Raw genomic sequence first — 115,343 nt, 5'->3', positions numbered from 1 at the left:
AAAGGTTCGATTGATAAATCTAGAACTTTTTATCGTTTTCGCCTCTCACACGTCATCACTGCGGCAACGTTGCAGCGAAGGCACCAGGTAAACCGGCACCGTAGACAGCTGCAGCACCCGTGCGGCGGTACGTCCCAAGGGTGTAGCCGCCGCGGCTGCCTGGCTGTGACTGCCGACGATCAGCAGGTCCACGGACAATCTGCGCAACTGGTCGAGGATCACCTCGCACGGGTCACCCTGAATCACCCGTACCGAGCGGATCAACTTCAAGTCTTGTTCGCCCTCCCCCAACTCCTCCCTGAAACTGTCCAGCACCCGTTGTTCAATCGTCGCCATCACCGTGATCAGGCCCTGGCTCTGCCATTCACTCAGGGCTTTTTCGTCAAGGTAGCTCTGCAGCACCGACTCGGCGAACAGCCCGATGGGCTCCACCACGTGAACCACATACAGGTCCGCCTTGAACGTTCGGGCCAGCGCCAGCGCATGCTGCATCACATAAGGCGCGTACAGGCCGAGGTCCGTGGCGTACAGCATCGAACGAATCATGGAACCCCCCCTGGAACTGCCAGGATGGCGGAGATTAAATGAGCTTAGCAGCGCATCGGCGAATCCGACTGACTTAGCGCTTGAGCTCATTACTGATGCCGTGGGGCACATGCCCGGTGGCGACGAACTCCATGGCTTTTTCGCAATGCCCGGCCTGGTCATCGAAAAACACATCGGCGGCGAAGGCCTCCAGAAACGCGGATTTTTCCAGGCCACCGAGGAACAACGACTCGTCCAGACGGATATCCCATTCGCGCAGAGTGCGAATCACCCGCTCATGGGACGGCGCCGATCGGGCCGTGACCAAGGCGGTGCGGATCGGGCAGGCGTCGTCCGCAAATTCGCGCTGCAACAGGTTGAGCGCCGCCAGGAATCCTTTGAAAGGACCGCCGTGCAAAGGCTGGCGCGCCGACTCCCGCTCGTTGGCCTGGAATGCTTCGAGACCGCCGGCCTGGTACACGCGCTCCGACTCATCGGAAAACAGCACCGCATCGCCATCAAAGGCAATGCGCAGTTCACCGCTGCAGGCGCGGCGCGCACCGCCTGACAGAATCGTCGCCGCCGCGAAGCCCGCGTCGAGGGCACTGCGCACATCTTCGGCATGGGTCGACAGGAACAGATGGCAACCAAACGCGGCCAGATAAGGATAAGGACTACGCCCGCCTACGAAGGCGGCGCGGGAAATATCCAGGCCGTAATGCTGGATCGAATTGAACACGCGCAAGCCGGTGTCGGCGCTGTTGCGCGACACCAGCACCACCTCGACCCGGGCGCGCCCCAGGCTGGCGTTCAGGCTCAGCAGTTTCTTGACCAGCGGGAACGCATCGCCGGGCTCGAGGATTTCCTCCTCGTGTTCGATCTGGTACTGGCGATAGGTCTCGACGCCTTCGGCCAGGTAGACCTTGTGGCTTTCACTCAGGTCGAACAGCGCGCGCGATGAAATCGCCAGCACCAATTTGTCGCCCATCCCCTTTGCCATGCTCTGCTCCTCGACTCAGCGATTATGCCGATCAATAAAACTCAAGGCCTGGTAGAGCGCCTGCATCCGCGGCAGTTCACACCCCGCGGCTTTTGCGGCGGCCAGTGGCCGGGCGTAGATCGCCGCCAATTCCAGTGGGCGTTTATGCACATGGTCGTGGTACATGCTGGGCAGATAGTCGGCCATGGTCTGGGTCATGGTGAACATCTGCTCGGCGTAACTCTTGGGGATTTCATGGCCGCAGGCGTGCGCGCCCTCAATGACTTCGGCCATCAGCGCCCGGATCAGCTCACAGCTGGATTCGTCCGCCATCAGGGCCGTGGTGCCGGTGTTCAATAACACCGAGAGCCCGTTGAAGGGCACGTTCCATACCAGTTTGTGCCACCTTGCCTGATGCACGTTGGCCATGGCTTCGGACTCGATACCGGCACGATGAAACAACGCGGCGCCGGCTTCGACAATCGCCTTCTGGCGGGTTTCATCGTTGGCCGCCGTGCCACTGTGATAACCCAGGTTGACCCGGCCCAGCGCCTGATGCTCGACAACGCCGGGCGCGCAACGGTGCACGCCGATATAGCACAGCCCGCCCAGCAGGTGCAGCGAAGTCGGCAGGTGTTCACGCAAGCTGTCTTCCACATCGAGGCCGTTTTGCAGCAACACCACCTTGGCATCCGGCGCCGCGACCTGGGCAAGGGTCGGGGCCAGTTCGACATTTCCAGTCGACTTGGTGCCCACCAGCAACCAGTCGCAGGGCGGCATATCGGCGGCGCGGGCATAGGCCTGCACTGGATGCAGATGCAAGGCGCCATGCACGGTGCTGTTGACGTGCAGGCCGTGTTCGCTGACCGCTGCGTACTCACTGCGCAGCAAAAAGTGCACATCGAAACCGGCACGCGCCAGCATCAGACCGTAGAACCCACCGATGGCACCGGTGCCGATGATACCAATACGGGGTGATTGTGCGGTCATGGCAGTTCCTCTGGGGTACGGGTAAGTGCTTGCTCGATGGCGTCGACAAGGTCGGGTGGCGTAAGACGCGTCTCTAATTGCCCAAGGAATTGACCCTCGCACACCACGAACAACGCCGGCAAATGAAAGATCTGGTAGCGTTCGACCGCACCGCCGTTGTGGCCGGCATCCACCCAACACACGCGGTTCACCGGCAACGGCCAGCCCGGTAACTGCTGGCGTGCCCAACGGCAGCTGGCACACCCCACGCTGGTAAATACGACGAGCGAAATGCCTGGCAATCCTAGCAATTGCTGGTCAATATCCAGGTCGGTCAATTCCAGTTGCTTCACTTTACTGCTGCCACCGCCATCAACTGAACGGTGTTCGGAGTCCGTGTACATGGGTCGTTTTCTACCTCACCCTGATGATGTCGCTGTCTTATTGACCCAACGCCCCGCTCCCGCCATCGCCCGCCAACGTTTGCATACTATCGGCCTGGGCGGCGTCGCGTGCAATTGGCCGCGCGCCTGGCGTGAGGGCACGGCGGTTGAACTGCACATCCCTTCCCTGGGCGCCGGCGCGCGTTATCCGGGCTACGTGGCGTGGTGCCGCAAGCTGCAAAACGGCTACCGCGTCGGTGTCTCGTTTACCGATGACCATGCGCTGTTCGGTGCGCGAATGGGTGAGCAAGCATGCCGGATAGAGCGCTATTGTCGCCAGCACGAAGACGCCGAGCCGACTCCCGAGCAACTCGAGGCTCTGGCCCGCGAGTGGGTCTCGCGCCATGCCGTTGAGTTCTCCCATGAGGCCTTTGCGGCGCCAGCGCTGGATTAAAGCGGGCTTTGCCCATTGTCGCGGGCCGGTGTTACGCGCTAAGGTTCCTCCCCCCTGCATCCAAATCATGCTGTGCTCCGCCGCACGGGGATGGCTGGCGGCCGGCACCCGTGACCCTGACGAGTAACACGATGGCTGATTTACCGATCAATGACCTAAACGTCGAATCCAACGAGACCCTGATCACACCCGATCAGCTCAAGCGCGAAATCCCCTTGAGCGACGCTGCCCTGCAGACCGTCACCAAGGGCCGCGAAGTCATCCGTGACATTCTCGACGGCACCGACCACCGCCTGTTCGTGGTAATCGGGCCGTGCTCGATCCACGACCTCAAGGCTGCCCACGAGTATGCCGAGCGCCTCAAGGTGCTGGCGGCGGAAGTGTCCGACACCTTGTACCTGGTGATGCGCGTCTATTTCGAGAAACCGCGTACCACCGTCGGCTGGAAAGGCTTGATCAACGACCCCTACCTGGATGACTCGTTCAAGATCCAGGACGGCCTGCACATCGGTCGCAAGCTGCTGCTGGACCTGGCTGAGATGGGCCTGCCCACCGCCACCGAGGCGCTGGACCCGATCTCCCCGCAGTACTTGCAGGACCTGATCAGCTGGTCGGCCATCGGCGCACGCACCACCGAATCCCAGACCCATCGCGAAATGGCGTCCGGCCTGTCGTCGGCGGTCGGTTTCAAAAACGGCACCGACGGCGGCCTGACCGTGGCGATCAACGCGCTGCAGTCGGTCTCCAGCCCGCACCGTTTCCTGGGGATCAACCAGGAAGGTGGCGTGTCCATCGTCACCACCAAGGGCAACGCCTACGGCCACGTGGTGCTGCGCGGCGGCAACGGCAAGCCCAACTATGATTCGGTCAGCGTTGCGCTGTGCGAGCAGGCACTGAACAAGGCCAAAATCAAGCCGAACATCATGGTCGACTGCAGCCACGCCAACTCCAACAAGGACCCGGCCCTGCAGCCGCTGGTGATGGAAAACGTCGCCAACCAGATCCTGGAAGGCAACCAGTCGATCATCGGCCTGATGGTCGAGAGCCACCTGAACTGGGGCTGCCAGGCGATTCCAAAAGACCTGGCCGACTTGCAGTACGGCGTGTCGATCACCGATGCCTGCATCGACTGGTCCGCCACCGAAAACACCCTGCGCAGCATGCATGCCAAGCTCAAGGACGTATTGCCCAAGCGCAAGCGCACCTGAGTTTTAAATCACGCACACAAAAACGCCGGGCTGAGCCCGGCGTTTTTCATGCTGTCATGTGTGCCTTACAGCTTCGCGGCATGGCGCTGGTGGCGCTCCATGTAGCGTTCGACGTAGGAGCAGGACGGGATCACCGTGTAGCCTGACTCTTCGGCGAACTTCAGGGCTTCTTCGGTCAATGCCGCCGCGATACCACGACCTCGCAATGCGTTGGGCACGAAGGTCCGATAGATATCCAGGGTCTGTTTGCCGAGGTCCATGTAGGTCAGATAGGCACGATGACCGTCCACATTGGTCTCGAACTGATGACCAGCCTGGTCATGGTGGATGGACAACGCCTCGCTCATCACTACTCCTCGCGGGTCTTGGATTCTGACCCCTACCTTACCGATGTTTTTCCGGCGAAGGAACATCTACGCCACCCCGTGCCGGTTTCGACAGCGAGAAAACCCTGAGCGCTCACAGCCAGCACGTAGGGAATAGTAGGCACCAATCCTGCGATTGCTCAAGGCGCGCTCGTCATCCCCTGCCGCTGGCGGATATAGAAAGGGCCCCCGATCAACCGATGATCGAAAGCCTGAACATTGCCGGCAGTTGAACCTTGAGACGAACTCGCGCTCTTAAAGTCACCTCTACATACGCAAAAGATGCTGGCCCGGGTAAAGCCAAGCGGAACGTAAGTGTCGGCGTGGATATATAAGATTTCATCCGTCGACAGGGCCTGAGGCATGCGGGCCGGCCTTCTCAGGCTGGATCCAATGTGCGGCCGATTGAAAGAAATTGGACGGTTTTTATACAAACCTCCAGAAGATTAGCCAAAAAAGATGCGCTGCAAGAATTTTTTTTACTTCTTGCGCTACGTCAGTTTACTTACTACAAGTAATGGGTAGTATGTACGCCGGCTATTAGCTCACTCTGGGCGAACTAGTCATCTAATAGAAAGTCCTTGAAGGGGAACACGATGAACAACGTTCTGAAATTCTCTGCACTGGCTCTGGCCGCAGTTCTGGCTACCGGTTGCAGCAGCGTCTCCAAAGAAACCGAAGCACGTCTGACTGCAACTGAAGACGCAGCAGCTCGCTCCCAGGCTCGTGCAGACGAAGCCTACCGTAAAGCTGATGAAGCGCTGGCTGCTGCTCAAAAAGCACAACAGACTGCTGACGAAGCTAACGAGCGCGCCCTGCGTATGCTTGAAAAAGCTAGCCGCAAGTAATAATCCCTCGGGGTTGTTATCAAGCCGATCCATTTATGGGTCGGCTTTTTTATTGCCCGAGATTCCTTGTGGGAGCGGGCTTGCCCGCGATAGCGGTGGGCCAGTCAAGATCAATGTTTGCCGGCTGCCGTCTTCGCGGGCAAGCCCGCTCCCACAGGGGATCTGCGCTTAACGCCCACGCGCCTACAGAGGATCCAAGGGCACGCTTGCGGCTACCGAGGCCGCACCAGGTACGCCGATTTCCGTGGGCAAGCCGTCTTCCGCCGCAACGACGTCGCGCACCTGGTCCCAGTTAACCCGCAATTGGTTGGCCAGGTCTTCACGCTTGAGCAAGGCGTTGATTACCGCCGTGTGCTTGTCGACCACCGACGGCGTGCCGTCATCGTTCAACGGCGTATGCGCTTCCAGGTAAACCTTGCCGCCGCTGCTGCCGAACTTGTAGGCGTCGTTGATGATGCGCACCGACGTGCCCACCGGCACCATGCTGGCCATCTCCAGCACGTTGTTGTTGAACATGCGGAAGCAGCCGTGGCTGGTACGCGTGCCGATGCCGAACTTGGCATTGGAACCGTGGATCAAGTAACCCGGCGTCCCCAGGGTGAACTTGAACGGGCCCAACGGGTTGTCCGGGCCGGCGGGCACCACATTGGGCAGCGGATCGCCATTGGCGGCGTGCTCGGCCTTGATCGAGGCCGGCGGGGTCCAGGTCGGGTTGGGTGTCTTGGCAATGATGCTGGTGTGGGCGATAGGCGAACCCCAGCCTTCACGCCCGATCCCCAACGGGAAGGTGTAGACCACGTTCTGGCCCTTGGGGTAATAGTAGAGCCGGTACTCCGCCAGGTTGATCACGATACCTTCGCGCGGCCCCGGCGGCAGGATGAAACGCGTCGGCAGCACGATCTCGGTGCCCGCCCCCGGCAGCCAGGCATCCACGCCCGGGTTGGCCGCGACCATCTCCGAATAACCCAGGTCGTAGGTGGTGCCCAGGTCGGCAAAGGTGTCTTCGTACTTGGCCTTGATCACCTGGACCTGGCCGACGATGTCTTCACCCGGTGATGGCAAGGGCAGCTGCAAGGCTGATGCGGAACCGGCCGCACAGAGTGCAGCGAGAGACAGGCAGCAGGTGACGACGGAAAGGCGCGACAACATCCGGGTAATCCTTCGCAGAACGACGGGTAGGTAAAAATCGATTGTATACGTGAAGCGAACCTCTAGCTGCAAGCTTGTCGCCGCCCTAGAGCTCGAAACGCAGCTCCGGCCAGATCGGCGGCGTGCCGCGCTTCTGGGATTCCAGGATGGCCCGGCACAGCGGGCACAGGCGCTGGTCCTGGAAAATCGAACGGTCCACCCGCGACCAGCGTGGCTGCGCCGGCAGTAGCGTGCCGCACAGGGTGCGATCGATGGAGCCGCCCAGTTCCAATTGACGCGCCACCAGATGCACCCGCACTTCCTGGCAGGCGAACAGATCCAGCTGCTCGTCCGGCTCGATCAGTTGGTAGTTAAACAGGGACCAGGCAGGACGCGACATCAGGGGCTCCAAATCGGGGGGGCGCCACCTTAGCCGAAAGCCTGCCGGTAGAAAAGCGTCAAAGCAGGGGTTTGAGCGTCGGCCAGACATTTTCCAGCAACTTGCCCTGGGCGCCGACCGCCGGGTGCAGTTGATCGGCTTGCATCAATTCGGGATGCCCGCCCACGCCCTCAAGGAAGAACGGCACCAGCGCGACGTTTTTTTCCTTGGCCAACGCGCCAAAGACTTCGGCAAATGCCGTGGTGTATCGCGGGCCGTAATTGGGCGGCAACTGCATGCCCAACAGCAGTACCTTGGCACCACCGGCCTTGGACTGGTCAATCATCGACGCAAGATTTTGTTTCAATTGCGCCGGCGGCTGTCCGCGCAAGCCGTCATTGCCGCCCAACTCGATGACCACGACATCCGGCTTATGCTCTGCAAGCACCGCTGGCAGCCGCGCGAGGCCTCCGGCACTGGTGTCGCCACTGATGGACGCATTCACCACTTTATCGTCGAAACCTTCCCGCTTGAGCCGTTGCTCCAGCAAGGCGACCCACCCTTTGCGGGTATCCAGGCCGAAACCGGCACTGATACTATCGCCAACGATCAGGACTGTACCCGCCGCTGCGTTCTGGGCCATGCATATCAAGGCCAGGCCAGCACTCAAAAACCACATTCGCATCGGATTCTCCATGGGCGCAAGCATTCTCACCGCGCGGAACCTTAGCAAAGTGGTTCCCAGCGCGGAAGGTGAACTGACTATCCTGCACGAACTGAGCCTGGAACTGAACAAAGGCGATAGCCTGGCTATCGTCGGCAGTTCCGGTTCCGGCAAATCCACCCTGCTGGGCCTGCTGGCCGGACTCGACCTGCCCAGCAGCGGCGAAGTCACCCTCGCCGGCCAGGCCCTGAGCACCCTCGACGAAGACCAGCGCGCGCGCATCCGCGCCGAACACGTAGGCTTTGTATTCCAGTCGTTCCAACTGCTCGACAGCCTCAACGCCCTGGAAAACGTGATGTTGCCGCTGGAGCTGGATGGCCGCAAGGACGCCCGCGAGCGTGCCCGGCACCTGCTCGAACGCGTGGGCCTGGGCCAGCGCCTGACCCACTCGCCGCGCCAACTTTCCGGTGGCGAGCAACAACGGGTGGCGATCGCCCGCGCTTTTGCCGCCGAGCCGGACGTGCTGTTTGCCGATGAACCCACCGGCAACCTTGACAGCCACACCGGCGAGCGCATCAGCGACCTGCTGTTCGAACTCAACAAAGAAAACGGCACGACCCTGGTGCTGGTCACCCACGACGAGCGCCTGGCCCACCGTTGCCGACGCCTGATCCGCCTTGAAGCCGGCCTGATGGTCGCGCCCCTGGAGCCTTGATGGCACGTTTGCCGCTGTTGCGCCTGTTCAGCCTTGCCATGCGCCAATTGCTGCGCGATGCCCGCGCCGGTGAATTGCGCGTGCTGTTCTTCGCCCTGCTGGTGGCCGTGGCCGCCAGCACCGCCATCGGTTATTTCGGTGCCCGTCTCAACGGCGCCATGCTGCTGCGCGCGACTGAATTCCTGGGGGCCGACCTGGTGCTCGAAGGCAGCTCGCCGGCCCGCCCCGAGCAAATCCAGTCCGGCGTCGAGCTGGGCCTGGAACACGCCCGGGTCGTGGAATTCTCCAGCGTCATCGCCACCGATAACGGCATCCAGCTCTCCAGCATCAAGGCGGTGAACGAGCAGTACCCGCTGCGCGGTGAACTGAAAAGCGCTGCCGCGCCCTTTGGCGATGAAACCCCGGGAGGCGGCCCGAAACCCGGCGAAGCCTGGGTAGAAGCGCGGCTGCTGACGGCCCTGGACCTCAAGGTCGGCGACAGCATCGACGTGGGCATGAAAACCCTGCGCCTGGCGCGCGTGCTCACTTATGAGCCGGATCGCGCCGGCAACTTCTACAGCCTCACGCCCAGGGTGATGATCAACCTGGCGGACCTGGACGCCACCGGCGTGGTCCAGCCAGGCAGCCGCGTCAGCTACCGCGAATTGTGGCGCGGGCCGCAAGGCAGCACGGCGCTGCAGACCTATCGCGACTTGGTCAAGCCGGGGCTCGCGGCCAACCAGCGCCTGCAGGATTCACGGGACGGCAACCAGCAGATCGGCGGCGCCTTGGGCAAGGCCGAGCGCTACCTGAACATGGCCAGCCTGGTGGCGGTGCTGCTGGCCGGCGTGGCTGTGGCGCTGTCGGCCAACCGCTTCGCCACCCGGCGCTTCGACGCCAGCGCATTGCTGCGCTGCCTGGGATTATCACGGCGTGAAGCCATGTTGCTGTTTACGCTGCAACTGACTGTACTGGGGCTGCTGGCCAGTCTGGCCGGCGCCGTGCTCGGCTGGCTGGCGCAGTTTGGCCTGTTTTACTTCCTTCATGACCTGTTGCCGGCGGACGTGCCACCGGGCGGGCTGTTACCGGCCATCGCCGGGATCGGCACCGGGCTGGTCGCTCTCGCCGGTTTCGCCTTGCCTCCGTTGGCGGCACTGGGGCGCGTGCCGCCGTTGCGGGTGTTGCGCCGCGACATGCTGCCAATCCCTTCGAGCACCTGGATGGTCTATGGTGCGGCGCTGTTCGCCCTGGGCTTGATCATGTGGCGCCTGAGCCTCGACCTGGTGCTGACCTTCGCCCTGCTCGGCGGTGGTGTGGTGGCGGCGATGGTGCTTGGCGGCCTGCTCCTGTTGCTGTTGCAAAGCCTGCGCCGCCTGCTGGCCCGTGCGTCATTGCCCTGGCGCCTGGGCTTGGGCCAATTGCTGCGCCACCCACTGGCGGCGGCCGGTCAGTCCCTGGCGTTTGGCCTGATCCTGTTGTCCATGGGCTTGATCGCGCTGTTGCGTGGCGAGTTACTCGACACCTGGCAGAACCAGTTGCCCAAGGATGCGCCCAACTATTTCGCCTTGAATATCCTGCCGGCCGACAAAGATGCCTTTGGCGCCCGCCTGCTGGAGCTGCAGGCTCAGTCCGCGCCGCTCTACCCGGTCGTGCCCGGCCGGTTGATCAGCATCAACGGGGAGCCAGTGCAAGAGATCGTCAGCAAGGATTCCAGCGGCGACCGTGCGATCCAACGCGACCTGAGCCTGACCTGGGCCGCCGACCTGCCACCGGGCAATGCCTTGACCGCGGGTTCGTGGTGGACGCAGCAACCCACCGAGGAAATCCCTGGGGTTTCGGTGGAGGCCAAGGTCGCGGAGAGCCTCAAGCTCAAGCTTAACGACCACCTGGTGTTCACTATCGCCGGGGAAAATCGCGAAGCGCGGGTGACCAGCCTGCGGACCATCAACTGGGATAACTTCCAGCCCAACTTTTTCATGATATTCCAGCCGGGCACCTTGCAGGATTTGCCGGCCACCTACCTGACCAGCTTCTACCTGGCGCCTGGGCATGACCAACAAATCGTCGACCTGTCCCGGGCGTTTCCGGCCGTGACCATCCTGCAGGTGGAGGCGCTGCTGGAGCAATTGCGCAGCATCCTCGCCCAGGTGACCCTGGCGGTGGAATACGTGCTGCTGTTTGTCCTGGCGGCGGGCATGGCGGTGCTGTTCTCGGGCCTGCAAGCGACCCTGGACGAACGTATCCGCCAAGGCGCGCTGTTACGTGCGCTGGGCGCCGAACGCAAACTGCTGGTCAAGGCCAGGCGCATCGAGTTCGGCTTGCTCGGCGCCGTCAGCGGGCTATTGGCGGCACTGGGGACAGAGCTGGTGACCTTCGTGCTCTACCGCTACGCGTTTGACCTGGCCTGGCATCCCCACCCCTGGCTGTTGCTGCTGCCGGTAATCGGAGCCGTACTGATCGGCGGTGCCGGCGTATTCGGCACCCGCCGCGCCCTCAACGCCAGCCCGCTGACGGTGTTACGCGAAGGCTGACCGCTGCCGGCCCGCAGGCTCCAAAGCGTGCGGGCCAGCTCGGTGGGGTCAGGCGATAAAGATGTTGGCAGTCCGCCGCCTTCGCAGCCTCGCTGGGGCTCGACAGCTCCCACGTTTGATCTTCGTCGCGGCTTAACACTATGTTTGCAGGCACAACCGAAATCCCACCGACAACGCAGATCCCCTGTGGGAGCTGTCGAGCTTTAGCGAGGCTGCGAAAGCGGTGGGTCAGGCGATAAAGATGTTGGCAGTGCCGCCGCCTTCGCAGCCTCGCTGGGGCTCGACAGCTTCCACATTTGATCTTCGTCGCGGCTTAACACTATGTTTGCAGGCACAACCGAAATCCCACCGACAACGCAGATCCCCTGTGGGAGCTGTCGAGCTTCAGCGAGGCTGCGAAAGCGGTGGGTCAGGCGAGGAAATGCCAGCAGTGCCGCCGCCTTCGCAGCCTCGCTGGGGCTCGACAGCTCCCACGTTTGATCTTCGTCGCGGCTGAACACTGTGTTTGCAGGTACAACCGAAATCCCGCCGACAACGCAGATCCCCTGTGGGAGCTGTCGAGCTTTAGCGAGGCTGCGAAAGCGGTGGGTCAGGCGAGGAAAATGCCGGCAGTGCCGCCGCTTTCACAGAATCATCGGAGCTCAACAACAGCCAATTTATATCAGTGCTTGCCGGGCTTCATTCACTTCACGTACTCGATCCCGGTGATCCACCAGCACACTTCGCCACTTGGGGTCTGGACGATGGCCTCGTCGTCCACTTCCTTGCGCAGCAGCGCACGGGCCATGGGGGAGTCGATGGAAATATAGTCCATGCGCTCGTAAATCTCGTCATAGCCGACGATACGAAAACGCTTGGTCTCGCCCTGCTCGTTTTCGATGTCCACCCAGGCGCCGAAAAACACTTTGCCCTCTTGTTCGGGCATGTACTCCACCACGCGCATGTCTTCCAGGCGCTTGCGCAGGTAGCGCACGCGCCGGTCGATCTCGCGCAGCAATTTCTTGTTGTACTGATAATCGGCGTTTTCGCTGCGGTCCCCCAGCGAGGCCGCCCACGTCACTTTGCGCGTGGTGTCCGGGCGCTTTTCGCGCCACAGATAATCCAGCTCTTTCTTCAGCGCTTCATGACCTTCTTTGGTAATCAGCTTGGTACTCAAACGCTTGCATCCCCAGGCAATGTCCATAGGTGCCAATACGCCTGGACTTGAAGCCCTGGCATCGGCCGGCGGGGGTTGATGATAAATGAACCGGCGAAAGTAGCCAGGCCAGTCTAGCTGTCCAACACCCGATCCAGCTCCAGCAGCATGCCTCGCAGACTCTGCCGCAGCCCTGCCACCTGCGACGTCATCACCTTCAAGGCTTCGGTCCTCTGGCTGACCGCAAGCGACTGATCATGTAACTGAGTGGTGCGTTGTTCCAGATCCCGAACCTTCTCATCCAACTGGCCTTGCTCCTGCTGGAGTCGCGCCTGCCATTGCTCAAGTGCCCCCTCCCGCTCAATCGCCGCGAGTTTTTGCTGAGTCAGCTCCTGGGCGACACGGGCAAGGTTGGTCAACGTGCTGTCCACTTCGAACAACGCGTTGTCGTTACCCGGGACCGGTAGCTTCGGTTGCGCCGCTACAACCGGTTCCGGTGGAATAGCCGGTGCGGCCTGCGCCATCATCACGGGAGCTTCGACGACGGCTTGCAGAGCCTGCTCAACGGGAGGTTCATGTATCGGCGGCAGGGAAGGCTCGGTTGGGCTAGCGCCCTTAGGAGGGGAGGTCATCTGTGACGAAAAACGAATGGACGGCACAATCAATGATGCACTCTCGATCGCCGGCAGCGTCGACGCAGACATGCCCAGGGTGATCACTTTCATTACCAGGGCTTTCTTGATGATCACCGAGTGATGATCCTCAGGCCTGGCAGGCGGCAACTTGCACCCTTTCAAATCGATAAAATGATAGGCCACCTGGGTTTCCGTAATACCGCCCGCCTTGGTTCCTGAAGCAGCCAGTGTCAGTATTTGCTTGAACACATCCAACGCCACCTGCAGGTCTTCCCTGGATTCAACCCCACCCAGGAAATACCGGTCAACTTTCTTACGCAAGGCGGCGATATACACCCGAGAACTTCCAGGCTCTACCTCTTCATCCAAACTATAAACAAGAAAGTTGGAGGCCGTCTGACCTACAGCAAACCCACAGAGCAGTGCACCGTTAACCGGAGCATCTTGACCGTCGCGTTCAAGAACAAGGGTACGTAGCAGCATCATGGCATTCTGGCCTCTTATACAGGGCGGGAAGTTTACATAAACAACAAATAAACAATGAGTATTTTATCGTTCTAAAACACGACGCATTGTTTCAGCGGCCCGCCTGGACTGCACGTAGGACTTCTCTTATTAAGCATTATCGACGTTCCCAAAAATGCCTATTACCCGTACCCTTTTTTCACGCCCCCTACGTCATGCCAAACTTATTCGGTAAAAAAATGATCGAAATAAGCAATCTGACAAAACACACGGGTAACACAACCACAATCAGCGATTTTTCGTTCAACGCCAACCCACAAGAATGCCTGGGACTATTCGGACAAGATCATACGGCTAAAACGGTACTGCTGAATGTAATAGCGGGTTCGACACAACCCTCCAGCGGTCATATCGCTATTCAAGGTTTCAATACACAAACCCATGCGCTGCAAGCGAGACAACTTGTCGGCTATCAACCGTCCAAGGCGCTTGGGCATCCAACAATGTCCGTCAAAGTGTTTCTTGGTTTCATCGCTACCCTTCGCGGCTTCCATGGCGCCGAAAAGCGCGCACGGCTGGAACAGGTTATCGCGCGACTGGAGTTATTTGCGGTGCTCAACGCGCCCCTCGATGCGCTCTGCATCGTCTGGAAACGCAAGGTCGCCCTGGCACAGGCCATCCTGCATGGTCCTGCCCTGCTACTGCTGGATGAACCAACCGAAGGGCTCGCGCCGGACCAGAAACATACCTTCAGGGCACTTATCCATTCCTTGACCCAAGAAATGACAGTGATCATCGCCTCCCGCCACTGCGATGAATTGTCCGCGCTGTGTACGCGCGCGTTGGTCATGGCGGGCGGTCGACTCGTTGCCGATACCTCGCTGCCCGATCTCCAGCGCGACTCACGTCACTTCCAGGCCGTCACCCTGACAGCGGATACCCCGCTGGATCTGCTGGCATTGGCCGTCCTGCCAGGCGTGGCAGGCATCGAGGAGCATCGGCATGCGCCCGGTACCGTAACCGTGCTCGCCATGCCGGGGCACACCATTTATCCCCATATCAACATGCTGGTCGCCAGCCGTCGCTGGAAGATCAACGCAATGCACCTGGAGCCAGGTCGCCTGAATGATGTGGTCCACTACCTGAGCCAGGAGGCGTCGCTTTGAAATTAATGCCCATCATTCTAAAGCGCCAACTCGCCAGCTATGCCTGCGCACCCAGTACGTACCTGAGCATCGCAGTCTTCCTGATACTGTCAGTGATGTTGGGGAGATACATAAGCCCCTCGCCGGACCAGAACAGCAGTGACTTGCAGGTATTTTTCCAATTTCACCCCTGGCTTTATCTATTGCTGATCCCTGCCCTGGCGATGCACCTGTGGTCGGATGAAGCCAATGCCGGATTTTTCGGCCTGATGAAAACCATGCCCATCACGACCTGTGAGTGGGTCGTCGGAAAATTCCTCGCCGCCTGGCTCGTAGCAGGCACAGCCCTGATGCTGATGTTTCCTCTGGTTATTGCCGCCAACTATCTGGGCCGGGCAGACAACAGCGTTATCGCCTCGCAATTTCTGGCAAGTTGGTTGCTGGCGGGCGGCTACCTGTCTGTCGGTTGTTTTGCTTGTACTTTTGTACGCCAGCGTACTGTCATTTTCCTCTTGACCCTGGGCTTATTGCTGACAGCCAGCGGACTTTCTACTGTATTGGATGCGCTGGAGCAGCAAGCACCTATCGGGCTGATCGACAGCTTGGCGTCACTCAGCCCTACTGTTCGATTCAGCTGTATCGATGATGGAAAGCTCACACTTCATGACACGCTTTACTTCATCAGCATGATCCTCGCCTTTCTCGCTGCGACGACCGTCACACTCAACTACAAAAACAGCTGAGAAGGGAAACACTTGATGCGGTCCATTCTGCGCACCGGCATGACACTCGTTGTCATATTACTGCTGTTCCTGGCGTTCAATCTGGTTTGGATAGGTAAAATTCCTAATATACGGTGGGATGTTTCTCAACAAAAAATCCACACGTTGTCGTCCCCGGCACAGCATCTGGTCGCCGAACTGGAAGGCTCGGTAGATTTGTATTACTTCAATTCAAATAACGCGCCGAAAAGAAACTACGCAGTGCAACGTTACAGCAAGCATATTGAAGACCTACTCAAGGAATACGAAAAAGCCGCCAATGGCAGGATAAACCTGCACCTTGTCCAACCCGCACCTTTTTCGGAGGATGCCTACAAAGCCCGGCTATCCGGACTTGACGACAACGCCGGGTTCCTCGGCCTTATCGGCACCCGCCCCGGCCACGGTGTACGACGCATTGGCTCTTTCAGCCTTGAGCGAGCGCCTTTGCTTGAATATGAAATCAGCCACCTGCTTTATAAGTTGCAGCACCCGGAGCGCCCGGTCATCGCGCTGCTGTCGGGCCTGGCGATGGACGAATCCGCGGGTCGGCTGCTGCAGGAGCTGCGGCGAGAGTTCGACCTGGTCCGTCTGGAACCGACGCTCGCGCAGGTCCCCGAGCACCTCCGGACGCTGCTGGTGGCGCACCCGCGCGCGCTGTCTGAGCGTACCCTGTATGGAATTGAACAATTTGTATTGAGGGGCGGCAGGTTGATGATGTTTATCGACCCCTTGAGCGAGCAGTCCTCAACCGTCAGCCCAGCCAACACTCGACTGGACGACTTGCTTGCCGCCTGGGGTGTGCGAATGCCGGCGGACAAGCTGGTGGTCGACGGCCTCTACACACCCTGGGAGATGCCAGGCAAAGTCAGTCAGTTGCGGGTGAACCTGCCGAGGCCGGCGATGAACGTAAACGATGTCAGCACCTGGAACCTCAACAGGGTGACGGTTTCGAGTAGTGGTGCGCTCTCCCGGCTGAATAAAAGTCGCACCACTTTCACCCCGCTCCTGCAAAGTTCCGAGCAATCCGTCCTGCTGGACGCCAGTAGCTTCAATGGCGCCACCACGTTCGACTCATTGATTGAACAGGCGTCAAACCAGGAGCGACCTCACGTAATTGCCGCGCGTATCGAGGGGCCGAGCTATTCGGTGTTTCCCGACGGCATCAAAGGGCAACCGCCCGGCTTGCAGAAAGCCTCACAGATTCATGTGGTGATCGTCGCTGATACGGACATGCTCACCGACAAAACCAGCCACCCGGCGCCTGACGGCAACGCGCTATTTATCTTGAACACACTGGACAACCTGGCTGCACCCGACACGCTCGCGGCGATTCGCCCTCGCGTGCCGCCGCAAAGCTCGCCCACGCTGCTGGAGAGCATGCGCAATGCCGCGAAACAGGCCTATCGTGCCAAGGCCAGTGAACTGGAACGACGCCTGCAACGCACCGAACAGGAATGGCAACGGCTGAGTCCGTGGACAACGTCCCTCGGCACCCAGGCAGTGGACACCACCACCCGCTTGCAAGCACTCAATAAGGAGCGCTTGCGCTTGCCCATGGAACTGCATGCCTTGGAGCACGCAGCCTATGCGCAGGTGAGTCGCCTGGAAATGGCGGTAAAACTGGTGGTGACCTTTGCGCTGCCGGTGACGTTATGCCTGGTCGCCTGGATGCTCTTCCTGCGCCAGCGTCGTCGACTGCACGCCGCCGGCATGAGCCATTGAACGCTCAACGACGAGCTATCAGCCCTTGTCGGGCAATGCGGGTCAATTGCCGGATAACCTCATCGGCGTCGCCGGCACTGGGCGCCTGGATCACCGCGAGGTCAAAACTGTTGCTGGCAAAACGCGCAAGGGAATCGCCATCTTCGACAAACTGGATCAGGAAAGCGGAAGGTCGACCAGTACGCCGCGGCCAGCCATCCAGGTAACGCAACAGCGTCGGCTGGTGCTTGCCGCCCAGGAGAATCTTGGGATTGCGTTGAGTGAGGCCCGCAGTGATCGGGGCCAGGCGTATCAGGGGGCGTAGTGCATTCATCGTGTCGTGTCTCTGCCTCAAAAGTCTGCGGGCAGGTGAGAGGCAACACCGAACCAGCGCTTTAGCGGAATTTCGAAGCATGGAGCATGCTTCTGTCGGGACCGATAACGATCACCCGTGGCGCCCCGCAATTAGCTGTTTAAATCGGCGCATGAGCGGCATCCTAGAGAAGCCTGTGGGGCGGTGTCAAGAATCCCGAGCAACGAAAAGGCCCGCGCAAGGCGGGCCGATTCAGGGTGTGGCGGCGTGTCAGTGGGCGATGGCGCGGTCGGCGGACAGTTTGCCGGCACCTTCCAGCAGCACCGCGAGTGAACCACCGAGCAACGCCAGGGCGAACTCATAACCGTTGTTGGCCATGAACAGGCCGTTATGGACGTGCACCGAGAAGATCGCCACCAGCGACAGGATTGTCAGGCCCAATGCCGCAGGGCGGACCAGCAGGCCGATGATCAAAGCCAGGCCGGCGAAGAACTCGGTACCGCCCGACAGCAGCGCCATCAGGGTACCCGGCGCGAGGCCGATGCTTTCCATCCATTGGGCAGTGCCCGCCAGGCCATAGCCGCCAAACCAGCCGAAGAGTTTCTGCGAACCGTGGGCGGCGAAAATGATGCCGACCACAATGCGCAGAACGGTCAGGCCATAACCGGCACGGGTGGACAGGACGCGTTTGATCAGTGGGCTCATGGAGATAATCCTTTTCAAAGTAGGGGTTGGTTGGCTGCTATATTAATCAGATTAAGCAATGATAAAAGCCGAAAAAATGCCTTATTAACATCGAATAAATCGATTACTTAGCGGATACAACTTTCGTTGCCGCCGGCTCCAGGGACTCCCGCTCTCGATCAAACGCCAAGTAGTATTTGTTGACACTGTTCACATAGCTGACGCCGCCCATGCCAACCTGCTCCATGGCGATGCGTTCAACCTGGAAAAACCACTGGTTGGGGTTAAACCCCCGGCGCTTGGCTTCGGTACGCATGCCCTGCACCCGCTCCGGCCCCATGTTGTAGGCCGCCAGCACAAAAGCCATGCGCTCGCGCTCGTTGAGCTTGGGACTGGCGAAGAACTTGCGACGGATCATCGCCAGGTAGCGCGCCCCCGCCTGCACATTGCTATCAAGGTTTTCGATATTGTTGACGCCCACACGCTGCGCTGCCGACGGGGTGATCTGCATCAGGCCGGTTGGGCCCCCGCTATTGCGCGCGCCCGGGTCAAGCGCCGACTCCTTGAATGCCAATGCCGCGAGGTTCAACCAGTCCATGCCCTGCTCACGGGCATGCTTTTGCAACACCGGACGCAGTTTTTCCAGGCGCTGGCGGTCAATCCGTGCCAGTGGGTTACGCACTTGGTACAGGCGACGGTAGATACGCTGGAATGCCACATCCTGATCGGAAGGGGTTCGATAGGTCTTGAGGAACCGATCAATGCTGGCCCTCAGCATCGAGGCATCCTGGCGCACGAACCAATACTCGTCGCCCGGTTCGCTGATCACCACCTGCTTATCGAAGCGCAACTTGGGCAGGATCTTCGACCAGCGCTCAGCAATCGGCTTTTCAACAATGGTCAGGTGGAAAATACCGGCCTGGACCATCTCCAGCACGTCTTCCACGGCCAGGGTCGGGTCCACCCATTCCACCTTGATCGGTGGCTGCTTGTGCAGCGCCAGCTTCTGGTTGACCTGGCTGATGGCATCCGCCGCCGCGCTGCCGGTGGTCAGCGCCAGGGTGCGCCCGGACAGTTGCTCCAACTTGGTAAACCGCCGCTCGCCCTTCACCCCCACCAGCCACAGCGGCACGCCGCTGGCAATCGGGTCGCTGGCGCTGATCCTGTGCGCGGCCTTCACATCGAGCAGTTCACCGGGCGCCACCAGATCGCCTTCGCCACGGGCCAGCGCGCCGAGCAATTGGTCCTTGGCCTTGGGAATGATCTTGAGGTTGATGTTCCGACCATCGCGGGCATGGCCATTAAGGTATTGCTCGAAGGCGCGCAGGCGGTGGTACTCGACGCCGATGGCCTGGCCTTGGACTTCGCCGGAACTATTGCGGCTCTGGTTGACCAACACACGCAAGGTGCGGCTGGCGCGAATCTCAGCCAAGTCACGGACCTTGCCGGGCTTGGTCACTTCCAGCGGTCCGTCCAGACGCGCCACCGCAGCCATGGGCAGCAGTAACGTCAGGCACAACATAAGCAACGCCGAGGGTCGGATCATCCGCTCTCCGGAAAGAATACTGGCCAGCGCCGTCGCGAAAACCAGGCGGTGGGCGTCAGAAACAGAGCGCTTTATGCGCAGGCTTTGCGCGCAACGGTGGCACAGGGCAAGGCGTTCGGCCAAGCACGATGTCACTTGCGACGTTCAAAGACAGCTATAACTCATTGTAGTTCTTCGTTTTTCTTATAAATCTACAGCTCTGATATGCTTTCCGGCCGCAGGCGGAGATAGCACCATGCAACTCATTGATATCGGCGTCAACCTGACCAACCCCAGTTTCGACGAAAAACACCAGGCCGTGCTCGAGCGTGCCTATGCTGCCGGCGTGCAACAATTGGTGCTCACCGGTACCAGCGTCGAGGGCAGCGAACAGGCCCTGGAGCTGTGCGTAAAACTGGATGAAAGCGGCCAGCGCCTGTTCAGCACCGCCGGCATCCACCCCCACTCCGCCAGCGACTGGAACGGCGACAGCGCCCAGCGCTTGCGCAGCCTGCTCAACGAGAGCCGCGTACGCGCAGTCGGCGAGTGCGGGCTGGATTTCAATCGGGATTTTTCACCGCGTCCGCAGCAGGAAAAAGTCTTGGAGCAACACTTGGCCATGGCCGTCGAACTGAAACTGCCGGTGTTCCTCCATGAGCGTGACGCTAACGAGCGCCTGCTGGAGATTCTCAAGGACTACCGCGACCACCTCACCGCCGCCGTGGTGCACTGCTTCACCGGTGAACGAGCGGCGCTGTTCAGTTACCTCGACCTCGACCTGCATATCGGCATCACCGGCTGGATCTGCGATGAACGCCGTGGGACACACCTGCGCCCACTGGTCAGGGAAATTCCCCGCGGCCGCCTGATGCTGGAAAGCGATGCGCCCTACCTGCTGCCGCGCACCCTGCGCCCCAAGCCGAAAAATGGTCGCAACGAACCCGCGTATCTGACGCAAGTACTGCGCGAAGTCGCCCTGCATCGCAACGAAAGCGTGGAAGACCTGGCACGCCACAGCACGGCCTGCGCCCGCGCGTTTTTTGGGCTGCCCGTGGTGGATTAATGCGGCGCATTGACCCATGTCAAAACCGTTTTCATCGATAGCGGCACAATAATGGCACCTTGCCAATGCTGTTTCCGCTATCAGAGAAAACCTTCCATGGGTGCCTGGCTGAGCAATATCTCGCTGAAGTACAAATTCTGGGCCGTCAACGCGGTCGCTTTCATCACCACCCTGCTGCTGGTGCTCTATGCGGTGCAGCTTGAACAACAGGCGCGCAGCGATGCATCTCGGGCCTCGGCCCAGGCGCAAGCCCACTTGCTCGGCGCATGGCCGGCCGGCGGAGCACTGCCCAAGGGCGAGCACTGGCTGACGTTCAAGCGCGGCCAAGTCCCACAGTTGGCTGAACAGGATCTGTCAGTCCTGGGCAGCACCCTCGGTTGGGTCGAACTCAACCACATGCCGGTGTTCGGCGAAAACCCGCTGATGGGCGCTGAAGTCATCGCCCGCACTGACGGCCAGTACGTCGCCGTCCTTGCCTATGCGCCAAGCCTGAGCCAAGTGTTCGGCGAACGCTTCGCCAACTACGCCGTGGCGGTATTGATCCTGATGCTGGCGATGCTCGGCGCCTCGCAACTGCTGATCCGCTTCCTGCTCAGCCAGCTCAACACCCTCAAGGACGTGATGCTGCACGTGGAGAAAACCGGCGATCTGTCGGCGCGCGTGCCATTGGCCTGCAAAGATGAAGTCGGCCAGATGGCCAGCGCCTTCAATGCCATGCAAGCCGGCTACCAGCGCGTGGTCAACACCGTCGCGCGCACCGCCAAGCAACTCGATGAAGGCGCCGCGCGACTTGCCAGCAGCATGAACGAGGTGCGGCACGGCATGCTCGGCCAGCAAAGCGAAACCGACCAGGCCGCCACCGCCATCAACGAGATGACCGCCACCGTCCACCACATCGCGCAGCACGCCGGCGCCACCCGCGACCTGTCGCAGACCGCCGACACCCTCGCCGGCAGCGGCCAGGAAGTGGTCAGCCGCGTACAGCGATCCATTGCAGGCTTGTCCACCGGCGTGCAACAAACTGCGGAAATGATCCAGAAACTCGCCGAAGACAGCCAAAAAATCAACGGCGTGGTCAGCGTGATTCATAGCATCGCCGAGCAGACCAACCTGCTCGCCCTCAACGCCGCCATCGAAGCTGCCCGCGCCGGCGAAATGGGCCGTGGCTTCGCCGTGGTCGCGGACGAGGTGCGCAACCTGGCCAAGCGCGTGCAAAGCTCCACCGACGAAATCACCCGCATGGTCTCGGCGCTGCAAGCCGGCACCCGCGACGCGGTGGACTTCATGCAGGAGAGCTCGTTCAAGGCTGACGACTGCGTACAGCAGGCCCAGGAGGCCGGCGCAGCGCTCGCCGAAATCACCGGCGCCGTGGCGCAGATGCGCGAAAGCAACACCCAGATCGCCGTCGCCGCCGAACAACAAAGCCACGTCGCCGAAGAGATGAACCGCGCGGTGGTGAGCATTCGCGATGTCACCGAGAACACCGTGCAGCAGACCGTGGACTCGGCGACCACCAGCAACGAACTGGCCACCCTGGCCGGGGAACTGAGCAAGGCGATTGGGCAGTTGAAACTGTAGGACTGTTCGACCTGTAATCCTTTGCCTACTGCAACCCCTCGGTTTACCCGAGGTTTTGGCGAAACGTCCTAGACATTCCGGCGTATAACGCCGACTTATTTTTCCCGCCAACCTCTCCAAAGTCTCTCGCCTGATCAATCAGCGCGAGGGACCGCCGATGCACTTCTCTATCAATGCCCCATCCGACGGGGCTGCCTCTTGATTCCGGTTATCGGCAAGTTCGTGCTGTCCCCCATGGACGCCAAGAAGCCGGACGTCGGCAGCGTTTTTCGTGACTTTCGCGAGTGCCTGAACACTTTTGACGCATGGGCCGAGAGCTTCTGGACGGGTTCGGCGCTGGAAGTGGAGCAGGTGTTCAAGGTCGGTGACGAGGTCTCCCTTGTCGCTCCCGCGTCGTCTAAAGAACCCAGTCGCACCGTTGCCGTGTGCAAGGCCCAGGGCTCGCTGACGCTGGTGCACATGTTCGAAAGCACCCGGTTCGTGCCCATCGGCAACACGCCGGTGATGCTGCAGGCGATTGCTGCGGATGGCAGTTCAACGGGCGCGCCGCTCCATCGAACGATCGGCCCCAACGGCATTCTTCAAATCGACGATTGCACCCGCGATCAGCCATACCAGATCACCTTTTACCCCAACGTTTCCAAGGATCACGTCAAGGCGCTGTATGCGTCTTATCAGTCGCTGATCGCGGGGCTGGACGAGCGCCTGCGCGAGGAATGGAAGAAGACCTTCAAGCCGCAATGGGATGAGTTTGCCAACGCCACGCCTTTCGAGCGCAGCGCCATGCAAGGGTTGGCGTTCTCGACCGGGATCGGCAAGGCACTCTACAACCTTTGGGACGATCTCACGCAGTTGTATGGACTGCTGGCGGACCTCAAGGCGAACAGCCAGAAGCTGCTGCAATACCTCTCCCAGGCCGAACTCGATGCGCTGCTGAAGCTGGGCAAGGACGCCGTTGCCAAAGGCCTGCTGGTGCTCAGCGATGAGCCGCTGTTGTTCATCTACCTGTCAGCCATGGTGGCCTGGATACGCCTGCTGCCGCCGCCGCAGATGTACGAGCTGCTCGGCGAGATCACCGGCGAGGTGCTGATCAATCTGTTCCTGGCCTGGGCGACGCGGGGCATGGGGGTGCAGGTTCGGCTGGGGGTCCAGACGCTGGGGCCTATCAAGTCCGGGTGGGTGCGCACGTGGTTGCAAAGGATGGCGGATCAGCTTGTGGGGCCTGGGTTGGAGCCGCATGTCGAAGCCGCCAAACCGTTGTTGCTGGGGAGCGCGGCGACGCCGATCAAGGCCGTGCCGGTTGCGCCATTGAAGGCTGGGGATCAGTTGGTTTCGAATCCGGTGCCGGTGGTGCGCAACAAGTCCCAGCGGACGGCGTTGGTGCGGCAGGAACATGTCGATGACGTGCCTGCGGTGGCGAAGAATCCGGCGGGGGATGCGGCGGCGGCTTCGGACAAGACCGCGACCAACGGTTGCCCGGTGTCGATGGTCACTGGCGAGGAATTGCTGACGCTGACCGATGGGGTGCTGGACGGGGTTTTGCCGTTTGAATGGACACGGTTGTACCGCACCAGTGCCGTGGAAGTGGATGGCGGGTTGGGGTTTGGTTGGAGTCACTCACTGGCGCATCGGCTGGTGGTTGAGGGGGATTCAGTGGTCTGGATCGACCATGAAAATCGGTCGACCACCCTGCCCTTGCCCACGGTGTCTCGACCAGCCATTACCAATAGCCTGGCGGAAGCTGCGATTTATCTAGGGTCGTTGCCGGATGAGTTGGTGCTGGCCCAGGCATCGCGCTTCTACCACTTTCGCGACGGTGTGCTGATAGCGATCAGCGATGCGTATGACAACCGGCTGCGTATTTCCCGAGATTTTCTGGGGCGCATTGAGCGGCTGGATAACGGCGTCGGGCGTTCGCTGTTTTTGCGCTACGCGTCGGGCCGCATCGTGGCGGTGGATTACCAGATTGAGAGGGCGGTGGACGACGGTCCGTTTGTCTGGGTGACGAAAAAGACCATTGTTTCCTACGCCTATGACGACCTTGGACGGTTGGTTTCGGCGACCAATGCTGTCGGCGAAAGTGAGGTTTATCGGTACGACGAGCAGCACGTCATTCTTGAGCGTGGGTTGGCCGGTGGGGCGAGTTTCTATTGGGAGTGGGAAAGGACTGGCAAGGCGGCGCGGTGTGTCCGGCATTGGGCGAGTTTTTCGCAGATGGACACGCAGTATGCCTGGAGTGATGACGGCAGCGTTGTCGTTCACAACGCTGATGGCAGCCAAGAAGTGTATGTCCACGATGATCGTGCACGGCTGGTGCAACGCATCGATCCGGACGGTGCCCAGCACTTCAAATCCTACGACGACAAAGGCCGGCTGACGGTTGAGCAGGATCCGCTCGGGGCAATCACGGCGTATCAGTACGACGAAGTCGGACGCTTGGTGGCGTTGTTTCCAGGGGACGACGAACCGACTTCCTACGAACATGACAACGGTTTCGTTCGTGTTGTGCGCCGTGGTGAAGCGGTCTGGAAATACAAGCGCAATGATCAGGGCGACGTTACGCGCAGGACTGATCCTGACGGCAATTGCACCTACTATACCTACAACAAACACGGCCAACTGATTGGCGTTTGGTACCCTGATCACAGCTGTCATCGCTTGGTATGGAATGCGCGCGGCCAGTTGCTTCAAGAGCAGTTGCCCAATGGCGACATCACGCGTTATCGCTATGACGACCTGGGCCGGCAAGTTGCGTCTGAGGAAAAATATGGCGCCTTGACCCGCTATCAATGGGACAGCGTGGGAAGGTTGATTCGGGTGGCGCTGCCGGGCGGTGCAACGCGCAAATACGGCTACAACCCCTACGGAAAAATCACCTCCGAACGCGATGAACTGGGCCACGTCACCCGATACGAATATGCCGACGGCCTGCACCTGATCAGCCGCCGCATCAATGCCGACGGCACCCAGGTTAAATACCGTTACAACAACGCCCGGCTGTTGCTGACCGAGATCGAAAACGAAGCTGGCGAGACCTACCGACTCGATTACCACGCCAATGGCCTGATCCAACAGGAAATCGGGTTTGACGGAAAGCGCACCACCTACGTCTACGACCTCAACGGCAACCTGCAGGAAAAGACCGAACACGGCGACGACGGCAGTCAGCTAATCACCCGCTACGAACGCGACCATGCCGGTCGCCTCGTCAGAAAAACCCTGCCCGACGGCAACATCATCGACTATGCCTACGACCGCCAAGGCAATCTCCTCAGCGTCGACGACGGCCACTGGGCGCAGGCCTACGAATACGACGTGCAAAACCGCCTCACCGCCGAACACCAAGGCTGGGGCACCCTGCGCTATGGCTACGACGCCTGCGGCCAATTAAAGAACCTGCGCCTGCCGGACAACAACCGTCTGGCGTTCAACTACAGCAAAGGCGGCCAGCTCAAGAAGGTAGCGCTAAATGGCCAAACACTCACCGAGCACCAATTCGATGCCGGTCGAGAACGCAACAGAGGCCAAGGCAGGCTGTTCAGCAGCTACCAATATGACGACCAGGGACGCTTGTTCAATCACGGTCTGTGCGACATCGACGGTGCGGTTTGCCAACGCCAATACGACTACGACAAACACGGCAACCTCACCCGCCTGCGCGACAGCCGCAAAGGCGAACAACGCTACCATTACGACCCTCTGAACCGCCTCACCCGCGCCGACCACGGCCAAGGCGAGCTGGAACGTTTCGCCCACGACCGAGCCGGCAACCTGCTCATGCAAGACCGCCCCGGCCCCGACATCGTCGCCGGCAACCGCCTGATGATCCAGGGCGACCGCCACTACGACTACGACGCCTTCGGCAACCTCATCCGCGAACGACGCGGCAAAGGCAATCAACTCGTCACCGAATACCGCTACGACTGCCAGCACAGACTGATCGGCATCACCCACCCCAACGGAAAAACCGCCAGCTACCGCTACGACCCGTTCGGCCGTCGCATCAGCAAAACCGTCGACGACATCACCACCGAGTTCTTCTGGCAAGGCGACAAACTCATCGCCGAACACCACGCGGGCCGGCATCGCAGCTATCTCTACGAACCGGACAGCTTCCGCCCGCTGGCCCTGCTGGAAGGCTTCGGCCCAAAAGAAACCAAGCCCTACCACTACCAACTCGACCACTTGGGCACGCCACAGGAACTCACCGCACCGGACGGCGAAATCGTCTGGTCCGCGCATTACCGTGCCTATGGCGAAATCACCCGCCTCGACGTAAACAAAATCGACAATCCATTGCGCTTCCAAGGGCAGTACTTCGATCCGGAAAGCGGCCTGCACTACAACCGCCATCGCTACTACAATCCGGATATTGGTCGTTACATGACACCGGACCCGGTGAAGCTGGCGGGTGGGATCAATGCCTACCAGTACGTACCAAATCCTACTGGGTGGGTGGATCCGCTAGGGCTGAGCGCCAACTGCCCGCCGAAAGGAAAATACCCATCAGCCTGTAAAACATGGAGTGAGCCAGAAGCACCCGATGTTTCACGCAAAGGAGCTTTCAGAGAAGCGAAAAGAGATGCCGGTATACCAATGGCCCAGAGCCCAGACAGGATAGTAGACCCAGACACAGGAAAGACTAAACAATACGCTATTGAAAAAATGACGGACAAAAATGAAAAAAGAGTTCTGGATGACAACGGTATGCCCATCGACACAAGGGTTTATCAATTTACAAGATCAAACGGTACAAAAATCCTTATTCAAGACCACTCGGCTGGTCATAAATTCGGTAGGGCAGATGGCATCGGGGATCACCCTCCGCACTTCAACTTGCGACCAATCGATAAGCCTCGAAAAGGCTATATTGAAGGAGCAAAAAAACATTATCCATTCAGGAAGTAAACATGAAGTATTGGAATGATTTAGATGGAAGTATATTTTTTAAAAAACTTTTTAGCTCTCCTGTTGAAATTGGAAAAATAGCTCTTTTCTCTATAAGGATAGAAAATGACCAACCTTGTATTGGCATGGGTTTCGATATACCTGAGTTCCCAGATAATTTACCAGAAAAATGGAAAAATAAAGGATATAACATGTGTCGAGTAGGCCTGACTTTCGATGAGATCAAAAACCTGAAGATTTCAAATATTCCGGCACATGAAGTGTTTACCGTAAAGATCAACAAAGACAGTGAATATTTCACATTTGAAGCTATCAGCGACAACGCATCCATAAAGTTCAATGCAAAATTCATTTCACTTAAAGACCCTAGCGTTTACATTAACGGCCCGGACGACTACTACTTCAAATAATCCGCACATGAAACGATTGGATACCCATTCTGGGTGGTACATAGCGAACTCACCTTTCTGGTACACATGGATGACCATGACTGCGTGACTTGGGCATAAACACGGCTGGCCACAACTTGCGCTCTATGACCCCCATAGCCAACCCCAATTCGCCCCCTCCGCCCCACCCCACCTAAACTCTGCCCCAAGCCAATTCAACGGACAGAGGATTCACCATCATGGGCAAACGTCACCCCAATCTCCCCGCCTGGCAATGGCGTACCCACCCGCAGAACCACCAGCACCCAACCAACCAGGCTTTGCGCCTGATTGCCGTGCCGCTGTTCATCATCGGGTTTCTGTTGATCGTATCCGGGGTATTCAGCCTGAGCCCCGCCAGCGTTGCCGTCGGCATTGTCGGTATCCTGGCTGGCCTGGCGTTGCAGCGGCAGGGTCATAGCGTCGAAGCACAGGCGGCTTTGTGTTGAACAGCAACGCCACCGGCATTAACGTCAGGCGAAGACCACCACGGTCTGGCGGCTAAGGGCGATCAGTTCGCCGGTCGGGCTCCAGAGGGCGGCGGCGGCGTGGCCGTAGCCGTCGCGGGCGTGTTCGATGGTGACGTGGTACTGGCACCAGTCGAGTGTCGTTAAATTTTGCAAGGGCTGGATGAATTCGATTGTCCAGGTCAGGGTGCTGCCGGGTGCGGGCTTTTTCAGGTGCGGCAGCAAGGCCGGCGGCCAGGCATCGACCAGGGCGAGGATGTGCGCCTCGGTCAGCGGTTCTTCCTTGACATCCCCGCGCAAGCGCACCCAACCGCCCATCTCGCGGGATTTATTCCCGGTGAACGGCAAGCCGCCGACGCTCCAGCGCATTGCCAGGTGGCGCATGAATTCGGGGGTGACGCCTTTGATGTAGGGCAGTTCCTTGCACTCATCCCAGTGCTTGAACACTGGCGGTGCTTCACTCTCAACGGCGATTCCCGACGCTCGCGACGCGCCGAAACTGGCTTGTACCAGGGTCGCCACTTCGCCGTTCTGTACCACCCGACCGAGCAACTGGCTGACGGCCTTGCCTTCGCGCAGCACTTCGACTTGATAACTGGCGGGAACGTCCGGCGCTACCGGGCCGACAAAGGTGATTGCCAGCGAGCGCAGTGGGCGATCGGCCGGCACCTGGGCGCGCAGGGCTTCGTATTGCAAGGCGGCAACCAGGCCACCAAAGGTCGCGCGGCCCTGGCCCCATTCAGCGGGGATGGTGACATCCAGCGGGTTGCTGCGGACGGCGTCGAGCAAGTCACTAAAGCGCATGGCGGTCTCACATCAAAAAGAACAGATGGGGGATATTAACCATCGGGCCCGCCAGGTACAGCGTTTATCCGGCCAAAAGCCGGACCCGCTCAGAAACAGTCGCTGCTGAGTTTATCCAGAACCCGATCCGCCTCACGCTCCGCCTTGGTCATGGTGCGATGCCACACTGCAACGCACGGTTGCAGATCCGCCTGATGCTCGGCCTGGGCCAACCATTGCCAGCAGTCATGCCAATCCCCCAGCGCACCTTGGGCTTTTTTCAGGCGCGACATGGCGTTGGCGGGCAACTTGCTCAATTCCGGGTAGGCCTCGGCGGCGTAGCGCACGCGCTTGATCAACAGCCGTAGGCGATGGCGATCATGGTTGGGGTCTTTCAAGCCTTCTTCCAGTTTCTGCCATTGCTTGGCCAAACGCTTTTCGATGCGCGAGCGCAGGCCCTTGAGCAGCTTCTGGTGTTCGCAGGCGCGGACGAACCGTGGGAAAGCATCGAGGATCAGCAGCAGATGCGCGAGTTCCGGGCTTTGCGCCACCTTGCGATAGGCATCGGGTTGCAGGCGCAGGCGCCGGTCAGCGGCCTCGTGATGGCCATGCTGGTGCAAATACGCCGCCAGCACCTCACGGTCACGTAGCGGCGTCGTCAATTGGCCGACCGCGCTGGCGCACGATTCAAGCTGTTCCACCCCCGGCAACCCGCGCAAGGGGCGCAACAAGCTGCGCAGCCGGCGCACCGTGGTGCGCAGATCATGCAGGGCTTCATCGTCGGTGACGGCGGCGAGGCGAGCCTGGCAGCTCAGTAACCCAACTTCCAGGCCAATGACCTGAACGACTAACTGATCGACCAACGCTGACATCCTGCCCCCACTCTGTGATGAAAAATCATGCTCACCACTCTAGGTCAACGCCCGGCGCGCGACTCACGAATATAGAACCGTGCTTTCTCGGCCTTGTTGGAGCAGCCTTCAAACGCTTCAAATTGTTGCTGGGTTTTGGCACCGGTCAACAATGACAGTGCTTTGGAGTAGCTCACGGTGCCAGCAAACCCTTCGGCCTTGGCCAGGTCCAGTTCCTTCCAGGCGGCGTCCAATTGGCTGCCGCAGCTGTCGCGGTACGCGGTTTTACCGGCACAACCGGCCAGCGCCAACATGATCACAGGCACACACATCCAGGCTTTCATTGATGACACCTCAAGATAAAGAAGAAACAGTCGTACGTTGTAGACGTTGCCTACAGGGAAAAGTGCCTTGTCCGAGCCCGAAATTGACAGTACCTGTTGACCAAGCACCGCAAAGCATACCCGAGCATCACGGCTACCCCGGAATAATATTGTGGGACCCCGCGAAGATTGAAGCCACCCCCTCAATGGGTGCATTGTGGGCACCTGTTGTTGGGGAGTAAATCGACCATGAAAAAGCGTGTTGCCTTGGTGCTGGGTTCCGGCGGGGCCCGGGGCTACGCCCATATCGGGGTGATCGAAGAAATAGAACGGCGCGGCTATGACATCGCCTGTGTCGCCGGCTGTTCGATGGGCGCCGTGGTGGGTGGGATATACGCCGCTGGCAAGCTGGATGAATATCGCAACTGGATCGAAAGCCTCGACTACCTCGATGTACTGCGCCTGGTGGATGTGAGTTTCCGCCTGGGCGCGATTCGCGGCGAGAAGGTCTTCGGCCAGATCCGCAAGATCGTCGGCGAGATCAATATCGAAGCGCTGCGCATTCCCTACACCGCCGTCGCCACCGACCTGACCAACCAGCAGGAAATCTGGTTCCAGGAAGGCTGCCTGCACCAGGCCATGCGCGCATCGGCGGCGATTCCCAGCCTGTTCACCCCCGTGATGCAAGGCAACCGCATGCTGGTGGACGGCGGCCTGCTCAACCCGCTGCCCATCGTGCCGGTGGTGTCGAGCCACTGCGATTTGATCATCGCAGTCAACCTCAACGCCACCAACCAGAAACACTACCAGTTACCAGTGATCCAGCGCCCGCCGGCGTTCAAGAGTCGCTTCAACAACCTGGCCAAATCCCTGGGATCGCACCTGCCGTTTCGCCGCAAGCAGGCCGAACAGCTGATGAAGCTGGAGCAAGAGGCACTGGAGGCCCAGGCCGCGGAGATCAACCCGTGGCTGGAGTCCGCCGAGCCGGAATCCCAACAACCCGCCGCCGCACCGGAAAAACCCGGCGCACCGAAGTCGGCGACCGGGTCGTTCATCATCGACAACGTCGGCCCGGCGTCACTGCTGGACCTGATCAACCAGAGCTTCGAGGTGATGCAGACCTCGCTGGCGCAGTACAAGATCGCCGGCTATCCGCCGGATGTACTGATCAACGTGCCGAAGCGGGTGTGCCGGTTTTTCGAGTTCTACAAGGCGCCGGAGTTGATCGCGTTGGGGCGCGAGATTGCCAGTGATACGTTGGACCGCTATGAAAGTGAGCAAGGCTGAGATTTTGGGTTTGGCTGATGGCCCTATCGCAGCATCGGTATCTACACAATTTTCAGAGGCTGGCGAATTTCCCTGTAGTGAGCGGGCTTGTCCCGCGTTGGGTGGCGAAGCCGCCCCAATAAAGACGCCGCGCGGTTTCAGGCAAACCCAATTCGCCTGGTTTGGGGCCGCTTCGCAGCCCAGCGCGGGACAAGCCCGCTCACTACAAAATTGTGTAGATACCCATGCCTATCGCAGGCAAGCCAGTTCCCACAGTTGAATGTATTCACACAGCAGAAAAAGTGGGAGCTGGCTTGCCTGCGATGAGGCCCGGCCAGGCGCCGAAAATCTAGGCACTCAACAACCGATACCCCACCCCCGCCTCGGTCACGATAAACCGCGGCTGCGTCGGATCATCCGCCAGTTTCTGCCGCAGATGCCCCACCACAATGCGCAGATAGTGGCTGTCCTCGGTATGGGTCGGCCCCCAGATGTCCTTGAGCAATTGTTGCTGGGTAATCACCCGCCCCGGATGCCTGGCGAGCTGCGCGAGCACGGCGTACTCCTTGCGCGTCAGCGCCACTTCGGCACCGTCCAGCAGTACCCGACGATAGGCCAGGTCCACCGTCAGCGGGCCAAAACGCAAGGCTGCTTCCTCGGCTTCCCCAATTGGCGCCTGACGCAACAACGCGCGCACCCGGGCCAGGAATTCCTGGATGCCGAAGGGTTTGGTCACATAGTCATTGGCACCGCCGTCGAGGGCCTCGACCTTTTGCCCTTCGCTGGCCCGTACCGACAGCACCAGCACCGGCACCGTCGACCATTCGCGAAATTCGCGCAGCACCTGCTGACCATCCATGTCCGGCAGGCCAAGGTCGAGCACCAGCAGGTCCGGCTTGCTCAGCGCGGCGTGGGCCAAGCCTTCGGTGCCAGTGCCGGCTTCGATCACCTTGTAGCCCTGGGAAGCCAGGCTGATACGCAGGAACTTGCGGATCTGCGGTTCGTCATCAATGACCAAAATCGTCGCGGTCTGGCTCATGGTGTCTCATCAAAGTCTTTGTAGGAGCGAGCTTGCTCGCGAAAAACGCAAGGGCACCGCGTACATTCAGGATGCCATCTTTATCGTTAACGATCTTCGCGAGCAAGAGCTAGGCGCCCCCCTCGCTCCTACACTTCGCGCTCCAGGCCAGGCTGGGTCGGCAACGGCAGGAACAAGGTGATGCAGGTGCCGCGCCCGTCAATGCCGTCGGCCACGCGGATATGCCCACCGTGGGCACCGACCATGCCCTGGCAGATCGCCAGGCCCAGGCCGGTGCCCTGCCCGCCCCGGTCGCCCCGCGCAGCGGTGTAGAACATATCGAAAATCTTCGCGCGCTCGTCTTCGGGAATGCCCGGCCCCTCGTCGGCTACCGCGAAAAACAACTGGTTATCCGAGACGCCGGCGCTCAGCTGCAGACGCCCTTGCGATGGCGAAAACCGCGCGGCGTTTTCCAGCACATTGACCAGCGCCTGCTCGATCAACGCGGCATGCACATACAACAACGGCAACTCGGTCGGCACGTCGGTGCTCACCCGCAGCGGCGCCAGCACAGCGCGCAGACGGCCCAGTGCGCTGCCGACGATATCGCCAGGCGACACCCAATCCCGTGCCAGTTTCAGCGCGCCATGGCCGAGGCGGGTCATGTCGAGCAAGTTCTGGATATAACGGTCCAGACGCTCGGCCTCATCGCGGGTGCCTTCAAGCAGTTCGCGGCGATCTTCCAGCGGGATGGCTTCGCCAAGGGCCAGCAGGCTGTCGATGCTGCCGCGCATGGAAGTCAGCGGCGTGCGCAAATCGTGGGACACCGAGGCCAGCAAGGCGCTACGCAGTTGCTCGGTTTCACCGTGCAGCCGCGCCGACTCCAGCTCCTGGGCCAGTTGCGCCCGCGCCAATGCCTGGGCCAGCGGTTGGCTCAAGGCGGTCAGCAAGCGACGGCGCTGGCCGCTCAATTCCAGGCCAGGTTTAGGGCTGACACCGAGCAAACCCAGCGGCCCCTCTTCGCCCGACAACGGCCACCACCACCAACGCCCGAACGGCAAGGTGCCGGTGCCCTTGCCCGCCGGCTGGTCATGTTGCCAGGCCCAATCGGCGGCGGCGCGCTCGGCGTCGGTGAGGGTCAGCGGGCCGCCAGTCTCGATCGTCCAGCCACCCTGGCCATCGCGATTGACCAGGCACAGGTCCAGGTCGTTCCAGCCTTCCAGGTGATGGGCCGCGGCGCTGACGACCGCCTGCCGGTCGGTGGCGGCGGTGAGTTTGCGTGACAGGTCGAGCAGTTCGCTGGTTTCTTCCTGGGTGTCGCGCAACGCCTGCAACTGGCGACGCTGGCGGGCGGCAAGGTTGCCGGTCAACGCCGCCATCAGCAGGAAGAACAGCAGGGTCAGTACATCTTCTTCGCGCTGGATGGCGAAGGAAAAATTCGGCGGGATAAACAGAAAGTCATAGGTCATGAACGACAACGCCGCACATACCAGCGACGGCCCGAGGCTGCTGCGCACCGCCACCAGCAAGACCGCCGCCAGAAACACCAGCGAGATATTCGGCAGCGGCAAGACGCTGGACACCGCCCAGGCCACGGCCGCCGCGATCACCGTCGCCAGCACCGCCAGCCCGTAGTCGAACCACACCAGCCCGCGCACCTGGGGCATGCGTGGCGCTGCGGGAGTGTCATCGCTGTCGAGGACGTTGATTTCCAGGCCGCGCGCACTGCGCAGCAACCGCGCGGCCAGGCCGCCACCGAACAGCTGACGCCGCCAACCCATGCTCGATTGCCCCACCAGCAGCAGGCTGGCGCGACGCTCGTGCGCATGCTGGATCAGCGTCTTGGCCACCTCCCCCGCGCGCAGCAACACCACCTCGCCGCCCAGGCGTTCGGCCAATTGCTGGGCAGTTTGCAGGCGCGAGCGCGACTGTTCATCCCGCGCGCGGCCGTTATCGATATGCACCAGGCTCCACGGCAAATGTCGGCGCTGGGCGACGCGGCTGGCATGGCGCACCAGGCGCTCGGCCTGCGCATCGCCGTCCACCCCGACCAGCAAGCGTCCGCGCACCGCCGGCGCGGCCTGGCCGAGTTGGCGGTAGCCCTGGGCCAAGTCGTCATCGACGTGGGCGGCGGCGGTTTGCATCGCCAGCTCGCGCAAGGCCATGAGGTTGGTCTGGGTAAAAAATGCATCGATGGCCGCGCGGGCCTGTTCCGGCACATAGACCTTGCCGTCGCGCAGGCGCTCGAGCAACTCGCGCGACGGCAGGTCGATCAGCAGCAGTTCGTCGGCTTCCTGCAGCACCCAGTCCGGCAGGGTTTCGCGCACCTGTACGCCGGTGATGCCGCGCACCTGGTCATTGAGACTTTCCAGGTGCTGGACGTTGACCGTGGTGAACACATTGATGCCGGCGGCGAGCAATTCCTGGATGTCTTGCCAACGCTTTTCATGGCGGCTGCCGGGAGCGTTGCTGTGCGCCAGTTCGTCGACCAGCACCAGCTGGGGTTTGGCGGCGAGCAGGCCGTCGAGGTCCATTTCTTCGAGCAACACGCCACGGTATTCGCTGCGCAGCAGGGGTTGCTGCGGCAGGCCGCTGAGCAAGGCTTCGGTCTCGGCGCGGCCGTGGGTTTCGACCACGCCGGCGACCAACCTGACGCCCTGGCGCAGTTGCGCATGGGCGGCCTGGAGCATGGCGTAGGTCTTGCCTACGCCCGGCGCGGCGCCGAGGAAGACTTTGAGCCGGCCACGGCCGTTGCGGGGCAGATCGGCTAACAGGGCATCGGCGCGGCCGGAGTCACTCATGCTGTGGGGTTCCTTTAAGTGTTCAGGTATTCAAACCCACCCAAGATCCAATGTGGGAGCGGCGGTGCGACGATTCGACTTGCTCGCGAAAGCGGAGTGTCAGCCAATCTATCTGTAACTGACGCTCCGCATTCGCGAGCAAGCCCGCTCCCACAGGGGTTCAGCGTTTTTCCAGGGCCATGTTCAGCGCCAGTACGTTTACTACCGGCGGGCCCACCAGCGGGCTTTCGATATGCTCATCAAGCAACCGCTGCAAGCTCGACACCGGCACATTCCGCGCCGCGGCCACCCGCGCCAGTTGATAGGCAATCGCCTGCGGTGGCAAGTGTGGATCAAGACCACTGCCGGAGGTAGTCAGCGATGCCAGAGGCACCGGGCCCTGGCTGGGCACCAACTGTTTGTGCGCGTCATCGAACACGCGCGTGGCCAGCGCCGGGTTACTGGGGCCCAGGTTGCTGGCGCTGCTGGAAACCGTGGCAAAAGCGCCGGCCGACGGGCGCGGGTGGAACCAGCCGTCACCGGTAAAGTCCTGGGCGATCAGGCTGGAGCCGCGCACTTTGCCGCTGTCATCGCGTACGAGGCTGCCGTTGGCCTGGTCCGGGAAGGCGACTTGGGCGACGCCGGTCACCACCAGTGGATAGGCGACGCCGGTGATCAGAGTCATGAGCACCAGCAGGCTCACGGCCGGGCGGATGATGTTGGACATTTTGGATTCCTCAATTCAATGATCGGATCGCAGGGACGCGAAGCGTCCGGGGCGGCGTTCCCACGCGGAGCGAGGGAACGATCGGGTTACACCAGGTGCAGCGCGGTCAGCAGCATGTCGATCGCCTTGATGCCCACGAACGGCACCACAAGCCCGCCCAGCCCGTAGATCAACAGGTTGCGCCGCAGCAAGGCCGCCGCACTCGCCGCCTGCACGCGCACACCGCGCAGCGCCAGCGGGATCAGCACCACAATGATCAGCGCGTTGAAGACGATGGCCGAGAGGATCGCGCTCTGCGGGCTCTGCAAATGCATGACGTTGAGCACGCCCAGTTGCGGGTAGATCGAGGCGAACAGCGCCGGCAGGATGGCGAAGTACTTGGCCACGTCGTTGGCGATGGAAAAGGTGGTCAACGCGCCGCGCGTCACCAGCAGTTCCTTGCCGATCTGCACCACGTCCAGCAGCTTGGTCGGGTCGCTGTCGAGGTCGACCATGTTGGCGGCCTCGCGGGCAGCCTGGGTGCCGTCGTTCATTGCCATGCCGACGTCAGCCTGGGCCAGCGCCGGGGCGTCGTTGGCGCCATCGCCGCACATCGCCACCAGGCGACCGTCATTTTGTTCATGACGAATGCGCGCGAGTTTTTTCTCCGGCGTGGCTTCGGCCAGCACATCATCCACACCGGCTTCGGCAGCAATCGCCGCAGCGGTCAGCGGGTTGTCGCCAGTAACCATCACGGTACGAATGCCGAGTTTGCGCAACTCGGCGAAACGCTCGCGGATGCCGGGCTTGACCACGTCCTTCAGATGGATCGCACCGAGCAACTTGCCATCGGCACACACCAGCAACGGCGTGCCGCCGCTCTGGGCGATCTTGTCGATTTCCCGCGACAGCGCAGGTAAAAGGTCGCTACGTTGTTGGCCGATAAACGCCAGCAACGAATCCACCGCGCCTTTGCGAAATACGCGGCCCTGGTAATCGACACCGGACAAACGGGTCTCGGCGCTGAACGGCACGACCGTCAGCTCATCCGCGGCGGGCTCGGCCTGGGGGTGCAAGGCGCGCAGGTACTCGACGATGGATTTACCTTCCGCCGTGTCATCCCCCAGGGAGGCAAACAGCGCGCCTTCGGCCACTTCCTTGCCACTCACGCCCGGCGCCGCGACCACTGCCGTGCAGCGACGGTTACCAAAGGTGATGGTGCCGGTCTTGTCCAGCAGCAACACATGCACGTCACCCGCCGCCTCAACGGCACGGCCGGACTTGGCGATCACATTGAGGCGCACCAGGCGGTCCATGCCGGCGATGCCAATGGCCGACAACAAGCCGCCGATGGTGGTAGGAATCAGCGTCACCAGCAGTGCGACCAAAAATACCAGGGGCAAGCTGCCATTGGCGAAGTGGGCGAACGGTTGCAGGGTCACCACCACCAACAGGAAGATCAGCGTCAGGCCGATCAGCAGGATATCCAGCGCAACTTCGTTGGGGGTTTTCTGGCGCTTGGCGCCTTCCACCAGGGCGATCATGCGGTCCAGCGTGGACTCACCGGGGTTGGCGGTGATGCGGATCAGCAGCCAGTCCGACACGAGGCGAGTGTTGCCGGTGACGGCCGAGCGATCGCCGCCGGATTCGCGGATGACCGGCGCGGACTCACCGGTGATGGCTGCTTCGTTGACCGCCGCGATCCCTTCGATGACTTCGCCGTCACCGGGGATCATTTCCCCGGCGGCGACGCGCACCACATCGCCTTTGCGCAGGCTGGTGGCCGGCACGACCTTGAAGCTGCCGTCGCCTTCCTTGCGACGTGCGCTCAGGCCTTCACTGCCGGCCTTGAGGCTGTCGGCGCGCGCCTTGCCACGCCCTTCGGCCAAGGCTTCGGCGAAGTTGGCGAACAGCACGGTGAACCACAGCCACACGGCGATCTGCACAGCGACAGAGGTCGGCACGGCGGTATCAGGCACAAAGCACAGCACGGTGGTGAGAATGGCGGTCAGCTCGACCACCAGCATCACCGGCGAGCGCTGCAGTTGGCGCGGGTCCAGCTTGACGAACGCCTGGACCAGCGCCGGGCGCCACAGGGCGGAGATGGCGGTTTTGGCAGGCTCCCGGGTTTGCACCGGAGCGGCATTTTTTGCAGGCATATTCATTGTCATATCCCCTTTGCTCTTCATTTAGAGGCAGCCATGCTCAGATGTTCAGCAATGGGGCCCAGCGCCAGCGTCGGCAGGAAAGTCAGGCCGCCCACCAGCAAAATGGTCACGGTCAACAGGGTCACGAACAGCGGACCATGGGTCGGAAAGCTGTTCTGGCCGATGGGTGCGCTCTTCTTCATCGCCAGGCTGCCGGCCAGGGCCAGTACCGGGAGGATGTAGCCGAAGCGGCCGACCAACATGCCCAGGCCGAGCATCAGGTTATGGAACGGCGTGTTGGCGCTGAAACCACCGAACGCCGAGCCATTGTTGGCACTGGCCGAGGTGTAGGCGTAGAGCAACTGGCTGAAACCGTGAGGGCCGGGGTTACTGATGGCACCCGCCGGGCCAGGCAGGCTGGCGGCGATGGCACCGAGCACGAGCACGCCAACCGGCATCACCAGCAGGGTCACCACCAGCAGTTGCACTTCCTTGGCCTGCAGCTTCTTGCCCAGGTATTCCGGGGTACGCCCGATCATCAGGCCGGCGAGGAACACCGCGATCAACACGTTGAGCAACATGCCGTACATGCCGGCGCCGACGCCGCCGAAGATCACTTCGCCGACCATCATGTTGACCAGCGCTACCATGCCGCTGAGGGGGCTGAGGCTGTCCTGCATGCCGTTGACCGAACCGTTGGACGCCGCCGTCGTCGTCACCGACCACAACACGGTGCCGGTGGTGCCGAAGCGCGCTTCCTTGCCTTCCAGCGGCGCGGTTTGCTCCACGGCCGGGTTGTTCAGGGTCGGGTTGGGCTGGTATTCGGACCACAACGAGGTCGCGCCGCCGATCAGGAACAGCGCGAGCATGCAGCCAAGAATGGCGCGGCTCTGGCGCAGGTCCTTGACGTAATGGCCGAAGGTAAACACCAGCGCCACCGGGATCAGGATGATCGAGGCCACTTCAAACAGATTGGCCCAGGCCGTCGGGTCTTCAAACGGATGCGCCGAGTTGACACCAAAGAAGCCACCGCCGTTGGTGCCCAATTGCTTGATCGCAATCTGGCTGGCCGCCGGGCCCAGGGGAATCACCTGATCCACGCCTTGCATTGTCACGGCATCGACATAATGGGCGAAGGTCTGCGGTACGCCCTGCCACACCAGGAACAGCGCGAGCACCAGGCACAACGGCAGCAAGCCGTAGAGGGTGGCGCGGGTCATGTCGACCCAGAAGTTACCCAACGTCTGGGCGGATTTGCGACCGATCCCACGACATAACGCAACCAGCACTGCAAGACCAGTGGCCGCACTGACGAAGTTCTGTACGGTCAGGCCGGCCATCTGGCTGAGGTAGCTCAGGGACGCCTCACCGCTGTAGGACTGCCAGTTGGTGTTGGTCATGAAACTGACCGCCGTGTTGAAGGCCAGCGTCCATTCCTGGCCCGGCAATTTCTGCGGGTTCAGTGGCAGATAGTCCTGGAACAACAGGATCGCGAACAACAGCAAAAAGCCCGCGAGGTTGAACGCGAGCAAGGCCAGCATGTACTTCTGCCAGCTTTGTTCTTGCTGCTCGTTCACGCCCGACAGGCGATAACAGGCTTTTTCCACAGGGCCCAGCACCGGGGTGAGCCAGGTTCGCTGACCCTCCATCACCTTATAGTAGAAACGCCCGAGGAACGGCGCCGGCACCAGCACCACCGCGAAGAAGGCGATGATCAGCCAATAGTCATAACTGTGCATGGCCCAGCTCCTAGTTCCGATCCGCGCGTAACAGCGCAACCAGCAGATAAATGAACAGCGCCACGGCCAATAGCAGTGACACCCCGTCCAGAACGCTCATGGAAGTCTCTCCGTTCAGCGGCGAGTGCCGCGTGTGGGGCAATTGTCCGCAGGAGTGGCGTAAAGGAACGAGAGCGAGGGAGTGGGCGGGGCGTAAAGACGGCGTAAAGAGTGGGTTTATGCGGGGTTTACAGGGGATTTTTGGCGGCTGGGCGGGCGTCATCGCGGGCAAGTCGAATCGTCGCACAGCCGCTCCCACACTTGACCGCATTCCTACTGGATAAATGCGTCGAATGTGGGAGCGGGCTTGCTCGCGAAAGCGCCAGCTCAGTCACCACCGCCCTCATCTGGTGCAGCAAGGTGGCATTTCAAACGCCAAACCATCCCCCACACGACGCTTGCTCCGCTTTACGACACCGATTCCCAGCCTGGCATGCCCGCTGCAACACCTTGAATCATTCCAAACCGTTCAGGGAGCAACACAATGAACACACAACTCAAACCCACCTTGGGCACCCTGCACTTATGGGGCATCGCCGTCGGCCTGGTCATTTCCGGCGAATACTTCGGCTGGAGCTATGGCTGGGGCGTGGCCGGTACCTTGGGGTTCCTGGTGACCTCGTTGATGGTCGCCGCGATGTACACCTGCTTCATCTTCAGCTTCACCGAACTGACTACCGCGATTCCCCACGCGGGCGGGCCGTTTGCCTACAGCCGTCGCGCCTTTGGTGAGAAAGGCGGCTTGATCGCCGGCCTCGCGACCCTGATCGAATTCGTCTTTGCGCCCCCCGCCATCGCCCTGGCCATCGGCGCTTACCTGAATGTGCAGTTTCCGGCGCTCGACCCCAAGCACGCCGCCGTCGGTGCGTACATCGTGTTCATGGGCCTGAATATCCTCGGCGTCAAACTCGCTGCGACCTTTGAGCTGGTGGTGTGCGTGCTCGCCGTCGCGGAGTTGCTGGTGTTCATGGGCGTCGTCGCGCCCGCCTTCAGCTTCAGTAACTTCGCCCTGAACGGCTGGGCCGGCTCCGACACCTTCGGCGCCCCGGCGATTGCCGGCATGTTTGCCGCGATTCCCTTCGCCATCTGGTTTTTCCTCGCCATCGAAGGCGCGGCCATGGCGGCCGAAGAAGCGAAAGATCCGAAGCGCACCATTCCAAAAGCCTACATCAGCGGCATTCTGACCCTGGTGGTCCTGGCCATGGGCGTGATGTTCTTTGCCGGCGGCGTGGGCGACTGGCGAACCCTGTCGAACATCAACGACCCGTTGCCGCAGGCCATGAAAACCGTGGTCGGCGACAGCTCCGGCTGGTTGCACATGCTGGTATGGATCGGTCTGTTCGGTCTGGTGGCGAGCTTCCACGGCATCATCCTCGGCTACTCGCGCCAATTCTTTGCCCTGGCCCGCGCCGGCTACCTGCCGTCCTTCCTCGCCAAACTGTCGCGGTTCCAGACGCCCCACCGAGCCATCCTCGCCGGCGGCGTCGTGGGTATCGCCGCCATCTACAGCGACGGCCTGATCAACCTGGGCGGCATGACCCTGACCGCCGCCATGATCACCATGGCGGTATTCGGCGCCATCGTGATGTACATCATGAGCATGCTCAGCCTGTTCAAACTGCGCAAAACCGAGCCGCTGCTGGAACGCACCTTCCGCGCCCCCGGCTACCCCATCGTGCCCGGCATTGCCTTGGTGCTGGCGCTGGTGTGCCTGGTGGCCATGGCCTGGTTCAACACACTGATCGGGCTGATCTTCCTGGGCTTCATGGCCGTCGGCTTCGCCTACTTCCAAATGACCGCGCAAGACCGCGCCGACGCGCCGGCGGATGCGATGTTGACCGGGCTCTGATCCATTCCAGGCAGAACGGGCCTACACTGAACTAGTAAGAAAGCCCGTCACTCAAAGCAGTCGTTCCCGTGGGAAAGTTCTCCCACGGCAATCTGCCTCAAGGAGAGCGTTATGCCGTGGTATGCGTGGTTGATAATGGTAGTCGCGATCGGGTCGATCGTCGGAGGGCTGATGATGCTGCGTGACAGCGCCAACAAAGTCGAACTCACCGACGAACAACGCAAGCGCGTGGCCGAACGCAACGCCCAGGCGGACGCCAAGGACGCGCAGGATCGCTGAACCTTGGGCTACTCCCAACTCGCCTTGGCGATCTGCAACCCGTGCTGCCCCTTATAGGCAGCACGCTCCGGCTGGCTCCAGCCATTAAGCAATTCCTCTTCCAGCTTGTACACCTCGACCCCCAGCGGACGACACACCGTCAAAGGATCCTGCGCCTCCGGCCCCCACATCGGCAGCGACAAATCCCCACCGGGACAGGTCGACAACGCACACAACACATCAATCTCGGCAAAAAACTCCAGGTAATCGCCCTGCTTCGCCGGGCAGGCTTTCATGAAATACATGTCGTCATGATTCAAGCCCGTGCACTGGAAAATATTCAGTACGTCATGCACATCGAACTCCGTCAGGCCGTGGGGCAATACGGCGCGGGTCAGATTCGAATGGCAATGGTGATGAAAGTCCTCACCGGTCAGCATCCGGTTCACATACGGATCACACCGCGTGCCGAGCAAATCATGCAGACGCCCACCATGCTCATCGATGCCATAACTCGCCAGGCTGTCATCGGTGATCGTCAGCAAAGGCCGCAGAAACGGCAAGTTCGACCACAACCGGTCATGGGTGCTCACATGTGCGCCCTGCAATTGACGCGTCCGCGCCGCCCACAACCGCTCGCGCGGGTCGTTGGCGTTCCACACGTTGAAGTCCCCCACCTGCGGCCCCATCGGCGTGGTCACACGGAAAACGTGCCCGGCCGGTACTTTCCATGCCCTGCCCGTGCGGATCGGTACTTCGAATTGTTCGATCAGAGTGCGCTGCACCTTTTGGTCACGAATGCGCTCATAGAACGCCGTGTCGACCTGCAATGCCGAACCTTTACTGACCTGATACGCGGCGGGATAGTCTTTGAACATGATGCAGGTCCTCAATCAAGGGTGAGTAAACAAGGCCAACGACAGGCGTTCCGAATCGTCCAGGTACAGGCTCATCGCCTCCCCCGCCGCAGGCTTATTATTTTCGAGCAGAAGTTGGTAGATCTCACGATCACGCTCCAGCCAAGGCAACTGGAAACGCTGCTCATCGGGCGCCGCACAAAACACTAGGCGCAACTGCGCGATAACCTGCGCGAAAAACTCATCGAACAACGGACTGCGCATCAACCCGACAATTTGCTGATGAAACACCAGACTGTGGGTAGCAACCGCCCGCCAGTCCTCACGCTCACGGGCCAGCGTCGTGGCGTCGATTGCATTCTGCATACGCTCGGATTGATCGTCTGTCAGAGCGCCACTCTGAGCGATAGCCTGCAACTCCAAGGTGCGGCGGACCACAAACAAATCACGCACCTCCTCCCGCTCCAACCGCCGGACCATTACGCCTTTATTGCGCACGTAGCGAGTCAGCCCTTCCTGGCCGAGACGGTGCAACGCTTCGCGGATGGTATTGCGTGATGCGTTGTAGGCGTTCACCAGTTCGGCTTCGATCAAAGGCATGCCTGGTAGAAGCCGCCCGCCAATGATGTCGGCGCGTATTTCAACGGCAATTTGGTTAGCTAAAGACAAATTAAGTGTCATGACCTACCTCCATGGATTGTTGAACAATCCTCGGCAGCAGGACAATCATTATTCATGCCAATCCATCGCAAGCGTTGCGAATACGTTCAAGACTAATTCGTTCGAAGGCCAGGAGGCCATCCCGGAGTTCATCGAAGCATGCTAGAGCTATGATCGTAAGCGTTCGCCCAACACACCTTGCATGATTAAACGGGCGCCCACCTGCGGCAACAGCGCGGTAATCTCACTCGCACGCTGCGTCGGCAGGCGTGTAAGAACATCCCTCAAGCAAGCATACGGATCATGCCCGTTGAGCCGCGCCGACTGGATCAAACTCATGATCACCGCCGCACGTTTACCGCTGCGTAACGAGCACGCGAACAGCCAGTTCGAGCGCCCAAGAGCCCACGGCCGGATTTGATTCTCGCACCAGTTATTATCGATGGGCACAGCACCGTCATCGAGATAGCGCGTCAGCGCTATCCAGCGTTTGGGACCGTAATCCAGCGCCTTGGCATGGCCGAACCCTCAGGCACAAGCTGTCTTTGGGCGATCATCCAGGTATGAAGTGCGTCGGCGATTGGCGCTGCTTTTTCCTGCCGTATTCGCTGCCAATCACCCGGCTCCAACTCTCGGACTTCTCGTTCAACTTCGTACAAGGCCGCGATGTAGTGCAGCGCTTTTTCGGCGACCTGGCTCTTGTTGGTCGCGTGCAAGTCGAAGAACTTCCGGCGGGCATGGGCCATGCAGCCGATCTCCGTACGCACAGTTCAAAGCCTGCCTTGTAGCCGGCAAAGTCATCGCAGACCAGATTACCGTTCCAACTGCCCAAGAAGGCTCGGGCACGTTCGCCAGCGCGGCTCGGGCTGAAGTCGTAAACGACCGCCGCCAGGTCGGAGAACTGACTGGTGGCATAGGCCCAGACGTAAGCGTGATGAGTTTTTTCGCGCCAGGCGTCAGCATTTGTACCGGCGTCTCGTCGGCGTTAACGACGCCGTGCGTCAGTACGGCTTCGACAGGTGCCGGTTGCAGCGCCAGAGAGGGCTAGTGGCGGCGCTAGACTGATGGGCCAATTGCGCTGGCAAGCAGGCCATGGCAGGCGAGTTAGAGCACCGTGATGGCTCGTGGCAGAAAGGGCCTGATGCATCGGCACCGGCGGCGATGTCTTGCACCGGGATGAAGGCGGTTTCAAGTGTCAGGCTTTTCTGCGCATGCACGCGTATCCATTTATGGACGAGGTTGGCGTTGAGATTGTGGGTAAACGCGACATTAGCGATCGAGGTGTCAGGCTGCGCGCATTCGGCGATAATCTGGGCCTTGAAGGACTTTGAATAGGAACGGCGTTCAAGTGGCATACGCGTCCGCTTAAAAAGGCTAAAAATGGTGTCCATTTAATTTAGGTGGACACCATCGCCTCAAGCGACGGTGTCAGGAGGCTGTGTTGCCCGGACGGTTACCTATGATCTGCTATGGAAACAGACTGTAGCCCCTAAGCCAGCGTCGCCTGTTAGGTTGCTGCATAGTGCCGCGACAAGGAATTGTTCAGCTATAAAAGGGTGCAATTCGGAAGGACGTGGTTGTTCGAATGCTAGAGAAAAACTAAACAGCCTCGACGCTAGCGAGTCGACGCCAAAAAACATCTACTTGGTGGAGAGGCCGGTGAATGACCGGCCTCCCTTATCGCTTGCACGTAATTATTTGATCTGTAGCCGCGCGCGATTTTTTTCCAAGAGCGCCTTGCCGATACCTTTAACCTCCAACAACTCATCTACCGATGTAAAGGGTCCATTGCTTTCGCGGTAAGCAACGATCGCCTTGGCCTTCGCAGCGCCAATACCGAACAGATCATTACGAAACGTATCTGCATCTGCGGAGTTGAGGTCCACCTTATTAGAAATTCCCGACTGGGCGCTCTGAACCGTCGTTGGAGCTGACACTTGTGGTTCGCTAAAGGGCACCGCACTGGCTACTAGCGAAATACTGGCAAGGAAAGCAAAAACAAGAGACGAAAAACTCGCTTTACGCATAGGTGATACTCCGTGGAATCAGTGAGAAAAGCAGCTTTCCTAAGCTGCTCTTCAAACCTAGGCGATCTACGACGAGAGTCAAAAACGACTGAGTTACAGAGTGTGAGAACCACTTGAAGCCCCAAGGGACACGAGCTTCAAGACTGATCCGCACGGACGCAATTGCGCTTGCTCCGGCATGGACGAGTACAATGGAGATTTTCGTCACAGCTATCAGTACACTAGCAACTGCGAAACGATTCGGGTCATGCGAGATCGAAAGCGTGGGCCTGCCAGCCAGCCTACAGGGGGCTCCATCGCTCGACGAGCAGCAGGGAGATAAACAAGCCTGCTTTAGCGCACGCCTCGAGAGATTCAGGCGCGCCCATCGCGAAAATGCGAGCATATGAACGTGCGTATCATTTTTTGGAATGATGCAAAAATCAAAACATCGAAAAAGGAGGTTGGAATGAAGAAAGATAAAAAATTGGTGATCATCGGCGCAGGAGAAATGGCGATGATCGCATACGAATACTTCACTCATGATTCGGATTATGAAGTCTCTGGCTTTGCCGTCGAGCGCGAATATATCGTGGATAACGAGCTCTATGATTTACCGATCGTGCCCTTTGAAGACATAGAGCAACGTTTTCCGCCGAGCTCCTTTGAGGCGTTTGTAGCAATCCCCGCTTCACAGCTTAATCGGCTAAGAACGCGACTATACAACGAGACAAGATCCAGAAACTACACCTGCGCTACCTATATTAGTTCACGAGCATTCGTCTGGCGCAATGCAAAGATAGGGGATAACTGTTTTATCTTTGAAAACAATACCGTCCAACCCTTCGTGGAGATAGGTAACAACGTTGTTCTATGGAGCGGCAACCATATTGGGCACCGGACAGTGATAGAAGCCAACTGCTTCATTTCGTCACATGTTGTTGTTTCCGGCTACTGCAGAATAGGAAGCGGTAGCTTTTTAGGTGTAAACGCGACAATCAATGATCGCATTACAATCGCCCGCGACTGCATTGTAGCCTCAGGCGCTTTGGTGTCGAAAAATCTGACAGAGCCTGAACGTATCTACTACGGCGCTCCTGCTAAAGAACTGCCCAAGAAAAGCTCATTCAGCGTAAAGTTGTAGGTAAAGTCATGAAATGGAATAAATTAGGTCATGTTTTCTCCCCTATAGGAAACGATGATTGGAAGAAAGACTTCGCGATGACGCCAACGCCATTCTTATTGAATGACAAGGTCATCCGTGTGTATGCCGGGTTCAGGGATAATGAGGGAATAAGTCGCATCGGGTACATCGATCTTTCAGCTAAGGATCCAACGAAAGTGCTCGGCGTTTCCGACAAGCCGGTATTGGATCGTGGTCGAGATGGCTGTTTCGATGACAATGGCGTAATTCTTGGAGACATCGTAAGATATGGCGATGTGTTGAGAATGTACTATGTCGGATTCCAACTGGTTAAGCGAGCTAAGTTTTTGGCCTTTACTGGGCTCGCGGAAAGCACCGATGAGGGAAATACTTTTCAACGGGTAACTGAAGCCCCAGTTATGGATCGGACCCAGGGTGGTACTACAATCCGTGCTATCCATACGATACTATTTGAAGATGGCCTTTGGAAGGCATGGTTTGCGGTAGGTGACTCTTGGGAAGAAATCAAGGGTAAACAGTATCCTAACTACAACATATGGTATACAGAATCAGCTGACGGAGTACATTTTAACCAACCCGACGTGCTGTGCGTGGACGTAGAAGGAGACGAGTACCGTATTGGCAGGCCGTCTGTATACAAGCACAATGGCACTTACTATATGTTTTATACGAAAGGTACCACCTCAGGAGAAGATTACTTCCCAGGCGTCGCACTCTCTAAAGATGGTAAACAATGGGAACGTCGAGATGAGGATTTCGGCTTAACTCTATCTCCCGGAGAGTTCGATTCTATGCACCTATGCTACCCGCGCCTGGTTTCTGCACACGGCAAAGTATTTTGTATTTATAATGGTAACAATATGGGCATCGATGGGTTTGGCGTTGCGGAGCTCCTAGAGTGGTAGTCTGCAGCTTTTACTCCCCTGCGGATAAGCCGACCTGGGACAGCTTTATTGCTGGCTCCAAAACCCCTATATTTCTATTCAAACGCGACTTCATGGAGTATCACGCCGATAGGTTTATCGATGCTTCGCTAATGATCTATGAAGATGACGTACTGTTAGGGGTATTACCAGCATCCCGCACAGATGACATTGTAACCAGCCATGCTGGGTTAACTTATGGTGGGTTGGTGCTGTCGGAGAAAGCCAGAGCAGATTCTGTTATATCTTGTCTTGAAGCAGTAGTAGAATTCTACAGAGAAGTCGGCTTCAAAAAAATCATTTATAAAGCCATACCTTACATTTTTGCAAAGCATGGCGCGCAGGAAGATCTTTATGCTTTATTCAGAATAGGCGCGAAGTTAGTTCGTCGTGATCTTTCGAGTGTTATCTACCTTAAGCGCCGTTTAAAACTTTCCAAAGGTAGGAAGTGGCTAATCGCGAGAGCGAAGAAAAACAACCTAACTATGAGCACGTCTACAGACTGGCCGGGGTTCGTTGAGCTTTTGAGCAGCGTACTTCAGCGACACGATGCGACTCCAGTGCACAGCGCCGAGGAGCTAGTGTTATTAGCAAGTATATTTCCTGAAAATATCTCACTTAGGGTCATTGACTTCGAAGGAAAAATGCTCGCTGCCACGGTCCTTTTTAAATTTGATACCGTAGTCCATACGCAATATCTCGCGACCAGCGCAGAGGGCAAGGAGGTCGGCGCGCTCGACTACCTCATAGAATCTTGTATTCAAGAGAGCCAGGAGAAGAACTTTGAATATTTCAGTTTTGGTATCTCGACAGAAGAGCAAGGCCGTTGGCTGAATAGCGGACTGATCACTCAAAAAGAAAGCTTCGGCGCCCGGGGCATCATTATTGACTTTTATGAGATTACTTTAAATGATTAACTTTTTAGACTTGAAAAAAATCAACCGCCGCTATTCTTTAGAACTCAAAGAGGCGTGTGCGAGAGTAATTGATTCGGGCTGGTACATTGGCGGGCAAGAGCTGTCAAACTTTGAACAAGAATTCGCCAACTATTGCGGTACAAAATTTTGCGTAGGTGTTGCAAACGGGTTGGACGCATTGACACTAACGCTTCGCGCCTGGAAGGAGATGGGTAAGTTATCGGAAGGCGATGAAGTCATTGTCCCGGCTAACACCTATATCGCCAGTATCCTAGCCATCAGTGAAAATCGTCTGACGCCGGTTCTGGTTGAACCTGATCCTGAAACGTATAATATTTCGGCCGATTCTATAGAAAAAGCGATCACTCCACGCACAAAGGTAATTCTCGCCGTACACCTTTATGGGCAATTAGCGGATATGCCTGCCCTGTGCAGGATCGCCCAAAAACATAATTTGCTAGTACTCGAAGATTCTGCACAATCTCACGGCGCAAGTATCGACGGTCGTAAATCCGGAAACTGGGGTCATGCATCAGGATTCAGCTTCTATCCTGGTAAAAATCTGGGGGCTTTGGGCGATGCCGGTGCTGTAACTACGAATGATGAAGACTTGGCTTCCGTTGTCCGAGCGCTGGGAAATTATGGCAGCTACAAAAAATACGAAAATCAATATAAGGGCGTCAACAGCCGGCTGGACGAAATTCAAGCTGCAATGCTCAGAGTAAAACTTAATTACATTGACAATGAAATTAATGAACGCAGAAAACTGGCTAATCTGTACCTTCAGGAAGTAAAGAATAACTCGATTTACTTACCTAGGGTTTCGCTGGAGGAACAACACGTTTGGCATTTGTTTGTGGTGCAAACAAAAAACCGAGATGGGTTGAAAGAGCACCTTCAAGCCAATGGAATTCAGACGTTAATTCATTACCCTATTCCTGCACATAGACAAAATGCCTACAAAGACTTAGCTGCACAAAGCTACCCGATCACTGAAGCAATCCACGAGCGTGTATTAAGTGTGCCACTGAGCATTGAAACAACCGAGGAAGAGGCCGAGACCATCATCAAGAGCCTGAATAACTTTCAAGCTGCTGATTGATAAAAACCTTGTTGAAGGCCGGCCAAGAGCCGAATTCGCAACATAGTAAATTTGGTAGAAATTTGAATATACTAAAAACGGGATTTTTAACCTCAGTTGCTACATTAGCAAGGTTGATCTCGGGATTTCTCGTCATGAAACTGGTTGCGGTAATGGCTGGCCCCGAAGGAGTCGCACAGTTTGGACAATTCATGAGCTTGACGGCACTGCTGGTAGTATTTGCAGGCGGTGGAGTAGGGTCTGGAGTTGTCAAATATCTCGCGCAGTACAGAGAGCAAAAGAAAGATGTCCAAGTCTTATTAAACTGTGCATTCAGCTTTTCACTGATCTCGTCTTTAGTTATGTGCATCAGCGTGCTGGCACTCAGTGAACAAATAACCCATTGGCTACTGGGTGATATACGTTATCAAAGCCTGATCGTGGTTTTAGCATTCGTGCAGTTTTTTGTAGCACTAAACAACTTAATCATTGCCATCATCAACGGCATGATGGATGTCAAACGCCTTGCCGCAATACATGTAGGGGGCGCAACAATAGGCATATTAGCTCCCCTATTATTAGGGTATTATTACCAACTCTACGGAGTAATGCTTGCTTTCCTTTTGAGCCAGGCAAGTTTGTTAGCCATAAGCTTGACCCTATTCATGAAGAGCGATTATTTTAACTGGGCTTATTTCAAGGCAACTTGGAATAAACCGATGATGAGTAGGCTTGCACAATATTCTTTAATGACGCTAACGTCTGCCCTCCTCGCACCTCTAATGCAAATTTTAGTGAGAAACATCCTGAGCGAAAGATTTTCTTGGGAGCAAGTAGGTTATTGGCAAGCGGTAAGCAAGGTTTCAGATGCCTATCTACTTTTTATAACAATGGCGATAAACATCTATTACTTACCAAGATTATCAGCAATATCCCAAAAAAGTTCGTTCATCTCTGAAATAAAAACGGCCTACATATTTTTGGTCCCCGCTGTAAGTATTCTCGCATTAACTATTTACGAGTTGCGAGAGATAATAACAAAACTATTATTCTCTGAAGCTTTTTTAAGCGGCCTATACCTTTACGCGCCTCAACTAATAGGTGACGTAATAAAAATAGCGTCGTTCATACTCTCATTTATAATGCTCGCCAAAGCAATGACCAAAACTTTCCTCTTCTCAGAACTATTTTTTAGCTTAACTTATGTACTATGGGTCTATGTGCTTACTGACCACTTCGGACTTATAGGTGCCATGTATGCATTTATATTAAATTACACCTTGTACTTATTATTTACCGCGTACGTCGCAAAGCGTTATGTGGGCAGACTAAACAACATGTGACGAAAGCAAGGGCAGAAAAAATAATTCGCCCTATGCGTAAAACTAAAAACACAAAAATTTTCATTAATAAGAGCGGTAATTGTGGCATCTATATACAGGCCGGACATAGATGGGCTTCGAGCGGTCGCTGTGCTCGCAGTTGTGTTGTTTCATGCTTTTCCAAACTCTATAACGGGAGGGTTTGTTGGTGTTGATATATTTTTTGTAATATCAGGCTTCCTTATATCAACTATTATCTTCGGAGGGTTAGCAGAAGGCACATTTTCATTTAAAGATTTTTATAGACGCCGGATCCACAGGATTTTTCCAGCTTTGATCATTGTTTTCCTAAGCTGTTGGTCTTTTGGTTGGGTCTATTTATTTGCAGATGAATATGCTCAGCTTGGAAAGCATATCTTGGGAGGCGCGTTTTTTTCCTCAAATATCATTTTACTCAATGAGGTTGGATATTTTGACAACTTATCCGAATCAAAAATCCTACTTCATCTCTGGTCGTTAGGCGTTGAAGAGCAGTTTTATCTATTATGGCCACTACTTGCTTTTTCAGTAAAAAAAATAAGACTAAATTATGCAACTCTGATTATCACTATCACGCTTTTTTCATTTGCATTAAATATCCATAGTTCTATATACGATCCAGCTTCCGCCTTTTATACAATTCACAATAGGGCGTGGGAGCTTCTGGCCGGTGCCATATTGGCACTAGTCAAACTCAATCACTCGAAGCCATTATCTCCGTTAAATGCTAATAGCCATACTTTGCGTAACACGCTCTCTTTTGGCGGCGCTCTACTTATTGCATTTTCTTTAATTATTATAGATAAGCACACGACCTTTCCAGGTTGGTGGGCTTTGGCTCCTACAGCAGGTACTGTATTGATCCTCGCGGCCGGCCCGCACGCTTGGCTCAACAAAGTATTTTTATCGAATAAGCTCATGGTTTGGATTGGGTTGATCAGCTTTCCTCTTTATTTGTGGCACTGGCCAATACTCACATTCGCAAGGCTGCTGGAAAATGGTTTACCCAGTTGGCAAATCCGCTCAAGTTTAATTTCCTTGTCGGTATTATTGGCGTGGCTAACCTATGATTTTATTGAACGCCCCATAAGACGCAGTCAACATAAGTCGACCACTCCGTTGCTGGTGGTCGCTATGCTGTCAGTGGCATCACTGGGTTATGTCACCAACTACAACGACGGTTTTCCCAGCAGGCCCATTGTAGAAAAATCTGAGCGTGCGCTCTCCCAGCTTGTAGGGCCTATTTGGAAATACGCATCAAACGAGCAATGCTTGAAAAAATACCTGTTTGAAGAAAGCAAAACATACGGATGGTGGTTCTGTATAACAAATCGGGATGCCGAGCCGACCGTTCTCCTATATGGCAATAGTTTCGCAAATCACCTATTCCCTGGTCTAGCCAATAACGAACAATTTAAAGGCAATACTATTTTGTCTATAGGTGTATGTGGGATAGCTGGGGCCGACAAGGCCGATGGCACGCCCGAGATCGGCGGTTGGCCATGTAGTGGGGGCCGCCCTCGACGACAGGAAGCCTTCATCCACGATATTGTGAAACGATCTAAGTCGATCGAATACGTGATCATCGACGGTTTTCCTCAACAATTTGACGCCGACTATATAAACAGCGTCAAGCAGCGGATAGCTTTTTTTGTTGATAACAATGTGAAAGTTATTATATTCAAACCTCACCTTACCTTTGACTATAATATCAAGGGGTGCTTTACACGTTCAGCACAGCTATACTCCAGAGCTAACGGCCAGTGTACGATAGGTTTAGAGAAATTGAAAAAATTGGAATCAGACTTCGCTCCTTTGGAAAACGAGATAAAGAGTGTTTTCCCATCGGTACAATTTTTTGACCAGAACTCAATGTATTGTGATGAAGCGCAGTGTTCTATGATAAATGACGGAATGCCCGTATTCAGAGATGAGTATTATCACTATTCAGAATACGCCAGTTCAAAGTTGGCGGATTTATTTGTCACTTGGGCGAGCGCGCACGCGCCCGGAATTCTGAAAGAGGCAAAATAATCTAAATATTACTCTAAGAACCTTTGCTCCCAATATACATAGAACCGCATACCAGGCTGGTATGTGGTTCTATGTGCTAGGTGTCATTTCTACTCCAGAGCGGTTCGCTTCAAGGGTTAAGTCGCCGCTGCTGATATATCCAATCTACGATTTCGCCATCGGGAGTATAACCGCTGACAGTATCTCGTAGTAACTGCCTTACACGATCATAGTCATCCTTATCCACCGCTGCCAGCAATTCGCATAATATATCCTTAAACTTTTCCCAAGGTAGATGGTCTTCATTGGCGCTCATGATCATTGGATGCTGCGTCGGTGCAACATTATCGCCAATCAGCAATTCCTCATATAACTTTTCGCCTGGCCTCAGGCCGGAAAATTCGATATAGATGTCTCCATGTGGGTTTTTTTCTGAGCGCACACTCAGACCGGACAAATTGATCATCTTCTCGGCTAATTCAACGATTTTTACCGGCTCCCCCATGTCCAATACGAATACATCGCCTCCAAGCCCCATTGAGCCAGCCTGAATCACAAGTTGAGCTGCCTCAGGGATGGTCATAAAATAGCGTGTGATTTTAGGATGGGTGACAGTCAAAGGCCCGCCAGACTTAATTTGTTTGTGAAACAACGGAATGACCGACCCCGAAGAGCCAAGGACATTACCAAAACGCACCATGGTAAATCGGGTTCTGTTTACATGCGATACATTAGTTGTGTCGCCAAACAAGATTGGGGCCTGCTCGCGGCTGAGGGCTTGCAGGGTCAATTCAGCCAAACGCTTGGTACTTCCCATAACATTCGTAGGGCGAACTGCTTTGTCGGTTGAGATCAATACAAAGTTTGCTACGCAGGCTTGTAGCGCGGCCTGAGCAGTATTCAATGTACCCATTACATTATTCAAAACACCTTCAGCGATATTGTGCTCAACCATCGGAACATGTTTATAGGCGGCCGCATGGTAAACAGTGTTCACCCGCCAAGCTCTCATAGTATCGAGCAGTTTAGATGGATTGCGAACGGACCCCAATATAGGTAATAACTTTACGGACAAAGACTCACGCAGAACTCGCTGTTCAAGCTCAGACAAGATAGTGTATAAATTGAATTCGCTATGCTCAAATAATAGCAATACAGTTGGGCGTAACAATAGGATTTGCCTGCAGAGCTCTGAACCGATAGATCCCCCGGCACCAGTCACCAGTACAACCTGCCCTTTAATGCAGCGTTCCATCAGCTCAGCTTGGGCTGGAACAGCATCACGTCCTAACAGGTCGGCGATATCCACCTCTTGGATATCATCCACCTTAACCCGTCCACTGGCGAGGTCCATGAAGCCTGGCACGCTTCGCACATGGAGGGGAAATCCTTCAAGGAAACATAGAATCTCTCTGCGACGACCACGATTAGATGAAGGAATCGCCAAAAGGATCTCCTGCGCCCCCGTCGTGTCTATCATGCGTTGGATGTGCTTAGGTTTGTAGACTTGCAGCCCAGAAATTACGCGATCAGAGATACTGACATCATCGTCAATAAATGCCACAGGTCGCATGACGCGGCCCATACGGAGCGCAGCAACCAACTGATTGCCGGCTGCGCCAGCGCCGTAGATTGCAACACGTGGCAGACCATCGTCACGGCTAGTAAAAGGAACATGCTGCGCGGCCGTAAACCAGTCTCCAAGGAAATATTGGCGCATGGCCAACCGCAGCCCCCCCACCATGATCAGACTGAGCCACCAGTAATTGAAGATAATGGAACGCGGCACTACATTTTGGTGGTTACTGTACCAATAGACAGCCACACCTAGAATCAGAGAGGACAGGCTAACAGCCTTGATGATAGCAATCAGCGCATCGTTGCCAAAATATCGCATTACCGCTCTGTACATTCCAAAGCGAATGAACAGAGGAATCGCTACTACGGGCGCCACTAAGAACAACCATAAATGGTCCCGAAATGGATTGACCATTTCATCAATACCCAAACGCACGACGAATGCCAACCATAACGCAACCCAAACTATGAAGACGTCCGCAGTTACCTGTATCAGTCGCTTCTTGCGCCGAGGTAACCCAACAAGAAACGTTCGTAACTTTTCCATAACCCCTTCATCCACTTGGAGTTGCTCCCATGAATCCCGCCCAGAGCGCGATTGTTTCAGTGATTACCTTCAACGCTACCAGCTTTGAATTTGATCGCTATAATAATAAGAGGCGCATAAGCAAGAACCACTCCCCACGCACCATCCCAGTTCAGCAAGACTACAGCAAGGGCAATAGGCAATAGCCAAAATAAATTGAGTGCTGCGACTGTGAGCGTTACAGTCAGATGTTTTCCGAAGCGTCGGGCGGCAAATTGGTAAGCATGGCTGCGATGAGCTTCATATACCCTATCGCCACGTAGCAACCTGCGAAGTAATGTGAAAGTAGAATCAACGATAAAGACCCCTAGCAGGATTAACCATGCCCACAGCAGTTGCGAGGACACCCACGCAGCCTGGATAGAAATTACACCTAGCACCAACCCGAGGAACCCACTCCCAGCATCGCCCATAAAAATACGGGCAGGAGGAAAATTCCAAAAAAGAAAACCTGAAACTGCCATAGCAAGAAGCAATGGGAGCCAAAATAGCCCTTCAAAACCACCTAGCCAATAAATCAGACAGGCCCCGAGACAAGCGCAAATTGCCTCTACGCTCGCGATCCCGTCGATCCCATCCATAAAATTATAAAGATTGAGCATCCAAACCAAGTAGACCGCAGCGAAACAACCACCCGCCCAACCTAAATCTAAAGAAGTACCGAACGCTGTGATTACAGGTAAGCCTCCCAACCAGAATAATGCCCAGGCCGCGGCCGTGAAATGCCCGAGCAATCGCCATCGTGCGGCGATATGTCCATGATCATCCAAAAACCCGACTAATGCTACTAACGCGCCGGCCCACCAAATGGCGATCAATACTTGCAAAGGAAGCAGTTGCCACCAAGTTATGAACGGTAGCACCAGCAAAAAGGCGACGACGATCGCAACTCCTCCCCCCCGCGGCGTGGGTACCGAATGAGAGCTTCGGGCATTCGGTATATCAATGATACTACGAGCAAGCGCATAACGACGAAGACCTATGGTCAGCCCAAATGAAACAATTAAAACCCCGAGAATCAACCACCAATAAATCATTATTTTTTTAGTTCCCTATAGTGGTGCGCCGTGGCCTTCAACGCATCATCGACTGATACAGGTGGAGTCCATTGCATCAGTTCCTTATTTTTACTGATATCTACCTGCAACGATCCACAGAGTCGCTGAGATAATGATTGCTTACCAAGCATAGTCGCTGCGGTGCTGAGCATCCAGCTGGGTACGGGCAAAAGATGTGCGGGCTTACCCAGCGCGCTTGCCATTTTTTTTAACAGTTGAGTGGTCGAAAGGTCTTCTCCATCGCTTACTAAAAATGTCTGGTTTGCAGCTGAAGGGTGAGTGGCAGCAGTTATTATAAGATCGACCAAATTATCTAATGCAACCAGACTGCGGCCGTTATTTATCGCGCCAAAGGGCAAGGGCAATCCCTTGTCCAACCACCGCATCATGTTAAGAAAGTTGGCTTTTACACCGGGACCATACACGAGCACTGGTCGGATAATTACAACCTCCATACCGATCCGGGCCGCAAGTGCTCGCAACCCTTGTTCGGCTTCCATCTTGGAGACACCATAGGGATCTCCTGGTGCCGGACGATCTTCCGCTGTGTATGGACGTCCGAGGGCAGTACCTTCGCCATTAACCTTTATTGAGCTAATGAAGACAAAGCGTCGCACACCTGCCTCAGCAGCTTTTTGAGCAAGGTTAAGGGTAGCTTCGACATTCACCTTACGGAATGCCACCAGAGGATCAGCTTCTTTGTCATCCATGACATGAACACGTGCAGCGCAATGCACCACCACATCGATACCAGTCAAACACTCATCCCAGCGGGCACTTTCAAAGGACTCAAACGCAACGATATCGACGCCACTTGCGTCCAACACGGCTCCGTTACGGACGGCGGCTGTCACTGAAAAGTTGTCTGCTACCAGCCTGCGCAGTAGAGCTCCACCCACGAAACCAGTAGCGCCTGTCAAAAATACAGATTGCGACATCACTATTGTCCTTTACGTAAGGTTGCATCGCGAAAAAGCCGCTCCAAGCGGCTCAAAAGACTGAATTTAGAATAGTTTATCAAATAGTAATCACGGCCCGCTCTACCCATTGATACACGATGCTCAGGATCCATCATAGCCAGATGGAACGTAATGTCCGCAAGCGCCGTTGCATCACCCGAATCACAAGACAGCCCAGCGCCAGATTCGTTTATAACCCGTGCAGCCTCGCCGTTAATCATACCGAGAATCGGCTTACCGGATGCCAGATAAGCTTGGACTTTACCTGGAATTGTTTTTTCAAAGACATCATTCGTCTTCAACGAGACAAGAAGCGCGTCAGCGCAGGCAAACAGCGCGGGCATTTCCTCAAGCGGATGACGGCCTAACAGTAGAACGTTATCCAACCCACGAGCAGTCACTATCTCAGAGAGCCATTGACTCATCCTACCGTCACCTACGATGACCCAACGCACGGCTACCTTTCCTGCGAGCGCCTGAGCGGCCTCGATCACCACAGGAAAATCCTGAGCCTCCCCCAAGTTTCCAGCGAACAAAACTGTAAACACATTGGAGTCTGGTTGAAGTAAGGTTGAGGGCTGATTGATCAGATTCGAAAAATCGTCCTCAGCCCAGCTTGGAAAATAAACCAAACGGTCGGTAGAAATATCTTTCGTACAGTATCGCCTAACGTTTTCAAAAAAACCGTGCGACTGTAGTAATAAATAATCTGCCTGGTTGTAGATCCAAGATACCAACCGTCCTACACACCTCAGTAACAAGGGTGCCTTAAGGACGCCAACTGCCCTGAGCGTCTCCGGCCATAAATCCAGCACCCAAATAAACACTGGTGTTTTTTTTAAATGCCCTATCACCAGCGCTGGTATGGCAGCCATAATCGGGGACACTGCGTAAACAAAAATCGCGTCATATCGTTCGTGACGTAATTTCCAAGGGCCCATTACACTCGCAATGGTAAAAAAAGAAAGATAATTAAATATTAAGCTCAGGCTGCGCTTTCCACGAGGTATAAGCGGTATCCGAACGATTTTGGCTGCGGCAAACTCTTTGAATTGTTCTGGATGTTTTTTATATTTCTCGTACACCTTACCTTCAGGATAATTAGGCAAGCCAGTCAGCACGGTTATTTTATGGCCTCTATCGGACATATCTTTAACAAGATCATTGATCCGCATGTTCTCGGGCCAAAAATACTGTGTGACAATGAGAATATTCAGCTTATCCTTAGACATTTAAGCAACCCAATCAGTAGCGTTTCCAAACAATACGGTTTACATAGTCAGTATAACTATGAATAATCCTAACAATCTTTTCAGAAACATTTGGCATACTGTAGTCGGCAACTAAACGTAGAGTGCGAGCACTGCCAGTTTCCTGTTTTTCCAATATCATTAAACCTTGAAGCACTCGATTAACCTCCAACCCAACCATCATCACTGCGGCTTCTTCCATGCCCTCAGGACGTTCGTGAGCCTCGCGAATATTCAAGGCAGGAAAGTTAAGAATCGAGGACTCTTCATTTATCGTCCCACTGTCTGACAATACGGCCTTTGCCGTCAGTTGCAATTTATTATAATCCTTGAACCCCAAGGGCTTAAGTAACCGAACATTGTCGTGAAAGTCTATACCCATTGCATTTACGCGCTTAAGTGTGCGCGGATGAGTCGAAACAATTACCGGGTAGCCAAATTCCCCTGCAACCGTATTAAGCACGTCAACCAACTTCAAGAAATTTTTGTCTGAGTCAATATTTTCCTCGCGATGAGCGCTAACAACAAAGAACTTGCCGTGCTCCAAACCCAGGCGCTCAAGAACATCAGAAGCTTCTATGCCTGGTTTATTGTGGGAAAGGACTTCATACATAGGGCTACCCGTTTTGACCACCATGTCAGGAGACAGCCCTTCTCTTAGAAGATAATCCCGCGCAATAGTGCTATACGTCAAATTTATATCAGCTGTATGATCTACTATACGACGATTGATTTCTTCGGGTACTCGCATATCGAAGCAACGGTTACCTGCTTCCATATGAAATGTGGGAATTTTCCGACGCTTCGCCGGGATAACTGCCATACAGCTATTTGTATCGCCCAAGACCAATAAAGCTTCCGGACAAACTTCCGACAGCACCCGATCCACCGCGATAATTACGTTACCGATAGTTTCAGCGCCAGTCGTACCAGCGGCGTTGAGAAAGTAGTCTGGCTTACGTATGCCAAGATCCTGGAAAAAAATTTCGTTCAGCTCGTAGTCGTAGTTCTGACCAGTGTGGACCAATATATGATCACAATATCTGTCGAGTGAAGCAATAACCCGCGACAAACGTATAATTTCTGGTCGGGTTCCTACTACGGTAACTACTTTCATCTTTTCCATATCTGTCTCTAGCCTGCGAATAATTAATCTGCGGAGCCTACTGGCTTGGCAAAGGTATCGGGATTTTCGCGATCGAATATTTCATTAGCCCACAACATCACGATCATCTCATCACTTCCGACGTTGGTAATGTCATGGGTCCAACCAGGAACAGTTTCCACAATTTCCGGCTTCTCACCTGAAGTAAAACACTCAAAGAACTCACCAGAGTCGATACGACGAAATCGAAAACAAGCCGACCCTTTAATTACGAGAAATTTTTCTGTCTTGGAATGGTGATAATGCCCTCCTCTGGTAATGCCGGGATGTGCAGTAAAATAAGAAAACTGCCCTGAATCTCTGGTTTTTAACATCTCGACAAAAGCACCACGAGGATCTGTAAACTTTCGAACCTCATAGGTAAATCGCTCTGGAGGAACATAGCTTAGATATGTCGAATAAAGAGCGCGCACAAGACCAGTACCTACCGGCTCGGTGATAAGCGTATCCCGACTGTCACGAAACTTACCCAGTTGTGCGGCTAAGTTACCGACAGTGATTTCATAGGACGGGCTAATCGACATGAATGGATCACCTGCAATTTTTCCGTCCATCACGGCAATAAATTGAGCTATCACATCATCTATGTAGACCAGCGTAATAGCCGCGTCCGGATCATTGATCTTAATCGGGAGTCCAAAAGCGACATTGTGACAGAAAGTTGCTACGACTGAATTATAATTAGGTTTTGCCCATTTGCCAAAAACATTGGGCAAACGAAAAATATGAATAGGCACAGCATAATTCGTAGCTAGCTCAACAAGGGCACGCTCGGCGCCGAGCTTGCTGACACCATAGAGACTATCTAGTTGCGCGTGGCTCGATGACGTATAAAGAACGGGAATTTTTCTGCCGGCAGCTGCTATTTCATCACATATCGTTTTCGTTAGATCAGTATTTCCACTCCGAAACTCTTCCGGGTCGTCCGGCCTATTTACTCCAGCCAGATGAAATATGAAATCGACTTCTGATATCATACTCTTCAGCGAGCCCAAGCTATCACGACGAGAAAACAACGAAATTTCTACGTCCTGACGCTCAAGCAAGTGTGTATACAAATTTTTAGCGACAAACCCCTGCGCACCCGTGATTAGAACTTTCATCACTTACTCCTCAGGCGTAGCGTGCTCGCCACGCTGAATTGAGCGCATGAAATCAAGTTTTAATAATAATTTTTGCATCCCGTCAATATCCAACCGCTCGGTATTATGGGAGTTATAATCTTCAGTCGCGGAAATTTTCTCCTCACCCTGCTCAACAAATTTACTGTAGTTTAAATCTCGCAGATCTGGGGGTATTCGATAATAGTCACCTCGATCCTCCGCACAAGCCATTTCTTCGCGACTCAATAATGCCTCGTATAACTTTTCGCCATGACGAGTCCCAATAACCTGTATAGGGTGCTGGGGAAGCCCCATCAGCGAAGTTATCGCACGAGCAAGGGTGTCAACCGTCGCGGCGGGCGCCTTCTGGACAAATAGATCACCATTGTTACCATGCTCGAAAGCATAGAGAACTAGGTCTACAGCGTCAGCAAGCGTCATCATGAATCGAGTCATATGGGGGTCAGTGATGGATAATGCCTTACCTGCCCTGATCTGCTCTACAAAAAGCGGAATTACCGAGCCACGAGACGCCATAACGTTGCCGTAGCGTGTTCCGCAGATTACGGTTTTGCTCTCGTCTACATTTCGGGATTTCGCCACCATGACTTTTTCCATCATCGCCTTGGAAATACCCATTGCATTAATGGGGTAAACCGCCTTATCTGTGCTAAGACAGACAACACGTCTGACCTCGTTCTGGATAGCAGCCTCAAGCACGTTATCAGTACCGATAACGTTAGTTTTCACCGCCTCCATCGGGTGAAACTCACAAGAAGGCACTTGTTTCAACGCTGCCGCATGAAAAATGTAGTCCACGCCGCGCGTAGCATTCAGCACGCTTTGATAATCTCGCACATCACCGATATAAAATTTCAATTTTGAATTGTTATACCGTTTACGCATATCGTCTTGTTTCTTCTCGTCGCGACTGAAAATTCTAATTTCCGCTATATCAGTCGCCAAAAAACGCTTAAGGACAGCGTTCCCAAAAGAGCCCGTGCCGCCACTAATGAGTAGTTTCTTTCCTGAAAACACATAACCTCCAAATCTAATTCTATAATCAGTTGATGTTCTTGGGGGCTAACAGATACCAGCCTAATACGGCATAGAAAATCCCACCAAGAACAGGCTGATACTGCATCCCGGACGCAAAAGGCATGTTAGCCAAAAAAATCAGGAAAAACCATAGACAAGCGCGATGCAGGTCTTGGTTTGCCAAATCTTGACGAATATAACGGAGGCATTTGTGAACTGCGTAACCTACCGAGACCATGGCAATCAACAGGTAAGGAATTCCGCCAATGAAGAGATAGTCAAGAAGTGCATTGTGAGACATAGGCAATTCTTCATTCCCGAATACCCCCGCACCGCCGGCTAGACCCACTCCAAATATCATCGAATAAGGCCCATGGTAGTCAAAGACGACGGAAGGCAAACCCCATAAACGCGACAGTATACTCTCGGAAAAAGAGTAATCCGTGTAGCTGTTACTTGCCTCTCCAGTTCTGAAGACATTATTGACCACAGATACCGCGTAACTAACGTCTAGGCTATACAACAGCGCAACGAATCCGGTTAGCAGTATTCCGATCAAAACGACAAAACCCAGTTTGCCCTTTTTCAAGAAATACCAAAACACCAATCCAGCGAAAATAACCAAATTAATAACTGCCGCTTTTTGCAGCGACAACAACATACCCATTGCCAACGCCGCAAGCACAACGCACTTTAATAAATTTTGCCTTATAAGAAAAAACGCGAAGGGCAATGCGAGCCCTCCAGACACACCTAATATAGTCAAGCTTCCAGCAAGAGAGGAATAACGGACAAGGCCGTCCCGAGTTGATGCCTCAGCGAACCAGCTGACAGCACCAAATTTTATTTGATACAATACTGAAGCACCGCACAACATCGAAAACCAGATATAAGATTTTAAAATCTTCGAAAACCGGTCAATGTTCAAAAACACCAATGCCAACACTAATAACGGCAACACAAACAAAAAGCGTGCGACAGATACGGCTGTAAAATATTCGGGATAACGAACCAACGAAATGATGGGTATAACCAAAAGGGAGTACCAAACCATAAAAGAAATAAGCAACAACCCATTAGGGTCGAGCTTTGAAAAAGCTGCACGAGATATAGCAAATAAATCAACACACAGAACTAAAAAAAACACGACAAGCGGATAAACAGAAAAAAGCCCGCGCAGCATATGAAACATATAAAATATAAAAACTACGCAACCACAAAAAAACATTATGTCGCTGCGTCCAAACACTAGCGCACGCTTCATAATAAACCCAGCCGGCTTAAAACTTTCTTCAGACTATATTTCACCTTCTGCAGCGCGCTTGCACCAAGGGGAATAAAGGAAAATAAATACGCCATTATGTATATAGGTCTTGTATCCAATCTAACAGCACGCTTCAAATTAGCTCTGGCCTGTTTCTTTTTGCCCACAGCTATATTTCGAAACGCCTCGCCTGCAAGAAAACGCGCTAGGCCGACATTACAAGCATTCATGAGCTGGGAATTTTTGCTATATTTTTTCTTCACATATTCGATAACTTCCTCAAACTCATGAAGGTATCTAGAAAGATCTTTCCCGTTATTAGTTCCGTATTTTCGGTATCTGCACCAAACACCTGGCAACTTCACCACTTTTCCTGCCAAAGATACTTCTATCTGAAAAAGCCAGTCACTAATATATTTAACATTTGTTTTATAGATATCCTTAGGCACCATGCTAGACCTAGACATGATGCTCATAGACCCATCAATACCCATTTTCGTAATTATATCAATGGTATTATTTGTTTCGTCTGCAAGTGTACTGCTCGTATACCCCAGTACCGTATTAGTATCAGAGTTAAAAATCTCCACCGAATGGTAGCTTATCGCCACATCATGATTACGTTCCATAAACTCAACTTGCATTGACAACTTTCCAGGCAACATTACATCGTCACCCGCGAATAAAACTACATACTTTCCGTCGCACAACTGAAGCGCCTGATGACAATTATCTGTAATTCCCAAGTTAACTTCATTCAGCAACAAAATCATGTTTTTATACTTAGCAGCGTATTCTTTCAGAATTTCTTGACCACCATCCGTTGATGCGTCATCTGAAACAACCACCTCAAAATTCTCATAATCTTGGCTAAATATAGAGTCTAGACACTCACGGAGATAGTCTTTGGAATTATATACTGGCACCATTACGCTAATTTTTGCAGTCACCGCTTTCTCCGCAACCAATTATTTATCTGCACTGCTAGAACGAAATTCCACTTGTAACGCTTTTTAAATACGCGTTATCTTAGCCAACTCAACAAATTGCTTATAGTCTCTAATATAGTCCAACTCATCATAATGATCGCTAGCCAGCACAAGCAATACGCAGTGCGGGCTGAAATCGTGCATTTCATGCCAAGCCATTTCATCGATTACTATACCCTTCTTAGGGCAATCCAGAATAACCTCTTCGCGATGAGCGCCGTCATCCAGTATCATCCGACAACTTCCCGCAACACATATAGCAACCTGTTTTAATTCACGATGAGCATGAAACCCTCTACTTACCCCTTCTGCAGTGCCATAGATATAATAAACACGCTTGATATCAAACGGTATAATTTTCCCGTGCTCAATAGCGACCAAGCTGCCTCGATGATCCCCTAATACCTGAAAATCGATCCACCGAACTAGACTCATATCCACACCTGAAATCGAAAAAGTTTATTTTAAATACCGCGATACCTGAGCTCAAAACGGGAATCCCATTCCGGTTTACGCCTCACTGCCCTGGGAGCTAGTCTTAATTTAGCACAATATCTTTAACAAAAACCACAACCAACTGGCTTTGGACCACACCTGACAGCAGACGAGCTTTGACCAGGAAAAATGAGTGATTGGCGCGCTACCGGCCTTTAGCCAGCAAACAAAGCGCCCAGCGACCATGGGAATTGCTCATTTCTTGCAGAGCTAACAAATTCCGAGTTTTGAGCACTTGCTTACCCGCCACCATAAGCTTATTTTTGGTACCAACACCACATTTTGATAGGTCTTCGCACAGAGACTGACCACCGCTCGAAAACCTATATTCTCCTGTCATCGAAGACATTTTTCCGCGATAGTTTTAAACAGCAACAGCTCTTTATAAACTCTTGAATTACATCATCGTTAAAATCACTTTTTTTCATAAACATCACATGAGCACTATTAAAACCGTATGTTTTGTAGATAAAGTTATTGTGAAGATCTATAGTTTTCAATCCTACCAAAAGCACAGCCTTACGAGGCATCTGTTTTCAATGCCAAGTTACTCTATTACTCCTTATACATTGAACAACCTTAATGATCGCGTGCTGATTTATCCACCACGAGCAGGCCGTCATCATTTTTTTGGATTGCTAATTAATAAGTCATTTAACACAGCAGAACATAATTATCTGACCTGAGGAGCACCTGTAAGCCACTACCTAATTGCAAAACGGATTGCGGTGAGTGCAAATTGAAAATTTGCACAAAACGACAAATAATCACAAGTAGGGTAGCTGCGGAGCTTATTACTAATAATCTACCTCAGCTCCGACGAGAAACGGCGAGCTCATCATGCACTAGATAGTATGGGCATTATTTCAATTATATAACTTGCAAATCGAGCATTTATGCGAGAGGTCGAGTGCATGAAAATGCTGTTGTGAAGAATATACCGACTATATGCATTTCTTTGAGATATTTCGGCTTTCTATAAGGTCTAGATGCAAAGATGTTGCGGTTAGCTCAGCGAAAATCGTTAACAGCTACCACCAGGTAGCTTTTTAAAAAGAGACTCCGCGAAACGCTCTCGAAGCGCGCGCAACTATTCGCGCACGCCGACAGCAGCTCCATCGCGTCCCTTTCGGGTTACTAATATACCCAATAAAGGTCCTATCAACATTCCAACAATCAACCCTGCGCCCACAAACACCGACACGGGCATCTGCCCAGTCGTCCAACCTAGAAATGAAAGCGAAACGACCTGTTGGTTTTCTAGCACAAACGCCGAAACCACAAAGGCAACAATTAGCACAGCCGACACTGTCACAACGCGCTTAACCCCACGCATAACCTTCTCCTACCCCAAAAACACTCAGACGCCTTCTTCCTCTTCTTCGTTCACCCGGTCGCGCAATTCCTTGCCCGGTTTGAAGTGAGGCACGAACTTGCCGTCGAGACTAACGGATTGTCCGGTCTTAGGGTTACGGCCGACTCGCGGCGCACGATAGTGCAGCGAAAAACTCCCAAACCCCCGGATCTCAATCCGGTCTCCAGTCGCTAAACACTGGGACATTTGTTCAAGCATGGTCTTGATAGCCAGCTCTACATCCTTGGATGAGAGCAGCCCTTGATGGGTGACAATTCGTTCGATCAACTCCGACTTCGTCATATTTTTCCCTTCTTTTTCAAGCAGCTAGGAAAAGCGCTTCGAAGGTTTTAGCATGACTTGACGAATTTGAACAGCCCACGCGATAACTTATCCATAGGCATAGGTGGCGTCCTGCTATGGGCGCATTCCGCTCTCAATTGCAGATTACCAACATCGTCCGCGTTACCGCGCCGGCGGGGTTCCAACCGAACAAGTAGTCGCCCTCTTCATCCTTGGCGTCGCTGGACCTGGTGATGACCTTGTAGCCCTGCATCTTGCACTCTCGGGCGGCGCGCTTCTCGCACTTCTCCCATTTGTTGCCCAGGCCCGAGCAGTCGATCTCGATGCCGCTGGCGCCGCGCTTGACGTGAGTCTTGGCGCTGGTGGTGGAGCAGCCTGCAATCATTACCAACGCAAGTATTACAATCAGCCTGTTCATCCAAATCCTTAATGAAGCCCAATAGGGAAGAGTCTTTTAAAACTATAGCCAATTCCGACATCAAGCTGTGTGTCTTGGTTCTAGCGCGTTGATTCAGGAAATTTCAGGCGAAAAAAAGGGCGACCGAAGTCGCCCTTTTTTATGGTTTGACAGAACTTAGTTCTGTTTTTCCATTTGTGCACGCAACAGGTCGCCCAGAGTGGTAGGACCAGCGGCGATGCTATCCGAAGGCTTGTCTTTCAAGCTTTGGATGGCTTCTTTCTCTTCAGCATCGTCTTTCGACTTGATGGAGAGCTGGATTACACGGCTCTTGCGGTCAACGCTGATGATCTTGGCTTCTACTTCCTGGCCTTCTTTCAGTACGTTGCGCGCGTCTTCAACGCGGTCACGGCTGATTTCGGAGGCTTTCAGAGTCGCTTCGATATCGTCGGCCAGGGTGATGATGGCGCCTTTAGCGTCAACTTCTTTCACGATGCCCTTAACGATTGCGCCTTTGTCGTTGTCCTGAACGTATTCAGAGAACGGGTCGCTTTCCAGCTGCTTGATACCCAGGGAGATACGCTCGCGCTCTGGGTCAACCGACAGGATAACGGTGTCCAGCTCGTCGCCCTTCTTGAAACGACGAACAGCTTCTTCGCCCACTTCGTTCCAGGAGATGTCGGACAGGTGAACCAGGCCGTCGATGCCGCCGTCCAGACCAATGAAGATACCGAAATCGGTGATCGACTTGATGGTGCCGGAGATCTTATCGCCCTTGTTGAACTGGCCAGAGAAATCTTCCCATGGGTTAGATTTGCACTGCTTGATGCCCAAGGAGATACGACGACGCTCTTCGTCGATGTCAAGAACCATAACTTCCACTTCGTCGCCGACTTGTACGACTTTCGAAGGGTGGATGTTCTTGTTGGTCCAGTCCATTTCGGAAACGTGTACCAGGCCTTCAACGCCTTCTTCCAGCTCAGCGAAGCAGCCGTAGTCGGTCAGGTTGGTAACACGCGCGGTCACGCGGGTGCTTTCTGGGTAACGGGCTTTGATAGCGACCCATGGATCTTCACCCAGTTGCTTCAGGCCCAGGGAAACACGGTTGCGTTCGCGATCGTATTTCAGAACCTTGACATCGATCTCGTCGCCAACGTTGACGATTTCGGAAGGATGCTTGATACGCTTCCAAGCCATGTCGGTAATGTGCAGCAGGCCATCGACGCCACCCAGATCGACGAATGCGCCGTAATCGGTGAGGTTCTTGACGATACCTTTGACTTGTTGGCCTTCCTGCAGGGATTCCAGCAGAGCTTCACGCTCGGCGGAGTTCTCTGCTTCCAGGACGCTGCGACGGGAAACGACAACGTTGTTGCGCTTCTGGTCGAGCTTGATGACTTTGAATTCGAGTTCCTTGCCTTCCAGGTGCGTGGTGTCGCGCACAGGACGAACGTCGACCAAAGAACCTGGCAGGAACGCACGGATGCCGTTAACGTCGACAGTGAAGCCGCCTTTAACCTTACCGTTGATAACGCCCTTGACCACTTCTTCAGCTGCGAAGGCTGCTTCGAGAACAATCCAGCATTCAGCGCGCTTGGCTTTTTCACGGGACAGCTTGGTTTCACCGAAACCGTCTTCAACCGAGTCCAGAGCAACGTGAACTTCGTCACCGACATTGATTGTCAGATCACCAGCATCGTTGTAGAACTGTTCCAGCGGGATCAGAGCTTCAGACTTCAGACCAGCGTGAACGGTTACCCAGCGAGCTTGGTAATCGATATCAACGATAACACCGGTGATGATGGAGCCTGCCTGAAGGTTCAGGGTTTTTAGGCTTTCTTCAAAGAGTTCCGCAAAGCTTTCGCTCATTTTAATTCCTGTTGATAAGGGCGGAGAATACGCCCATCTCCACACCCCAGACGGTATGGGTCAGTTTCAATTAAAAGAAGCACCACAGGACTATGACTGGTCCCCTGCGGACTTCTTGGTCACCCGGCGATATCGCGAATGGCGATCTCGCTCATGATGCGTTCCAGCACCTGCTCGATGGACAACTCCGTGGAATCCAGCTGGATCGCATCAGCCGCCGGCTTGAGCGGGGCTACTGCGCGCTGGGTATCACGCTCATCGCGTGCACGGATCTCATCTAGCAGACTCGACAGACTAACACCATCGACTTTGCCCTTCAACTGCAAGTAGCGGCGGCGCGCCCGCTCCTCGGCGCTGGCGGTGAGGAAAATCTTCAGCGGCGCCTCGGGAAACACCACGGTGCCCATGTCGCGGCCATCGGCCACCAGGCCCGGCGGTTCCTGGAATGCGCGCTGGCGTTGCAGCAAGGCGTCGCGCACCGCCGGCAGCGCGGCGACTTGGGAGGCCCAGGAGCCGACTTGCTCGTTGCGCAGGTCATCGGTCACATCGTCCCCTTCGAGGATGATGCGCTGGGGATGACCTTCCGTCGCGCCAACGAACTGCACGTCGAGGTGCGCCGCCAGCAGCTTCAGGGATTCTTCGTTGGTCAGGTCGACGCCGTGGTTACGCGCCGCAAACGCCAGCAAACGGTACAGCGCGCCGGAATCCAGCAGGCACCAGCCCAGGCGCTTGGCAAGGATGCCGGCGATCGTGCCTTTGCCCGAGCCGCTTGGCCCGTCGATGGTAATCACCGGTGCTTTGATATTCACAATTGAGCCTCTTGGGCAACACGGATGCCGACTTGGGCACACAGTGTAAGAAAATTCGGAAAAGACGTAGCAACATTGGCGCAGTCATGGATACGAATCGGCGCCGCCGCCCGCAGAGAAGCCACGCTGAAGGCCATGGCGATGCGGTGATCACTCTGGGCATGCACGTCACCGCCGCCCATCAGGCCGCCGTCAATGATAATCCCATCGGGCGTCGGTTCACACTTGACCCCCAATGCCAGCAGACCATCGGCCATCACCTGGATACGGTCGGATTCCTTCACGCGCAGCTCTTGAGCCCCGCGCAATACGGTCCGGCCTTCGGCACAGGCCGCCGCGACGAACAGCACCGGGAATTCATCGATGGCCAGCGGCACCAACGCCTCGGGAATATCAATGCCCTTCAACGCCGCAGCGCGCACGCGCAGGTCTGCCACGGGCTCGCCGCCGACTTCGCGTGGGTTTTGCAGGGTGATATCCGCGCCCATCAGGCGCAGGATGTCGATCACCCCGGTTCGTGTCGGATTGACGCCCACGTGCTCCAGCAACAGCTCGGAGCCCTCCGCAATCGAAGCCGCCACCAGAAAGAACGCCGCCGAGGAAATATCTCCCGGCACTTCTATATGGGTCGCCGTCAATGCATGGCCCGAGGCCAGCGAAGCCGTCGCGCCCTCCACCGCGACCGGGTAGCCGAAGCCGCGCAACATGCGCTCGGTATGGTCACGGGTCGGAGCCGGCTCGGTCACCGATGTCTTGCCATCGGCGTAGAGCCCCGCCAGCAACAGGCTGGATTTGACCTGGGCGCTGGCCATCGGCATCGCGTAAGCCAAGCCTTTCAGCGACTGGCCACCGCGAATGCTCAGCGGCGGGCGCCCGTCCGGCCCGGTCTCGATCACCGCGCCCATGTCCCGTAGCGGCTTGGCTACGCGATTCATCGGGCGCTTGGACAAGGAGGCATCGCCGGTCAAGACGCTGTCGAAACGCTGCGCCGCCAGCAGGCCGGACAACAGGCGCATGGAGGTGCCGGAGTTACCCAGGTAAATCGGCCCCGGCGCCGCCTTCAAGCCATGCAAACCCACGCCATGAATGGTCACGCGCCCATGGTGCGGGCCTTCGATCACCACGCCCATGTCGCGGAACGCCTGCAAGGTCGCCAAGGCGTCTTCGCCTTCAAGGAAACCTTCGACTTCGGTCACGCCGTCGGCCAACGAACCGAGCATGATCGACCGATGGGAGATCGACTTGTCGCCCGGCACCCGAATGCGCCCGCTCAAGCGGCCACCCGGGTTGGCGAGGAAGGTCAGGTCATCGGCGTTCACAGCGGTTTCCATGTAGGCCCGGCGTGCCAGGATCTTGCTGAAATGTTCACGTGCCACCCGCGCTCGGGTGAACACGCCCAATAATTGATGGCCATCTCCGGCATCGACCGCGTCGCGCAAGGCGTCGAGGTCGCTGCGAAAGGTGTCCAGGGTGCGTAACACCGCTTCGCGATTGGCGAGGAAGATGTCGTGCCACATCACCGGGTCGCTGCCGGCGATCCGCGTGAAATCGCGGAAGCCACCGGCGGCATAACGGAAAATCTCAAGGTTCTCGTTGCGCTTGGCCAACGAATCCACCAGGCCAAACGCCAGCAAATGCGGCAGGTGGCTGGTCGCCGCCAGCACTTCGTCGTGGCGCTCGACCTGCATGTGCTCGACATCCGCGCCCAGTTCACGCCACAGACGGTCCACCACCGCCAGCGCGGCAGGGTCGGTTTGCGCAAGCGGCGTGAGGATGACCTTGTGCCGACGGAACAGCTGCGCATTGGACGCCTCTACCCCGCTCTGCTCGGAACCGGCAATCGGATGGCCCGGCACAAAGCGCGCCGGCATGCCACCAAAGGCCTGTTGCGCCGCACGCACCACATTGCCCTTGGCACTGCCGACGTCCGTGAGGATCGCCTGGCCCAAATCCATGCCGGCCAATACGGCGAGCAATTTCTCCATGGCCAGGATCGGCACCGCGAGCTGGATCACGTCAGCGCCCCGGCACGCACGCGCCAGGTCCGCCTCACAGCGGTCCACCACGCCCAGCTCAACCGCCAGCGCGCGCGAGCGCGGGTCCAGGTCCACGCCGACCACTTCGCCGCACAGCCCGCTCTCGCGCAGGCCTTTGGCGAAGGAGCCGCCGATCAACCCCAGGCCGACCACCACCAGGCGACCGATCATAGGCACAGCAGGTTGCAATGCAGTGACATCAACCACGAGCCAGAACCTTGGCCAGCGCCTCCAGGAAGCGGCTGTTTTCACCCGGCAGGCCGATGGTGATGCGCAGGTGGTTCGGCATGCCGTAGTTGGCTACCGGGCGCACGATCACGCCTTCGCGCAGCAACCCCTGGAATACCGGGGCGGCCACCTGGCCAAGGTCGACGCAAATGAAGTTGCCCTTGGACGGAATCCAGCCCAGGCCCAACGCACGGAAACCTTCCTGCAACTGCAGCATGCCGCTTTCGTTGATGCGCCGGCCTTCTTCCAGGTACTCGGCATCTTTCACCGCCGCACAGGCCGCCGCCAGGGCGAGGCTGTTGACGTTGAACGGTTGGCGTACGCGGTTCAGCACATCGGCGACAATGGCGGTAGACAGGCCGTAGCCGACCCGCAGCGACGCCAGGCCGTAAGCCTTGGAAAACGTGCGCGAGACCAGCAGGTTCGGGTAAGCCGCCAGGAAATCCAAGCCGTCCGGCAGGTCGCTGCCTTCGGCGTACTCGATGTAGGCTTCGTCCAGCACCACCAGCACATGCTCCGGCACGTCCTGCAGGAAGTCGTCCAGCGCCTGCGCGTCGAACCAGGTCCCGGTCGGGTTGTTCGGGTTGGCGATGAACACCACGCGGGTCTGTGCGTCGATGGCCGCCAGCATCGCCGGCAGGTCGTGGCCCCATTCCTTCGCGGGAATGACGCGCGCATCGGCGCCGACGGCCTGGGTCACGATCGGATAGACCGCAAACGCGTGCTCGCTGAACACCGCGTTCAAGCCCGGCGCCAGGTAGGCACGGCCGACCAGCTCAAGGATGTCGTTGGAACCGTTGCCCAGGGTCACCTGGTTCAGCTCGACCCGGCACTTTTGCGCCAACAGCGACTTGAGGGCAAAACCGTTGCCATCGGGGTAGCGCGTCAGCTCGGCCAGCTCTGCATGAATCGCCGCCAATACTTTAGGGCTCGGGCCCAGCGGGTTCTCGTTACTCGCCAGCTTGATGATCTTCGCCGGGTCCAGATTCAGCTCACGCGCCAGCTCGTCCACGGGCTTGCCCGGAACGTAAGGCAACAGTTGTTGCACGCCCGGCTGCGCCAGGGCGAGGAAGTTGCCACTCATGTTAAAGCCTCACAAAACCGCTTTCGGGTAAGAGCCCAGCACCTTGAGTGCCACGGCTTCCTGACTGATTTTTTCGAGCACGCCCTTGACCAGCGGGTCGCGGTGATGGCCGATGAAGTCGATAAAGAACACGTAGGTCCATTTACCGCTGCGCGAAGGACGGGTCTCGATGCGCGTCAGGTCAATCCCGTTGTCGTGGAACGGCACCAGCAACTCATGCAGTGCGCCGGGCTTGTTGCTCATGGAGACGATGATCGAGGTCTTGTCGTCGCCGGTCGGCGGCACTTCCTGGCTGCCGATCATCAAGAAGCGCGTGGAGTTGTCCGGACGGTCCTCGATTTTCTCGGCCAGGCGCGTCAGGCCATACAGGCCCGCCGCCATGTCACCGGCAATGGCCGCCGAGTTCCACTCACCCTTGACCCGCTTGGCCGCCTCGGCGTTGCTGGACACCGCCACGCGCTCGACATTCGGGTAATGCGCGTCCAGCCACTTACGGCACTGGGCCAGTGACTGCGCGTGGGAGTAGATGCGGCTGATGCTGTCGGTCTTGGTGTTCTCGCCCACCAGCAGGTGGTGGTGGATACGCAGCTCGACTTCGCCGCAGATCACCATGTCGTGTTCCAGGAAGCTGTCCAGCGTGTGGTTGACCGCGCCTTCGGTGGAGTTTTCCACCGGCACCACGCCAAAATTCACCGCACCGGCCGCCACTTCACGGAAGACTTCGTCGATGGCGGCCATCGGTTTGCTGATCACCGCGTGGCCGAAGTGCTTCATGGCCGCCGCTTGAGTGAAGGTGCCTTCAGGGCCGAGGTACGCCACTTTCAGCGGCTGCTCCAGCGCCAGGCACGAGGACATGATTTCGCGAAACAATCGCGCCATCTCTTCGTTGCCCAGCGGGCCCTTGTTGCGCTCCATCACGCGCTTGAGCACTTGTGCTTCGCGCTCGGGACGGTAGAACACCGGCACTTCGCCTTCGGCCAGGGAAGCCATTTTGACGCGTGCCACTTCCTGGGCGCACCGCGCGCGCTCACTGATCAGCTCCAGGACTTTCTCGTCCAGGCTGTCAATGCGTACGCGCAGGGCCTTGAGTTCTTGTTCGGACATTAGCCATGTTCCTTTTCGAACTCTGCCATGTAGGAAACCAGCGCATTGATCGCGTTGATGTCGACAGCGTTATAGATGGAGGCGCGCATGCCACCGACCGAACGGTGACCCTTGAGATTCAGCAGGCCGCGCTCGTCGGCGCCGGCGAGGAACGGCTTGTCGAGGCGGTCGTCCGCCAGGCGGAACGGCACATTCATCCACGAGCGGTCGCTGAGATTGATCGGGTTGCTGTACAGGCCGCTGGCGTCGATGAAGTCGTACAGGGTGCGCTTCTTCACTTCGTTGAGCTTGCCCATGGCGGCGACACCGCCCTGCTCCTTCAGCCATTCGAACACCAGGCCGGACAGGTACCAGGCGAACGCCGGGGGAGTGTTGTACATCGAGCCGTTATCGGCCGCAACCTTGTAGTTGAGCATGGTCGGGCACAGCGAACGGGCGCGGCCGAGCAGGTCTTCACGGATGATGTTGACCAGAATGCCGCTCGGGCCGATGTTTTTCTGTGCGCCGGCGTAGATCATGCCGTACTTGGACACGTCGATCGGGCGCGACAGGATGTCCGAGGACATGTCGCACACCAGCGGGACGTCGCCCACTTGCGGCACCCAGTCGAATTGCAGGCCGCCGATGGTTTCGTTCGCGACGTAGTGCACGTAGGCCGCGTCCTTGGACAGCTTCCACTCGTTCTGGCCGGGAATAGCGAAATAGTCGTAAGGCTTGGCGGTGCCCGCCACATTGATGTGACCGTAACGCGAGGCCTCTTCAATGGCCTTCTGCCCCCAGATACCGGTGTCGATGTAGTCGGCCGTGCCGCCTTCGGGTAGCAGGTTCAGCGGGATCTGCGCAAACTGCTGGCTGGCGCCGCCCTGCAGGAACAACACTTTGTAGTTGGAGGGGATGCCCAGCAAGTCGCGCAGGTCCTGCTCGGCCTTGGTGGCGATGGACACGAACTCATCGCTGCGATGGCTCATTTCCATCACGGAGAGGCCTTTTCCATGCCAGTCGAGGAGTTCACCCTGCGCACGCTGCAGGACTGCTTCAGGAAGCGCCGCGGGACCGGCACAGAAGTTATAGGCTCTCTTGCTCACATCCAATCTCACTTTGATTTGGTGGTAGTCACGCAAACATATATCAGCCGACACCCGATTCCGTGTGGGAGCGGCGGTGCGACGATTCGACTTGCTCGCGAAGGCGGTGGGTCAGTCGAATGTGTATTGACTGACACTCCGCCTTCGCGAGCAAGCCCGCTCCCACATGGAATCTCCATTGCTGTCGATATTTCCGTCCGGACAAACAACAAGGGGGCGAATCTTCATCCGCCCCCTGTGTGTCCGCTTATTCCTGCGGTTCTTCTTCGTCTGCGGCTGCATCGAGGGTTGGCTCGTCGACGTTGTCATCGCCGGTTGCGATCACCTCACCTTCAAAGTCCTCGCCTTCGAGCTCTTCGCCTTCGACTTCCGATGGCTCCTGCACACGCTCCAGACCCACCAGTTTTTCGTCCTTGGCCAGCTTGATCAAGGTGACGCCCTGGGTGTTACGGCCCAGGCTCGACACTTCGGCGACACGGGTACGCACCAGGGTGCCCTGGTCGGAAATCAGCATGATTTCCTCGCCGTCGAGCACTTGGACCGCGCCGACCAGACGGCCGTTGCGGTCGTTGCTGACCATGGCGATCACGCCCTGGCCGCCACGCTTGTACTCCGGGAACTCGCTGATGGCCGTGCGCTTGCCATAACCACGCTCGGACGCGGTGAGGATCTGGCTGCCTTCTTCCGGGATCAGCATCGAAATCAGCTTCTGCCCTTCCGGCAGGCGCATGCCGCGCACCCCGCGGGCGGTACGGCCCATGGCGCGAACGTCGGATTCCTTGAAGCGCGTGACCTTGCCGCCGTCTGAGAACAGCATGACTTCACGCTCGCCATCGGTGATCGCGGCGGAGATCAGCACGTCGCCTTCATCCAGCTCCAGGGCGATCAGGCCCACGCTGCGTTGACGGCTGAAGGATTCCAGCGGGGTCTTCTTCACGGTGCCCTTGGCGGTGGCCATGAAGATGAAGTGACCTTCGGTGTACTCCTCGACCGGCAGCATAGTGGTGATGTATTCATCACTGTCCAGCGGCAGCAGGTTGACCAGTGGGCGACCACGGGCGGCGCGGGACGCTTCCGGAATTTCGTAGGTCTTGAGCCAGTACACCTTGCCCTTGCTGGAGAACAGCAGCAGCGTGGTGTGGCTGTTGGCGACCAGCAGGTGAGCGATGTAGTCCTCGTCCTTCACGCCGGTAGCCGATTTACCTTTACCACCACGGCGCTGGGCCTGGTACGCCGCCAGCGGCTGGGTCTTGGCGTAGCCACCGTGGGAGATGGTCACCACGCGCTCTTCTTCCGGGATCATGTCGCCCAGGGTCAGGTCGAGGCGCGCATCGAGGATTTCGGTGCGGCGCACGTCGCCGTATTCGGCGCGGATCACTTCCAGTTCTTCGCGGATCACTTCCATCAGGCGCACGGCGCTGTTGAGGATGCGGATCAGCTCGCCGATCTGGTTGAGGATCTCCTGGTACTCGGCCAGCAGCTTCTCGTGCTCCAGACCGGTCAGACGGTGCAGGCGCAGTTCCAGGATGGCCTGTGCCTGTTCCGGCGACAGGAAATACTTGCCGTCACGCAGGCCGTATTGCGGGTCCAGGGTCTCGGGGCGGCAGGAGTCGGCGCCGGCGCGTTCAACCATCGCCACTACGGCGCTGGATTCCCACGGCATCTTGATCAGCGCTTCTTTAGCTTCCGACGGTGTCGGCGAGGCCTTGATCAGGGCGATCACCGGGTCAATGTTCGACAGCGCAACCGCCTGGCCTTCCAGGATGTGGCCACGTTCGCGGGCCTTGCGCAGTTCGAACACAGTACGGCGGGTGACCACTTCGCGGCGGTGACGCACGAAGGCTTCCAGCAGGTCCTTGAGGTTCAGGATGCGTGGGCGGCCGTCGATCAGGGCAACCACGTTGATACCAAACACGCTTTGCAGCTGGGTTTGGGCGTAGAGGTTGTTGAGGATCACCTCGGGCACTTCGCCACGACGCAGCTCGATCACCACGCGCATACCGTCTTTGTCGGACTCGTCGCGCAGTTCGGTGATGCCTTCGAGCTTCTTCTCTTTAACCAGCTCGGCGATCTTCTCGATCAGACGCGCCTTGTTCAGCTGGTACGGAAGCTCGGTGATGACGATCTGCTGGCGGCCACCGACCTTGTCGATGTCTTCGATGATCGAGCGGGCGCGCATGTAGATGCGGCCGCGACCGGTGCGGTAGGCTTCGATGATGCCGGCACGGCCGTTGATGATCGCGGCGGTCGGGAAGTCCGGGCCGGGAATGTATTGCATCAGCTCGTCGACGGTCAGCTCTGGGTTGTCGATGAGGGCCAGGCAACCGTCGATGACTTCACCGAGGTTGTGCGGCGGGATGTTGGTCGCCATGCCCACGGCGATACCGCTGGAACCGTTGACCAGCAGGTTGGGAATACGGGTGGGCATGACGGCCGGGATCATTTCGGTGCCGTCGTAGTTCGGCACCCAGTCCACGGTTTCTTTGTGCAGGTCGGCCAGCAGCTCGTGCGCCAGCTTGGTCATGCGCACTTCGGTGTATCGCATGGCCGCGGCGTTGTCGCCGTCGACCGAACCGAAGTTGCCTTGGCCGTCTACCAGCAGGTAGCGCAGGGAAAACGGCTGGGCCATCCGAACGATGGTGTCGTACACCGCAGTGTCGCCGTGAGGGTGATACTTACCGATCACGTCACCGACAACACGGGCAGATTTCTTGTACGGCTTGTTCCAGTCGTTACCCAGCTCGCTCATCGCGAACAGCACACGCCGGTGCACGGGCTTCAAGCCGTCGCGCGCATCAGGCAGTGCCCGACCGACGATGACGCTCATCGCGTAGTCGAGGTAGGACTGTTTCAGCTCGTCTTCGATATTGACCGGGAGGATTTCTTTGGCCAGTTCGCCCATGAGAAGCCTGATTCCTTTTTCGGGTGAAACCTCGTCACATCCATTCGGGACGAACGAAGCTCGCCGTTGCCGGCAGAGTGCCTGACAACGACTTACGACAAATCAACGAGTTATGACACGGATCTGCACGTTATAGGCCACCCCTCGGGGCGGCCCTGGAAACCGCCGGATGTTATCACAATCGCCGCCACGCACCTATCCCCCTGATGCGCATGGAGGCTAGTAATTTGACCGGTGACAGGCTTGAGAGGGACTAGAGGGGCTCAGAGGTGGGGTGGTGCTGTTTTTGGAGGGTAAATCGAAGAGATTTATTGACTTATAGGACCATTCGCGAGCAAGCCCGCTCCCACATTTGGATTTGTGAACCCATTCAAAATGTGGGAGCGGGCTTGCTCGCGAATGCAATCTGACAGGCGCCAGGGATCTCAATGCAACCGCTTACGGCACATCAACTTGGCCAACTTGGCCGTATCCGGCCGTTCGACAACCCCCTTCTCCGTCACGATCACATCGATCAGATCCGCCGGCGTCACGTCGAATACCGGGTTGTACGCACTCACATCCGCCGCGAAACGCTGGCCGGCGACTTCCAGCAGCTCGCCGGCATCGCGCTCTTCCAGGGCGACATCATCGCCAGTGGCCATCATCAGGTCCAGGGTCGAACTCGGCGCCACCACCATGAACCGCACGCCGTGGTGCATGGCGCACACCGCCAGTTGATAGGTGCCGATCTTGCCGATCACATCGCCATTGGCGGCAATGCAATCGGCGCCGACGATTACCCAGGTCACGCCCTTGGTCTTGAGGATATGCGCACCGGCCGAGTCGGCATTCACCGTCACCGGGATGCCATCGCCCGCCAGCTCCCAGGCGGTCAGGCGCGAGCCTTGCAGCCAGGGCCGGGTTTCATTGGCATACACCTGTTCGACCATGCCTTCCAGGTAGGCCGCGCGGATCACCCCGAGCGCCGTGCCGACACCGCCGGTCGCCAGGGCGCCTGCATTGCCGTGGGTGAGGATCGCCTGGGCATTGCCTTGGTGCTTGCGGATCAGCTCGACACCCAACTGGGCCATGGTGAGGTTGGCTTCGCGATCACTCTCGTGGATCGCAATCGCCTCGGCCTCCAGCACCGCCAACGGATCGGCGTGCTTCTTGACGCGGTCGAGGCGTTCGCGCATGCGCTTCAACGCCCAGAACAGGTTCGACGCGGTCGGTCGTGTATCGGCCAGCAATGCGTAGTCTTCTTCCCACGCAGCCTGCCAGTCACCGCCTTCGACAATGCGTTCGCGCGCGGCCAGCACCAGGCCATACGCAGCGCTGATGCCAATGGCCGGCGCACCGCGCACCACCATCGAACGGATCGCGGCGGCCACCTCGTCGACCGTCACGCAGGCCACCCAGCTTTCGCGGGACGGCAAGGCACGCTGATCGAGCAGGTACAGCGCGCCATCACGCCAATCGATGGCTTTCACTTTCTCCGCTGCCAACAGTCGATCGCGCATCCGTTACTCCGCACTCATGAACAAAGCCGCCGATTATAGCGATCCGCCAGCCTGGACGCTCGGGTATACTTCGCTCTTCTTTTATAGCTGCCTGGGAAGAAGCCCGCGATGACTGCCACTGCCGCCCCGCTCGACTTATTGTTGCTGCCAACCTGGCTGGTACCTGTCGAACCCGCCGGCGTGGTGCTCAAGGAACACGGCCTGGGCATCCGCGATGGGCGCATCGCCTTTATCGGGCCACGGGCCGCGGCCTTGAAGCTTTCGGCCGTTGAGGTGCGCGAACTGCCCGGCATGCTGCTCAGCCCCGGTTTGATCAACGCCCACGGGCACGCGGCGATGAGCCTGTTTCGCGGCCTGGCCGACGACTTGCCGCTGATGACCTGGCTGGAAAAACACATTTGGCCCGCCGAGGCCAAATGGGTCGATGCAGCCTTCGTGCGCGACGGCACCGACCTGGCCATCGCCGAACAGCTCAAGGGCGGCATCACCTGCTTTTCGGACATGTACTTCTACCCCAAGGTCGCCAGCGACTGCGTGCACAACAGTGGCATGCGCGCGCAGATCGCGATTCCGATCCTCGACTTCCCGATTCCCGGCGCCGGCAGCGCCGATGAGGCGATCCGCCAAGGCATCGAGCTGTTCGGCGACCTCAAGCACCACTCGCGCATCAAAATCACCTTCGGCCCCCACGCGCCCTACACGGTGTGCGACGCCAACCTGGAGAAAATCCGGGTGATCGCCGAAGAGCTGGACGCCGCGATCCATATGCACGTGCATGAAACCGCCTTCGAAGTGCAGCAAGCCGTCGAGCAGACCGGCGAGCGCCCACTGGCGCGCCTGGGGCGCCTGGGCCTGCTGGGCCCGCGCTTCCAGGCCGTTCATATGACCCAAATCAGCGAGGATGACCTGGCTTTGCTGGTAGAAAGTAACACCAGCGTCATCCACTGCCCCGAATCGAACCTTAAATTGGCCAGCGGCTTCTGCCCGGTTGAACGCCTGTGGCAGGCTGGCGTCAATGTGGCTATAGGCACCGACGGCGCCGCCAGCAACAACGACCTCGACCTGCTGGGCGAAACCCGCACCGCCGCGATGCTGGCCAAGGCCGTTGCAGGCTCGGCCACGGCGCTGGACGCCCATCGCGCGCTGCGCATGGCGACCCTCAATGGCGCGCGGGCCATGGGCCTGGAAGGCGAGATCGGCTCGCTGGAAGTCGGCAAGGCCGCAGATATCGTCGCCTTCGATCTGTCGGGGCTGGCGCAGCAACCGATCTACGATCCGGTTTCGCAGCTTATCTATGCCACCGGTCGCGATTGCGTGAAACACCTTTGGGTCGCCGGCAAGCAATTGCTCGACGACCGACGATTGACCCGCATGGATGAAGCACAGTTGACCGCCAAGGCCATTGCCTGGGGACAACGCATCAGCGGGCACAGCGAATAAACCGAATTATCAGCTTTAGAGGATTCACCATGAGCAACGTCGACCACGCCGAAATCGCCAAGTTCGAAGCCCTGGCCCATCGCTGGTGGGACCGCGAAAGCGAGTTCAAGCCCCTGCACGACATCAACCCGCTGCGGGTGAACTGGATTGACGAACGCGTCAACCTGGCCGGCAAGAAAGTGCTGGACGTGGGGTGCGGCGGCGGCATCCTCAGCGAAGCCATGGCCCTGCGCGGCGCCACCGTGATGGGGATCGACATGGGCGAAGCGCCATTGGCCGTGGCCCGGCTGCACCAGCTGGAATCCGGCGTGAGCGTGGAATACCGCCAGATCACCGCCGAAGCCCTGGCTGAAGAGATGCCCGGGCAGTTCGACGTGGTCACCTGCCTTGAGATGCTGGAACACGTGCCGGACCCGTCCTCGGTGATCCATGCGTGCTTTCAAATGGTCAAGCCGGGCGGTCAGGTGTTCTTCTCCACCATCAACCGCAACCCCAAGGCCTACCTGTTCGCGATCATCGGCGCCGAATACATCATGAAGCTGCTGCCCCGCGGCACCCATGACTTCAAGAAATTCATCCGCCCATCCGAGCTGGGCGCCTGGAGCCGCCAGGCCGGGCTGACCGTCAAGGACATCATCGGCTTGACCTACAACCCGCTGACCAAGCACTACAAATTGGCCAATGACGTTGACGTCAACTACATGATCCAGACCCTGCGCGAGGAGTAAGCCTGTGAAGTTGCGAGCGGTTCTCTTCGACATGGACGGTACCCTGCTGGACACCGCGCCGGACTTTATCGCCATCTGCCAGGCGATGCGCGCCGACCGCGGCCTGCCGCCGGTCAACCCCGAGCACGTCCGTGACGAAATCTCCGGCGGTGCGCGGGCGATGGTTGCGGTGACTTTCCAGATGGACCCTGAATCCCCAGGCTTTGAAGAACTGCGCCAGGAATTCCTCGAGCGCTACCTCAAGGGCTGCGCGGTCCACAGCAGGCTTTTCGACGGGATGGCCGAACTACTGGAAGACATCGAGAAAGCCAACCTGATCTGGGGCGTGGTCACCAACAAGCCGCTGCGGTTTGCCGAACCGATCATGCAGCAACTGGGCCTGGCTGAGCGCTCAGCCGTGCTGATCTGCCCGGACCATGTGAAAAACAGCAAGCCGGACCCGGAGCCTATGGTCCTCGCATGCAAGCTGCTCAACCTCGACCCTGCCAGCGTACTGTTCGTGGGGGATGACCTGCGCGATATCGAGTCCGGCCGCGACGCCGGGACGCGCACGGCGGCGGTGACTTACGGCTATATCCACCCGGACGACAACCCGCGCCATTGGGGCGCCGATGTGGTGGTGGATCACCCGCTGGAATTGCGCAAGGTGCTGGATAACGCGCTGTGCAGTTGCTGATGGGCCACCGCCCTCACTGATTAATGAAGATCAAAATGTGGGAGCGGCGGTGCGACGATTCGACTTGCTCGCGAATGCGGTGGGTCAGTCAATACATGTGTTAGCTGACCCGCCGCTTTCGCGAGCAAGCCCGCTCCCACAGGGGATCTTCACTGGTATCAAGTTTGGTGCTGGCAACCTGAATTTTTGTCGAGGCTATTTATGTTTGATTACTGCGCACCTCCAGATCTGCTCAAAGGCCGGGTGATCCTGGTGACCGGCGCCGGGCGCGGGATTGGCGCGGCGGCGGCGAAAATCTACGCCGCCCATGGTGCCACCGTGCTGTTGCTGGGCAAGACCGAGGCCAACCTGGCCCAGGTGTATGACCAGATCGAAGCCGCGGGCCAGCCGCAACCGGTGGTGATTCCGTTTAACCTGGAGACCGCCCTGCCCCATCAATACGATGAGCTGGCGGCGATGATCGAGAAAGAATTCGGCCACCTCGACGGCCTGTTGCACAACGCTTCCATCATCGGCCCACGCACGCCGATCGAGCAGTTGTCCGGCGAAAACTTCATGCGCGTGATGCACGTGAACGTCAACGCGATGTTCATGCTGACCAGCACCTTGCTGCCGCTGCTCAAGCTGTCGCAGGATGCGTCGGTGGTGTTCACCTCCAGCAGCGTCGGGCGCAAGGGCCGGGCGTATTGGGGGGCTTACGGGGTGTCGAAGTTTGCTACCGAAGGCCTGATGCAGACCCTGGCCGATGAGCTCGAAGACGTGGCGGCGGTGCGCGCCAACAGCATCAACCCCGGCGGCACACGCACCAGCATGCGGGCCCAGGCGTATCCAGGGGAAAACCCGATGGAACGGCCTGCACCGGAGGAGATCATGCCGGTGTATTTGTACCTGATGGGGCCGGACAGTACTGGCATCAATGGACAGGCGTTTGATGCGCAGTAGCTGACCCGCCGCAGAACCCGATGTGGGAGCGGGCTTGCTCGCGAAGGCAGGTTGTAGTGAGCGGGCTTGTCGAATCGTCGCACCGCCCGCGCTGGGCTGCGAAGCGGCCCCAATAAGGACACCGCCGACCTCCAGGCAGAACCGAGTCGGCTGGTTTGGGGCTGCTTCGCAGCCAACGCGGGGCAAGCCCGCTCGCCACAGGTCTTGTCCCACATTGGGTTTGAAGGCTTAGTTTTTCACCACTTCCTCAAGGGTGAAACGCCCCAGCGGGTTTTGCAGGAAGTTGCTCACATTCTTGCGTGAGATGTTGATGTACGGGCTGTAGTACAAGTCGATCCAGTTCACGTCCTGTTTCGCCAGTTTCTGCAGCTCGACATACATTTGCTCACGCTTGGCCGGGTCGGCCTCGATCCGTGCGGCGGCCACCAGGTCCTTGACCTTGTCGTTCTTGTAACGGGTCATGTAGTTCTGGTTGGTGTCGTGGCCCAGTACGAAGGTGGTCTTCTGGTCCGGGTCGAGGATGTCGTTGGTCCAGTACATCACCGAAATATCGTACTCACCGTCCACCAGCATCTGCCAGCTCTGGGTCGGGTCGACCTTTTGCAGGTTGGCGGTCACCCCGACCTTCGCCAGTTGGTCCTTGATGATCACCGCGATCTGCTCGTCGGCCTCGTTGCCGGCGTTGACCACGTAGTTGAGCTTCAAGTCCTTGGCGCCGGCCTGCTCGAGTAGCTTCTTGGCGGCGGTCGGGTCATACGGGCGTTGCAGGTTGTTGGCGTAGTGGTACAGCGAGCCTTTCGGGATGTAGGAATACGCCACGGTGCCCTGACCGTAAGTGGCGGTCTTGACCAGCGATTGTTTGTCGATGGCCATGTCCAGCGCCTGGCGCACTTGCGGCTTGGCCAGCAGCCCGTGTGCGTGGTTGATCAGCAGGTGATCTTCACGGGTGGACGGGTCGGCGTGGATCACCACGTTCTTGTCTTTTTTCAGCTCTTCAACCCGCGAAAAAGGTACGAAGATCGCGGTGTCCAGCTCGTTGTTCTGCACCATGCGCATGCGCGTATTGTCATCGGTGACGGACACCCACTCCACGCCGTCCAGGCTCACCTGCTTGGCCTGCCAGAAGTTCGGGTTCTTCTTGAGGATGACGCGATCGCCCTTGCGCCATTCGTCCACGGTAAACGCGCCGGAAGTCACCGGGTTTTCCGAGTAGGCGTCTTCGCCCATCTTGGTCATGGCTTTTTCCGACAGGATCGACACTGTTGGCGACGCCAGTTGCGAGAGGAAGGCGACGGCCGGGGTCTTCAGCGTGACCACCAGGGTCTTCGGGTCCGATGCCGTGGCGGTGTTGATCAGGTTGAACGGGTCGGCCCACAGCGAGGCCTTGTTATCGCGGATGCGCAACAGGCTGAACGCCGCATCGTCAGCGGTGATCGGCGAGCCGTCGGAGAACTTGGCATCACGCAGCTTGAAGGTGTACGTCAGGCCGTCCTTGGAAATGTCCCAGCTTTCGGCCAGGCCGGGTTCCATCTTGGTCCCCAGGTTGTCCACGCGCACCAGGGTGTCGTAGACGTTGGCGAACACCCAGGTGTCGCGGTTCTGCGCGCTTTTGATCGGGTCGAACGTGGTGCTGTCTTCACGGCAGCCGATGGTGAGTACACCAGCGGCCTGTGCCAGTCCCGCGCTCAGGGACCAGGCGGTCAACGTAGCGGCGGCGAGCAACTTCAAGTGGCGCGATTGCATATCACAACTCCTTGTTAATGAATGGCAGAGGGTCAAAGCAAAGGTTCTTCAAGCACGCAACTGTATCGATGCTCGTGCAGGAAATGGGTCGGCGGCAATACCACGGAACACATTGCGCGGGCGTGCCGGCAGCGCGGGTGAAAGGCGCAGCCCGTAGGCAAATTCAGTGGGCTTGGTGGTTCGCCCGGCAAAGGCTGCGTAGGCAACGGCCGATGCGGATCGATCTCGGGGATCGCCTGGATCAACGCCGCCGTATAGGGATGGCGCGGGGCGGTGAAGACCGCTTCCACCGGCCCCTCCTCGACGATCTTGCCCAAGTACATCACCGCCACGCGGTCGCACAGCCTGCGTACGATGGCCAGGTCATGGGCGATAAACAGGATCGCCAGGTTCATGCGCTGTTGCAGTTCCAGCAGCAGGTTGATGATCTGGCCCTGGATCGACACGTCCAGCGCCGCCACGCACTCATCGGCGATGATCAGCCGTGGCTCCACCGCCAGTGCCCGGGCGATGCCGACGCGCTGGCACTGGCCGCCGCTGAGGGAGCCGGGTTTACGGCTGGCCAATTCGGGGCGCAGGCCGACCAGGTCGAGCAATTCATTGACGCGGGCGGGAATCAGCGCGGGCGCGACCTTGCGCTGCACGCGCAGCACTTCGGCAAGGGTTTCGCCGATGGTCAGGCGCGGGTTCAGCGCGGCGTAAGGGTCCTGGAAAATCATTGCGGTTTCATGCCGCAATCGGGTGATGTCGATGGCGCTGCCGTGCGCCATGTCGACGCCATCGAACAACACTTGGCCGGCACTGATCGGGTTGAGGTGCAAGACCGCCCGGCCCAGCGTGCTCTTGCCACTGCCGGACTCACCGACCAACCCCAGGGTTTCACCCGCCGCCAGGTCCAGGGACACGCCATTCACCGCCCTCACCCACTGCTTGTTCAAGCCGAACACGCCGCTGCCGGACGCGGCAAACTTCACTTCGAGGTCCTTGATCTGCAACAGGCTCATGGCTGCGCTCCCAAAGGGTAATGACAGGCCACCCGCGAGCCTTGCGGCAGCGCTTCGGTGCACAAAGCGCCGACCTGCGGGCAACGCGGGTTGAACCGGCAGCCGCTGGGCAGCGCGTCCAGCAACGGCGGTTGCCCGGGGATGGTGCGCAACAGGGCATGACCGCTGCTGTGGGCGGGCTGGCAATCGATCAGGCCCGCGGTGTAAGGATGCTGCGGATGGGCCAGCAGCTCATATTTGCTGCCGTGCTCGCACAGGCGCCCGGCATACATCACGGCGATGGCATCGCAGGTTTGCGCGACCACGCCGAGGTCGTGGGTAATCATGATGATCGACAGGCCGCGTTGGTCACGCAGCTCCAGCAACAGCCGCAGGATTTGCGCCTGCACCGTCACATCCAGGGCCGTGGTCGGCTCGTCGGCGATCAGCACCTTGGGGTTGCAGCCCAGGGCCACGGCGATCATCGCCCGTTGGCGCATGCCGCCGGAAAACTCGTGGGGGTAGTTGTCGACCCGCGCCTGGGGATCGGGAATGCCAACCTGGCGCAGCACGTCGATTGCCTGCAACCGCGCGTCTTTTTTCGACGCGCCCTGGTGCAGGCGAATGCCCTCGGCGATCTGCTCGCCGATGCGCATCAGCGGGTCGAGATGGCTGCTGGGGTTCTGGAAGATCATGCCCAATTGCCCGCCGCGCACGGCGCGCATGCCGGCTTCATCGAGTTGCAGCAAGTCCTGGCCGGCCAGCCGAACCGCGCCACCTTGCACGCGCAAATGGGGCGATGGCAGCAGGCGCATCAGGCCGCGACAGGCCATGGTCTTGCCGGAGCCGCTCTCGCCCACCAACCCGAGTATCTCGCCTTCGGCCAGGTCGAAGGACACGCGGTCCACCAGCGTGAGATCACGCCCGGCGTTGTTGGCGATCACACTGAGGTCACGTACTTGCAGCAGGCTCATGAGCGATCCCCCAATACTTGGGCCACACCGTCGGCCAGCAGGCTGAACCCCATGGCCAGGGTCACGATGGCCAAGCCCGGAAAGGTGCAGATCCACCAGGCGGTGGTGATAAACGCTTGCCCTTCGGCGACCATCGTTCCCCATTCGGCCGTCGGCGGTTGCACGCCCAGGCCCAGATAGCTCACGGCGGCGCCATTGAGCAGCACCAGCACCGCGTCAGACATGGAAAACACAATCGAGCCGAACATCGCATTGGGCAGCAAGTGCCGGAACAGGATGCGCCCGTGGCCAAACCCCAGGCTCTTGGCGGCCAGGGCAAAGTCGCTCTCCTTGAGCACCAGGATCTGCGAGCGGATCAGCCGCGCGTACGACACCCAGCCCACCAGCGCCATGGCGATATAGAAACTCTGCAAGCCCGGCCCGAGGATCGCCATGATCGCCAGCATCAGCACCAGGAACGGAAACGCCAGGATCACATCGATCACGCGCATGCAGACACTGTCGAAACGCCCGCCGATATACCCGGACACCGCGCCAATAAAGGTGCCGATCATGAACGGAAAAATCACCCCGACGATGGCCAGTTGCAGGTCGATGCGGGCGCCCCAAATCACCCTCGAAAGGATGTCCCTGCCGTAGTTGTCCGTGCCAAATGGATGAGCAAGGCCGGGGCCGAGCAAACTGGCGTCGGTGTTTTGCGCAATCGGGTCATAGGGCGCGATCCACGGCGCAAATACGGCAAGCGCCAACCACGCCAGCAAGATCAACAGGCCCCACGCAGCGGTCAGGCGGCCGTTGCGAAAACCGAAGCGCAGGCGCAAGCGCCACGGGGCAATCATCGGACGGCTGCTCATTGCATCTTCACTCGCGGGTCGAGGGCCACCGTCACCACGTCGGCGATAAAGTTGACCACCACCGTCGCGCAGGCCAGCACCATGGCCACGCCCTGCACCACCATGTAGTCGCGGGTAAAAATGCCGCGCACCAGCAGTTGGCCGATGCCGGGAATGGCGAACAGGCTTTCGATCACCACCGTGCCGCTGATCAGCCAGCCGATATTCACCGCCAGCAGGTTGACCGCCGGGACCAATGAATTGGGCAACACATGACGGCGAAACACGGCGGCTTCCGACAGCCCACGCGCGCGAGCGGCGGTGACGTGGTCGGCCTGTAATTCCATCAACATGCTCGCGCGCAGGTTGCGCACCAGCACCGCCGACAGCGCCAGGGCGATGGTGAGGCACGGCAGCACCATATGGTGCGCCTTGTCCAGCCAGGTGCGGCCGTAACCGGAAACCGGAAACAGGCCCCACTGCACGCTCAGCAGCAGGATCAGCATCAAGCCCAGCCAGAACGCCGGCATGCCCAGGCCGACCGTGGTAAACACACGGATCAGGTTATCGGCCCAGCCGCCCTTGTTGCGAGCGGCCACGGTCGCCAGCGGCACCGCGATCAGCAGCGCCAGCACCACGCTGCCCAGCACCAATACCAGGGTGGGCTCGATGCGGGTGACGATCAGCTTGAGGGCGTCGACCTTGTACAACAGCGATTGGCCGAGGTCGCCCTTGAGCAGGTTTTTCAGGAAGTAAAAATATTGCAGCCACAACGGCTGGTCGAGGCCGTACTGAGCGCGGATTTTCAGCAAGGCATCCGGCGTGCTGCGCGAGCCGAGCAGCGCCCGGGCCGGGTCGCCGGGGATCGAGCGTACCAGCACGAAGGTGATCAGGCTGATGCCTAGCAGCACCGGCAGCAATTGCAGCGGTCGGGACAGCACAAAACGATAGCGCGCCAGGTTCATTCGTCAGCCTCGATGGCGCGCGAGGAAGTCCAACAACACCGGGAAATACGCCTGGGGCTCCTCGTAAAAAGGCATATGGCTGCTGTTGGGGAATACGTGCAGTTCAGCATGCGTGGCCGAAAGCTTCATACGCAGGGCGCAGGCCGGGGTGAGTTCGTCGTGCTGGCCGGTGGTGATCAGGATCGGCATCTTGAACGCTGCCATCTCGTCGAGGCGGTTCCAGTCCTTGAGGTTGCCGATGTAGAGGAATTCGTTGGGCCCCTGCATGGTTTCGTAGGGGCCCATGTTCCAATCGCCCAGGGAACGCTTTACCGGCTCGGGCCATTCGTCGAGGCGGCACACGTGGCGATAGTTGAGCAAGGTGATCGCGGCCTGGTATTGCGGATGGTCGAGGGTGCCCATGGCTTCATGGCGCTGCATCATCGCCACGGTTTCGCTGCCGAGGGCGCCGCGCAGGCGCTCCAGCTCCCGGGACAGGTGCGGAATGTCGCCGACGGTGTTTTCCAGGATCAGGCTTTTCAGCGCATCGGGGTAGTGGATGGCGTATTCGATTCCGAGCCAGCCGCCCCAGGAATGCCCGAGCAAATGCACACGCCCCAGGCCCAGCGCCTGGCGCACGGTTTCGACTTCTTCGACATAACGGCCGATTTCCCACAACGAAACGTCGGTGGGTCTGGCTGAAGCGCCCGTGCCAAGCTGGTCGAATGCAACCACTCGCAGGTTATGGTCTTTGAGCCAGCCATGGGCGTCGCGCAAGTAGTCACACGGCAGGCCAGGCCCGCCGTTGAGGCACAGCAGCACCTCATCGCCCTGGCCAAAGCTGTAGACCACGAGCTCATGGCCATCGACTTGCACGCTGTACTGCTGGTCGGGGGCAATTTCACGCCACATGCATACATTCCTTGTGTAGTGTCGGCCTGGCAGGTAGCGGCCGTTTATCAGGCCAACACTACCGAGGATGCCGCGCGTCCATAACCTAGCATTTCTTATAGGTTTGGCCTGGCAGTCCTTCGCCGGGGCGTGGCATTCTACTTGCAGCAAGTCGAGATTCAAATGAATTCGGGAGCAGAACGGATGCTGGCCAAGCTGACTGCCTTAAACCACCGTCTGATGCCGGGCAGGAGCCTGGACGAGCAGATGGACAATACGTTTATCCTCGCCCAGCAGTTGGGCTTCGATGCACTGGTGTATGACTACAGCCCGGTGCCCATCGACCAGGATGGTGCATTGATCACCCCTTCGGTGCTCGAACTGCGCAACACCCCGCCAGACTGGCATGCCTTGTGGTGCAGCAAGGGGTTCTACCAGATCGATCCGGTGCAACATCTGGCCCTGAGTACGGTGTCACCGTTTGTATGGTCCTATGACATCAAGGTCGACACGCCTTTGCAGCGGATCATCGACCCCTGCCACGCGCCGGTCTCTTCCTACCTGCATGACCAGCAATTGACCTGCGGCGTCAGCGTGCCGATTCACCTGCCCCGTGGCGGCTTCGCCTCGCTGACCGGCCTGCGTACCGGCAAGGCCGGCAACGTATTGCAGGATGCGCAGCACACCTTGTCGGATTTCAGCCTGATTTCCCATGCATTACAGGAAGCGGCCTACCCGCTGTTCAGCAAAGAGCTGCGCACCTACCCGCATATCCACCTGACCAAACGCGAGCGCGAGTGCCTCAAATGGGCCGCCGACGGCCTGACCGCAGCCGAAATCGCCACGCAACTGAGCCGCTCACTGGCGGTGGTCACCCTGCACCTGGCCTCGGCGATGCACAAGTTGGGGGCCAGGAACCGTGTGCAGGCCGTGGTGCGCGCCACCCATTACCGCCTGCTTGAAGACTGACCCGGCGGCAAAACCTAGCTGTTTTGCTAGTTACCTGGATGTCTGCCACGCATTATCGTGTGCCTGATCCTATTTTTCAGAGCAGGGCACGAAATGGAATTCATCGAAAAAACCCGTGAAGGGTATGCGGCGTTTGGCACCTACCAGACCTGGTACCGCGTCACCGGCGACCTCTGCAGTGGCCGCACGCCCCTGGTGATCATCCACGGCGGCCCCGGCTGCACCCATGATTATGTTGATGCGTTCAAGGATGTCGCCGCCAGCGGCCACGCCGTGATCCATTACGACCAGATCGGCAACGGCCGCTCGACCCACTTGCCGGAAAAAGACCCGTTCTTCTGGACCGTGGGGCTGTTCCTCGCCGAATTGGACAACCTGCTGGACCACCTGCAGATCAGCGACAACTACGCGATCCTCGGCCAGTCCTGGGGCGGCATGCTCGGCAGCGAGCACGCCATGCTGCAGCCCAAGGGCCTGCGTGCCTTCATCGCGGCCAATTCGCCGACCTGCATGCGCACCTGGGTCAGTGAAGCTGACCGTCTGCGCAAATTGTTGCCAGAGGGCGTGCATGAAACCCTGCTCAAGCACGAAGCCTGCGGCACTTACCAGGCCCCGGAATACCTCGCCGCCTCGCGGGTGTTCTATGACCATCACGTGTGCCGGGTCAACCCGTGGCCGGAAGAGGTCGCGCGCACGTTCGCCCAGGTCGACTCGGACCCAACGGTGTACCACGCCATGAGCGGGCCCACCGAGTTCCATGTGATCGGCAGCTTGAAGGACTGGAAATCGACGGGCCGGTTGTCGGCGATCAAGGTACCGACCTTGGTCATTTCCGGCCGCCACGACGAGGCCACGCCGTTGGTGGTCAAGCCGTTCCTGGATGAAATCGCCGATGTGCGCTGGGCGCTGTTTGAAGACTCCAGCCACATGCCCCATGTGGAAGAACGCCAGGCGTGCATGGGGACGGTGGTGAAGTTTCTGGATGAGGTGTGTTCAGCTTCGTACAGCGCCCTAAAGGCCGGCTGAGATCCAAAATGTGGGAGCGGGCTTGCTCGCGAATGCGGTGGCTCAGTCGAAACAACTGTGACTGGCACGCCGCATTCGCGAGCAAGCCCGCTCCCACATTTTTTAAACCGCGCTAGTCTCAGGCTTAGCTGCTTTCCTCGGGGCATCCGCCACCACCGGAATCTCCTTACCCTCGGCATCAAACAACTTACCGCCCCTGAAGTAATCCCCATCACGCAGTGCCGCCACGTCGTGGAAGCACAAACTGCGCTCCGTCCCGGCCACGAACACCGACTGCTGGTCCGAGTTGCCCGCGGTGAAGTGGTTGAACGCCAGGTTCAGCAGGATCGCCATGATCGCCGACGAACTGATCCCCGAGTGGAAAATGGTCGCGAACCAGCTCGGGAACTGATCGTAGAAGCTCGGCGCGGCGATCGGGATCATGCCGAAACCGATGGAAGTGGCAACGATGATCAGGTTCATGTTGTTACGGTAATCCACCTTCGACAGCGTGCGGATACCGCTGGCGGCCACGGTGCCGAATAGCACGATCCCGGCGCCGCCCAGCACTGAGGTGGGCACGGCCGCGATCACTCGCCCCATGAACGGCAACAAGCCGAGGACCACAAGGAACAGCCCGCCCGTGGCCACCACAAAGCGGCTCTTCACCCCGGTGACCGCCACCAGGCCGACGTTTTGCGCAAATGCGCTCTGGGTGAACGAACCGAAGATCGGCGCAACCATGCTCGACAGCATGTCGGCGCGCAGGCCATTCCCCAGGCGTTTTGAATCGACCTTGGTGTCGATGATTTCACCCACCGCCAGAATGTCGGCCGAGGTCTCGACCAAGGTCACCATCACCACGATGCACATGGAAATGATCGCGGCCAGATGAAACGTGGGCATGCCGAAATGGAACGGGGTCGGGAAACCGAACATCGGCCCTTGGGTCACGCCGGAGAAGTCCGCCATGCCGAGGAACACCGCAATCAGCGTGCCGATCACCATCGCCAACAGGATCGATAGGCGCGAGATGGTCGCGCTGCCGATCTTGCTCAGCAGCAGCACCAGCACCAGGGTCAACGCCGCCAGGCCGATATTGGGCATGCTGCCGAAATCCGCGGCGCGGCTGTTGCCGCCCATGGCCCAGCGGGCCGCGACCGGCATCAGGGTGAGGCCGATGGTGGTGATCACGATACCCGTCACCAACGGCGGGAAGAACTTGGTAATTCGTGAAAACACCGGGGTTATCAGCAACCCGATGAACGACGCGGCCATCACCGCCCCGAGAATCGCCGGCACGCCGCCGGCGCCATCACTGCCGACAATCGCCACCATGGTTGCCACACCGGCAAACGACACGCCCTGCACCAGCGGCAATTGGCAGCCAAAGAACGGCAGGCCGAGGGTCTGCAACAGCGTGGCCAGGCCACCGGCAAACAACGACGCGGCGATCAACAGGCCGATGTCCGCCGGCGACAACCCGGCCGCCTGGCCGACGATCAACGGTACCGCGACGATTCCGCCGTACATGGTGAGTACATGCTGCAGGCCGTAAGCCATGTTGGCGGCGACGCCGAGATTCTCATCTTCTGGCCGCTGCGGTGACGCCTTCGGGTTAGTCATGGTGAGGGGTTCTCTGTTTTTGTTGTGCGGCCACTGTATGCAATGTTAGGACTGGATGTCCATAGAGTTGTATACAATCTATCGGACAAGATACCCTCCATCGGCGTTACAAAAACAATTCGGCCGTAATGAGCCAGAACGCCAAAGGACCAGGACAATGAAAAAGGCACTACAGGGCGCCACCGTTGCACTCACCTTGCTCGGCGGTGGGGAGGCCGTCGCGGTGGAGTGGATGAACAACAGCGTAGGTTTTCGCTACGGGCAGCAGTTCACCAATCCGAATAACCCCAACGCATTCAGCAAGCGCATCTACAGCGTTACCCACGCCAGCGGCTACCGGTATGGCAGCAATTTCCTCAACCTCGATGTGTTTCTGTCCGACAGCCGCGACCCGCGCAAGGGCACTGACCGGGGTGGGAGCGAGGTCTACGCGGTGTATCGCCACCAGCTGTATGCATCACGGGTGTTCGATCTGCCGCTGGGCAGCGGCCTGGTCAAGGATTACGCGCTCACCCTGGGGCTTGACGCCAACCGCAACAACAACTTCGCTTCAGCGAAAAAGCGCGCGCTGGTGGTCGGCCCGACTTTGAAGTTCAACACCGTCGGCGTGCTGGACCTGAGCCTGATGTACTACAAGGAAAGGAACCACACCGGTATCCCTGGCGCGCAGGAGACGAACCACACCTTCGACGACACTTACATGCTCAACCTGACCTGGATGCGCCCGTTCGAAGTCGCCAACCATGCGGCGAAATTCCAGGGGTTCATCAACTACGTCGGGGACAAAGGCGAGGACTACCATGGCCGCGATACCGCGCCGGAAGCGCTGATGCGCACGGCGCTGATGGTGGCGGTACGCCCGGGCAAAAGCGTGAAGCCGAACCTGTACCTGGGGGTGGGTTATGAGTACTGGCACAACAAGTTCGGCGTGGACGGCGGCCGGGGCAGCCGTACGTCAACGCCAACGGTGAATATGGAAATCACCTTTTAGTAGTAGCTGACGGAACCGTCTCAACTGTGGGAGCGGCGGTGCGACGATTCGACTTGCTCGCGAATGCGGTGTATCAGTCGAAATATCTGGTGACTGACACACCGCATTCGCGAGCAAGCTGAACTGGTCAAGTAATCTTGGACACTGATTACGGTTCACGCCGCCAACCTTTCCTTCATGACCGGCGACCGGTAGTCGTTGTAGCTGTGAGGCCTGCTGATGTTGTAGCGAGAGACATAGCGCTGCACGTCTGCTCGGGCCTCATGTTCCAGTTTGTAGCCCGTTTCAGGCACCCACTCTGATTTCAAACTGCCAAAGAAACGCTCCATCGGGGCGTTATCCCAGCACTCGCCTTTACGGCTCATGCTTTGCCTAAAACCCTGTTTGAGCAGCTCGTTTCGAAACTTATGACTGGTGTACTGACAACCTTGGTCAGAATGAAACAACACATTCTGGGGATGGCCGCGTAGCTCAACCGCCATGCGTAGCGCTTCGCAGGTCAGGTTGGCATCAGAAATCATCGAGAACGACCAGCCTACGATCCTGCGAGCGTACAAATCCAGAACGGCGGCGAAGTACATCCACCGCTTGCCGACCTTGATGTAAGTCACGTCGCCACACCACACCTGATTAACCGCCGTCACATCAAATTTCCGCTTGAGCACGTGTGGCGCCACCAAGGCCTCCGCGCCCGGCGACTTGTACTTATGGCGCCTGCGCTGACGACTAGCGATGCCAGCTTCGCGCATCAAACTGCGAGCCATATAACGTCCGATACGATGCCCTTTGGCTTGTAGCTCCTTGGACAATGTACGTGCGCCGGCCGACTCTCTGGACGCCTTGTGGTGCCTGACCAGCGCGGCCTTGAGCTTGTCCCGTTCAGGATTTGCTCTGCCCTGGCGCTGGCGCCAAGCGTAGAAACTACTGCGGTTGACCCCGAACGCCCGGCAACACCTTTTAACGCCGTACTGCTCGTCCAGCTCATCGATCAACGTGAATGATCTTTGGCGTCCAAAAGCAGGAGAGCACTGGCCTTTTTTAGGATTTCGATATCCAGGTCTTTCTCTCTGAGCAGAGCTTTGAGCCTCTGGATTTCTCGTTGATCAGCGGTAATCGCCTTGGCCCCTACGGGAGTCGAGCCCAAGCGTTCTTTTTGCACTTGATCGACCCAGCGACGCAGCGCTGTGGGGCCGATATCCAGGCTGGCACAGACTTCGGTAACTGGCTGACCTTCATCCAACACCATGCTGGCGGCCTTGAGCTTGAACTCACTCGAATAAGATTTACGCATATCCAAACACCTCAAATTTGGGCGCTATCATAGCGCCCGAATGAAGTGTCCAAAATCATTAGGCCAGTTCAAGCCCGCTCCCACATTTTGAGCCGATTATCACTTCAAGTGCGCACCAGCTCCGAACGACCGGTTTTTTGGCCGCGCCAGCCAGTAGCCGAACACAGCTACGGGTGCGGTCGCCAGCATCACGATCACGGTGATCAGCAACGGCTGGTCGATCATCGATGACACCAGCAAGCTGCTGAGAAAGCACAGCCCCAGTTGCAGGGTGTTCTGCAGCGCCGCCGCCTTGCCGGAATTTTCGGCAAAGGGCATCAGCGCATTCGCCACAACGATGGGGTAACTCGCACCGTTGACCAGCGCCATCAGGCAGAACGGAATCAGCAGGGTGGTCAGCGTCGGCACGGTCAAGGTCGCGACCAGGTACAACGCCAGCATGCTGATGCAGTACGCCAGCAGCAACCACGGCAGCAGCGTCTTGCCCTGGCAGTGCTGCAAGGCGCTTCGGCAACTGTAGCCGCCCACCAGGAACGCCAGGGTCGGCAGCACATAGCTCAGGCCGATGTCATTCGGGCTGTAGCCCATGTCGCCCAGGATGAAGGGCGAAGCGGTCAGCCAGGCGAAGAAACTGGCCGAGCACGCGGCGAAGATCATCACGTTGCCGGTGAACACGCGAGACGTCAGCAATTGTCCATAACCCAGGCGCGAAGGTTCGCCCTCCCCTGCCCGGCGTTTCGGCGGGGTGCGCAGGAAGGCTGTCGGCAACAGCAACAGCAAAGACACCCCGAGCAAGACGCCGAAGATCGCCTGCCAGCCAAAGTGATTCAGCACCATGGCCCCCAACAACGGCGCCAGGGCCGGCGACAGCGACATCAGCGGCATGATGCTGGCGAACACGCGATGCGCCTTGTCGGCCGGGTAGCGGTCGATCACCAGCGCCTGCCAGCTCACGGCGGCGGAACACACGCCAATCGCCTGGACAAAACGCAATGCCAGCAGTTGCGGCGCGGTCTCGACCCAGAACATTCCCGCGCATCCCAGCACAAACAGGCCAAGGCCGGCGAGCAGGATCGGCTTGCGTCCCAGGCGGTCGGACAATGGTCCCCACAACAACTGACCGAGCGCAAAACCGGCGAGGAAAATACTCAAGCTGGCGCCCACCGCACCGGCGCCAATCTGTAACTGCTCGCCCATGGCGCCGAACGCCGGCAAGTACATGTCCATGGCGAGATAACCGAGCATGCTCAGGCCCGCCAGGTACCCGGTAAAACCAAAAGAATTTTTCATTGAAGCCTTATTAATCCTGCCATCAAACTATTTGCTGACTGGCGCCCATTATGAAGCTGGCAGTTGTGGTGTGAAGCGATAATAATTGAACATTCCTATCAATAAATTTGAAGGCAGGCCGCATGTGGTCCGAATATTCTCTGGATGTGGTCGACGCCGTGGCGCGCCATGGCAGCTTCAGCGCCGCTGCCCAGGAGCTGCATCGCGTGCCTTCGGCCATCAGCTACACCGTGCGTCAGCTTGAAGAATGGCTGGCGGTGCCGCTGTTCGTACGACGGCATCGCGACGTGGAGCTGACGCCTGCTGGCCGTCTGTTTATCGACGAAGCCCGCGGCGTGATGAAAAAGATGCTCGGCACCCGGCGCCTGTGCCAGCAGGTGGCCAATGGCTGGAGTGGCCAGTTGAAGGTCGCGGTGGACTCTATCGTCAAACCTCAACGTTGCCGGCAGTTGGTGCTGGATTTCTATCGCCAGTTTCCCGAAGTCGAGCTGCTGCTGGAGTACGAGGTGTACAACGGTGTGTGGGATGCCTTGGCGGATGAACGCACCGACATCGTGATCGGCGCCACCAGCGCGGTGCCGGTGGCCAGCCGCTTTACCTTCCGCGACATGGGCTTGCTGAACTGGCTGTGCGTGGTCAGTGCGCGGCATCCGCTGGCCAGTGTCGACGGGTTGCTGAGCGACGATCAACTGCGTCCCTTCGCCTCGCTCTGCATGACCGATACCTCGCGCAACTTGCCCAAGCGCGACACCTGGACCCTGGATAACCAGCGGCGGCTGGTGGTGCCGAACTGGGCGTCCGCGCTTGACTGCCTGCGTGACGGACTGTGTGTCGGCATGGCGCCGGCGCATCAGGTGTTGCCGTGGATCGAGCGCGGTGAGCTGGTGGCGCTGCAACTGTCGCGCCCCTTCCCGGCCAGCCCGTCGTGCGTGGCTTGGGCGCAGAGCAAGCTGTCGCCGGCCATGGCGTGGTTGCTGGAGTACCTGGGGGATACCGAAACCATGAATCAGGAATGGTTGAATGGGGATGATCTCTAGCAGTCACGAATATCCCCCTGTGGGAGCGGGCTTGCCCTAATGCCAGTCAGTTAAGGTTTTTTGTAGGAGCGAGGGCGATGTACGCTTAACTGACTGGCAAGCCCGCTCCCACAGGGAATCGTATTTCAATCCAATAGACGAGTAATGCCCCGCACGATCATCTCAACTTCCTTGGCATCCAAGGTCAACGGTGGCAGCAGCCGAATGACTTTGCCGCGGGTCACGTTGATCAGCAGGGCGTGCTCCTGCGCGGCGCGCTGGGCCAGGTCGCGGTAAGGGCTGGCCAGCTCGATCCCGATCATCAACCCGTGCCCCCGAATTGCCAGCACCTGCGGGTGCTCGCTCAACTCCACCCGCAACCGCGCGAGCAAACGCTCACCCTGTTGCGCGGCGTTCTGCAGCAGGCCTTGTTCTTCAATAATGTCCAGCACCGTGCAACCGACGCGGCAGGCCAGCGGGTTTCCGCCAAAGGTGCTGCCGTGACTGCCCGGCGTGAACAACTGGGCCACGGCGGATCGCGCCAGGCAGGCGCCGATCGGTACACCGTTGCCGAGGCCCTTGGCCAGGGTCATCACGTCCGGCAGGATGCCTTCATGCTGGAAGGCAAACCAGTTGCCGGTGCGACCGATGCCGGTCTGAATTTCATCGAGCATCATCAACCAGCCATGCCGCGTGCAGTGATCACGCAACGCTTTCAGGTAGCCCGGCGGTGCCGGCAACACGCCGCTCTCACCCTGGATCGGCTCCAGCAGGACCGCCGCGATGCGCGTGCCGAACGCCTTGGTCATTGCCTCTATCGCTGCCATATCACCAAAGGCGACCTTGAGAAAATCTCCCGGTAAGCGCTGGAAGCCCAAGCGCACCGATGGCCCATCGCTCGCGGCCATGGTCCCGAGTGTGCGGCCATGGAAGGCGTTTTCCATGACCACCACCAACGGCGCCTCGATGCCTTTTTTCCAGCCATGCAGCCGCGCCAGTTTCAGCGCGGTTTCGTTGGCTTCAGCGCCGGAATTGTTGAAGAAGGCGCGGTCCAGGCCAGACAGCCGGGCAAGGCGCTGGGCCAGCCGTTGTTGCCAGTCGATGCTGTAGAGGTTGGAGGTGTGCAGCAACAGCCCGGCCTGCTCACTGATCGCCGCCACCAGCCGAGGGTGGGAGTGACCGACATTGGTCACCGCCACGCCGGCCACCGCATCCAGGTATTCACGGCCCTGCTGGTCCCACAGCCGCGTGCCCAGGCCGCGGGTAAAACTTAAGGCCAAAGGTTGGTAAGTGGTCATCAGGCAGGCGGCGGTCATGGCAGAGGCTCCAGTACTTCGTTGTGATGGATGCAGTATCGTTAACCACCGGAGCTGGATAAACTCTGCATTCCTGCGATGACTTTAAATCAAGGCTTGATAATGGATCTGTTCCAGGCGATGTCGGTGTACGTAAAGGTCGTCGAGACCGGCAGCATGACGGCGGCGTCACACGCTTGCGGTATGTCGACCACCATGGTCGGCAACCACCTGCGCGCCCTGGAGCAGCGCCTGGGCGTCAGCTTGCTCAAACGCACCACGCGCAAGCAAAGCCTCACGGAGTTTGGCGGCCAGTATTACCAGCGCTGCCTGGAAGTACTGGGGTTGGTGGCCGACTCCGAGCAATTGGCTGAACAGGCCAAGAGTGACGTGCCCAAAGGCACCCTTCGCATCACCGCGCCCCCGGTGTTCGGCACCGAACGCCTTACCCCGGCCTTGAGCGAATTTTCCCGGCGCTACCCGCTGATCAACCTGTACGTGGTGTTGAACAACGAGCGTATGGACTTGGTCGACAGTGGCTTCGACGTGGCGATCCGGCTTGGCGAATTGGAAACATCCAGCCTGATCGCCCGGCCAATGCAGGACTACACCCTCACACTTTGCGCGTCACCTGAGTACTTGGCGCGACGCGGCACGCCGTTAACGCCCGATGACCTGCAACAGCACGACTGCCTGGCGTTCGCCTACCCGGCGAATGACAATTGGCGCGACACTGAAAAACTGTGGCGCATGACCAGCGATGACGGCGAGCGGGAGGTGCAGGTCTGCGGCTCATTGACCATCAACAGTTCGCAAGGCTTGCGCCAGGCGGCGGTGAATGGCATGGGCATCATCATGCTGGCCGATGCCCTGGTGCAACCGGACCTGGAGAGCGGCAAACTGGTGGCCTTGTTGACCCAGTATCGACTGCCCAGCCGCCCCATGCACCTGCTCTACGGCCAGGACCGTTATCGCCTGCCCAAGCTGCGCGCGTTCGTGGATTTCGCCATGGAAAAATGGGCGCGCTAGAAGCCTACGCCCAGCTCACGCAACCGCGCCGCCGTGAGCTGCGCCGACACATGGTGGATGCCTTGCCAACCGAGCGCGACGGCCGCTTCGATATTGCCGGCGACATCGTCGATAAACACCACCTCCTTGGGCTGGATATCCGGCAGATGGGCCCGAACCTGGTGCAGGCTCGCGTGATAGATCGCCGCATCCGGTTTGATAAGTTTCAACTCACCCGACACCACGATGTCGCGAAAGCACTGCAGGAACGGATAATTGGCTCGCGCATAAGGAAAGGTTTCGGCCGACCAGTTGGTGAGCCCGAACAGCGGCATATTGGCAGCGTGCAGCGCCTTGAGAATCGCCACGCCGTCCGGCAGCGGGCCAGGCAGCATCTCATGCCAACGGTCGTAATAGGCCTGGATCAAATGCTCATGCTGGGGGTATTGCTCGATCAGGCTGCGGGTGCCATCAGCCAGGGAGCGACCGGCATCCTGCTCGGTGTTCCAGGCCTGGGTACAGATGTTATCGAGAAACCATTGCCGCTCATGGTCGTCGGCAATCAGCTGGCGGTACAGATGGTGCGGGTTCCAGTCGAACAGGACACCGCCGAAATCAAAAACCACTGCGCGAATGGTCATCGGATCCTCCTTTGGCAAGCGTTGATAGCCGCAGGAGTCTGGCAGATTCTGGAAGAAAGGAGGCACGCGATGGCGTGTAGGAGGGTTCCCAAAATTAAGGTTTACACAAATCCAATGTGGGAGCGGGCTTGCTCGCGAATGCAGTGGGTCAGCCGACACATGTGGCGACTGACACACCGAATTTCGCGAGCAAGCCCGCTCCCACATTTTGAGCGCGTTTTAAGCCTGAATCAGACCATTGATTTTCACGGTGGGATTCACGTCAGCCTCGTAGTCCACGCCGTCGATTTCAAAGCCGAACAAACGCAGGAATTCAGCCTTGTAGCCGGCGAAATCGCTGATCTCGTTGACGTTGTCGTCGGTGACCTGGTTCCACAGGGCAGCGACGGCGTCCTGGACCTTGGGTTCCAGCTCGGCCAGGTCGGCACGCAGGCGGCCGTCGGCGTCGAGTTTCGGCTGGCTGCCATACAGGCTGTCCTTGAACAAGCCGTAGACCTGTTCGATGCAACCTTCGTGAGTACCCTGCTCCTTCATCACTTTGAACAGCAGCGAGAGGTACAGCGGCATGATCGGGATGGCCGAGCTGGCCTGGGTCACCACCGCCTTGAGCACCGACACGCGAGCGTCGCCCTTGAGTGCGGCCAGGTTGTCGCGCAGGGTCAGGACTTTCTTGTCGAGGTCTTTCTTGGCTTCGCCGATGGAGCCGTTCCAGTAGATATCCTGGGTCAGCTTCTCGCCGAGGTAGGTGAACGCGGTGGTCTTGGCGCCTTCGGCCAGCACGTCGGCGTCACGCAGGGCGTCGATCCACAGCTGCCAGTCTTCGCCACCCATGACTTTCACGGTGCCGTCGATTTCTTCCTGGGTCGCAGGCTCAAGGGTGGTATCGACGACAACGCCCTTGTCGGTATTGATACCGCGCAGGGTCACAGCCTTGCCGATCGGCTTGAGGGTGGAGGTATGCACCACGCCTTGCGGGTCGGTACGACGCGGCGCGGCCAGGCTGTAGACGACCAGGTCGATTTTGCCCAGGTCTTTCTTGATGGTGTCGATGGTCAGGCGCTTGATCTCGTCGGAGAACGCGTCGCCGTTGATGCTCTTGGCGTACAGGCCTTTTTCAACGGCAAACTTCTCGAACGCAGCGCTGTTGTACCAACCGGCGGAACTCAGCTTGCCTTCTTCGCCTTCTTTCTCAAAAAACACGCCCAGGGTGTCGGCACCGCAGCCAAAGGCCGCGCTGATGCGCGCGGCCAGGCCGTAGCCAGTGGAAGCGCCGAGGACCAGCACCTTTTTTGGGCCGCCTTCGATGGCGCCGTGCTCAGTCACGTAGTCGATCTGTTGCTTGACGTTCGCTTCACAGCCAACAGGGTGAGCGGTCACACAGATAAAGCCACGAACCCGCGGTTTGATGATCATAAAATTTCTGCCTCTTCCAAGGTGCCGAAGGCCAGTGGTGGCCATTCAACTTCAATCGTACCGGTCTATGACGTCCAAAAAACCGAAGCGTCACGATAGTCGCAAATCTTCTGATTACAAAATTCAATCGGCTAAACGCAGGAGCGGATGTGAAGGCCATTACCCTGCGTCGGTTTTTCTACAAAAACTGGAAGCTGATTCAGTGGGTTCTGCGGCATGATGGTGCTGGACGGTGTTTGCGCTCGGCCCTGCGCCTGAGGTAAATAGCTGTCTCGTGCGGCCGAATTCGGCGCCTACTATTCTCAAGCCATCGCGGCCCCTTGCGGGTGCGGTGGCTGCGCTTTCAAGGAACCGGAATGCCCCAACGTCAAGTCATCAATGCCTCCGTCAGCCCCAAGGGCAGCCTCGAAACCCTGTCCCAACGTGAAGTGCAACAACTTAGCGAAGCCGGCAGCGGCAGCATCTACACCCTCTTTCGGCAGTGCGCCCTGGCGATCCTCAACACCGGCGCGCACATCGATAACGCCAAGACCATCCTGGATGCATACAAGGATTTTGAGGTACGTATCCACCAGCAGGACCGCGGCGTGCGCCTGGAACTGCTGAACGCCCCGGCCGATGCCTTCGTTGATGGCGAAATGATCGCCAGCACCCGCGAAATGCTGTTCAGCGCCCTGCGCGACATCGTCTATACCGAGAACGAACTGGACAGCCAGCGCATCGACCTGAGTAATTCCCAGGGCATCACCGACTACGTGTTCCACCTGCTGCGCAACGCCCGCACGCTGCGCCCCGGTGTGGAGCCGAAGATCGTGGTGTGCTGGGGCGGGCACTCGATCAATACCGAAGAATACAAATACACCAAGAAAGTCGGCCATGAACTGGGCCTGCGCAGCCTCGACGTGTGCACCGGCTGCGGCCCAGGCGTGATGAAAGGTCCGATGAAAGGCGCGACCATTTCCCACGCCAAGCAACGCATTACCGGCGGGCGCTACCTGGGGCTGACAGAGCCGGGCATCATTGCCGCCGAAGCGCCGAACCCGATCGTCAACGAATTGGTGATTCTGCCGGACATCGAAAAACGCCTGGAAGCCTTCGTACGTGTGGGCCACGGCATCATCATCTTCCCGGGCGGCGCCGGCACGGCCGAAGAGTTCCTGTACTTGCTCGGCATCCTGATGCACCCGGACAACCGCGACCTGCCGTTCCCGGTCATTCTCACCGGGCCGAAAGACGCGGCGCCGTACCTGCAGCAATTGCACGCATTCGTCGGCGCGACACTGGGTGCGGCCGCGCAGGCGCACTACCAGATCATCATCGACGACCCGGCCGAAGTGGCGCGCCAGATGACCGCCGGCCTCAAGGCGGTGAAGCAGTTCCGCCGTGAGCGCAACGATGCCTTCCACTTCAACTGGCTGCTGAAAATCGATGAAGGCTTCCAGCGCCCGTTCGACCCCACCCACGAGAATATGGCCGGCCTGCAACTGAGCCACGCGCTGCCCCCCCATGAACTGGCGGCCAACCTGCGCCGTGCGTTCTCCGGGATCGTGGCGGGTAACGTGAAGGACAAGGGTATCCGCCTGATCGAGGAAAACGGCCCGTACGAGATTCACGGCGACCCGGCGATCATGCAACCGCTGGATGAGCTGCTCAAGGCGTTCGTCGCCCAGCACCGCATGAAACTGCCAGGCGGCGCGGCATATGTGCCGTGCTATCGCGTGGTGCAATGAGCCAGCGGCGGTCGGTCATAGTTTGTATCTGTTTGGCACGTGGCCGAGGGTGTGAGGATCAGAAAACCGGTCTAGGGTTTTCACTGTTCCCCTCACCCACTTCTGCGAGCAATCTATGGACCAACGGATATTGTCCTCTGTCACTCCTTACCCTAAGGTAAGGAGTATCACGATGGAGATCTTCACTATGGCAACCGCCACACTCACTTCGAAAGGGCAAATCACTATCCCTGTCCAGGTCAGGACTGCCTTGGGGCTGGAAACAGGCGACCGGGTGGAATTTGTAGAAATGGAAGACGGCAGGTTTTCCATCATTGCCGCGAGCAAAACCGTCAGGGACCTCAAGGGGCTGATCCGCAAGCCGGCCAAGGCTGTGTCCATCGAAGACATGAACAGCGCCATCGCGGCCCAGGGAGCGAAGGCGGGATGATCGGCCTGGATACCAACGTGCTGGTGCGCTATGTGACCCAGGATGATCCGGCTCAATCAGCCAAGGCTTCCGAACTGATCGAATCACTGACCGCCGCGTCACCGGGTTTTATCAGCCTGGTGAGCATTGTGGAATTGGTGTGGGTGCTGCAGTCCTGCTACCAGTCGGCCAAGCGCGACGTGGTGATGGTGCTGGAAACCCTGCTGCACACGCGTGAACTGACCGTGGAGCACGCCGATATCATCTGGCAGGCGCTGCGCAAGTTCATTGCGAGCAAGGCTGACTTTGCCGACTGCCTGATCGAGCGCTGCGCCCATGGGGCCGGCTGCGAATACACCGCAACCTTCGACGCCAATGCGGCCAAGGCAGCAGGCATGAAACGACTGGCTTGAGGTCTACCGCTACGCCGCCGCTCCAAAGGATTTTGGCGCCGATCAGCTCGGCGCCTTCCAGTGGGATGAAGTTCGACTTCCAGACACGCAAAGACCTATCCTGCCAGGCTCACCGTATCCAGCCGCCCACCTGCCAATGGTAACCGTCGTTACGCTGCACCCAGTGCGGATGCACATAGCGGTAACCCTCGCGCACCGGCTCCCAATGGCCATGCACCGCCACATAACGCCCGCCTTCCCAGCGCCAGTAACCGCGTGACCACACATAACCGTAGCGTGGCGCCGGCTCGACCTCGACCACTTGCACCGGCGGCGGTTGCGGCGCGACAACCTCGACGTATTCACGTTGCACTGGCCTGCGCTCGTGCACGACCCGCTCTTGTACACACCCGGATGCTGCGACGACCATGGCCGCCAATGCCGCATAACGTAGCAACATACAAAACCCTCGGGCGCTGACGCCCACTGCTGTAAAAAAGCCCCCTTGTTGCAGCCGCGCTCCTGCGTGGCCCTGGGTTCTTTTTAACAGGTGGTGTCTGTCTACTTGCTGAACCCACGTACCTCAAGAGGTGCATGCGACGGTCGGTCGCTTGCAGCGTACCAGCAGCAACCCGGCGCCCACTACGGCCATGCCGGCGTAGGTGGATGCCTGGATCACGTCGCCAAACATCAACGCCGCCCACACCAAGGTGACGGGCGGTTCCAGATAGACCAACGCCGCCACTTGAGTCGCGGTCATTACCCGCAGCAACATCCACAGGCTCAGATAGGCGACAAAGGTGGAAAACACCGTCAACCAGACAATCGAGACCAGCACCTCGGGTTCATGGGGAATACTCAACGTATCGGTGTAGAGCACGGCGCCGGTGAAGCCGATCAAGGTCAGCAACGACTGGATGAACAGCGGCAGTACCAGGCCCGCATCCTGGCGCTGTGCGCTGCGGCGCTCATACAATGTCGCCAGGGTCAGCCCCAGCGCGGCCACCAGTGGTAACAGGTACATGACCAGGCTTATACCCTGGCCACCGCTGCCGTATTGGCCGGCGATGACAACCGAGACCCCGACGAAGCTGATCATCAGCCCCACCCACTGCCAGCCGCCGCTGCGCTCGGCGGCGTTTCCCGTCGAGAGCGCCGCCGTCATCAATGGCTGCAGCGCGGCGATGATCGCAGCAATGCCGGGCGACAAACCATTCTGGATCGCTACGTAGAGGCAGCTCAGATAAAGGAACTGCGACAGGAAACCGATAATCGCGTAGTGGCGGATCTGCGCCCACGAAGCTCTCAGCAACCTGACGTTCAAGTACAGGCCCAGGCACACCGAGACCAACAGGAAGCGCCAGAACAGCAGGTTGAACGCACCGCTGACTTGGGTACCCAGCTTTGCGCCGATGTAGCCTGAACTCCACGACAACACAAACGCCGCTTGCACTGCCAAAAGCCTCAGGGTTGATCGCTTCATGACGCCTCCTGCCTTGTAGGTTGACGTCAAGGCTAAGGGGCACGCATGATTCTGTATATTTGAATAAGCTGCATTATCAATCCGGTAAATTGGAATCATGGCTAAACAGCTGAATATCGACCTATTGCGCACCTTTCATGCCGTGGCGCGCTTTCAGCGCTTCAATGAAGCGGCCGACTATGTGCACCGCAGCGCGTCGACCGTAACCACGCAAATCCAGAAGCTGGAGGATCAGATCGGTCAACGCCTGTTCAGCCGCAGCAACCAGGGCGTGGAGCTGACGCTGTATGGCAAGAAGCTGCTGGGCGAAACCACGGAGTTTCTCAAGAGCCACGACCGCCTGCTGATTTCACTGATGCCGCAACGCATGGAAGGCAAGATCCGCCTGGGAATTCCCGACACCTATGCGCCCGCCTTCATCCAGCAGTTTTTGCCAAGATTGATTGCCGACAATCCGTTGCTGGAGCTGGAGGTTGAAGCGCGTACCAGCGGCGAGTTGCTGAACCTGTTTATGGCAAACCAGCTGGACCTGACCATCACAGTCAGCACACTCCCGCTGGCGCAAGGCGAGCGGCTGGGTTTTGTGCAACCGCTGTGGGTCGCAGCCGAGCACTTCAGCTCCCCACCGAATGCGCCGCTTCCCGTTAGCGTGCCCATCTCCGGTTGCCCATACCGAGCAGCGGCCTTGCAGACGTTGAAGGATCACGGCATTTATCACCGAGTGCTGCTGGAAAGCCCCAATACCTTCGCGGTTGAAGCTTGTGTGCGCAGCGGTGTGGCGGTGGGCCTGATGGAGCAGAGCCGCATGGGCGAGGGATTGATAGAAATGAAAGAACTGCCGCGGCTGCCGGCGCAGCATCTGTACCTGTTGTGCGATAGCAGCAATGCACTGGCGCTGCATCTGTACGAACAGGTCAGAGACGGCTTTCAGGTTTAAGCCGGGCCAAAACGCTGCAAGACCGCTTCGACAAAGCGTCGTAATTTGGCCGTACGCTGCCGATTTGCGGTGTAGACCAAATGCATTGATCGACTTGGCGCGTCAAACCCCGGCAGCACGCGCACCAACTCGCTCTTGTCCAATGCGGTGCGCAAGAAGTCCTCCGGGCCGAGCACGATACCGAACCCATCCAGAGCGGCCGACATCAACGCCCTGCTTTCGTTGATCTGTAATCGGCTGCTCACTTGAACCTTGTGTGGGACCGCGCCTTCATAGAGCACCCATTCGCGGTCCGCCGGGCGCGACCAGAAGGCGTAGCCCAGGCATTCGTGATGCTCAAGGTCTGCGGGTAAAGATGGCGTGCCCCTGGCCTCCAGGTACGCCGGCGAAGCACAGACAACCAGGCGATACGGCGCCAGCGGACGCGCGGTCAGGCCCGTGGTCGCCAGGGGGCCGATGCGAAAAGCGGCTTCATACCCCTCCTCTACCAAGTCCACAAAACGATCCGTCAGATGTAGATCAATCTGGACATCCGGGTTGTCACGCAGAAACCCCGTGACCAACGGCATCAGGCTGTAGGAACCGAAGGTCACCGGAGCCGTGATTCTCAACTTGCCGCGCGGGGTGTCATTCATGATCTGTGCAAGGGAGTCGGCAGCTTCGGCTTCCGTCAGGATGTGCTTGCACCGCTCGTAGTAAGCGCTGCCCAACTCTGTAAGGCTTTGCTTTCGTGTAGTGCGGTTGAGCAAGCGCGCACCCAGGCGCTGCTCCAATGCAGATACATGTTTGGCCACCATCTGTGGCGACAGGTTCAGCCGCTCGGCAGCACGCGCGTAGGAACCCAGTTCAGCGGCCACCACAAAGGCATTCATGCTTGATAAACGGTCCATCATTCCCCACTCCCAGTAACAACAGCCAAGGCATTATCGCCATTTATCACTCCGTGGTTGCCAATCATCATAGCCACTTCCTACTTTTCCTGGAGCGAGCACATGAAGATTGGCGTAATTGGAGCGGGTTTTATCGGGCGTGCCGTGGCTCAGTTGGCCCTTGCCGCCGGGCATGAAGTGATGCTGAGCAATTCCCGTGGACCACAGACCATGAGCAGCGTGGTGAGCGGCATACTCGGCGTGCAGGTGGGCAGCGCAGACGATGCAGCACAATTCGGTGATGTGGTGCTCGTGGCCATTCCCCTGGAGCACTACCGTAGTGTGCCTGCGCAGTGGCTGAAGGGTAAGACAGTGATGGACGCCAACAATTATTATCCCGACCGCGATGGGCATATCCCCGCGCTGGATCGATTTGAAACCACCACCAGCCGGTTGCTTGCCAACCATTTGCCGCATTCCCACGTGGTGAAAGTGTTCAACGCGATCTTCGCTCCGGACCTGACGCAAGATGCCCGCCCTCACGGCGCGCCCGACCGCTGCGCGCTTCCAGTAGCGGCGGACGACGCGGCGGCGAAGGCAAGCGTGATCAATTTGCTCGATGAGCTGGGGTTCGATGCCGTGGATGCAGGCGGGCTCGACGAAAGCTGGCGGTTTGAGCGGGCCAAGCCTGCGTATTGCGTCCCGCTTGACCAGGCTGGCTTGAAGGCAGCACTGGCGGCGGCCGAACGCACGGTTGAGCTGCCTCCCGTTGAGCGAACCCAACGCCGCGACTGAACCGACGCACACAAAAAAGCCCGCTGACCGTCACCGGTTCAGCGGGCTTTTTACGCAGCAGTGCTTACAGCGCCAAGTCAGACGCCGGCTTGCTCGGCGCAGCCGCAGGCTTGGCAGCCTCGGTCGCCTTTGGAGCGCCCAGTTGCGGGATCGCAGGCGGCGGCGTCAGTTGCAGGACGCCGGCGGTGTAGGCCCATTCCTTGGCAACAGCCTCAGGGCTGTCGTTCAGCTTGGTGCCGTAGCTCGGTACGATCTGGTGCAGTTTTGCCTGCCACTCAGGGCTGGCAACCTTGTCCTTGAACACTTTCTGCAGCACGGTGAGCATGATCGGAGCCGCGGTGGACGCGCCTGGCGATGCACCCAGCAGGCCGGCGATGGAGTTGTCGGCGGAGCTGACCACTTCGGTACCGAGCTTCAGGACGCCGCCCTGCTCTTCGTCACGCTTGATGATCTGCACGCGCTGACCGGCTTGCCAGAGGCGCCAGTCCGATTGCTTGGCGTTCGGGAAGTACTCTTGCAGCGCCTTGAAGCGGTCGTCATCCGACAGCATCAGTTGGCCGGCGAGGTACTCGACCAGTGGGTATTCACGAATACCGACTTTGGTCATTGGCCAGATATTGTGGGTGGTGGTGCTGGTCAGCAGGTCCAGGTACGAGCCTTCTTTCAGGAACTTGGTCGAGAAGGTGGCGAATGGGCCAAACAGGATCACGCGCTTGCCATCCAGCACGCGGGTGTCCAGGTGCGGAACCGACATCGGCGGCGAACCCACCGAAGCCTTGCCGTAGGCCTTGGCCAGGTGTTGCTCGGCGATGGTCGGGTTATCGGTCACCAGGAACGAACCGCCCACAGGGAAGCCTGCGTATTCCTTGGCTTCAGGGATACCGGACTTCTGCAGCAGGTGCAGGGCACCGCCGCCGGCGCCGATGAACACGAACTTGGCGTCGGTTTCAGTCTTGGTGCCGTCTTTCAGGTTCTTGTAGCTGACACGCCACGAACCGTCGTCGTTGCGGGTGATGTCCTGCACTTCGCTCGACAGCTTCAGGTCGAACTTCGGCGTGGTTTGCAGGTGAGCGACGAACTGGCGGGTGATCTCGCCAAAGTTCACGTCGGTGCCGATCGGGGTCCAGGTGGCCGCGATTTTCTGGTTCGGGTCACGCCCTTCCATCATCAGCGGAACCCACTTGGCGATCTGTGCCGGGTCTTCGGAATACTGCATGCCGGCGAACAGCGGGCTCGCTTGCAGGGCTTCGTAGCGTTTCTTCAGGAACTTGATGTTGTCATCGCCCCACACAAAGCTCATGTGCGGTGTGGAGTTGATGAACGAACGCGGGTTCTTCAGCACGCCCTGCTGGACCTGCCAGGACCAGAACTGACGGGAGATCTGGAACGCTTCGTTGATCTCGACCGCCTTGGGGATCTCAACGTTGCCGTTCTTGTCTTCCGGGGTGTAGTTCAGCTCAGCCAGGGCCGAGTGACCGGTACCGGCGTTGTTCCAGCCGTTGGAGCTCTCTTCGGCGACGCCGTCAAGGCGCTCGACCATTTCCATCGACCAGCCCGGCTCCAGCTCGTTGAGCCAGACACCCAGGGTCGCACTCATGATGCCGCCGCCGATCAGCAGCACATCGACTTTCTTTGCCTCTTCCGCGTGAACGGACGTGATCCCCATCGACAAAGCCAGCCCCAGCAGGGCAGTGTTTACTTTCTTAAACATCAGTAGCACCTATGATAAAACGCCATCCGCCCTAGCGCCCCTGAGTGTTCAAGGCCGCGGGGTGGGCACACAAGACCGACGTATCGACCTCACTTTTATGTCCCTTCTGCGCTGACTTCTTATCATTATTGGCTTCAGCTACCTGGGCGGCAGCCACTCGCGGGGGCGTATACGGATGTACGCACCCGGGGAGGCTGGTCCAGGACGGCGCGCAGAATATCACGGCAAACGGCGTTTATGCGCCGTTTGGCCAATTGACACCTCTAAATCGCGGCTTTTAACCCGCCGCTGTCAAGGCCGGTAGGCGCGACGTGGGGTCACAGGCGTGGAACTCTCAGGCAAAAGGCTGTTCTAGACACCTTCGCCGCTGCTTGCGTAGCATCGGCGGCCGCCTTTCGTGCCACCTTCCACACAGAGCGTTCCATGACTATCCAGCAAACATCCGGGCACGTGCTGCCCGCACGCAGCGCCGCCAAAATGGAAGCTGCCATGGCCGTGGGCGCGTTCGCGATCGGCACTGGTGAGTTCGCCATCATGGGGCTGATGCCCGACATCGCCCAGAACCTGGGTTTAAGCGAACCCCAGGTCGGCCACGCCATCAGCGCCTACGCGCTGGGCGTGATGGTCGGCGCCCCGCTGCTCGCCATCCTCGGCGCCAAGCTGCTGCGCAAACATCTACTGCTGCTGTTGATGGGGCTGTATGCCTTGGGCAACCTGGCAACGGCCTTCACACCGACCTTTGGTTCGCTGGTGGCCTTCCGCTTTATCAGCGGCCTGCCCCACGGCGCGTACTTCGGGATTGCCGCCGTCGTCGCCTCCAGCATGGTGCCCAACGACAAACGCGCCGGCGCCGTGGCCCGCGTAATGATGGGCCTGACCCTGGCCATGCTGCTCGGCAACCCCATCGCCACCTTCCTGGGCCAACACTTGGGCTGGCGCTCGGCATTCGCCTTGGTCAGCGTGATCGCCCTCGCCACCATCGCCCTGGTCTGGCAATTCGTGCCCCACCGCCACGACGAACAACGCAGCGACCCGCGCAAGGAACTGCGCGCCTTCACCAAACCGCAGGTGTGGATGGCCCTGGCCATTGGCGCGATTGGCTTTGCCGGGATGTTCTGCGTATTCAGCTACCTGGCGCCGACCATGCTGGAAGTGACCAAAGTGTCGCCGCAGTGGATTCCATTTGGCCTGGCGGCGTTTGGCATGGGCGGGATCATCGGCAACATCGCCGGCGGCAAGCTGTTTGATCGCCTGCAGTTTCGGGCGATGGGCTGGATCCTGGTGTGGTCGATGGCCGTGCTGATCTTCTTCACCTTTGCCGCCAGCTCATTGTGGGGCGTACTGCTGGGTATCGGCCTGGTCGGCACTATGATCGCAATGGCTGCGCCACTGCAAATCCGCCTGATGGACATCGCCCACGAAGCGCCAAGCCTGGCGGCGGCGTCGAATCACGCGGCGTTTAACCTGGCGAATGCGTTGGGGCCGTGGTTCGGTGGAATGGCTATTACGGCTGGGCTGGGGTGGACGAGCACCGGGTATATCGGCGCGGTCACGGCGTTGATAGGCCTGGGCATCTACCTGATTGCCCGGCGCATGAAAGGCGGCCACTAAAAGCCACACTTCTACCCCAACGCAATCCAATGTGGCAGGGGGCTTGCCCCCGATAGCAATAGGTCAGTCAACACACCAATGACTGACCCACCACCCATCAATCATCATGCAACAGCCCCGATCCATACTCCCCATAACTGCTACCCAGCCCACTGCCGCCGAAATTCATCTTGGCGGCTTTGCTGGGGCTGTGGTCGCCGAAGGCTTGGCATCCGCCTGAGAAGCACGGGTCGCTGTTCACCGCTGGTGAGGATGAACATGCGCTCAACAGCAACGCACCGGTGATCATCACGACTTTGACGAGGTTGGAGATCATTTTAAATTCCCTGTGGGCTGGAGGCACGGGGGTCCTCTCTAAAAGAGGATCGTAGACCTCAAAGGCGCGGGGGATGATGAAACCTTATTGGGTGACAGGATGGGTTCAGGTTGCCGCCCTGGGGCAAGGCGGCAGGGTGGGTTGTCAGGCCGCTGGTGCGACCTGTTCCTGTGCGCGCTCGACGAGTAGCGCGCTCAATTCGATCAACTGCTGAATTCCCAGGACGATGGCGCGTTGGGATTCATCGAGGTCGAAAGCCAGGGTTGCGGCCATTTGATTGGCGGACGCGAGGTTTTCGGAGGCGTTGGCCAGGAGGGTTTCGGTGTCTATGCTCGGGCTGACGATGAATAGGTTGCCGCTTGGTTGCTGGATGATGGCATCGTTACCGGATAGCGGCAGGTGATGATGAATCGCTCGTTGAGCAGCAGCATGTAGCTCGGCATCGACGGATACCGTGTTGTGATCAACATAAGGATTACGTGTTTTGTTGCGCATGGGCGAAGCTCCAATAGGTTCGGGAGTTAAAACGCCTTAGCAATACGGTCTTCCACCTCCGGCCACTGGGTTTGCAGCGGCTTGAGGAGGTTAGTCAGAGGACGTCTGAGCGGCAAGCTGAGAAAAGCGTGGGAAATCTCTCAGAGAAAATCCGAGGCTCACATTGGTTTCCAGGGTCCAGGCTGCTGAGAGAAATATCGTGGTCTGACCCCGATAGACTTCCGATGACCAAGTGGCAGCCATGCGCGCTAGGCGCTGGAGCCGGAATGCGGGTTGAGCGGCTTGCAAAAGCACTCAAAAATTCAACAGACAGCGAAAAGCCGCCCCAAGGAGGCTAATTGTTTCGGGGATATTATTTATCGACCCGCCTTCAGTTCATCTAGTGTGTGCGTCTTGAGCCAATCGGCCAAAGCGGCGTTCATTCGCGTTTGCCACCCCGGGCCAGAAGCCCTGAATCGCTCCAGCACATCAGCATCCAAACGAACATTGACGTGCTCTTTAGGCTAACGACTTTGGCGGCCACGCTTTGGTTTTAGCATTTCCTTCGCCTGAGCTTTGCCAAATAATCCGACAAGCACCTCGCTGGCTGGTTTGGCCTTAGCGGAAGTCCTTGGCCGACCATTCCGGGTTTACCGTATCGCCCCTCTCAGGACTGGGTTTCTTGGTCATAACTTTTGACCTCCCGTTTGTTGGTACGAAAGCTGATGACGTAGACCGTGTCAGTCCATAGGGTAAACCCCACGACATGCAGGCAATCGCTTATGTCCCCCATCGTCTTTGGCCGGATCATAAGTAATCTGAATGCCTTTATCGTAGCCACAACAAATCGTCAACACAAAGGCTGCGCCCAAACCGAAACCGAGCATGTGCTCTGGTTGTCATCGAAGATTGAGTGACTAGGCATGAGAACCCGCCAAGTACCCGACAAACATCCCTGATAAACTGCGCCCCATTCGCCCCGCTGACTCAGATTTCCCAATGCCCCTACAAACCGCCCCCCTCTCCCGCCGCTTCTCCGTCGCCCCGATGATGGATTGGACCGACCGCCACTGCCGGTACTTCCTGCGCCTGCTCTCCAAACACGCCCTGCTCTACACCGAGATGGTCACCACCGGCGCCATCCTCCACGGCGACCACGAGCGCTTTCTGCGCCACAACGAAGCCGAGCATCCGTTGGCTCTTCAGTTAGGCGGCAGCGTTCCGGCTGATTTGGCCGCCTGCGCTCGCATGGCCGAGGCCGCCGGGTACGACGAAGTAAACCTGAACGTCGGCTGCCCCAGCGACCGTGTTCAGAACAACATGATCGGCGCCATCCTGATGGCCCACCCTGTCCTGGTGGCTGACTGCGTGAAGACGATGCGCGACGCGGTGTCGATTCCGGTAACGGTGAAGCATCGCATCGGGATCAATGGCCGGGACAGTTATGCAGAGCTATGTGATTTCGTCGGGACGGTGAAGGATGCCGGTTGCACCAGTTTCACCGTGCATGCGCGGATTGCGATTCTGGAGGGGTTGTCGCCCAAGGAGAACCGGGATATTCCGCCGTTGCGCTATGACGTGGCGGCGCAGTTGAAGCGGGATTTTCCTGAGCTGGAGATTGTGCTGAACGGCGGGATCAAGACGCTGGAGCAGTGCCATGAGCACTTGCAGACGTTTGATGGGGTGATGTTGGGGCGGGAGGCTTATCACAACCCGTATTTGCTGGCGCGGGTGGATCAGCAGGTGTTTGGCAGTGAGGCGCCGGTGATTGGTCGGGCCGAGGTGTTGGCGCAGTTGCGGCCGTATATTGCGGAGCATGTGGCTTCGGGTGGGACGATGCACCATGTAACGCGGCATGTGTTGGGGCTGGGGACGGGGTTTCCGGGGGCTCGCAAGTTTCGGCAGTTGTTGTCGGTGGATATTCATAAGGCGAGTGATCCGTTGGCGTTGCTGGATCAGGCGGGGGCTTTGTTGGAGGGGCGGTGAGTTGGGTGGTTTGATCATCAGTTGATTATTTGGCGACTGACACGCCGCTTTCGCGAGCAAGCCCGCTCCCACATTTTGGGTGATGGGTGCCAGGGACATGCTCAGTGGCTGTGCGGACGTCATCGCAGGCAAGCCAGCTCCCACAGGGTGCGCGTTGTCTGGACGGAATTGGGTTGAACCTGCCGGCGGTTTTGGCCTCCTATTGAGCAGTACGGCCGGGTATTCAAACGGCTGTTTCCAGGTTGTTGCCCTCGCAAACGATCGAACCCATTTGCGCCCTTGAGCGCCTGTCGGCGCTCGGGTAATGTCATCAGACCCACAGGACAGAGCACGCCCATGACTTCCAAGCTGGAACAACTCAAGCAATTCACCACCGTTGTAGCCGATACCGGCGATTTTTCCACACTCGCCAAGCTCAAGCCGCAAGACGCTACCACCAACCCTTCCCTGCTGCTCAAGGCCGCTTCGATTGCGGGCTATGCCAAGCTGCTGGACGAGTGTGTACAGGACTGCAACGGCGACGTAGGCCTGGCCAGCGACCGTTTTGCGGTGGCGGTGGGCCAGGAGATTCTCAAGGTGGTGCCGGGGCGTATTTCCACTGAGGTGGATGCCCGCTTGTCGTTCGATGAAGACGCCATACTCAAGCGTGCGCACCGTCTGATCGACCTGTACGACAAAGCCGGCGTTAGCCGCGACCGTGTGCTGATCAAGATCGCTTCTACCTGGGAAGGCATTCGTGCGGCGGAGAAACTGGAAAAGGAAGGCATCCAGACCAACCTGACGCTGCTGTTCTCGTTTGCCCAGGCCGTGGCGTGTGCTGAAGCTGGCGTGTTCCTGATCTCGCCGTTCGTGGGCCGTATCTACGACTGGTACAAGAAGGCCAATGGCAACGACTACACCGGTTCCGATGACCCGGGCGTGCAGTCGGTAACGCGCATCTACAACTACTACAAGGCTAACGGCTACAAGACCGTGGTGATGGGTGCGAGCTTCCGTAACCTCAGCCAGATCGAAGAGCTGGCGGGATGCGATCGCCTGACCATCAGCCCGGACCTGCTGGAGAAGCTGGCGGCGGATGAAGGCAAGCTGGAGC

The 115,343-nt window shown here is 58.0% G+C and carries 105 protein-coding genes and 2 pseudogenes (1 of these 107 only partly in view); 39 read left to right on the top strand and 68 right to left on the bottom strand.

Features of this window, described 5'->3' with window-relative positions; genetic code table 11:
- Positions 1–45: 45 nt before the first annotated feature.
- The 4 genes from ACLH0H_RS21070 to ACLH0H_RS21055 all read right to left on the bottom strand — a co-directional run bounded on the left by ACLH0H_RS21070 (position 46) and on the right by ACLH0H_RS21055 (position 2,877).
- A complete protein-coding gene (locus tag ACLH0H_RS21070) occupies positions 46–546 on the bottom strand; it encodes a universal stress protein (protein WP_411379482.1) in 501 nt (166 codons plus the stop codon).
- 73 nt (positions 547–619) lie between these two features.
- The gene (locus ACLH0H_RS21065) at positions 620–1,525 is read right to left on the bottom strand and encodes a 5'-nucleotidase (protein WP_076950409.1); all 906 of its coding nucleotides are present in this window, start codon (positions 1,523–1,525) and stop codon (positions 620–622) included.
- A gap of 15 nt (positions 1,526–1,540) precedes the next feature.
- A complete protein-coding gene (locus ACLH0H_RS21060) occupies positions 1,541–2,494 on the bottom strand; it encodes a putative 2-dehydropantoate 2-reductase (RefSeq protein ID WP_411379481.1) in 954 nt (317 codons plus the stop codon).
- Entirely contained in the window at positions 2,491–2,877 is a 387-nt protein-coding gene (locus ACLH0H_RS21055; protein ID WP_411379480.1) for a thioredoxin family protein, read from the bottom strand. The genes ACLH0H_RS21060 and ACLH0H_RS21055 overlap by 4 nt, the downstream gene beginning before the upstream one ends.
- Between ACLH0H_RS21055 and ACLH0H_RS21050 the strand changes: the two genes are divergently transcribed.
- Together ACLH0H_RS21050 and ACLH0H_RS21045 are read left to right on the top strand one after the other, a co-directional pair.
- A complete protein-coding gene (locus ACLH0H_RS21050; protein ID WP_411379479.1) occupies positions 2,876–3,310 on the top strand; it encodes a PilZ domain-containing protein in 435 nt (144 codons plus the stop codon). The genes ACLH0H_RS21055 and ACLH0H_RS21050 overlap by 2 nt on opposite strands.
- A 131-nt stretch (positions 3,311–3,441) precedes the next feature.
- Complete coding sequence (locus tag ACLH0H_RS21045) at positions 3,442–4,518, top strand: 3-deoxy-7-phosphoheptulonate synthase (protein WP_053130701.1); 1,077 nt, start codon at positions 3,442–3,444, stop codon at positions 4,516–4,518.
- Between the two features lie 65 nt (positions 4,519–4,583).
- Here the strand turns inward: ACLH0H_RS21045 and ACLH0H_RS21040 are convergent, their stop codons facing one another.
- Complete coding sequence (locus ACLH0H_RS21040) at positions 4,584–4,865, bottom strand: GNAT family N-acetyltransferase (protein WP_003233387.1); 282 nt, start codon at positions 4,863–4,865, stop codon at positions 4,584–4,586.
- Between the two features lie 614 nt (positions 4,866–5,479).
- Here ACLH0H_RS21040 and oprI point away from each other — a divergent pair.
- Positions 5,480–5,731, top strand: a complete 252-nt coding sequence (gene oprI / locus ACLH0H_RS21035; RefSeq protein WP_003172710.1) for an outer membrane lipoprotei OprI — start codon at positions 5,480–5,482, stop codon at positions 5,729–5,731.
- Between the two features lie 183 nt (positions 5,732–5,914).
- Here the strand turns inward: oprI and ACLH0H_RS21030 are convergent, their stop codons facing one another.
- From ACLH0H_RS21030 to ACLH0H_RS21020, 3 genes are all read right to left on the bottom strand, one after another.
- Positions 5,915–6,880, bottom strand: a complete 966-nt coding sequence (locus ACLH0H_RS21030) for a L,D-transpeptidase family protein (protein ID WP_411379478.1) — start codon at positions 6,878–6,880, stop codon at positions 5,915–5,917.
- A gap of 85 nt (positions 6,881–6,965) precedes the next feature.
- Positions 6,966–7,259: a hypothetical protein gene (locus tag ACLH0H_RS21025; protein ID WP_010211879.1), complete on the bottom strand. Its 294-nt coding sequence runs from the start codon at positions 7,257–7,259 to the stop codon at positions 6,966–6,968.
- A 58-nt stretch (positions 7,260–7,317) separates the two neighbouring features.
- Positions 7,318–7,923 carry an arylesterase gene (locus ACLH0H_RS21020; protein WP_411379477.1) on the bottom strand — a complete coding sequence of 202 codons (606 nt, stop codon included), beginning with the start codon at positions 7,921–7,923 and terminating at the stop codon, positions 7,318–7,320.
- Between the two features lie 10 nt (positions 7,924–7,933).
- On the opposite strand from ACLH0H_RS21020, the gene ACLH0H_RS21015 reads away from it, so the two are divergent.
- The gene (locus tag ACLH0H_RS21015) at positions 7,934–8,617 is read left to right on the top strand and encodes an ABC transporter ATP-binding protein (RefSeq protein ID WP_065869920.1); all 684 of its coding nucleotides are present in this window, start codon (positions 7,934–7,936) and stop codon (positions 8,615–8,617) included.
- Complete coding sequence (locus ACLH0H_RS21010) at positions 8,617–11,127, top strand: ABC transporter permease (protein ID WP_411379476.1); 2,511 nt, start codon at positions 8,617–8,619, stop codon at positions 11,125–11,127. The genes ACLH0H_RS21015 and ACLH0H_RS21010 overlap by 1 nt, the downstream gene beginning before the upstream one ends.
- Positions 11,128–11,809: 682 nt before the next feature.
- Here ACLH0H_RS21010 and greB read toward each other — a convergent pair.
- Positions 11,810–12,283, bottom strand: coding sequence for a transcription elongation factor GreB (gene greB, locus ACLH0H_RS21005; RefSeq protein WP_076950513.1), 474 nt, complete (start codon positions 12,281–12,283; stop codon positions 11,810–11,812).
- Positions 12,284–12,396: 113 nt separating this feature from the next.
- Complete coding sequence (locus ACLH0H_RS21000; protein WP_411379475.1) at positions 12,397–13,383, bottom strand: hypothetical protein; 987 nt, start codon at positions 13,381–13,383, stop codon at positions 12,397–12,399.
- Positions 13,384–13,601: 218 nt separating this feature from the next.
- Between ACLH0H_RS21000 and ACLH0H_RS20995 the strand changes: the two genes are divergently transcribed.
- The 3 genes from ACLH0H_RS20995 to ACLH0H_RS20985 are packed head-to-tail and all read left to right on the top strand — an operon-like array spanning position 13,602 to position 16,993.
- Positions 13,602–14,528, top strand: coding sequence for an ATP-binding cassette domain-containing protein (locus ACLH0H_RS20995; protein ID WP_411382443.1), 927 nt, complete (start codon positions 13,602–13,604; stop codon positions 14,526–14,528).
- A complete protein-coding gene (locus ACLH0H_RS20990; RefSeq protein WP_411379474.1) occupies positions 14,525–15,250 on the top strand; it encodes an ABC transporter permease in 726 nt (241 codons plus the stop codon). The genes ACLH0H_RS20995 and ACLH0H_RS20990 overlap by 4 nt, the downstream gene beginning before the upstream one ends.
- A gap of 15 nt (positions 15,251–15,265) precedes the next feature.
- Positions 15,266–16,993, top strand: a complete 1,728-nt coding sequence (locus ACLH0H_RS20985) for a Gldg family protein (RefSeq protein WP_411379473.1) — start codon at positions 15,266–15,268, stop codon at positions 16,991–16,993.
- 4 nt (positions 16,994–16,997) lie between these two features.
- Here ACLH0H_RS20985 and ACLH0H_RS20980 read toward each other — a convergent pair whose 3' ends face one another.
- The 3 genes from ACLH0H_RS20980 to ACLH0H_RS20970 form a co-directional block, all read right to left on the bottom strand.
- On the bottom strand, positions 16,998–17,306 hold the full coding sequence (locus tag ACLH0H_RS20980; RefSeq protein ID WP_411379472.1) for a class I SAM-dependent methyltransferase: 309 nt from the start codon (positions 17,304–17,306) through the stop codon (positions 16,998–17,000).
- 249 nt (positions 17,307–17,555) lie between these two features.
- Positions 17,556–17,990, bottom strand: coding sequence for a DoxX family protein (locus ACLH0H_RS20975; protein WP_411379471.1), 435 nt, complete (start codon positions 17,988–17,990; stop codon positions 17,556–17,558).
- Positions 17,991–18,093: 103 nt separating this feature from the next.
- On the bottom strand, positions 18,094–19,515 hold the full coding sequence (locus tag ACLH0H_RS20970) for a transglycosylase SLT domain-containing protein (RefSeq protein ID WP_411379470.1): 1,422 nt from the start codon (positions 19,513–19,515) through the stop codon (positions 18,094–18,096).
- Between the two features lie 235 nt (positions 19,516–19,750).
- On the opposite strand from ACLH0H_RS20970, the gene ACLH0H_RS20965 reads away from it, so the two are divergent.
- The 5 genes and pseudogenes from ACLH0H_RS20965 to ACLH0H_RS20945 form a co-directional block, all read left to right on the top strand.
- Positions 19,751–20,557: a TatD family hydrolase gene (locus ACLH0H_RS20965; RefSeq protein WP_411379469.1), complete on the top strand. Its 807-nt coding sequence runs from the start codon at positions 19,751–19,753 to the stop codon at positions 20,555–20,557.
- Positions 20,558–20,653: 96 nt separating this feature from the next.
- Positions 20,654–22,135, top strand: coding sequence for a methyl-accepting chemotaxis protein (locus tag ACLH0H_RS20960; protein WP_411379468.1), 1,482 nt, complete (start codon positions 20,654–20,656; stop codon positions 22,133–22,135).
- Between the two features lie 198 nt (positions 22,136–22,333).
- Positions 22,334–27,043, top strand: a complete 4,710-nt coding sequence (locus tag ACLH0H_RS20955) for an RHS repeat-associated core domain-containing protein (RefSeq protein WP_411379467.1) — start codon at positions 22,334–22,336, stop codon at positions 27,041–27,043.
- Between the two features lie 2 nt (positions 27,044–27,045).
- Complete coding sequence (locus ACLH0H_RS20950) at positions 27,046–27,453, top strand: Imm50 family immunity protein (RefSeq protein WP_411379466.1); 408 nt, start codon at positions 27,046–27,048, stop codon at positions 27,451–27,453.
- Positions 27,454–27,671: 218 nt separating this feature from the next.
- Positions 27,672–27,911, top strand: a pseudogene (locus ACLH0H_RS20945) (terminase); the annotation flags it as partial.
- Positions 27,912–27,944: 33 nt separating this feature from the next.
- Here the strand turns inward: ACLH0H_RS20945 and ACLH0H_RS20940 are convergent.
- The 3 genes from ACLH0H_RS20940 to ACLH0H_RS20930 form a co-directional block, all read right to left on the bottom strand.
- Positions 27,945–28,742, bottom strand: a complete 798-nt coding sequence (locus ACLH0H_RS20940) for an acyl-CoA thioesterase (RefSeq protein WP_411379465.1) — start codon at positions 28,740–28,742, stop codon at positions 27,945–27,947.
- 89 nt (positions 28,743–28,831) lie between these two features.
- Entirely contained in the window at positions 28,832–29,593 is a 762-nt protein-coding gene (locus ACLH0H_RS20935; protein WP_411379464.1) for a CHAD domain-containing protein, read from the bottom strand.
- Between the two features lie 44 nt (positions 29,594–29,637).
- Positions 29,638–29,916, bottom strand: a complete 279-nt coding sequence (locus ACLH0H_RS20930) for a hypothetical protein (protein ID WP_003172685.1) — start codon at positions 29,914–29,916, stop codon at positions 29,638–29,640.
- 228 nt (positions 29,917–30,144) lie between these two features.
- On the opposite strand from ACLH0H_RS20930, the gene ACLH0H_RS20925 reads away from it, so the two are divergent.
- On the top strand, positions 30,145–31,182 hold the full coding sequence (locus ACLH0H_RS20925) for a patatin-like phospholipase family protein (protein ID WP_411379463.1): 1,038 nt from the start codon (positions 30,145–30,147) through the stop codon (positions 31,180–31,182).
- A gap of 328 nt (positions 31,183–31,510) precedes the next feature.
- Here ACLH0H_RS20925 and ACLH0H_RS20920 read toward each other — a convergent pair whose 3' ends face one another.
- The 6 genes from ACLH0H_RS20920 to kdpF all read right to left on the bottom strand — a co-directional run bounded on the left by ACLH0H_RS20920 (position 31,511) and on the right by kdpF (position 39,651).
- The gene (locus tag ACLH0H_RS20920; RefSeq protein ID WP_411379462.1) at positions 31,511–32,200 is read right to left on the bottom strand and encodes a response regulator; all 690 of its coding nucleotides are present in this window, start codon (positions 32,198–32,200) and stop codon (positions 31,511–31,513) included.
- Positions 32,201–32,328: 128 nt separating this feature from the next.
- A complete protein-coding gene (locus ACLH0H_RS20915; RefSeq protein ID WP_411379461.1) occupies positions 32,329–34,980 on the bottom strand; it encodes a DUF4118 domain-containing protein in 2,652 nt (883 codons plus the stop codon).
- A 160-nt stretch (positions 34,981–35,140) separates the two neighbouring features.
- Positions 35,141–35,686, bottom strand: coding sequence for a potassium-transporting ATPase subunit KdpC (gene kdpC / locus ACLH0H_RS20910; protein ID WP_411379460.1), 546 nt, complete (start codon positions 35,684–35,686; stop codon positions 35,141–35,143).
- 86 nt (positions 35,687–35,772) lie between these two features.
- Positions 35,773–37,830 carry a potassium-transporting ATPase subunit KdpB gene (kdpB, locus tag ACLH0H_RS20905; protein WP_411379459.1) on the bottom strand — a complete coding sequence of 686 codons (2,058 nt, stop codon included), beginning with the start codon at positions 37,828–37,830 and terminating at the stop codon, positions 35,773–35,775.
- A gap of 20 nt (positions 37,831–37,850) precedes the next feature.
- On the bottom strand, positions 37,851–39,551 hold the full coding sequence (kdpA, locus tag ACLH0H_RS20900) for a potassium-transporting ATPase subunit KdpA (RefSeq protein ID WP_411379458.1): 1,701 nt from the start codon (positions 39,549–39,551) through the stop codon (positions 37,851–37,853).
- Between the two features lie 10 nt (positions 39,552–39,561).
- Complete coding sequence (kdpF, locus tag ACLH0H_RS20895; protein WP_003218754.1) at positions 39,562–39,651, bottom strand: K(+)-transporting ATPase subunit F; 90 nt, start codon at positions 39,649–39,651, stop codon at positions 39,562–39,564.
- A 423-nt stretch (positions 39,652–40,074) separates the two neighbouring features.
- On the opposite strand from kdpF, the gene eat reads away from it, so the two are divergent.
- Positions 40,075–41,439 (top strand): ethanolamine permease, encoded by a 1,365-nt coding sequence (gene eat / locus ACLH0H_RS20890; RefSeq protein ID WP_076950382.1) that lies wholly within the window; start codon positions 40,075–40,077, stop codon positions 41,437–41,439.
- Positions 41,440–41,550: 111 nt separating this feature from the next.
- Complete coding sequence (locus tag ACLH0H_RS20885; RefSeq protein ID WP_003172675.1) at positions 41,551–41,718, top strand: DUF2897 family protein; 168 nt, start codon at positions 41,551–41,553, stop codon at positions 41,716–41,718.
- A gap of 8 nt (positions 41,719–41,726) precedes the next feature.
- Here ACLH0H_RS20885 and ACLH0H_RS20880 read toward each other — a convergent pair whose 3' ends face one another.
- From ACLH0H_RS20880 to ACLH0H_RS20860, 5 genes and pseudogenes are all read right to left on the bottom strand, one after another.
- Positions 41,727–42,575, bottom strand: a complete 849-nt coding sequence (locus ACLH0H_RS20880) for an urea carboxylase-associated family protein (protein ID WP_411379457.1) — start codon at positions 42,573–42,575, stop codon at positions 41,727–41,729.
- A gap of 15 nt (positions 42,576–42,590) precedes the next feature.
- Positions 42,591–43,235 (bottom strand): GntR family transcriptional regulator, encoded by a 645-nt coding sequence (locus ACLH0H_RS20875; protein ID WP_411379456.1) that lies wholly within the window; start codon positions 43,233–43,235, stop codon positions 42,591–42,593.
- Positions 43,236–43,420: 185 nt separating this feature from the next.
- Positions 43,421–44,228, bottom strand: a pseudogene (tnpC, locus tag ACLH0H_RS20870) (IS66 family transposase); the annotation flags it as partial.
- Positions 44,216–44,605 (bottom strand): transposase, encoded by a 390-nt coding sequence (locus ACLH0H_RS20865; RefSeq protein ID WP_411379455.1) that lies wholly within the window; start codon positions 44,603–44,605, stop codon positions 44,216–44,218. The gene ACLH0H_RS20865 and the pseudogene tnpC, both read right to left, overlap by 13 nt.
- A gap of 303 nt (positions 44,606–44,908) precedes the next feature.
- A complete protein-coding gene (locus ACLH0H_RS20860) occupies positions 44,909–45,241 on the bottom strand; it encodes a ComEA family DNA-binding protein (RefSeq protein ID WP_411379454.1) in 333 nt (110 codons plus the stop codon).
- A 448-nt stretch (positions 45,242–45,689) separates the two neighbouring features.
- On the opposite strand from ACLH0H_RS20860, the gene ACLH0H_RS20855 reads away from it, so the two are divergent.
- From ACLH0H_RS20855 to ACLH0H_RS20830, 6 genes are all read left to right on the top strand, one after another.
- Entirely contained in the window at positions 45,690–46,364 is a 675-nt protein-coding gene (locus tag ACLH0H_RS20855; protein ID WP_411379453.1) for an acetyltransferase, read from the top strand.
- Between the two features lie 8 nt (positions 46,365–46,372).
- Positions 46,373–47,290, top strand: a complete 918-nt coding sequence (locus ACLH0H_RS20850; RefSeq protein WP_411379452.1) for a hypothetical protein — start codon at positions 46,373–46,375, stop codon at positions 47,288–47,290.
- A 92-nt stretch (positions 47,291–47,382) separates the two neighbouring features.
- On the top strand, positions 47,383–48,225 hold the full coding sequence (locus tag ACLH0H_RS20845) for a GNAT family N-acetyltransferase (protein WP_411379451.1): 843 nt from the start codon (positions 47,383–47,385) through the stop codon (positions 48,223–48,225).
- On the top strand, positions 48,218–49,327 hold the full coding sequence (locus ACLH0H_RS20840) for a DegT/DnrJ/EryC1/StrS family aminotransferase (protein WP_411379450.1): 1,110 nt from the start codon (positions 48,218–48,220) through the stop codon (positions 49,325–49,327). Before ACLH0H_RS20845 ends, ACLH0H_RS20840 begins: the two co-directional genes overlap by 8 nt.
- Positions 49,324–50,649, top strand: coding sequence for an O-antigen translocase (locus ACLH0H_RS20835; protein WP_411379449.1), 1,326 nt, complete (start codon positions 49,324–49,326; stop codon positions 50,647–50,649). Before ACLH0H_RS20840 ends, ACLH0H_RS20835 begins: the two co-directional genes overlap by 4 nt.
- Before the next feature lie 81 nt (positions 50,650–50,730).
- On the top strand, positions 50,731–52,701 hold the full coding sequence (locus ACLH0H_RS20830; RefSeq protein ID WP_411379448.1) for an acyltransferase family protein: 1,971 nt from the start codon (positions 50,731–50,733) through the stop codon (positions 52,699–52,701).
- Positions 52,702–52,810: 109 nt separating this feature from the next.
- Here the strand turns inward: ACLH0H_RS20830 and ACLH0H_RS20825 are convergent, their stop codons facing one another.
- From ACLH0H_RS20825 to mtnA, 21 genes are all read right to left on the bottom strand, one after another.
- Entirely contained in the window at positions 52,811–54,805 is a 1,995-nt protein-coding gene (locus ACLH0H_RS20825; RefSeq protein ID WP_411379447.1) for a polysaccharide biosynthesis protein, read from the bottom strand.
- Between the two features lie 56 nt (positions 54,806–54,861).
- Complete coding sequence (locus ACLH0H_RS20820; protein ID WP_411379446.1) at positions 54,862–55,881, bottom strand: MraY family glycosyltransferase; 1,020 nt, start codon at positions 55,879–55,881, stop codon at positions 54,862–54,864.
- On the bottom strand, positions 55,881–56,840 hold the full coding sequence (locus ACLH0H_RS20815; RefSeq protein ID WP_411379445.1) for a UDP-glucose 4-epimerase family protein: 960 nt from the start codon (positions 56,838–56,840) through the stop codon (positions 55,881–55,883). Before ACLH0H_RS20815 ends, ACLH0H_RS20820 begins: the two co-directional genes overlap by 1 nt.
- A gap of 2 nt (positions 56,841–56,842) precedes the next feature.
- Positions 56,843–58,093 (bottom strand): glycosyltransferase family 4 protein, encoded by a 1,251-nt coding sequence (locus ACLH0H_RS20810; protein ID WP_411379444.1) that lies wholly within the window; start codon positions 58,091–58,093, stop codon positions 56,843–56,845.
- Between the two features lie 13 nt (positions 58,094–58,106).
- Entirely contained in the window at positions 58,107–59,237 is a 1,131-nt protein-coding gene (gene wecB, locus ACLH0H_RS20805; protein WP_411379443.1) for a non-hydrolyzing UDP-N-acetylglucosamine 2-epimerase, read from the bottom strand.
- A gap of 23 nt (positions 59,238–59,260) precedes the next feature.
- The gene (gene wbjC, locus ACLH0H_RS20800) at positions 59,261–60,379 is read right to left on the bottom strand and encodes a UDP-2-acetamido-2,6-beta-L-arabino-hexul-4-ose reductase (RefSeq protein WP_411379442.1); all 1,119 of its coding nucleotides are present in this window, start codon (positions 60,377–60,379) and stop codon (positions 59,261–59,263) included.
- Between the two features lie 3 nt (positions 60,380–60,382).
- Positions 60,383–61,417, bottom strand: a complete 1,035-nt coding sequence (locus ACLH0H_RS20795; RefSeq protein ID WP_411379441.1) for a polysaccharide biosynthesis protein — start codon at positions 61,415–61,417, stop codon at positions 60,383–60,385.
- Positions 61,418–61,442: 25 nt separating this feature from the next.
- A complete protein-coding gene (locus ACLH0H_RS20790; RefSeq protein ID WP_411379440.1) occupies positions 61,443–62,681 on the bottom strand; it encodes a hypothetical protein in 1,239 nt (412 codons plus the stop codon).
- Positions 62,678–63,631, bottom strand: coding sequence for a glycosyltransferase family 2 protein (locus ACLH0H_RS20785; protein ID WP_411379439.1), 954 nt, complete (start codon positions 63,629–63,631; stop codon positions 62,678–62,680). The genes ACLH0H_RS20790 and ACLH0H_RS20785 overlap by 4 nt, the downstream gene beginning before the upstream one ends.
- A 63-nt stretch (positions 63,632–63,694) precedes the next feature.
- The gene (locus ACLH0H_RS20780) at positions 63,695–64,105 is read right to left on the bottom strand and encodes a sugar 3,4-ketoisomerase (protein ID WP_411379438.1); all 411 of its coding nucleotides are present in this window, start codon (positions 64,103–64,105) and stop codon (positions 63,695–63,697) included.
- A gap of 1,150 nt (positions 64,106–65,255) precedes the next feature.
- Positions 65,256–65,501 carry a hypothetical protein gene (locus ACLH0H_RS20775; protein ID WP_411379437.1) on the bottom strand — a complete coding sequence of 82 codons (246 nt, stop codon included), beginning with the start codon at positions 65,499–65,501 and terminating at the stop codon, positions 65,256–65,258.
- A gap of 24 nt (positions 65,502–65,525) precedes the next feature.
- Entirely contained in the window at positions 65,526–65,822 is a 297-nt protein-coding gene (ihfB, locus tag ACLH0H_RS20770; RefSeq protein WP_003189779.1) for an integration host factor subunit beta, read from the bottom strand.
- Between the two features lie 133 nt (positions 65,823–65,955).
- Positions 65,956–66,240 (bottom strand): hypothetical protein, encoded by a 285-nt coding sequence (locus ACLH0H_RS20765; RefSeq protein WP_411379436.1) that lies wholly within the window; start codon positions 66,238–66,240, stop codon positions 65,956–65,958.
- Positions 66,241–66,396: 156 nt separating this feature from the next.
- Entirely contained in the window at positions 66,397–68,088 is a 1,692-nt protein-coding gene (rpsA, locus tag ACLH0H_RS20760; protein WP_012722933.1) for a 30S ribosomal protein S1, read from the bottom strand.
- A gap of 119 nt (positions 68,089–68,207) precedes the next feature.
- Complete coding sequence (cmk, locus tag ACLH0H_RS20755; protein WP_012722932.1) at positions 68,208–68,897, bottom strand: (d)CMP kinase; 690 nt, start codon at positions 68,895–68,897, stop codon at positions 68,208–68,210.
- Positions 68,894–71,104: a bifunctional prephenate dehydrogenase/3-phosphoshikimate 1-carboxyvinyltransferase gene (locus ACLH0H_RS20750; protein WP_411382442.1), complete on the bottom strand. Its 2,211-nt coding sequence runs from the start codon at positions 71,102–71,104 to the stop codon at positions 68,894–68,896. The genes cmk and ACLH0H_RS20750 overlap by 4 nt, the downstream gene beginning before the upstream one ends.
- 28 nt (positions 71,105–71,132) lie before the next feature.
- Complete coding sequence (gene hisC / locus ACLH0H_RS20745; RefSeq protein ID WP_411379435.1) at positions 71,133–72,245, bottom strand: histidinol-phosphate transaminase; 1,113 nt, start codon at positions 72,243–72,245, stop codon at positions 71,133–71,135.
- 9 nt (positions 72,246–72,254) lie between these two features.
- The gene (gene pheA, locus ACLH0H_RS20740; RefSeq protein WP_003172650.1) at positions 72,255–73,349 is read right to left on the bottom strand and encodes a prephenate dehydratase; all 1,095 of its coding nucleotides are present in this window, start codon (positions 73,347–73,349) and stop codon (positions 72,255–72,257) included.
- On the bottom strand, positions 73,349–74,434 hold the full coding sequence (gene serC / locus ACLH0H_RS20735) for a 3-phosphoserine/phosphohydroxythreonine transaminase (RefSeq protein ID WP_411379434.1): 1,086 nt from the start codon (positions 74,432–74,434) through the stop codon (positions 73,349–73,351). Before serC ends, pheA begins: the two co-directional genes overlap by 1 nt.
- Before the next feature lie 247 nt (positions 74,435–74,681).
- A complete protein-coding gene (gene gyrA / locus ACLH0H_RS20730) occupies positions 74,682–77,336 on the bottom strand; it encodes a DNA gyrase subunit A (RefSeq protein WP_411379433.1) in 2,655 nt (884 codons plus the stop codon).
- A 425-nt stretch (positions 77,337–77,761) separates the two neighbouring features.
- Positions 77,762–78,838 (bottom strand): S-methyl-5-thioribose-1-phosphate isomerase, encoded by a 1,077-nt coding sequence (mtnA, locus tag ACLH0H_RS20725; RefSeq protein ID WP_411379432.1) that lies wholly within the window; start codon positions 78,836–78,838, stop codon positions 77,762–77,764.
- A 108-nt stretch (positions 78,839–78,946) separates the two neighbouring features.
- On the opposite strand from mtnA, the gene ACLH0H_RS20720 reads away from it, so the two are divergent.
- From ACLH0H_RS20720 to ACLH0H_RS20705, 4 genes are all read left to right on the top strand, one after another.
- Positions 78,947–80,278: a TRZ/ATZ family hydrolase gene (locus ACLH0H_RS20720; RefSeq protein ID WP_411379431.1), complete on the top strand. Its 1,332-nt coding sequence runs from the start codon at positions 78,947–78,949 to the stop codon at positions 80,276–80,278.
- Between the two features lie 29 nt (positions 80,279–80,307).
- Positions 80,308–81,006 carry a bifunctional 2-polyprenyl-6-hydroxyphenol methylase/3-demethylubiquinol 3-O-methyltransferase UbiG gene (gene ubiG, locus ACLH0H_RS20715; protein ID WP_411379430.1) on the top strand — a complete coding sequence of 233 codons (699 nt, stop codon included), beginning with the start codon at positions 80,308–80,310 and terminating at the stop codon, positions 81,004–81,006.
- Positions 81,007–81,010: 4 nt separating this feature from the next.
- A complete protein-coding gene (gene mupP / locus ACLH0H_RS20710) occupies positions 81,011–81,682 on the top strand; it encodes an N-acetylmuramic acid 6-phosphate phosphatase MupP (RefSeq protein ID WP_411379429.1) in 672 nt (223 codons plus the stop codon).
- Positions 81,683–81,883: 201 nt separating this feature from the next.
- Entirely contained in the window at positions 81,884–82,624 is a 741-nt protein-coding gene (locus tag ACLH0H_RS20705; RefSeq protein WP_411379428.1) for a YciK family oxidoreductase, read from the top strand.
- A gap of 228 nt (positions 82,625–82,852) precedes the next feature.
- Here the strand turns inward: ACLH0H_RS20705 and ACLH0H_RS20700 are convergent, their stop codons facing one another.
- The 6 genes from ACLH0H_RS20700 to ACLH0H_RS20675 are packed head-to-tail and all read right to left on the bottom strand — an operon-like array spanning position 82,853 to position 89,013.
- Positions 82,853–84,367, bottom strand: a complete 1,515-nt coding sequence (locus tag ACLH0H_RS20700; RefSeq protein WP_411379427.1) for an ABC transporter substrate-binding protein — start codon at positions 84,365–84,367, stop codon at positions 82,853–82,855.
- A 32-nt stretch (positions 84,368–84,399) separates the two neighbouring features.
- A complete protein-coding gene (locus ACLH0H_RS20695) occupies positions 84,400–85,371 on the bottom strand; it encodes an ABC transporter ATP-binding protein (protein ID WP_411379426.1) in 972 nt (323 codons plus the stop codon).
- Positions 85,368–86,324, bottom strand: a complete 957-nt coding sequence (locus ACLH0H_RS20690; protein ID WP_411379425.1) for an ABC transporter ATP-binding protein — start codon at positions 86,322–86,324, stop codon at positions 85,368–85,370. Before ACLH0H_RS20690 ends, ACLH0H_RS20695 begins: the two co-directional genes overlap by 4 nt.
- On the bottom strand, positions 86,321–87,178 hold the full coding sequence (locus ACLH0H_RS20685) for an ABC transporter permease (RefSeq protein WP_186692563.1): 858 nt from the start codon (positions 87,176–87,178) through the stop codon (positions 86,321–86,323). The genes ACLH0H_RS20690 and ACLH0H_RS20685 overlap by 4 nt, the downstream gene beginning before the upstream one ends.
- Positions 87,175–88,122 carry an ABC transporter permease gene (locus ACLH0H_RS20680; RefSeq protein ID WP_307386157.1) on the bottom strand — a complete coding sequence of 316 codons (948 nt, stop codon included), beginning with the start codon at positions 88,120–88,122 and terminating at the stop codon, positions 87,175–87,177. Before ACLH0H_RS20680 ends, ACLH0H_RS20685 begins: the two co-directional genes overlap by 4 nt.
- A gap of 3 nt (positions 88,123–88,125) precedes the next feature.
- Complete coding sequence (locus ACLH0H_RS20675; RefSeq protein WP_411379424.1) at positions 88,126–89,013, bottom strand: proline iminopeptidase-family hydrolase; 888 nt, start codon at positions 89,011–89,013, stop codon at positions 88,126–88,128.
- 183 nt (positions 89,014–89,196) lie between these two features.
- On the opposite strand from ACLH0H_RS20675, the gene ACLH0H_RS20670 reads away from it, so the two are divergent.
- Together ACLH0H_RS20670 and ACLH0H_RS20665 are read left to right on the top strand one after the other, a co-directional pair.
- Entirely contained in the window at positions 89,197–89,961 is a 765-nt protein-coding gene (locus ACLH0H_RS20670; protein WP_411379423.1) for a LuxR family transcriptional regulator, read from the top strand.
- 93 nt (positions 89,962–90,054) lie between these two features.
- Positions 90,055–90,987, top strand: coding sequence for a proline iminopeptidase-family hydrolase (locus tag ACLH0H_RS20665; protein WP_411379422.1), 933 nt, complete (start codon positions 90,055–90,057; stop codon positions 90,985–90,987).
- Between the two features lie 102 nt (positions 90,988–91,089).
- On the opposite strand, the gene ACLH0H_RS20660 is transcribed toward ACLH0H_RS20665, so the two are convergent.
- The gene (locus ACLH0H_RS20660; RefSeq protein ID WP_411379421.1) at positions 91,090–92,592 is read right to left on the bottom strand and encodes a nucleobase:cation symporter-2 family protein; all 1,503 of its coding nucleotides are present in this window, start codon (positions 92,590–92,592) and stop codon (positions 91,090–91,092) included.
- A gap of 157 nt (positions 92,593–92,749) precedes the next feature.
- Between ACLH0H_RS20660 and ACLH0H_RS20655 the strand changes: the two genes are divergently transcribed.
- Positions 92,750–93,583, top strand: coding sequence for a nucleoside-binding protein (locus ACLH0H_RS20655; protein ID WP_411379420.1), 834 nt, complete (start codon positions 92,750–92,752; stop codon positions 93,581–93,583).
- A gap of 155 nt (positions 93,584–93,738) precedes the next feature.
- Here the strand turns inward: ACLH0H_RS20655 and ACLH0H_RS20650 are convergent, their stop codons facing one another.
- The 3 genes from ACLH0H_RS20650 to punC form a co-directional block, all read right to left on the bottom strand.
- A complete protein-coding gene (locus ACLH0H_RS20650; protein ID WP_411378539.1) occupies positions 93,739–94,575 on the bottom strand; it encodes an IS3 family transposase in 837 nt (278 codons plus the stop codon).
- The gene (locus ACLH0H_RS20645; protein WP_014717988.1) at positions 94,572–94,874 is read right to left on the bottom strand and encodes a transposase; all 303 of its coding nucleotides are present in this window, start codon (positions 94,872–94,874) and stop codon (positions 94,572–94,574) included. The genes ACLH0H_RS20650 and ACLH0H_RS20645 overlap by 4 nt, the downstream gene beginning before the upstream one ends.
- Positions 94,875–94,973: 99 nt before the next feature.
- Positions 94,974–96,164, bottom strand: coding sequence for a purine nucleoside transporter PunC (gene punC / locus ACLH0H_RS20640; RefSeq protein ID WP_411379419.1), 1,191 nt, complete (start codon positions 96,162–96,164; stop codon positions 94,974–94,976).
- Positions 96,165–96,286: 122 nt separating this feature from the next.
- On the opposite strand from punC, the gene punR reads away from it, so the two are divergent.
- Positions 96,287–97,201, top strand: coding sequence for a DNA-binding transcriptional activator PunR (gene punR, locus ACLH0H_RS20635; RefSeq protein WP_411379418.1), 915 nt, complete (start codon positions 96,287–96,289; stop codon positions 97,199–97,201).
- Between the two features lie 125 nt (positions 97,202–97,326).
- On the opposite strand, the gene ACLH0H_RS20630 is transcribed toward punR, so the two are convergent.
- On the bottom strand, positions 97,327–98,496 hold the full coding sequence (locus ACLH0H_RS20630) for an aspartate aminotransferase family protein (protein ID WP_411379417.1): 1,170 nt from the start codon (positions 98,494–98,496) through the stop codon (positions 97,327–97,329).
- Between the two features lie 102 nt (positions 98,497–98,598).
- Here ACLH0H_RS20630 and ACLH0H_RS20625 point away from each other — a divergent pair, with 102 nt between their 5' ends.
- The gene (locus tag ACLH0H_RS20625; RefSeq protein ID WP_411379416.1) at positions 98,599–99,504 is read left to right on the top strand and encodes a LysR family transcriptional regulator; all 906 of its coding nucleotides are present in this window, start codon (positions 98,599–98,601) and stop codon (positions 99,502–99,504) included.
- Here the strand turns inward: ACLH0H_RS20625 and ACLH0H_RS20620 are convergent.
- Positions 99,501–100,124: an HAD family hydrolase gene (locus ACLH0H_RS20620; protein WP_411379415.1), complete on the bottom strand. Its 624-nt coding sequence runs from the start codon at positions 100,122–100,124 to the stop codon at positions 99,501–99,503. The genes ACLH0H_RS20625 and ACLH0H_RS20620 overlap by 4 nt on opposite strands.
- 219 nt (positions 100,125–100,343) lie before the next feature.
- Positions 100,344–101,537: an enoyl-ACP reductase FabV gene (gene fabV, locus ACLH0H_RS20615; protein ID WP_411379414.1), complete on the bottom strand. Its 1,194-nt coding sequence runs from the start codon at positions 101,535–101,537 to the stop codon at positions 100,344–100,346.
- A 356-nt stretch (positions 101,538–101,893) separates the two neighbouring features.
- On the opposite strand from fabV, the gene ppnN reads away from it, so the two are divergent.
- The 3 genes from ppnN (at position 101,894) to ACLH0H_RS20600 (ending at position 104,089) form a co-directional block, all read left to right on the top strand.
- Positions 101,894–103,267 (top strand): nucleotide 5'-monophosphate nucleosidase PpnN, encoded by a 1,374-nt coding sequence (gene ppnN / locus ACLH0H_RS20610; RefSeq protein WP_076950325.1) that lies wholly within the window; start codon positions 101,894–101,896, stop codon positions 103,265–103,267.
- A 172-nt stretch (positions 103,268–103,439) separates the two neighbouring features.
- Positions 103,440–103,697, top strand: coding sequence for an AbrB/MazE/SpoVT family DNA-binding domain-containing protein (locus ACLH0H_RS20605; protein WP_411379413.1), 258 nt, complete (start codon positions 103,440–103,442; stop codon positions 103,695–103,697).
- Positions 103,694–104,089: a PIN domain-containing protein gene (locus ACLH0H_RS20600; protein ID WP_411379412.1), complete on the top strand. Its 396-nt coding sequence runs from the start codon at positions 103,694–103,696 to the stop codon at positions 104,087–104,089. Before ACLH0H_RS20605 ends, ACLH0H_RS20600 begins: the two co-directional genes overlap by 4 nt.
- A 109-nt stretch (positions 104,090–104,198) precedes the next feature.
- Here the strand turns inward: ACLH0H_RS20600 and ACLH0H_RS20595 are convergent, their stop codons facing one another.
- Both ACLH0H_RS20595 and ACLH0H_RS20590 read right to left on the bottom strand, forming a co-directional pair.
- On the bottom strand, positions 104,199–104,528 hold the full coding sequence (locus ACLH0H_RS20595; protein WP_169376581.1) for a YXWGXW repeat-containing protein: 330 nt from the start codon (positions 104,526–104,528) through the stop codon (positions 104,199–104,201).
- A gap of 123 nt (positions 104,529–104,651) precedes the next feature.
- Positions 104,652–105,551, bottom strand: a complete 900-nt coding sequence (locus ACLH0H_RS20590) for a DMT family transporter (RefSeq protein WP_411379411.1) — start codon at positions 105,549–105,551, stop codon at positions 104,652–104,654.
- 97 nt (positions 105,552–105,648) lie between these two features.
- Between ACLH0H_RS20590 and ACLH0H_RS20585 the strand changes: the two genes are divergently transcribed.
- A complete protein-coding gene (locus ACLH0H_RS20585; RefSeq protein WP_411379410.1) occupies positions 105,649–106,488 on the top strand; it encodes a LysR family transcriptional regulator in 840 nt (279 codons plus the stop codon).
- On the opposite strand, the gene ACLH0H_RS20580 is transcribed toward ACLH0H_RS20585, so the two are convergent.
- The gene (locus ACLH0H_RS20580; RefSeq protein ID WP_411379409.1) at positions 106,485–107,381 is read right to left on the bottom strand and encodes a LysR family transcriptional regulator; all 897 of its coding nucleotides are present in this window, start codon (positions 107,379–107,381) and stop codon (positions 106,485–106,487) included. The two genes, ACLH0H_RS20585 and ACLH0H_RS20580, sit on opposite strands and share 4 nt — an antisense overlap.
- Positions 107,382–107,480: 99 nt before the next feature.
- Here ACLH0H_RS20580 and ACLH0H_RS20575 point away from each other — a divergent pair, with 99 nt between their 5' ends.
- Positions 107,481–108,152 carry an NADPH-dependent F420 reductase gene (locus ACLH0H_RS20575; protein WP_411379408.1) on the top strand — a complete coding sequence of 224 codons (672 nt, stop codon included), beginning with the start codon at positions 107,481–107,483 and terminating at the stop codon, positions 108,150–108,152.
- A gap of 64 nt (positions 108,153–108,216) precedes the next feature.
- Here the strand turns inward: ACLH0H_RS20575 and mqo are convergent, their stop codons facing one another.
- The gene (gene mqo, locus ACLH0H_RS20570; RefSeq protein WP_076950317.1) at positions 108,217–109,863 is read right to left on the bottom strand and encodes a malate dehydrogenase (quinone); all 1,647 of its coding nucleotides are present in this window, start codon (positions 109,861–109,863) and stop codon (positions 108,217–108,219) included.
- A 423-nt stretch (positions 109,864–110,286) separates the two neighbouring features.
- Here mqo and ACLH0H_RS20565 point away from each other — a divergent pair, with 423 nt between their 5' ends.
- Entirely contained in the window at positions 110,287–111,474 is a 1,188-nt protein-coding gene (locus tag ACLH0H_RS20565; RefSeq protein WP_411379407.1) for an MFS transporter, read from the top strand.
- Positions 111,475–111,571: 97 nt separating this feature from the next.
- On the opposite strand, the gene ACLH0H_RS20560 is transcribed toward ACLH0H_RS20565, so the two are convergent.
- The 3 genes from ACLH0H_RS20560 to ACLH0H_RS20550 form a co-directional block, all read right to left on the bottom strand.
- Complete coding sequence (locus ACLH0H_RS20560) at positions 111,572–111,790, bottom strand: hypothetical protein (protein ID WP_078823693.1); 219 nt, start codon at positions 111,788–111,790, stop codon at positions 111,572–111,574.
- A 144-nt stretch (positions 111,791–111,934) separates the two neighbouring features.
- Entirely contained in the window at positions 111,935–112,285 is a 351-nt protein-coding gene (locus ACLH0H_RS20555; RefSeq protein WP_411379406.1) for a DUF6124 family protein, read from the bottom strand.
- Between the two features lie 356 nt (positions 112,286–112,641).
- A complete protein-coding gene (locus ACLH0H_RS20550) occupies positions 112,642–112,752 on the bottom strand; it encodes a BrnA antitoxin family protein (protein WP_411382441.1) in 111 nt (36 codons plus the stop codon).
- 511 nt (positions 112,753–113,263) lie between these two features.
- Between ACLH0H_RS20550 and dusA the strand changes: the two genes are divergently transcribed.
- Entirely contained in the window at positions 113,264–114,250 is a 987-nt protein-coding gene (gene dusA, locus ACLH0H_RS20545; protein ID WP_411379405.1) for a tRNA dihydrouridine(20/20a) synthase DusA, read from the top strand.
- Positions 114,251–114,586: 336 nt separating this feature from the next.
- Positions 114,587–115,343, top strand: partial view of a transaldolase gene (gene tal, locus ACLH0H_RS20540; RefSeq protein WP_411379404.1) — the 5' portion only. The gene runs 170 nt beyond the window's last position; the window shows 757 of its 927 coding nt (coding positions 1–757); the start codon lies at positions 114,587–114,589; the stop codon falls past the right edge of the window.

This window comes from Pseudomonas sp. MPB26 (assembly GCF_046605355.1).
Taxonomy (GTDB): domain Bacteria; phylum Pseudomonadota; class Gammaproteobacteria; order Pseudomonadales; family Pseudomonadaceae; genus Aquipseudomonas; species Aquipseudomonas cedrina.
This window is presented reverse-complemented; position numbering and strand designations above follow the sequence as displayed.

Coding starts and splice junctions, on each gene's coding strand:
- ACLH0H_RS21070 (WP_411379482.1), bottom strand. CDS start 546: ATGATTCGTTCGATGCTGTACGCCACGGACCTCGGCCTGTACGCGCCT.
- ACLH0H_RS21065 (WP_076950409.1), bottom strand. CDS start 1,525: ATGGCAAAGGGGATGGGCGACAAATTGGTGCTGGCGATTTCATCGCGC.
- ACLH0H_RS21060 (WP_411379481.1), bottom strand. CDS start 2,494: ATGACCGCACAATCACCCCGTATTGGTATCATCGGCACCGGTGCCATC.
- ACLH0H_RS21050 (WP_411379479.1), top strand. CDS start 2,876: ATGGGTCGTTTTCTACCTCACCCTGATGATGTCGCTGTCTTATTGACC.
- ACLH0H_RS21055 (WP_411379480.1), bottom strand. CDS start 2,877: ATGTACACGGACTCCGAACACCGTTCAGTTGATGGCGGTGGCAGCAGT.
- ACLH0H_RS21045 (WP_053130701.1), top strand. CDS start 3,442: ATGGCTGATTTACCGATCAATGACCTAAACGTCGAATCCAACGAGACC.
- ACLH0H_RS21040 (WP_003233387.1), bottom strand. CDS start 4,865: ATGAGCGAGGCGTTGTCCATCCACCATGACCAGGCTGGTCATCAGTTC.
- oprI (WP_003172710.1), top strand. CDS start 5,480: ATGAACAACGTTCTGAAATTCTCTGCACTGGCTCTGGCCGCAGTTCTG.
- ACLH0H_RS21030 (WP_411379478.1), bottom strand. CDS start 6,880: ATGTTGTCGCGCCTTTCCGTCGTCACCTGCTGCCTGTCTCTCGCTGCA.
- ACLH0H_RS21025 (WP_010211879.1), bottom strand. CDS start 7,259: ATGTCGCGTCCTGCCTGGTCCCTGTTTAACTACCAACTGATCGAGCCG.
- ACLH0H_RS21020 (WP_411379477.1), bottom strand. CDS start 7,923: ATGCGAATGTGGTTTTTGAGTGCTGGCCTGGCCTTGATATGCATGGCC.
- ACLH0H_RS21015 (WP_065869920.1), top strand. CDS start 7,934: ATGGGCGCAAGCATTCTCACCGCGCGGAACCTTAGCAAAGTGGTTCCC.
- ACLH0H_RS21010 (WP_411379476.1), top strand. CDS start 8,617: ATGGCACGTTTGCCGCTGTTGCGCCTGTTCAGCCTTGCCATGCGCCAA.
- ACLH0H_RS21000 (WP_411379475.1), bottom strand. CDS start 13,383: ATGATGCTGCTACGTACCCTTGTTCTTGAACGCGACGGTCAAGATGCT.
- ACLH0H_RS20995 (WP_411382443.1), top strand. CDS start 13,602: ATGATCGAAATAAGCAATCTGACAAAACACACGGGTAACACAACCACA.
- ACLH0H_RS20985 (WP_411379473.1), top strand. CDS start 15,266: ATGCGGTCCATTCTGCGCACCGGCATGACACTCGTTGTCATATTACTG.
- ACLH0H_RS20980 (WP_411379472.1), bottom strand. CDS start 17,306: ATGAATGCACTACGCCCCCTGATACGCCTGGCCCCGATCACTGCGGGC.
- ACLH0H_RS20975 (WP_411379471.1), bottom strand. CDS start 17,990: ATGAGCCCACTGATCAAACGCGTCCTGTCCACCCGTGCCGGTTATGGC.
- ACLH0H_RS20970 (WP_411379470.1), bottom strand. CDS start 19,515: ATGATCCGACCCTCGGCGTTGCTTATGTTGTGCCTGACGTTACTGCTG.
- ACLH0H_RS20965 (WP_411379469.1), top strand. CDS start 19,751: ATGCAACTCATTGATATCGGCGTCAACCTGACCAACCCCAGTTTCGAC.
- ACLH0H_RS20960 (WP_411379468.1), top strand. CDS start 20,654: ATGGGTGCCTGGCTGAGCAATATCTCGCTGAAGTACAAATTCTGGGCC.
- ACLH0H_RS20950 (WP_411379466.1), top strand. CDS start 27,046: ATGAAGTATTGGAATGATTTAGATGGAAGTATATTTTTTAAAAAACTT.
- ACLH0H_RS20940 (WP_411379465.1), bottom strand. CDS start 28,742: ATGCGCTTTAGTGACTTGCTCGACGCCGTCCGCAGCAACCCGCTGGAT.
- ACLH0H_RS20935 (WP_411379464.1), bottom strand. CDS start 29,593: ATGTCAGCGTTGGTCGATCAGTTAGTCGTTCAGGTCATTGGCCTGGAA.
- ACLH0H_RS20930 (WP_003172685.1), bottom strand. CDS start 29,916: ATGAAAGCCTGGATGTGTGTGCCTGTGATCATGTTGGCGCTGGCCGGT.
- ACLH0H_RS20925 (WP_411379463.1), top strand. CDS start 30,145: ATGAAAAAGCGTGTTGCCTTGGTGCTGGGTTCCGGCGGGGCCCGGGGC.
- ACLH0H_RS20920 (WP_411379462.1), bottom strand. CDS start 32,200: ATGAGCCAGACCGCGACGATTTTGGTCATTGATGACGAACCGCAGATC.
- ACLH0H_RS20915 (WP_411379461.1), bottom strand. CDS start 34,980: ATGAGTGACTCCGGCCGCGCCGATGCCCTGTTAGCCGATCTGCCCCGC.
- kdpC (WP_411379460.1), bottom strand. CDS start 35,686: ATGTCCAACATCATCCGCCCGGCCGTGAGCCTGCTGGTGCTCATGACT.
- kdpB (WP_411379459.1), bottom strand. CDS start 37,830: ATGAATATGCCTGCAAAAAATGCCGCTCCGGTGCAAACCCGGGAGCCT.
- kdpA (WP_411379458.1), bottom strand. CDS start 39,551: ATGCACAGTTATGACTATTGGCTGATCATCGCCTTCTTCGCGGTGGTG.
- kdpF (WP_003218754.1), bottom strand. CDS start 39,651: ATGAGCGTTCTGGACGGGGTGTCACTGCTATTGGCCGTGGCGCTGTTC.
- eat (WP_076950382.1), top strand. CDS start 40,075: ATGAACACACAACTCAAACCCACCTTGGGCACCCTGCACTTATGGGGC.
- ACLH0H_RS20885 (WP_003172675.1), top strand. CDS start 41,551: ATGCCGTGGTATGCGTGGTTGATAATGGTAGTCGCGATCGGGTCGATC.
- ACLH0H_RS20880 (WP_411379457.1), bottom strand. CDS start 42,575: ATGTTCAAAGACTATCCCGCCGCGTATCAGGTCAGTAAAGGTTCGGCA.
- ACLH0H_RS20875 (WP_411379456.1), bottom strand. CDS start 43,235: ATGACACTTAATTTGTCTTTAGCTAACCAAATTGCCGTTGAAATACGC.
- ACLH0H_RS20865 (WP_411379455.1), bottom strand. CDS start 44,605: ATGGACACCATTTTTAGCCTTTTTAAGCGGACGCGTATGCCACTTGAA.
- ACLH0H_RS20860 (WP_411379454.1), bottom strand. CDS start 45,241: ATGCGTAAAGCGAGTTTTTCGTCTCTTGTTTTTGCTTTCCTTGCCAGT.
- ACLH0H_RS20855 (WP_411379453.1), top strand. CDS start 45,690: ATGAAGAAAGATAAAAAATTGGTGATCATCGGCGCAGGAGAAATGGCG.
- ACLH0H_RS20850 (WP_411379452.1), top strand. CDS start 46,373: ATGAAATGGAATAAATTAGGTCATGTTTTCTCCCCTATAGGAAACGAT.
- ACLH0H_RS20845 (WP_411379451.1), top strand. CDS start 47,383: ATGGAGTATCACGCCGATAGGTTTATCGATGCTTCGCTAATGATCTAT.
- ACLH0H_RS20840 (WP_411379450.1), top strand. CDS start 48,218: ATGATTAACTTTTTAGACTTGAAAAAAATCAACCGCCGCTATTCTTTA.
- ACLH0H_RS20825 (WP_411379447.1), bottom strand. CDS start 54,805: ATGGAAAAGTTACGAACGTTTCTTGTTGGGTTACCTCGGCGCAAGAAG.
- ACLH0H_RS20820 (WP_411379446.1), bottom strand. CDS start 55,881: ATGATTTATTGGTGGTTGATTCTCGGGGTTTTAATTGTTTCATTTGGG.
- ACLH0H_RS20815 (WP_411379445.1), bottom strand. CDS start 56,840: ATGTCGCAATCTGTATTTTTGACAGGCGCTACTGGTTTCGTGGGTGGA.
- ACLH0H_RS20810 (WP_411379444.1), bottom strand. CDS start 58,093: ATGTCTAAGGATAAGCTGAATATTCTCATTGTCACACAGTATTTTTGG.
- wecB (WP_411379443.1), bottom strand. CDS start 59,237: ATGGAAAAGATGAAAGTAGTTACCGTAGTAGGAACCCGACCAGAAATT.
- wbjC (WP_411379442.1), bottom strand. CDS start 60,379: ATGAAAGTTCTAATCACGGGTGCGCAGGGGTTTGTCGCTAAAAATTTG.
- ACLH0H_RS20790 (WP_411379440.1), bottom strand. CDS start 62,681: ATGAAGCGTGCGCTAGTGTTTGGACGCAGCGACATAATGTTTTTTTGT.
- ACLH0H_RS20780 (WP_411379438.1), bottom strand. CDS start 64,105: ATGAGTCTAGTTCGGTGGATCGATTTTCAGGTATTAGGGGATCATCGA.
- ACLH0H_RS20775 (WP_411379437.1), bottom strand. CDS start 65,501: ATGCGTGGGGTTAAGCGCGTTGTGACAGTGTCGGCTGTGCTAATTGTT.
- ihfB (WP_003189779.1), bottom strand. CDS start 65,822: ATGACGAAGTCGGAGTTGATCGAACGAATTGTCACCCATCAAGGGCTG.
- ACLH0H_RS20765 (WP_411379436.1), bottom strand. CDS start 66,240: ATGAACAGGCTGATTGTAATACTTGCGTTGGTAATGATTGCAGGCTGC.
- rpsA (WP_012722933.1), bottom strand. CDS start 68,088: ATGAGCGAAAGCTTTGCGGAACTCTTTGAAGAAAGCCTAAAAACCCTG.
- ACLH0H_RS20750 (WP_411382442.1), bottom strand. CDS start 71,104: ATGATCGGTCGCCTGGTGGTGGTCGGCCTGGGGTTGATCGGCGGCTCC.
- hisC (WP_411379435.1), bottom strand. CDS start 72,245: ATGAGTGGCAACTTCCTCGCCCTGGCGCAGCCGGGCGTGCAACAACTG.
- pheA (WP_003172650.1), bottom strand. CDS start 73,349: ATGTCCGAACAAGAACTCAAGGCCCTGCGCGTACGCATTGACAGCCTG.
- gyrA (WP_411379433.1), bottom strand. CDS start 77,336: ATGGGCGAACTGGCCAAAGAAATCCTCCCGGTCAATATCGAAGACGAG.
- mtnA (WP_411379432.1), bottom strand. CDS start 78,838: ATGCGCGATCGACTGTTGGCAGCGGAGAAAGTGAAAGCCATCGATTGG.
- ACLH0H_RS20720 (WP_411379431.1), top strand. CDS start 78,947: ATGACTGCCACTGCCGCCCCGCTCGACTTATTGTTGCTGCCAACCTGG.
- ubiG (WP_411379430.1), top strand. CDS start 80,308: ATGAGCAACGTCGACCACGCCGAAATCGCCAAGTTCGAAGCCCTGGCC.
- ACLH0H_RS20705 (WP_411379428.1), top strand. CDS start 81,884: ATGTTTGATTACTGCGCACCTCCAGATCTGCTCAAAGGCCGGGTGATC.
- ACLH0H_RS20700 (WP_411379427.1), bottom strand. CDS start 84,367: ATGCAATCGCGCCACTTGAAGTTGCTCGCCGCCGCTACGTTGACCGCC.
- ACLH0H_RS20695 (WP_411379426.1), bottom strand. CDS start 85,371: ATGAGCCTGTTGCAGATCAAGGACCTCGAAGTGAAGTTTGCCGCGTCC.
- ACLH0H_RS20690 (WP_411379425.1), bottom strand. CDS start 86,324: ATGAGCCTGCTGCAAGTACGTGACCTCAGTGTGATCGCCAACAACGCC.
- ACLH0H_RS20685 (WP_186692563.1), bottom strand. CDS start 87,178: ATGAGCAGCCGTCCGATGATTGCCCCGTGGCGCTTGCGCCTGCGCTTC.
- ACLH0H_RS20680 (WP_307386157.1), bottom strand. CDS start 88,122: ATGAACCTGGCGCGCTATCGTTTTGTGCTGTCCCGACCGCTGCAATTG.
- ACLH0H_RS20675 (WP_411379424.1), bottom strand. CDS start 89,013: ATGTGGCGTGAAATTGCCCCCGACCAGCAGTACAGCGTGCAAGTCGAT.
- ACLH0H_RS20670 (WP_411379423.1), top strand. CDS start 89,197: ATGCTGGCCAAGCTGACTGCCTTAAACCACCGTCTGATGCCGGGCAGG.
- ACLH0H_RS20665 (WP_411379422.1), top strand. CDS start 90,055: ATGGAATTCATCGAAAAAACCCGTGAAGGGTATGCGGCGTTTGGCACC.
- ACLH0H_RS20660 (WP_411379421.1), bottom strand. CDS start 92,592: ATGACTAACCCGAAGGCGTCACCGCAGCGGCCAGAAGATGAGAATCTC.
- ACLH0H_RS20655 (WP_411379420.1), top strand. CDS start 92,750: ATGAAAAAGGCACTACAGGGCGCCACCGTTGCACTCACCTTGCTCGGC.
- ACLH0H_RS20645 (WP_014717988.1), bottom strand. CDS start 94,874: ATGCGTAAATCTTATTCGAGTGAGTTCAAGCTCAAGGCCGCCAGCATG.
- punC (WP_411379419.1), bottom strand. CDS start 96,164: ATGAAAAATTCTTTTGGTTTTACCGGGTACCTGGCGGGCCTGAGCATG.
- punR (WP_411379418.1), top strand. CDS start 96,287: ATGTGGTCCGAATATTCTCTGGATGTGGTCGACGCCGTGGCGCGCCAT.
- ACLH0H_RS20630 (WP_411379417.1), bottom strand. CDS start 98,496: ATGACCGCCGCCTGCCTGATGACCACTTACCAACCTTTGGCCTTAAGT.
- ACLH0H_RS20625 (WP_411379416.1), top strand. CDS start 98,599: ATGGATCTGTTCCAGGCGATGTCGGTGTACGTAAAGGTCGTCGAGACC.
- ACLH0H_RS20620 (WP_411379415.1), bottom strand. CDS start 100,124: ATGACCATTCGCGCAGTGGTTTTTGATTTCGGCGGTGTCCTGTTCGAC.
- fabV (WP_411379414.1), bottom strand. CDS start 101,537: ATGATCATCAAACCGCGGGTTCGTGGCTTTATCTGTGTGACCGCTCAC.
- ppnN (WP_076950325.1), top strand. CDS start 101,894: ATGCCCCAACGTCAAGTCATCAATGCCTCCGTCAGCCCCAAGGGCAGC.
- ACLH0H_RS20605 (WP_411379413.1), top strand. CDS start 103,440: ATGGAGATCTTCACTATGGCAACCGCCACACTCACTTCGAAAGGGCAA.
- ACLH0H_RS20600 (WP_411379412.1), top strand. CDS start 103,694: ATGATCGGCCTGGATACCAACGTGCTGGTGCGCTATGTGACCCAGGAT.
- ACLH0H_RS20595 (WP_169376581.1), bottom strand. CDS start 104,528: ATGTTGCTACGTTATGCGGCATTGGCGGCCATGGTCGTCGCAGCATCC.
- ACLH0H_RS20590 (WP_411379411.1), bottom strand. CDS start 105,551: ATGAAGCGATCAACCCTGAGGCTTTTGGCAGTGCAAGCGGCGTTTGTG.
- ACLH0H_RS20585 (WP_411379410.1), top strand. CDS start 105,649: ATGGCTAAACAGCTGAATATCGACCTATTGCGCACCTTTCATGCCGTG.
- ACLH0H_RS20580 (WP_411379409.1), bottom strand. CDS start 107,381: ATGATGGACCGTTTATCAAGCATGAATGCCTTTGTGGTGGCCGCTGAA.
- ACLH0H_RS20575 (WP_411379408.1), top strand. CDS start 107,481: ATGAAGATTGGCGTAATTGGAGCGGGTTTTATCGGGCGTGCCGTGGCT.
- mqo (WP_076950317.1), bottom strand. CDS start 109,863: ATGTTTAAGAAAGTAAACACTGCCCTGCTGGGGCTGGCTTTGTCGATG.
- ACLH0H_RS20565 (WP_411379407.1), top strand. CDS start 110,287: ATGACTATCCAGCAAACATCCGGGCACGTGCTGCCCGCACGCAGCGCC.
- ACLH0H_RS20560 (WP_078823693.1), bottom strand. CDS start 111,790: ATGATCTCCAACCTCGTCAAAGTCGTGATGATCACCGGTGCGTTGCTG.
- ACLH0H_RS20555 (WP_411379406.1), bottom strand. CDS start 112,285: ATGCGCAACAAAACACGTAATCCTTATGTTGATCACAACACGGTATCC.
- dusA (WP_411379405.1), top strand. CDS start 113,264: ATGCCCCTACAAACCGCCCCCCTCTCCCGCCGCTTCTCCGTCGCCCCG.